Below are 112,048 nucleotides of genomic sequence, written 5' to 3' on the forward strand. Positions count from 1 at the left end.
TCCACAAGCAGGTTGATCTTGCGGTCGACGGTGAAATTGTTCGACGCCGACTGCTGGCCCTGCGCGACGCCACCGACCTGATAGTCGACGGTGGCGGTATTGGTGATCGTGGTGCCCGCGGTCGTGCCGGCGGCAAAAGCCGGCACGGCGGCGACGCTCGAAAGCGCCGTCAGACCGATAGCACCCATATAAGTCAGCTTGCTGGTCATAGCTGAGCTCCTGGGCTTTATGTGGCCGCCGTTTCCCCACCGCTGGCGACCGTTAAGCGGTTTATGTCACTTCGCTATTTGACGACTCCCCGAAACATGAGCTTGCCCGTGCCGCCGACCGGGATCGGCTTCTGGAAAGCCCAGCGGAGATGCGTCACGTCGGCGGGCTGCGCGGCGCGGCGCATGCCGCCCTCCATCGGAACGCTGAGGTCGGCGAGCAGTCCCCACTGCTTGCCGCCATCGACCGAGACGAGAGGGCGCGTGTCGCCGGCGTCCGCGAAGCGGACCGCCGAGGGCATCGGGTTGGTGACGACGAATTTGTCGGCCGGCTGCGCGCCGGCGTTGCGATAGTTGAGAACGAAAACAAGGCGGTCGCCCGGAACGACGACTTTCGGTTCTTCGAGCAATATGCGTTGCTTGCCCTCGGTGTCGGTCGAAACACGCTCGATGAACACATGATTGTCGAGCGCGACCTGGTTCGCGGCGAGCGCGGGACCGGGCAGCAGGGCGGCGAGCGAAAGGAAAAGGCCGGTGCGCATACGCATCTCCATCAGTCGATCATGGTCTGGAAGGTGACGGTGCGGGTCTGGCCGCCGGCGACGGTGCCGAGCGCGACGTTGATCCGCGTGCCATTATAGTCGCCGGCATCGGCATCGGCCGCGTCGGAAAGCGCGCTGCCGCCGAGCTTGATCGACGCCGGAACATAGTTGGTGTCCGCCGGGATATCGTCGGTGATCGCGAGGCCGCTCACCGAGCCGCTGCCCGCGACGGTGGCAACAATCGTATAGGTGATCGTTGCGCCGGGGATCGGGTCGGCGGTGTTCAGCGTGTTGGTGATGACCGCCGATTTGACGAGAGTCACGGTCGCAGCCGACACGAGGAACGTTCCGGCGTCCTGGCCGTCGGCTCCCGTCGATCCGACCACGGCGTCACCGCCGCCTTCACCCTCGCCGGCGAAGCTGGTGCCCGGCGTGCCGGTGCCCGTCTTTGCGGCGGCGACAAGGCTGACGATGCCGCGATTGCCATCGACCACGGTTCCCGGCGTCGTCGCAAGGACGAAGACGGTGATCCCTTGGTCGGGATCGAGCGACGGATCGTTCGCGCCCGCCGCATAAAGCGTGTCGGTGCCGGAATCGAAGAGGCCGTCGCCATTGTCGAGATAGATTTGGGTGACGACGGGATCGTAATTGTCGCCGCCGGCGTTGGCGATCGTCGTCAGGCCGAAGGCTTCGACGCCGTTGCCGTTGTTGGTGACCGAGAAGGTGAGCACCTGGCCCGTCGCGCCCGGCGTCGTCGGCACCTCGGCTGGGTTGCTCGAATCGACGGTCACGTCGAGCAATTCGTCGACGAGCAGGTCGACACGGTTCGAATCGACGGTCGTCGAGCCGGCGCCGGTGTCGAAGCTGGCCGATGCGGTGTTGCTGATGGTCGAGCCGGCGCGTGTGCCGGCTGCCTGGGCCTGGACCGGCAGCGCAAGCGCGGCCAGCAAGGCAATGGTCGAACAAGAGGGAAGAAGCCGATGCTTCGCGCCCCCCACAGGCGCTATCATCATCATTTTGACTCCGAAAAGGTTGGTCCTTGGAGCCCTCAGTCGCCGATAAAGGGTAATTTCTGGTTAAAAAGCAGGTAGAAAAGCGCGTTTTGCTCCAAATAGGGACAGGCCCGGTTCTTGCACGGCACGAAACGGGGCGGCTGGCGCGGCAGGTAAAGCACGCGTAAGGTGAGGCGGTTAACAAGGAGAAGCGGGGTGGCGGAGGACCGGGGCAGCAAGGATGTGCGTCCGCCGCGCGTCAATCCACTGCAGCAGATCGAGATTGACGATTTCCGCCGCGACCGGCTGCTTGCCGCGCTCGCGCTGATCCTTGGCGCCGCCTTCTGCCTCGGATTGCCGTTCGCCTTGCAAGCGGGTGCGGAATTCTTCCTGCCGCTTACCGCCGCGATCGTGATCGCGATCGCGCTCGTTCCGCTGCTCGAATGGCTCGAACGACGCGGCATCCCTTCCGCGCTTGCGGCATTTCTTGCGCTCGCCACCTTCCTCGCGATCATCAATGCGGCGCTCGCAATCATTGTCGTGCCGGCAACGGGCTGGTTTGCACGCGTCCCCGAATCGATTCCGCGCATCCAGAGCAATCTTGCGCCGCTCATCGACTTTTATTCGACCCTGCAACGCTTCGTCGATCGCACATTGACGTCGGTTGCCAGCGGGACCGAAGCGACGGCGCAAGCGGTCGCCGCGACCGCGCCGACCTCGGTCGTCGATTATTTCATCTCGTCGGCGCCCTCGGCGGCGATCCAGCTCTTTTTTGCCGTGCTGGTCATCTTCTTCTTCCTCGCGGGCTGGACGCGGCTGCGCAAGGGCACGATCCGCCGGCGCGGGAGCTTCGACGGCGCGATGCAGACCGCGCGCGTGATCCAGAATGTCGTCGATGCGACCGCCGACTATCTCGCGACCATCACGATGATCAACGCGATTCTCGGCCTTTCCGTCGCGCTGCTGCTCTGGGCGCTGGGGATGCCGTCGCCTTTCATGTGGGGCGGGATCGTCAGCATTTGCAATTTCGTGCCCTATCTGGGGCCGATCGTCGCTGCGGTGTTGCTCGGGCTCGGCGGGTTGATGACCTTCGACGCGGTCGGACTCGCGCTGCTGCCGGCGCTGATCTTCATCGGCGTGCATCTGGTCGAGGCGAACCTGATCACGCCCCTCGTGCTCGGCAAGCGCCTTACGATCAACCCGCTGCTGATTCTCGTGTCCCTGAGCTTCTGGGGATGGGTGTGGGGAACGCCGGGCGCGTTGCTCGCGGTGCCGCTGCTGTTGATTCTGCAAACGGTGCTCGCGTCGACCGGAACGCCCGATCTTGCGGGTTTCCTTTTCGAGCATGGCACGCTGACCACGACTGACGAGGTACGCGATCGATTAAATCGCACGCAAGATGAAAGCGACGGTTGACAGGTCGGGGCGAGGGCCATATTGGCGCGGCTCCCAAGCACACGCGGGTGTAGCTCAGTTGGTTAGAGTGCCGGCCTGTCACGCCGGAGGTCGCGGGTTCGAGCCCCGTCACTCGCGCCATTCCTCGTCTTTCTGGACGGAATGGTCACCGCGTCTTGGGACTTTCCATCACTGGAAATTATGGATTGGCGCCGCTCCTCAGCGGCGCCAAGTCCCCAATTCCATCCAGCGCAGCAGCGGCTTCAACGGCGCGATCCACACGATCCCCGCGACGAGATAGAATAGCGCCTGCACCAGCACCGGCCACGCGCCGACCCATGGCGAAAGGCTGACGACGATCGCGGTCCAGCCGCCAATCAGCGCGAGGATCAGGAACATGCCGGCGGGCTTGCGCCAACTGGGCTGGGGATTGGCTGGATCCTGATTCACAAACGATCTCCGCAAAGGATGAATTCCTGTTCGGTCAATATCGCGTCGAGCGCGATATCGGTCGATTCGCGCGGCGTAGCGTCGATTTCCTGCACGGACCAGCCGATACCGATTCGCAGCGGTCCAGGATGCGCAGCAAAATAACGGTCATAGTGGCCGCCGCCCTGGCCGATCCGGCCGCCGCGGCGATCGAATCCGACCAGCGGGCAGAAGATGATGTCGGGTACTGCAATGGGTGCGTCGTCTGCCGGTTGCTGCGTACCCCACGGCCCTTTGACGAGCGACTCGTCCTGTCGCCAGCGACGGAAATGCATTTCGGCGACGCGTCCGGCATGGTGGGGCAGGGCGAGCGCGCCCGCCTCGGCAAGCCCCGCAAGCATCGGCAGGATATCGGGTTCGTCACGCCATGCGACATAGGCGCCAGTCGTTGCGTGCGTGGCGAGAAGTTCGGAAAGCGACGCCGGGAGCACGCGAAACGCCGCCAGCTGCGCCATCCCGTCAAGATTTGCGGCGAAATGCTGGCGCCGGAAGCGCAGCTTCTCGCGCAGTTTCTGCTTTTGCTGGACCAGATCGGCGGACAAGTTGGTCATCGCCTCCTCTGGCACCGGGGGTTCGGTTGGCGGGACCGCCGAGGTCGTTTGCTGGAAGATCCTCTGACGCCAGTAACGTCAGGTGGGAACCATGTGCGTCGGACCAGGGTCCGGGCAGGGACAGCTCCCTAGGATGATGTATCGCCTCAGGGATTTTCGCAAAAGCTCGTGCCGGGCAGTACCCGCCGTCCCCTATGTAGGGGGGCGGACCCGCTCGCTCAAGGGAGTTGCTCGACTTTCGCGGCAAGGCTTTCGATGCGGTCCGCAATCTGCAACAGCGCGCGGCTGTTCGATGCGTTGGTCGAAGGCGCCGGGGCAGCGATATTTTTCCGCGCCGCCTCCAATTCCTTCAGCGCGGCCTTCTCGCGCTCGGCCGCGGCTTTGAGTTCGTCGCGGGCGGCCGCCTCGCGACTTTCGGCAAGCGCTACCGCCGCGCGCAGCGAATCGGATTGCGGTTCGGCTTTTTCCACCTTGCCGCGCGCTTCCTGCGTCTCGTCGGCGAGCATCAGCGCCGCGAAGAGCAACTGTCGCATCTCGGTCACGCCCGGCATCGTGCGGACCTTTTCATCGACGATCGAGGCAAGCTGGGTCAGCTGCACTTCCTCGCCATCGGCGCAATGCACGTCGTAGGGGCGGCCGCCGATCGTCAGTTTGACGTCAGCCACGGTCGGCCTCCGCAATGAGCCGGTCGAGTTCGCCGATCACTGCCGCGACCTCGGCCTTGAGCGCGGACTGGTCGGCGGCGGGGGCGGCAATCGGGAGTGCGGGGCGGCTCGCCCGATCGGTCAGGGCCTTTTCGATGCGGCTCAGCGCACGTTCGATACGGCCGATGGCCAGGCTGGATTCGTCCAGATCGAGTTCCATGTCCAAGGGTTAGCAGGGCAGGGAAGCGGGCGCAATCGGCTGTCCACCCCGAAATGCGCCACAATTTGTGCCGCGAGCGGTTGACTCCTGACCTCGCCACCGCAAAGGGCTGTCCCACCGAATCCGGTCATCTTCACATCCTTTCCCGGGGGACTCATGACACTGCCCGAACGTCAGCTCGCCAACGCGATCCGTGCGCTTGCGATGGACGCCGTACAGGCCGCGAACAGCGGCCATCCCGGGATGCCGATGGGCATGGCCGACGTCGCCACCGTGCTTTATTCCGATTATCTGAAGTTCGACCCGAGCGATCCGAAATGGCCCGATCGCGACCGATTCGTCCTTTCGGCGGGGCACGGTTCGATGCTCGCCTATGCGACGCTCAACCTCGCGGGTTATGCGCGGCCGACGATCGAGGACATCCGCAACTTCCGCCAGCTCAATAGCCCGTGCGCGGGGCATCCCGAGAATTTCGAGCTCGAAGGCGTCGAGACGACGACGGGGCCGTTGGGGCAGGGGCTTGCGACCGCGGTCGGCATGGCGATTGCCGAGCGGCATCTGAATGCGATCTATGGCGACGATCTGGTCGATCATCGCACATATGTCATCGCCGGCGACGGGTGCCTGATGGAAGGCATCAACCACGAAGCCATTGGTTTGGCCGGACATTTGCAGCTTGGTCGGCTGATGGTGCTGTGGGACGACAACAAGATCACGATCGACGGGTCGACCGACCTGTCGACGAGCGAGGATATCGCGGCGCGCTATGCTGCGACCGGCTGGCATGTCGAAAGCTGCGACGGGCATGATCCCGCCGATATTCGCCGTGCGATCGACGCCGCGCTGGCCGATCCGCGGCCGTCGCTGGTCGCGTGCCGCACGATCATCGGTTTCGGGGCACCGAACAAGCAGGGCACTTCGGCGACGCACGGGGCGCCGCTGGGGGCAGACGAGATCGCGGCGGCGCGCCGGGAACTGGACTGGACCGCCGAGCCGTTCGTCATCCCGGCGGACATCGCTGCGGCGTGGGCCGCGTTCGGCGAGAAGGGCAATAAACTTCATTCCGAATGGAATGATCGACTTGCAAATAGCGAAAAGAAAAAGGAATTTGAAGACCGGCTGAGCGGCAAGATCGTCCCCGGCGACGCGTTCAAGGCCTATCTCGACGGCCTCGTGGCCGAGCCGCCGAAGGTCGCGACGCGCAAGGCGTCCGAAAACACGCTCGGTGCGCTGACCGCCGATATCGCCGCGCTCGTCGGCGGCAGCGCCGACCTGACGGGTTCGAACAATACCAAAACCTCGTCGACCAAGCCGCTGACGAAGAATGATTATTCGGGCCGTTATATTTATTACGGCATCCGCGAGTTCGGCATGTCCGCCGCGATGAACGGCATGGCGCTGCACGGCGGGGTCGTCCCCTATGGCGGCACCTTCCTGGTCTTTGCCGATTATTGCCGCGCCGCGATCCGCCTGTCGGCGCTGCAAAAGCAGCGCGTCGTCTATGTGATGACGCACGACAGCATCGGGCTGGGCGAGGATGGCCCGACGCACCAGCCGATCGAGCATCTCCAGTCGCTGCGCGCGATGCCGAACCTGCTGGTTATGCGCCCCGCCGACGCGGTCGAAACCGCCGAATGCTGGGCGCTCGCGCTCGCGCAGGAAAGCCGGCCGTCGCTACTCGCGCTGACCCGCCAGAATCTTCCACCGCTGCGTCATGACGTCACGGAAAATCTTTGTGCAAAAGGCGGTTATCGCCTGCGCGGGGCCTCGGCTGCCCGCAAGGTCGTGCTCGTCGCGACGGGCTCCGAAGTCTCGCTCGCGATGGAGGTCGCCGACAAGCTCGAGGCCGCGGGCCATGGCGCCGACGTGGTGTCGATGGTCTCGACCGAACTTTTCGACGAGCAGACGGGCGCCTATCAGGCCGATATCCTGCCCGAAAATGCGCTGATCGTATCGATCGAGGCTGGCACGACCTTTGGATGGGAACGCTATACCGGCCGCCATGGCCTGCGCTTCGGCATCGACAGCTTCGGCGCTTCGGCGCCGATTGAAGACCTATTCAAGCATTTCGGCCTTACCGCCGATGCTATCACACCCCAGATCCTGGCAAAGCTCGGCAACTAAGGACCGGCTTATCCCACGCAGAAAGGACGTTTCGACATGGCAGTGAAGGTTGCAATCAACGGTTTCGGACGCATCGGCCGCCTCGTGGCACGCGCCATCCTCGAACGCCCCGACTGCGGGCTCGAACTGGTCGCGATCAACGATCTGGCGGACGCGAAAGCCAATGCCCTGCTGTTCAAGCGCGACAGCGTCCACGGACCTTTCCCGGGCGACGTTTCGGCCGAGGGCGACCAGATGATCGTCAACGGCAAGGCGATCCGCGTCACCAAGGAACGCGACCCCGCCAACCTGCCGCACGCCGAGCTGGGCATCGACATCGCGCTCGAATGCACGGGCTTTTTCACCGATGCCGAAAGTGCGGGCAAGCACCTCGCCGCCGGCGCCAAGCGCGTGCTGATTTCGGCGCCCGCCAAGGGCGTCGACCTGACCGTCGTTTATGGCGTCAACCACGACAAGCTGACCGCCGACCACAAGATCGTCTCGAACGCGAGCTGCACCACGAACTGCCTCGCGCCGGTCGCCAAGGTTCTCAACGACACGCTGGGCATCGAGCGCGGACTGATGACCACGGTTCATGCCTATACCAACGACCAGAAGATCCTCGACCAGATCCACAGCGACATGCGCCGCGCGCGCGCCGCGGGCATGTCGATCATCCCGACGACGACCGGTGCCGCGCGCGCCGTCGGCGAAGTGCTTCCCGAACTCAAGGGCAAGCTCGACGGTTCGGCGATCCGCGTCCCGACGCCCAACGTCAGCCTGGTCGACCTGACCTTCACGCCGAAGCGCGACACGAGCGTCGAGGAAGTGAACCAGATCCTGAAGGACGCGTCGGAAGGCGCGCTGAAGGGCGTTCTCGCCTTTTCGGACGAGCCGCTCGTCTCGATCGATTACAACCACTGCCCGGCGAGCTCGACGATCGACAGCCTCGAAACATCGGTTCTCGAAGGCAAGCTGGTCCGCGTCGTCAGCTGGTACGACAATGAATGGGGTTTCTCGAACCGCATGGTCGACACCGCAGGTGTGATCGCCAAGCTGCTCTGATTTAAAAGGAAACGTCGATGACCGCGTTCAAGACCCTCGACGATATCGGTGACGTCACCGGCAAGAAAGTGCTGGTCCGCGTCGACCTCAATGTCCCGATGTTCGAAGGTGCGGTCAGCGATGCGACGCGGATCCAGGCGGCGATGCCGACGATCCGCGAACTGTCGGACAAGGGCGCGATCGTCCTGCTCCTCGCGCATTTCGGGCGGCCGAAGGGCGCGAAGAACCCGACCCAGTCGCTGAGCCTCGTCATGGGCGGCGTCGAGGATGTGCTGGGCCATTCGGTCATGTTCATCCCCGAAGCCGTCGGCGAGGGGGCGAAGGCGGGCATCGCGGTGCTGGCGCCCGGCGACGTCGCGGTGCTCGAAAACACCCGCTTCTATCCCGGCGAGGAAAAGAACGATCCTGCCTTTGCCGACGGTCTCGCCGAAATCGGCGATCTTTATGTCAACGACGCCTTTTCGGCGGCGCACCGCGCGCACGGCTCGACCGAAGGCGTCGCGCACCGCCTCCCGGCTTATGCGGGGCGCGCTATGGAAGCCGAGCTCAAGGCGCTCGACGCCGCGCTCGGCAATCCGGCGCATCCGGTCGCCGCGGTCGTCGGCGGCGCGAAGGTGTCGAGCAAGATCGACGTGCTCAAGAACCTTGTCGGCCAGGTCGATCACCTGATCATCGGCGGCGGCATGGCGAACACCTTCCTCGCCGCGCGCGGGGTCGATGTCGGGAAATCGCTGTGCGAGCATGACCTGGTCGATACCGCGAATGCGATCTTCGACGCCGCCGACGCGGCGGGTTGCACGATCCATCTGCCCTATGACGTCGTGGTGGCAAAGGAGTTCGCGCCGAACCCGCCGACGCGGACCGTCAACGTCCATGAGGTCGCCGCCGACGAGATGATCCTCGATATCGGTCCCGCCGCGGTCGAAGCGCTGGCGGACGTGCTCAAGAATTGCCGCACGCTGGTGTGGAACGGCCCGCTGGGCGCGTTCGAGACGCCGCCGTTCGATACGGCAACCGTCGCGCTGGCCAAGACCGCCGCTGCGCTGACGCGCGAAGGCTCGCTGATCTCGGTTGCGGGCGGCGGCGATACCGTCGCGGCGCTCAACCATGCGGGCGTCGGCACGGATTTCACCTTCGTCTCGACCGCTGGCGGCGCCTTTCTCGAATGGATGGAAGGCAAGCCGTTGCCCGGGGTCGACGCGCTGAAGGCCTAGCCCTTTCCGCCGCATTGCATCGCGACCAAGGGGAAGCTATGCGCACCGCCACATACGTATGCAAATGACCGGAGATCCTATGACGACCGCCAATGCCGCCATGCTCGACCAGATCAAATCGGGGCAGGGGTTCATCGCCGCGCTCGACCAGAGCGGCGGTTCGACCCCCAAGGCATTGAAGGGCTATGGTATCGAAGCGGACGCCTTCTCGAACGATGAGGAAATGTTCGGCCTGATCCATGACATGCGTAGCCGGATCGTCACCGCGCCCTGCTTCAATGGCGAGAAGGTGATCGGCGCGATCCTGTTCGAACGCACGATGGACGGCGAAGCGGGCGGCAAGCCGGTTCCGGCGCTTTTGTGGGAACGCGGCGTGGTGCCGTTCCTGAAGGTCGACAAGGGGCTCGAGGACGAAGCCGACGGCGTCCAGCTGATGAAGGCGAATCCTGGCCTTGATGACCTGTGCGCGCGCGCCGTCGCCAAGGGCGTGTTCGGCACCAAGATGCGCAGCTTCGTCAACCTTGCCAATCCGGTCGGGATCAAGGCGATCGCCCGTCAGCAGTTCGCCGAAGCCGCGCGGATCGCCGCGCACGGCCTGGTCCCGATCATCGAGCCCGAAGTGAATATCAAGAGCGCCGAGCGCGATGCGGCCGACCGGCTGCTTCTCAAGGAATTGCTCGCGGCGCTTGACGCATGGACGGGCGCGCCAGTGATGCTGAAACTGTCGCTGCCGACCGAGGCGGGCCTGTTCCAGCCGCTCGTCGATCATCCCAAGGTGCTGCGCGTCGTCGCGCTGTCGGGCGGCTTCGCGCGCCCCGAAGCGTGCGTGGAGCTGGCAAAAAACCCGGGTATCATCGCGAGCTTCAGCCGCGCTTTGCTGGAGGACCTGCGTCACCAGATGAGCGACGAGGAATTCAACGCCTCGCTTGGCGGCGCGATCAACGAAATTCACACGGCCTCCGTGGCCTGAAGTGATGGGAGAGAGGTGGCAAGCCGTCGACGACTATATCGCCGGCAAATTGCTGGGCGAAGACGACGCGCTTGCCACCACCCTCGCCAATAATTCGGCGCAAGGCCTGCCGCCGATCGACGTCTCGGCGGCGCAGGGCAAGGTGCTGTTCCTCCTGGCACAGATGGCCGGTGCGAAGCGCATCCTCGAAGTCGGGACGCTCGGCGGCTATTCGACGATCTGGCTGGCGCGAGCCTTGCCAGCGGACGGTGCCTTGGTGACGCTGGAGCTGGAAGCGCATCACGCCCGCGTGGCGCGCGACAATCTTGAGCGCGCTGGTGTCGGGGGCAGAGTAGATGTTCGCGTCGGCCCGGCCGCGGAAAGCCTCGCGGCGATGACCGGCGAGGCGCCGTTCGACTTCGTCTTTATCGACGCCGACAAGCCGAGCAACGCGCATTATGTCGCTGAGGCGATCCGGCTTGGCCGCCCCGGCACGACGATCGTCGTCGACAATGTCGTGCGCGAAGGCGGCGTGCTCGATGCCGACAGCGACGATGAACGGGTCGTCGGCACGCGCGCGCTGTTCGACATGCTCGCCGCCGATCCGAGGCTTGATGCGACGGCGGTGCAGACCGTCGGCGCAAAGAAATGGGACGGTTTTGTGCTGGCGTTGGTGCGCTAGCCTAAAGGCCGCCCGCGAAACGGAACGAGAAACGATAGTCCGACGGCTTGATCGTCGCGTTGGTCATCTTTTCAGGCCGTACCGATTCGAGCGCGAATTTGCCGTCGGCAAGCTGCGTCTCTTCGCCCAGCGTGACTTCGAACGGCTGCTTCTCGCCATTGCCGCGAAGCCACAGCATCTTCACGCGCACGCGCCCTGCCCACACGCAGCGGGCGTTCATCGGGCAGCGGCTATCCTCGATCACCTCGACTGGCTGGACGAGCGGACCATCGACATAGGCTTTTTGCCCGAGCGCGACGTCGCTGCCATCGGGGAGCGGCGCGCCGGCGGTCGTCGCGCAGGCGGAAAGCAGGAGAGCGGGGAGGGTGAGAGCCGCGAGGCGGGTGACGTTCTGCATTTGCCCGCGTCTGGCCCGGTCGCTATGAACGCGCCATGAAAACACCGACCTGCCAACTCTACCTCATTTCCCCGCTCGACGTCGGCGGCGATTTTCCCGTCCGGCTGGAGGAGGCGCTGTCCGCAGGCCCCGTCGCGGCCTTCCAGTTTCGCATCAAGAATGTCGACCAGCATGACGCGGCTCGGCTGGCGGAACCGTTGCAAGCGATCTGCGCCGCGCAGGAGGTCGCCTTCATCGTCAACGACGATGTCGCGCTCGCGAAGCGGCTGAAGGCCGACGGCGTGCATCTGGGGCAGGGCGATGGCGATCCCAGGGAAGCGCGCCGCCTGCTCGGTCCCGACGCGCAGATCGGCGTGACCTGCCACGACAGCCGCCATCTCGCGATGGACGCGGGCGAGGCGGGCGCCGATTATGTTGCGTTCGGCGCTTTTTTTCCGACGACCACCAAGGCGGTGGAGCATCACCCCGAACCCGAGATACTGACCTGGTGGCAGGGGTTGTTCGAGCTGCCGTGCGTCGCGATCGGCGGGATCACGACGGCCAATGCGAAGATTCTGGTCGACGCCGGGGCCGATTTCCTTGCCGTGTCGGGCGGTGTGTGGGGGCATCCCGAAGGCCCCGCGGCGGCCGTGCGCGCCTTTACCGATATCCTCGAAAATCAGCCGGCGGGATAATCGCGTCCCGGCGTTTTCGGTTCCTTTTTCGGCGCAGACGGCGCCCCCGCATCCTTGCGCCAGCCAAACAGGCCGGCGCAAGGCGCCCCGCGCGGCTTTGCTGCGGTGCCGCGAGGGAGCGGCGGGGTAAGTTCGGGATGCTCGATACTCATCATGGCGGTCGATATGGCACCGTTGCCACACGTCATATTGGATCGATGCGTCAAATCGGCGTCGGTTCGTCGCCTTTTCGCTTGCGCCGCGCGCTCTGGCCCGCAAGACAGCGGCCGGAGATAAATATATGAACGAAACCACCGCAGCGCCGACCTCGCGCGGCCGCGAACTGACGATACGTGCGATCCTGCTCGGCGGCCTGCTGACGTTGATGTTCACGGCCGCGAACGTCTATCTCGGGCTGAAGGTCGGGCTGACCTTCGCGACGTCGATCCCCGCGGCGGTGATCTCGATGGCGCTGCTGCGCTATATGGCGGGCTCGACGATCCTCGAGAATAATATCGTCCAGACGATCGCGAGCGCCGCGGGCACGCTGGCGGCGATCATCTTCGTGCTGCCGGGGCTTGTCATGGTCGGTTACTGGCAGGGCTTCCCGATGCTGGAAACCACCGCGATCACGATGCTCGGCGGGATTTTGGGCGTGCTCTTTTCCGTCCCGCTGCGCCGCGCGCTCGTTGTCGATTCGGATCTGCCCTATCCCGAAGGCCGCGCCGCCGCCGAAGTGCTGCAGGTCGGCGCGGCGAGCGTCGAGGGGGCGGAAGAGAATAAGGCGGGACTGTCGGCGCTGATGTGGAATTCGCTCGTCGCGGCGGGCTTCACGCTGCTCACGCAAATGAAGCTCGCGGGGGCCGAGGTCGCGCGCTGGTTCAGCGTCGGCGCCGGCGCGACGGGGGTCGCGGGCGGGCTCGCCTTTGCGCTGTTCGGCGTCGGCCACCTCGTCGGCCTGTCGGTCGGCATGGCGCAACTCGTCGGGTTGGTCACGGGCTGGTGGGTGCTGCTCCCGATCCTGACGCAGGGCGGGGCGGGGGACCCCGAGACGCTGGCGAACACGGTTTTCCGAGCCGATGTGCGCTTCTTCGGCGCCGGTGTCATCGCGGTCGCGGCGATCTGGACGCTTATAAGGATCGCCGGGCCGGTGCTCGGCGGCATTCGTTCGGCGATGGCGGCATCGCGGGCGCGGCAGGGCGGGCAGGCGCTGGCGATCGAGGAACAGGATATGTCGATCAGCTGGGTGTTCGGCGGCTCGCTGTTCCTGATGCTGCCGATCGGTATCCTGCTCTGGTCCGAGCTTTCGGGCGGGCCGCTGGCGGGCGCGTCGTTCGCGCTGATCGCGGGGGCGATCCTGTTCATCATCATCGTCGGGCTGATGATCGCCTCGGTCACCGGCTATATGGCGGGGCTTATCGGCGCGTCGAACTCGCCGGTGTCGGGGATCGGCATCCTTGCGATCATCGCGTCGTCGCTGCTCCTTCTCGGCCTGCTCGGGCGCGGCGGGGGAGAGGCTGAAATCGGCGCGATGGTCGCCTATGCGCTGATCGTCACGGGACTGGTGTTCGGTATCGCGACGATTTCGAACGACAATCTCCAGGATTTGAAGACCGGCCAGCTTGTCGGCGCGACGCCTTGGAAACAGCAGGTCGCGCTGATCATCGGCGTGATCTTCGGCTCGCTCATCGTCCCGCCAGTGCTCAATGTGCTCAACGAGACATTGGGCTTCGTCGGCGCGCCGGGGGCTGGTCCGAACGCGCTCGCGGCGCCGCAGGCGGGGCTGATCTCGTCGCTCGCGCAGGGCGTGCTTGGCGGCGACCTCAACTGGACGATGCTGGGCTATGGCGCGCTTGCCGGCGTCGGCTTCGTCATCGTCGATGCGTTGCTCGGCCGCGCCGGCAAGCTCAGGCTCCCCCCGCTCGCGATCGGCATCGGCATCTATCTGCCGATGGCGGTGATCCTGCCGGTGGTGATCGGCGCGGTCGGCGGATGGTTCTACGATCGCTGGGCGACAAAGCGCCCGAACGCGAGCTTTGCGCACCGCATGGGCGTGCTGACCGCGACGGGGATGATCGTCGGCGAAAGCCTGTTCGGCGTGCTCTATGCGGGGATCGTCGCGGGCAGCGGCAGCGACGCGCCGCTGGCCGTCGTCGGCGACGGCTATGCGCCCTATGCGCCGTGGGTCGGCCTGATCCTGTTCGCGGGCCTCGTCTGGTTGAGCTACAAGCGCACGCGCGCGATGGTGGTCGCGACGCCCTGACACGCGGCTTGCCCTTCGGCGCGCGCGCGGCTAAAGGCGCGCACTTGACAGCTGTGCCCGGCGGGCACCGCTTTGCTCTTTCCATCCTTGAACTGTGAGTGTGTGCGATGAAGATCACCGGCGTTGAAATCCGTCCCGGCAATATTATCGAATATGAAGGCGGCATCTGGAAGGTCACCAAGATCCAGCACACCCAGCCGGGCAAGGGCGGCGCCTATATGCAGGTCGAAGCCAAGAATCTGATCGACGGGCGCAAGCTCAACAACCGTTTCCGCAGTGCCGACACGGTCGAAAAGGTCCGCCTCGACACCAAGGATTTCCAGTTCCTCTATGCCGAGGGCGACGACCTGGTGTTCATGGACAAGGACAGCTTCGAACAGATCAACATCTCGAAGGATGTCGTCGGCGAGGCGCATGAATTCCTGCAGGACGGCATGGACGTCGTGCTCGAGCTTTGGGAAGAGCGCCCGATCTCGGTCGAGCTGCCCGAAACGATCGAAGCGACGATCGTCGAGGCCGACGCGGTGGTGAAGGGGCAGACGGCGTCGTCGTCGTACAAGCCCGCGATCCTCGACAATGGGGTGCGCGTGATGGTGCCGCCGCATATCACCAGCGGTACCCGCATCGTCGTGCATGTCTACGACCGCGAATATGTCCGCCGCGCGGACTGATTAGTTCCCCTCCCGCTTGCGGGAGGGCGGAGAAAAATTATGGCCGTATCTGGCATCATCACCGTCATGGAACGCGCCGCGCGCAAGGCCGGCACGAAGCTGCGCCGCGACTTCGGCGAGATCGAGCATTTGCAGGTTTCGCAAAAGGGGCCCGCGGATTTCGTTTCGAAGGCCGACCAGGCCGCCGAGCGCACGCTGTATGACGAGCTGACCCATGCGCGTCCGGGCTGGGGCTTCAAGATGGAAGAGGCGGGCGAGATCGAGGGCGATCCCGGCAAGCCGCGCTTCATCATCGACCCGCTCGACGGCACCTCGAACTTCCTGCACGCGATCCCGCATTTCGCGATCTCGATCGCGGTACAGGAACCCAAGCCCGGCGGCGGCTGGGGCGACGTCACGGCGGCACTCGTCTACCAGCCCGTTACCGACGAAAGCTATTGGGCCGAGCGCGGCCGCGGCGCGTGGCTGCACGACCGGCGTTTGCGTGTGGCGTCGCGCCGCCACCTCAACGAATGCCTGATCGCGACGGGCATCCCATATATGGGCCATGGCAATATGGCGCAGTGGAGCCGCATTTTCGGTGCGGTTGCGCCCGAAGTCGCCGGTATCCGCCGCTTCGGCGCCGCCAGCCTTGACCTCGCATGGGTCGCGGCGGGCCGTTACGACGGCTTCTGGGAAAGCGACCTGCAGGTCTGGGACGTCGCGGCGGGCATGCTGCTCGTGCGCGAAGCCGGCGGTTTCGTCAGCGATTTCCGCGGCGGCGACCGCGCGATCGATCGCAGCGAGTTCATCGCGGGCAGCGCCGCGGTGCACTCGAAGCTGCAGAAGCTGGTCGCGGGCGCGCTGCGGAACGCGTGAGAGCGCTTATTTCTTTTTGACGTCGTTCCCGTCGTTAAAGACGAAGGTATCGAAATTGGCCATAACGTCGGTCCAAATTTGTAGGTTTTCGATGAACTGCGCGCGCGGCATGCCTCCGGCATCGAGATAGATATCCATCTCGATGACCGGGTCATTCTCTTTATCGACATAGGTGCGGCCGTAGCGGTTCTTGGCGTTCCACTCGTTCGTCCGTTCGACGGGGAAGGGCTTGCCGATCGTGAAGCCCGTATAGAATTCGATGGAACTGCAGGGCCCCAGCTTTACCCCGCCGTCGCAGCCGAGAAAATAGATGGTGAAATTGCGCCCGCCACTGGCGGATTTGATATAGGTGGTGCCGTCCTTGTCGGCCTCAACCTTGGCGCGATAGCCCTCGTCGGACAGCAGCTTGGCGATTTGCCCGGCGTCTGCCTTGATCGGAATATCCGCGGTTGTCGCCTCCTGAAGCGCCGTCGTATTTTCTATGGCACCCTGCGCTGGTGCGGCAGGCGATACTGCAAGCATCGCCGCGACTAAAATTGTCTTCACGAATTCCCCCTTGTTCACCCATCATCCGGGCCGGCTGTCCCTATTTCTCGAAAACATAAGCCCGGAAGCTGTCCATCAGCGAGGCCCAGGTGTTGAAGGTCTCGCCGACATTTTCGCGCGGGATGCCCGCGAAATCGAGGTCGACGTCCATTTCCAGCACCGGGTCGCCGGCGTCGTCCTTATAGGCGCGCGCGAAACGCTTTTCCTTGTTCCACTGGTTGAGCCGTTCGAGCGTGACGTCCTTGGCGTCGCTGAATCCCATATAATATTGCAGCGTCTTGCACCGCTGGCCCGCATCGCAATTCATGAAGAGGACGAGGAATTTCAGGCCGGCCCGGTTGCTTTCGATATAGGGATCGTCGCCCTCCTTGACGACGATCGTCGCGGGCCAGCCCTGCGACTCGACGATCGCCTTGATCGTCTCCGGATTCGCCGCGTTGACCAGTTCGGCATGCGCCGGAGTCGCCAGCAAAAGCGCCAGCGGGGCAAAGGCGGCGGCGGCGCGAGCGGTGATTGGTCCCATATAAGCTCCCTTGGTCGATATTCAGGGTCCGTACCGCCCCGAAAAGCGCGGCACAGCGACCCTTTTTCGCTTGCGTATCACAGCGATAGGGGCGCTCGCCAGCGCGCATTATGCTTTTGGTCACGCGCGAAACGAAAATCCTGCCCGCGGTGCTTGCGACACGCGGCTTGGTGGCCTAAAGCGCCCCCCATAAACGGGTGCGAGACACCCCAAAACAACAGAACTGCGAGCTCCCATGGTCGATCTGACGCAATATTTGCCGATTCTGATCTTTCTTGTCGTCGCCGTCGGCCTGTCCTCCGCCTTCGTGTTCCTTCCGATGGGCGTCGCGCGGTTGACCGGGGCGCACAAGCCCGATCCGGCGAAGCTGACCGAATATGAATGCGGTTTTCCCGCTTTTGAAGATGCGCGCAGCCAGTTCGACGTGCGTTTCTACCTCGTCGCCATCCTTTTCATCATCTTCGACCTCGAAGCGGCCTTCCTCTTTCCCTGGGCGGTCAGCCTCGAGGAAATCGGCTGGGCCGGCTGGGCGACGATGATGGTTTTCCTCGCCGAACTGACCCTCGGCCTTGTTTATGCCTGGAAGAAAGGGGCGCTGGATTGGGAATGAGCAATTCGAGCATCCTGATGCCCGGCCAGATGCCGGTCGCGCCGGGGACCAACCCCGAGCTGTTTCCGGTGGCGCCGGGGACAAGCCCCGACGCGGGCTTTTTCGACGACCTCAACAGCGAGGTCGGCGACAAGGGCTTTCTCGTCACCTCGACCGAGGATCTGTTCAACTGGGCACGCACCGGCTCGCTCTGGTGGATGACTTTTGGCCTCGCGTGCTGTGCAGTCGAGATGATCCACGTCAACATGCCGCGTTACGACATGGAACGCTTCGGCGCCGCGCCGCGCGCGAGCCCGCGCCAGTCGGACGTGATGATCGTCGCGGGGACGTTGTGCAACAAGATGGCGCCCGCGCTGCGCCGGGTATACGACCAGATGTCGAACCCGAAATATGTCATCTCGATGGGCAGCTGTGCCAATGGTGGCGGCTATTATCACTATAGCTATTCGGTGGTGCGCGGCTGCGATCGCATCGTGCCGGTCGATATCTATGTCCCGGGCTGCCCGCCGACCGCCGAGGCTCTGCTTTATGGCGTGATGCAGTTGCAGCGGAAGATCCGCCGCATCGGGACGATCGAACGCTGATGGCCCATCCCGCTCCCCTCGTTGCGCCGCAGCCCTCGCTCGCGGCCGCGCTGAAGACGCTGCTCGGCACCGATCTGCTCGCGCACGTGTTCACCGTCGATGAAGACAGCATCACCGTCGATCGGAGCGCCGTCGCCGGCGTAATGGTCGCGCTGCGCGACAATCTCAAATATCAGCAGCTGATGGAAATCGCCGGGGTCGACTATCCCGAGCGGCCCGAGCGGTTCGAGGTCGTCTATCACCTGCTCAGCGTGACGAAGAACCATCGCCTGCGCGTGCGCGTGTCGACCGACGAGGCGACGCCGGTGCCGACGGTCGTGCCCGTGTGGCCGAACGCCGGCTGGCTCGAACGCGAAGTGTTCGACATGTATGGCGTGCTGTTCGCGGGCAATCCTGACCTTCGCCGCATCCTGACCGACTATGGTTTTCAGGGGCACCCGCAGCGCAAGGACTTCCCGCTGACCGGCTATACCGAACTGCGCTATTCGGAAGAAGACAAGCGTGTCGTGTACGAGCCGGTGAAACTGGCGCAGGATTTCCGCAACTTCGACTTCCTTTCGCCGTGGGAAGGCGCCGATTATGTGTTGCCGGGCGATGAAAAGGCCGGCGGGACGGGCGAAGCGCCGGGCAAGGGCGCGCCGACGCCGATGACCGCCAAGGAAGTAAAGGCATCCGACGACAAAGCGAAAGCCGCGCCGCCGCCGACCCCGAAGACGACCGAAAAGCCGGCGCAGACGGGGGCGGGCAACAAGGCGAACAAGGAAGCCGCGAAGCCGAGCAAGGACGGCGCGAAGGCCAAGGCGGACGGCGAGTCCAAGACGCCCGCCACCGCCAAGGCCGAGAAGGCGCCCGCCAAGGCGAAGGCCCCGGCCAAGCCGCGCACGCCGCGCAAGCCGAAAACAGGAGGTGACGCATGACCGACGCTCCCCAAATGGCTTCTGGAGCGGTCAAGCACCACGGCAGCGACATGTTCGAAGGCTATCCGGTCGACACCGCGAACACCGCGGGCGATCAGGCCGTCACCAATTACACCATCAACTTCGGCCCGCAGCACCCCGCGGCGCACGGCGTTTTGCGCATGGTGATGGAGCTCGACGGCGAGATCATCGAGCGCGTCGATCCGCACGTCGGTCTGCTCCATCGCGGCACTGAAAAGCTGATCGAATATAAGACCTATCTCCAGGCGTTGCCCTATTTCGACCGGCTGGATTATTGCTCGCCGCTCGGCATGGAGCACAGCTATGTGCTCGCGATCGAAAAGCTGCTCGACCTCGAAGTCCCGGCGCGCGCGCAATATCTGCGCGTGCTGTTCGCGGAGCTGACGCGCATCTGCAACCATATGCTCAACATCGGGTCGCACGTCATGGACGTCGGCGCGATGACCCCGAACCTGTGGGTGTTCGAACTGCGCGAGGATTGCCTCAATTTCTTCGAGCGCGCTTCGGGTGCGCGCATGCACAGCGCCTATTTCCGCCCCGGCGGTGTCCATCAGGATGTGCCCGAAAAGCTGCTCGTCGACATCGGCGAATGGGTCGAAACGCGCCTGCCCAAGCTGTTCGGCGACGCGATGAGCCTGGTCATCGACAACCGCATCTTCAAACAGCGCAACGTCGACATCGCGACGGTGAGCAAGGAAGACGCGCTGGCGTGGGGCTTCTCCGGCCCGATGATCCGCGGCAGCGGCATCGCATGGGATTTGCGCAAGTCGCAGCCCTATGACGCCTATGCTGCGATGGAATTCGACATTCCCGTCGGCACCCGCGGTGACTGCTACGACCGCTTCATGGTGCGCGTCGAGGAAGTCTATCAGTCGGCAAAGATCATCAAGCAGTGCCTGCGCGACATGCCGACCGGCCCGATCGCCAGCCTCGACCGCAAGGTCGTGCCGCCGAAGCGCGGCGAGATGAAGCAGTCGATGGAATCGCTGATCCATCATTTCAAGCTTTATACCGAGGGCTTCCACGTCCCCGCGGGCGAAGTTTACGTCGCGACCGAAAGCCCCAAGGGTGAGTTCGGCGTCTATCTGGTCAGCGACGGCACCAACAAGCCGTACCGCTGCAAGATCCGCCCGACGGCGTTCTCGCACCTGCAGGCGATGGACATGATGTCGAAGGGGCATATGCTCGCGGATACGACCGCGATCATCGGCGCCATCGATGTGGTGTTCGGGGAGTGTGATCGGTGATGCCTGGCGTGATTTCGTGGATCGACAGCGGTTATCGCGAAGGCGCTAAGCGATCCAACTCTGCGATGGGTCTGCTGCTTGCCCTGACTGGCCTTGTTGCACTCAGCGTGGACAGCGCAGTTTTGCGTATTTCTGCAATCGCTCTGGCGGTCTTTGTTTTTGCCTTGTTCGGATGGCGCATGGTTGTTGTCTTCCGGGAAATGGCAATGGCCGAAGATCGTAGGAAGAATATCAATGGCTGACGCACCCCAAATCCCCGACGAAGCCGAAACCCGCGCGCGCTGGGGCGCTTTTGCGTGGACGGCGGAAAATGCCGAGAAGGCGAAGGCGGTCCTCGCGCGCTACCCCGCGGGGCGCCAGCGTTCGGCGGTGATGCCTTTGCTCGATCTTGCGCAGCGCCAGGTTGGCGCCGAGACGCAGACGCAGGGCTGGCTGCCCGTGCCGGTGATCGAATATGTCGCGGCCCAGCTCGATATGCCGTTCATGCGCGCCTATGAGGTCGCGACCTTCTACACCATGTATAATCTCGTGCCCGTCGGCCGCTATCATGTGCAGGTGTGCGGCACGACGCCGTGCCTGCTGCGCGGGTCGGACGATGTGATGGCGGCGTGCAAGAACCGCGGCATGACCAAGGGCAAGACCACGCCCGACGGGCTGTTCACGCTGACCGAGGTCGAGTGCATGGGCACCTGCGCAAACGCGCCGATGGTCCAGATCAACGACGATAATTATGAAGACCTCGACTACGATAGCATGACGCGCATCCTCGACGCGCTCGCTGCCGGCGAGACGCCGAAGGCGGGGACGCAGAACCCCAAGCGCCACACGAGCGAGCCCGAAGGCGGCCCGACGACGCTGAAGGAAATGGTCAAGGCCAACCATGACTATCGGAAGGATTGGTAATGGCGGTCTGGATTGCATTGGGTTCCGCCTTCATCGGGATCGGCATCATATTCTTCGCTGCGACCATCGCCCGCCGCGACAACAAAAAGAAGGGTGAGTGAGGCCCGCCATGCTCGCTGACAAAGATCGCATCTTCACCAATCTCTACGGCTTCCAGCCGTGGAACCTCAAATCCGCGCAGGCGCGGGGCGATTGGGACAATACCAAGGATCTGATGAAGCGCGGCCAGGACGCGATCATCGAGGAGATCAAGGCGTCGGGCCTGCGCGGCCGCGGCGGCGCGGGTTTCCCCACGGGGCTCAAGTGGAGCTTCATGCCGAAGGAGCCGCGCGCCGACCGCCCGAGCTTCCTCGTCATCAACGCCGACGAATCCGAGCCCGGTTCGTGCAAGGACCGCGAAATCATCCGCCACGATCCGCACAAGCTGATCGAAGGCGCGCTGATCGCGGGCTTCGCGATGCGCGCGCGCGCGGCGTACATCTACATTCGCGGCGAGTTCATCCGCGAGGCCGAGACATTGTTCGCAGCCGTGCAGGAGGCGTATGACGCCGGTCTGCTCGGCAAGAATGCGGCGAAGTCGGGCTATGACTTCGACGTCTTCGTCCACCGCGGCGCCGGCGCCTATATCTGCGGCGAAGAAACCGCGATGATCGAAAGCCTCGAGGGCAAGAAGGGCCAGCCGCGCCTGAAACCGCCGTTCCCGGCGGGCGCGGGCCTCTATGGCTGCCCGACGACGGTCAACAATGTCGAGAGCATCGCGGTCGTCCCGACGATCCTGCGCCGCGGCGCGCCGTGGTTCGCGAGCTTTGGGCGCGAGAATAACAAGGGCACCAAGCTCTTCCAGATCTCGGGTCATGTCGAGCGCCCGTGCGTCGTCGAGGAAGAGATGGGCATCACCTTCCGCGAGCTGATCGACAAGCATTGCGGCGGCATCCGTGGCGGCTGGGACAATCTGCTCGCGGTGATCCCAGGCGGTTCGTCGGTTCCGCTCGTTCCCGCGGCCGAAATCATGGACGCGCCGATGGACTTCGACGGGCTGAAGGCCGTCGGTTCGGGTCTCGGCACTGCCGCCGCGATCGTGATGGACAAGTCGACCGACGTCGTTCAGGCGATCAGCCGCATCAGCTATTTCTACAAGCATGAAAGCTGCGGCCAGTGCACCCCGTGCCGCGAAGGCACCGGTTGGATGTGGCGCGTGATGGAACGGCTGCGCACCGGCGACGCCGACATCAGCGAGATCGACACGCTGTATGACGTGACCAAGCAGGTCGAAGGCCACACGATCTGTGCACTCGGCGATGCCGCGGCGTGGCCGATCCAGGGCCTGATCAAGCATTTCCGCCCCGAAATCGAACGCCGCATCCGCGAGAATGGCGGCGCGCTGGAGGCAGCCGAATAATGCCTAAAGTTACCGTAGATGGCGTAGAACTCGACGTGCCGCAGGGCGCGACCGTTCTGCAGGCGTGCGAGATGGCGGGGAAGGAAATTCCGCGCTTCTGCTACCATGAGCGTCTGAGCATCGCCGGCAATTGCCGCATGTGCCTCGTCGAAGTCGCACCGGGTCCGCCGAAGCCGCAGGCGTCGTGCGCGCTGCCGACCGCCGAGGGGCAGGTGATCAAGACCGACAGCCCGATGGTCAAGAAAGCGCGCGAAGGGGTGATGGAGTTTCTGCTCATCAACCACCCGCTCGACTGCCCGATTTGCGATCAGGGCGGCGAATGCGACCTGCAGGACCAGTCGGTCGCCTATGGCCGCGGCGCGACGCGCTATGACGAGAATAAGCGCGCGGTCACCGAGAAATATATGGGTCCGATCGTCAAGACGGTGATGACCCGCTGCATCCAGTGCACGCGCTGCGTCCGCTTTGCGGAGGAAGTCGCGGGCGTGGAAGATATCGGCGCGATTGGTCGCGGCGAAAATATGCAGATCACCTCCTATCTGGAACATGCGGTCGCGAGCGAGCTGTCGGGCAATATCGTCGACCTGTGCCCGGTCGGCGCGCTGACCAGCAAACCCTATGCGTTCGAAGCGCGGCCGTGGGAGCTTACCAAGACGCTGGGCATCGACATGATGGACGCGGTCGGCACCAATGTGCGTATCGACGCGCGCGGCCGTCAGGTATTGCGCGTGCTGCCGCGGATCAACGACGATGTGAACGAGGAATGGGCGAGCGACAAGACGCGCCACCATGTCGACGGCCTCGTCCGCCGCCGCCTCGACCAGCCCTATGTCCGCGTGAACGGCACGCTTCAGCCCGCCAGCTGGGCCGAAGCCTTTGCTGCGATCAAGGCGGTAAACGCCGGTTCGTCGGTCGCCGCGATTGCGGGCGACCTGGCCGATTGCGAGACGATGTTCGCGGCGAAATCACTGGTGACTGCGCTCGGCGGCAATCTGCTCGAAGGGCGTCAGACCGGGCTCGACTATGATGTCACCAGCCTGTCGGCGGTCAATTTCAACACGACCATTGCCGAGGCCGAAAACGCCGACGTGATCCTGCTCGTCGGCACCAACCTGCGCTGGGAAGCGCCGCTGATCAACACGCGCGTCCGCAAGGCGGTGTGGAAGAAGGGCGCGAAGGTCTTTGCCATCGGTCCCGAAACCGACCTGACGTACAAGACCGAATGGCTCGGGGACGATGCCCCGCTCGTCGCGAAGCTGCCCACGCATGTCCTCGACGCGCTGAAGGGTGCAGAGCGGCCGATGCTGATCTTTGGCGGCGGCGCTTTGTCGGTGCCCGGCGTCCACGGCGCGGGGCTTGCGCTCGCCAAGTCGGTGAACGCGGTCAAGGACGGCTGGAACGGCTATAATGTCGTGCATTTCTCGGCCGCGCGCATGGGCTCGCTCATGCTCGGCTACGGGCTGCCCGGCGGGATCAAGGACGTCATCGCGGCCAAACCGAAGCTCGCTTTCTTCCTTGGCGCCGACGAGGTCGATTTCGCGGCGCTGCCCGATACGTTCAAAGTCTATGTCGGCCATCATGGCGACAAGGGCGCGCATGCCGCCGATGTCATCCTGCCCGCCGCAGCCTGGACCGAAAAGGACTTCACCACGGTCAACACCGAGGGCCGCGTGCAGCGTAGCGAGAAAGCCGTGTTCGCACCCGGCGACGCGCGCGAGGACTGGAGCATTTTCCGCGCTTTGGCCGATACGCTCGGCGTGAATGTCGGCTTTGACAGCTTCGACCAGTGCCGCGCCGCGATGATCGCCGCAGTGCCCGCGCTCGGCGTCGAGGGTCTTGCCGATTATGGCTGGACGGTGCCGAAGCTCGCCCCCAAGCCAGAGGCGCGCGCGATCCCGTCGCCGATCAAGGATTTCTACCTCACCAACGCCATCTGCCGCGCGTCGCCGACGATGCAGCGCTGCTCGGAAGAGCTGATCCATGGCGTCGACTTTGCGGAGGCCGCGGAATGAATGGGAATCTACCCGAATGGGTACAGCGCTCACCGCGATTCTTTTATGCCGCTGCGGTGCTGATGTTCTTCGCCTATTTCGCGCTGGGCGTTGTTGAGATAAACGGTTTGAATACATCCTATTCCGATCAGTCAATGGTCCGTGTTGCCACGCTGCGGGTTCTCGCTGACGCGACGCGGGAAGCGATTTACGCTGTCGGAACCGGCGTACTGGTGCATGTTGCATTGGCTATCTGGGCGCGGATGCATTCCACTTTGGAGGCCGCGGAATGACCCCGGTGCATGCGATTGCCAGCGTGTTGCTGGTCGGGATGGGCTATTCGGTGTGGCGCGGGTTCAATCCGCGCAAGTCGGAAAAGCCGGGCCCGCATAATGGCTGGCGCAACCAGGACGGGGCGCGGAAATGACCGAGACCTTCATCTCCTGGGGCATGGACGCCGACTGGGCGTGGGGCGTCGCAACGATTTGCGGCATCCTGCTCATCGCGCTGCCGCTGATGCTCGCGGTCGCGATGATCATCTATGCCGACCGCAAGATCTGGGCGGCCATCGCGCTGCGCCGCGGGCCGAACGTCGTCGGCCCCTTTGGCCTGTTGCAGTCGTTCGCCGACGGGTTGAAAGTGTTCCTGCAGGAAACGATCATCCCCAGCGGGGCGAACCGCGGGCTGTTCCTGATCGCGCCGATCATCACCTTCACCGTCGCGCTGCTCGCCTGGGCGGTGATTCCGTTCAATTCGGGCGCTGTGCTCGCCGACATCAACGTCGGGCTGCTCTACATCCTCGCGATCTCGTCGCTCGGCGTCTATGGCGTGATCCTGTCGGGCTGGGCGTCGAACTCGAAATATCCCTTCTTCTCGGCGATGCGCGCGTCGGCGCAGATGATCAGCTATGAAGTCTCGATCGGCTTCATCCTGATCGGCGTCGTGCTCTTCGCCGACAGCTTCAACATGAACGAGATCGTCAAGGCGCAGCAGGGCCACGGGCTCGGCATCGTCAACGCCTTCGGCTTCAACCTGCTGCTCTTCCCGCTCGCGGTGATGTTCCTGATCTCGTCGCTCGCCGAAACCGCGCGTGCGCCGTTCGACCTGACTGAGGCGGAATCGGAACTCGTCGCGGGGTACCAGACCGAATATTCGTCGATGAGCTTCGCGCTCTTCTGGCTCGGCGAATATGCCAACGTCCTGCTGATGTGCACGCTCAACGCGGTGCTCTTCTGGGGCGGCTGGCTGCCCCCGATCGACTGGGCGCCGCTCTATGCCGTTCCCGGAATCATCTGGCTGTTCGCGAAGATCCTGTTCTTCTTCTTCGTCTTCAGCTGGGTCAAGGCGACCGTCCCGCGCTACCGCTATGACCAGCTGATGCGGCTAGGCTGGAAAATCTTCCTGCCGATTTCGCTTCTCTGGATCTTCCTGATCTCCGGCTATCTGATGCTGACGAGGTATGGGGGATGAGTATCCTTGTTCTCGCAATGTTGCAGGCGACCGCCCCTTCGGGGATGGCACAGGTCAGCGACTATGATTTCACCTGTCAGATTAATCGTGGCCAGGGGGCGACAGAGCGATTGGATGCTCGCGTTTCGGGTGGGCAGTTCGTGCTCGACAGCAAGGGCGAAATAATCGTCCGGGCTGCGGCGCCTCGAAAGGGGCAGCCCGAACAGACCCGCCGCGTCGTGTCATTCTCGCAAGATAGCACGAGTGAGCGCGTGGGTCGCTGGAATGGGATCGCAAGCCATTCCTATGCCGCTGGCGGGATGAGCAAAAAGACGATTGCTATGCGTTCGAGCGAAGTCGTCGATAAATTGACGAAACAGAACGATTGGGTGTCGCCTCACGGCACCGCTGAGGTAGTCGCGTCCGATCCGGCAGAGTATCAGTTCCGGTTTGAGATATATTCGAACGCGCCCGGCCTTTTGACGATCACCAAATCCGCGGGGTCGGCAACCGAATTTTACGGTGCCGGTTTCTGCGAAACCGAAGAGACGCCGCATCCTTCTGTCAAATTCCCTGCCGGGCAATCCGTAATAATAACCGAGGCCATCCAATGATCGCGCATCTGATCAAAAGCTTCACGCTGTGGGAGTTCGTCAAAGCCCATTGGCTGACGCTGAAGTATTTCTTCAAGCCGAAGGCGACGATCAACTATCCGTTCGAGAAGAACCCTCTGAGCCCGCGTTTCCGCGGCGAACATGCGCTGCGCCGTTATCCGAACGGCGAGGAACGCTGCATCGCGTGCAAGCTGTGCGAAGCGGTGTGCCCGGCGCAGGCGATCACGATCGAGGCCGAGCCGCGCGACGACGGCTCGCGCCGCACGACGCGCTACGACATCGACATGACCAAGTGCATCTATTGTGGCTTCTGTCAGGAAGCGTGCCCGGTCGATGCGGTGGTCGAGGGGCCGAACTTCGAATTCGCGACCGAAACGCGCGAGGAACTGCTCTATGACAAGGCCAAATTGCTCGCCAATGGCGACAAATGGGAACGCGCGATCGCGGCGAATCTTGCCGCCGACGCGCCCTATCGGTAAGGGCGCGCGCACATGATCCAACTCTTTGCCTTTTACCTGTTCGCGACGATCGTCATCGCCTCCGCGGCGATGGTGATTTTCGCGCGCAACCCGGTCCACAGCGTGATGTGGCTGATCCTCGCCTTCTTCAACGCGGCGGGGCTGATGCTGCTCGCGGGCGCCGAGTTCATCGCGATGCTGCTTGTCATCGTCTATGTCGGCGCGGTCGCGGTGCTGTTCCTGTTCGTCGTGATGATGCTCGACATCGATTTCGCCGAGTTGCGCGCGGGTTTCGTGCGCTACCTGCCGCTCGGCGCGCTGGTCGCGATCATTCTTGCCGCTGAACTCGTGTTCGCGGTCGGTGCGTGGAGCGCGGGCGGGGTCGACCTCGCCGCGCGCGCCGCGCCCGCCGTGACCGACAAGAGCAATATCCAGCAGATCGGCGAACTGCTCTACACGCGCTACATCTTCCTGTTCGAGGCGGCGGGCATCGTCCTGCTCGTCGCGATGATCGGCGCGATCGTGCTGACGCATCGCCAGCGTGGCGGGGTCCGCACCCAGAATATTTCGCTGCAGAACCAGCGCCGCCCGCAGGATGCGACGCGGCTGGTCGATCCGGGCGTCGGGCAGGGGATGGAATTGTGATTTCGGTCGGCCATTATCTCGCCGTTTCGGCGGTGCTGTTCACGCTCGGCGTGCTCGGCATCTTCATCAACCGCAAGAATATCATCGTCATCCTGATGGCGATCGAGCTGATCCTGCTGGCGGTGAATATCAATCTTGTCGCGTTCAGCGCGGCGCTCGGCGACCTCGTCGGACAGGTTTTCGCGATGTTCGTGCTGACCGTGGCTGCAGGCGAAGCCGCCATCGGCCTTGCCATTCTCGTCATTTACTTCCGCGGCCGCGGCACCATTGCCGTCGACGATGCCAACCGGATGAAGGGGTAAACCGGTGATCCAGGCGATCGTATTCCTGCCGCTCTTGGCGGCGCTTGTCGCAGGCCTCGGCCAGCGCGTGATCGGCAATGTGCCGTCGAAAATCATCACGACGGGCGCGCTGTTCACCAGCTGCGCCCTGAGCTGGCCGATCTTCCTGTCGTTCGTGACGGGCAGCGGCGAAGCGACGGTGACCCCGGTGCTGCACTGGGTTCAGTCGGGCGCGCTGCAGTTCAATTGGGAATTGCGCGTCGACACGCTGACCGCGGTGATGCTCGTCGTCATCACGACGGTTTCGGCGCTCGTCCACCTCTATAGCTGGGGCTATATGGAGGAAGACCCGGACCAGCCGCGCTTCTTCGCCTATCTCTCGCTCTTCACCTTCGCGATGCTGATGCTCGTGACCGCGAACAACCTCGTCCAGATGTTCTTCGGCTGGGAAGGCGTCGGTCTCGCATCCTATCTGCTCATCGGTTTCTGGTACAAGAAGCCCAGCGCCAATGCCGCCGCGATCAAGGCGTTCGTCGTCAACCGCGTCGGCGACCTTGGCTTCATGCTCGGCATTTTCGGCACCTTCCTCGTGTTCGGCACCGTCTCGATCCCCGAGATACTCGCCGCCGCGCCGGGCATGGCCGGAAGCACCATTACCTTCATGGGCATGCGTCTCGACACGATGACGATCCTCTGCCTGCTGCTGTTCATCGGCGCGATGGGCAAGTCGGCGCAGCTTGGCCTGCACACCTGGCTTCCCGACGCGATGGAAGGCCCGACCCCGGTGTCGGCGCTGATCCACGCCGCGACGATGGTCACCGCGGGCGTCTTCATGGTCTGCCGCCTGTCGCCGATGTTCGAAACCAGCGAAGTCGCGCAGGGCGTCGTGATGTTCGTCGGCGCCGCGACCTGCTTCTTCGCGGCGACCGTCGCGACGACGCAGTGGGACATCAAGCGCGTTATTGCCTATTCGACCTGTTCGCAGCTCGGCTACATGTTCTTCGCCGCGGGCGCGGGCGCTTATGGCGCCGCGATGTTCCACCTATTCACGCACGCATTCTTCAAGGCGCTGCTGTTCCTCGGTGCTGGTTCGGTCATCCACGCGATGCACCACGAGCAGGACATGCGTTATTATGGCGCGCTCCGGAAACAGATCCCGATCACCTATTGGGCGATGATGCTCGGTACGCTGGCGATCACCGGCGTCGGTATCGCGGGCGTCGCGGGCTTCGCCGGCTTCTATTCGAAGGACGGCATCCTCGAGGCCGCTTTCGCGAGCGGCGGCGGCGGCGTGGTGGCCTTTTGGGTTGGCATTTTCGTCGCCTTCCTCACCAGCTTCTATTCGTGGCGCCTCGTCTTCCTGACCTTCTATGGCAAGGCGCGCTGGGAACAGAGCGAACATATCCAGCATGCGGTGCATGACGATCACGGCCACGGGCATGACGATCATGTCCACGCGGATCATCATTACGATGCGCATAGCGACGGCACAGCGGGCTATCATCCGCATGAAAGCCCGCTTTCGATGCTTATCCCGCTGGTCGTCCTGTCGATCGGTGCGGTCTTTGCGGGCATCGCGTTCCACCACCAGTTCATCTATCCCGAAGAGGGCATGGCGTTCTGGAAGGGCAGCCTCGCGTTCGACGAGCATCTGATGCACGCCGCGCATGAAGTGCCATTGTGGGTCAAATGGACGCCGTTCACGGTGATGGCGATCGGGCTATTCCTCGCGTGGAACAGCTATATCCGCAACACGACGTTGCCGGCGCGCTTCGTGGCGCAGTTCAAGCTGCTCCACCAGTTCCTGTACAATAAATGGTATTTCGACGAGCTCTACAACATCCTCTTCGTGAAGCCTGCTTTCGCGATCGGCCGCTTCTTCTGGAAGCGCGGGGATGAAGGCACCATCGACCGCTTCGGTCCCGATGGCGCCGCCGCGCTCGTCGCCGGGGGGACCCGTCTCGCGGTCCGGCTGCAATCGGGTTATGTTTATGGATATGCGTTTGTGATGCTGCTCGGTCTTGTCGGCCTCGCCAGCTGGGCCATGGTGAATTTCCTGTGAGCGGTCTCCCCATTCTTTCGCTGATGCTGGCGGTCCCCGCGATCGCCGCCATCCTCTGCCTCTATGCGGGCGACCGTAACGCACGCGTCATCGCGCTCGTCGCGACGCTGATCGATTTTGCGCTGGGCATTGTGCTCTGGGCGAATTTCGACATCGGCGGCGCGCAGTGGCAGTTCACCGAACGCGCCGACCTGTTCGGACGTTTCCAGTGGGCGCTCGGCATCGACGGCATGGCGCTGATGCTCATCATGCTCAGCGTCTTCCTGATGCCGCTGTGCATCCTTGCGAGCTGGGATGCGATCAAGAGCCGCGTCGGGCTCTACATGGCAATGTTCCTGATCATGGAAGTCGTGATGATCGGCGTTTTCATGGCGCAGGATCTGCTGCTCTTTTACATCTTCTTCGAAGCCGGCCTGATCCCGATGTATTTCATCATCGGCATCTGGGGCGGCGCGAACCGCAAATATGCGGCGTTCAAATTCTTCCTCTACACGCTGCTCGGATCGGTGCTGATGCTGATCGCGATGATCGCGATGATCGGCGAAGCGGGTACGACCGACATTCCGACGCTGCTGAACTATGACTTCCCGCCGGCGATGCAGACCTGGCTCTGGCTCGCCTTTTTCGCCAGCCTTGCGGTCAAGATGCCGATGTGGCCCGTCCACACCTGGCTTCCCGACGCGCATGTCCAGGCGCCGACCGCGGGCTCGATGATCCTTGCGGGCGTGCTGCTCAAGCTCGGCGCCTATGGCTTCCTGCGCTTCATGATGCCGATGTTTCCTGACGCTTCGGGGCAATTGATGTGGATCGTGTTCGGCCTGTCGATGATCGCGGTCGTCTACACCAGCCTCGTCGCGCTGGTGCAGAGCGACATGAAGAAGCTGATTGCCTATTCATCGGTCGCGCACATGGCGATCGTCACCGCGGGCCTCTTCGCGTTCAACCAGCAGGGTATCGAGGGCGCGCTGATCATCATGCTCAGCCATGGTGTCGTCTCGGCCGCGCTCTTCTTTTGCGTCGGCGTGATCTACGACCGGCTCCACACGCGCGAGATCGACCGTTACGGCGGGCTTGCGGTGAACATGCCGGCCTATGCGCTGTTCTTCATGCTGTTCACCATGGCGTCGATCGGCCTGCCGGGGACCAGCGGCTTTGTCGGCGAATTCCTGAGCCTCGCGGGCATCTATGAAGCGTCGAGCTGGGTTGCCTTTGTGTGCACGACCGGGATCATCCTCGGCGCCGCGTACATGCTCTATCTCTACCGCCGCGTCGTGTTCGGCGAACTGACCAAGGACGATGTGAAGGCGATGCCCGACCTCAACGCGCGCGAATGGACGATCATGGTGCCGCTGGCCGCCGTGGCGCTGTGGATGGGCGTCTATCCTGAAAGCTTCCTCGCACCGATGCGCGGCGATGTGACGACGGTTGTCGCGCGTCTCGCTCCGGCGAAGCCCGCGGGCGACGCGCATCTGGCCGCCGGCAAGGCGAAGCCCGCTGCGGCGCATGGTGAACCGGCCCACGGATCGAGCCATGCTGGAGGCGTCCAATGACCGGCGACCTGATGCTCATCTGGCCCGAACTGATCCTGACGATCGGCGGGCTCATTACACTGATGCTCGGCACCTTCTTCGGTGACCGCAATGTTGGCCTGTACCAGCTCAGCTCGCTGCTCACGCTCGCCGCAGCCGCGGCCGCCGTCGTCGCGCTGTTCGGTATCGAAACGACGGTCTTTTCCGGCACGCTGTCGGTCGACAGCTTCGGCGGTTTCGCCAAGCTCTTGATCTATGCCGCGAGCTTCGTCTGCATCATCGTCGCGCCGCGCTTCTTCAGCGGCGGGATGCGCGCCGAATATCCGACTTTGATTCTCTTCGCTGCGCTCGGCATGGGCATCATGGCCTCGTCGCGCGACCTGATGACGCTCTATGTCGGGCTTGAGCTCAACAGCCTTGCCGCTTATGTGCTCGCGAGCTTCATGCGGACCGATGAGCGGTCGAGCGAAGCAGGCCTTAAATATTTCGTTCTCGGCGCGCTCGCCTCGGGCATGCTGCTTTACGGCATTTCGCTGCTCTACGGCTTCACCGGCACCACCGATTTCGCGGGTATCGCGAAGGTGATGGGCGGCGAGCTCAACATCGGGTTGATCTTCGGCATTGTCTTCGTGCTCGCGGGCCTCGGCTTCAAGATCAGCGCAGTGCCGTTCCACATGTGGACCCCCGACGTCTATGAGGGCGCGCCGACTCCGGTGACGACCTTTTTCGCCACCGCGCCGAAAGTCGCGGCGATGGCGCTGATGACGCGCGTCGTGATCGACGCCATGGGCCCCGCGGTCGGCGCATGGCAGCAGATCATCATCTTCCTGTCGCTCGCCTCGATCATCCTCGGCGCGGTCGGCGCGATCGGGCAGAAGAATATCAAGCGCCTGCTCGCCTACTCGTCGATCAACAATGTCGGCTTCATGCTGATCGGCCTCGCCGCCGGGACGCAGCAGGGGGTGGAGGGCGTGCTGACCTATCTGCTCGTCTATATGCTGACGACGCTCGGCGCCTTCCTCGTCGTGCTCCAGCTGCGCGATGCGGACGGCAACCAGGTCGAGAGCATTCCGGCGCTTGCCGGCCTGTCGCAGCGCCGTCCGGGCCTTGCCGCGGCAATGGCGGTGTTCCTCTTCAGCCTTGCCGGCATTCCGCCGCTGTTTGGCTTCTGGCCGAAATATCTGGTGTTCGAGGCCGCGGTGAACGCGAACCTCGTGCCGCTGGCGGTCGCGGGGATCGTCGCCTCGGTGATCGGCGCATTCTATTATATCGCGATCATCAAGACGATGTATTTCGACGACAAGTCGGACACCGAGTTCCCGAAGGGTGGCGGCGCCATCGTCGAGGATGCGGTGATCACCGCGAGCGCCCTCTGGCTATCGGTCATCGGCTATCTCTTCATCCCGGCGCTGGCGGTGCTTTCGGCGAGCGCGGCAGCGGTGCTGTTCTGATCCCGCCGATCGAGCGGATCGCGCAGACAGGTTCGACCAACGCCGACCTGCTGGCGCGGCTGGCAGGCGGCGAGCATGTCGGCGAAGGCCATTGGCTGGTCGCCGACCGCCAGACCGCCGGACGGGGGCGGCTCGGCCGCGCCTGGGGCGACGGTTCGGGCAACTTCATGGGCTCGACGGTCGTCCGGCTGACCGCGAGCGATCCGTCGCCGGCGACGCTCGCACTCGTCGTCGCGGTGGCGCTGGCGAAGGTGGTGAAGATTTTCGCGCCCTCGGTTCCGCTCGAACTCAAATGGCCGAACGACTTGCTGGTCGATGGCGCGAAATGCTCGGGGATCCTCCTTGAGCGCAGCGGCGATAGCGTCGTGGTCGGCATCGGGGTCAATCTGGCGTCGGCGCCCGAACTGCCCGACCGCAGGACCTTCTGCTTTGCCGATAGCGGCGTTGCGATCGACCGCGACCGCTTCGCCGAGGCGCTGGCCGTCGCGCTGGTCGATGCGCTCTGGACCTGGCGGCAGGAGGGCGTCGAAAGCATCGTTCGCGCCTGGCTGCCGCTCGGCCATCCGGTCGGCACGCCGCTCCGCGTGTCGGAGCAGGACATCGACGGGACGTTCGACGGTCTCGCGCCCGACGGCGCGCTGCGCTTGCGCAGGGCGGACGGCGAAGTCATGCTGATCCATGCGGGCGACATCGAACTCCGCCGTCCGGTCGAAAAAGGGGAATAGTCGTGCTGCTTGCGATCGATGTCGGCAACACCAACGCCAAATTCGCGCTCTTCCGTGGCACCGAGCTCCTCGCGCGCTGGCGAATCGCGACCGACGACCGGCGGACGGCCGACGAATATATGGTGTGGCTCGACCAGCTCATGCGCATCGAGGGCCATGACCGTGCCGAGGTGGACGCCGTTATCATTTCGACCGTCGTGCCGCGCGCGCTCCACAATCTCCAGCTGCTCGCCGTCAAATATTTCGGGGTCGATGCGCTTGTTGCGGGGCGCGAGCCGGTGAGCTGGGGCATCGCGCTCAGGGTCGACGAGCCGCAGTCGGTGGGCGCCGACCGCGCAGTCAACGCGATCTCGGCGCAGGCGGTCGAACCCGGCAAGGACAAGCTCGTCATCAGCTTCGGCACCGCGACGACGCTCGATCATATCGGCCCCGACGGCGCCTATCTGGGCGGCATCATCGCGCCGGGGGTCAATCTGTCATTGGAAGCGCTGGTCGCCGCCGCCGCCAAGCTGCCGCGCATCGCGATCGAGGCGCCCGCGAGTGCCAGCGTGATCGGCCGCACCACCGAAAGCCAGATGCTGATCGGCGTCTATTGGGGCTATGTTTCGATGATGGAGGGGCTGATCGCGCGCATGAAGGCGGAGATCGGCAAACCGCTTATCGTGGTCGCGACCGGCGGCCTCGCGACACTTTTTCAGGAACAGGCCCATCTGTTCGATCGTATCGAACCCGATCTGACGCTCAACGGGCTCATGCACCTCTATAACCAAGGACAACAAAAGATATGACGACTCCGGGCAAGGAGCTGCTTTTTCTCGCATTGGGGGGATCGGGCGAGATCGGCATGAACGCCAATCTTTATGGCTGCGACGGCAAATGGATCATGCTCGACCTGGGCGTGACCTTTGGCAGTCACGATTATCCAGGCATCGACATCGTCATGCCCGACCTGGAATTTATCGAGGATCGCAAGAAGGATCTGCTCGGCATCGTCCTGACGCACGGGCATGAGGACCATATCGGCGCGATCCCCTATCTTGCCGCCGACCTTGGCGTGCCGCTCTATGCCAACCGCTTCACCGCGGGGCTGATCGCGCACAAGCTCGCCGAAGAGGGGCTGGAGAAGGAGGTCAAGATCAAGGTCGTCGACATCGATGACAGCTTCCGCATCGGCCCCTTCGGTATCCGCCTGGTCCCGCTCGCGCACTCGATCCTCGAAATGAGCGCAGTGGTGATCGACACGCCCCATGGCCGCGTCTTTCACACCGGCGACTGGAAACTCGACGAAGAACCGATCCTGGGCGTGCCCGCGACCGCCGCGGCGCTGAGCGCGATCGGCGACGAAGGCGTCGATTTCCTCGTCTGCGATTCGACCAACGCCTTCAACGCCGATGCATCGGGCAGCGAAGGGGCTTTGCGCGCAGGATTGGAACAGGCGGTCGGTCAGGCCAAGGGCAGGGTGGTCGTCACTACCTTTGCGTCGAACGCGGCGCGGCTGGCGACATTGGGCGCTGTTGCGCAGGCGACCGGGCGCAGCCTCTGCGTCGCGGGGCGCTCGCTCGACCGCATCCTCGGCGTCGCGCGCTCGGTTGGCTATCTGAGGGACTTCCCGCCGACGGTCGATTTCGACGAGGCGATGCGCCTGCCGCGCGACAAGGTGATGGTGATCGCGACCGGCGGGCAGGGCGAACCGCGCGCCGCGCTGGCGCGCATGGCGGCCGACGGCCACCAGATCAAGCTGGAGCCGGGCGACACCGTCGTCTTTTCGTCGAAACAGATCCCCGGCAACGAGGTCGCGATCGGACGGATCATGAACCAGCTCGCGGCGAAGGACGTGCTGACGGTCACCGAGAAACAGGCGCATATCCACGTCAGCGGCCATCCGGGGCAACCCGAGCTGGCCGCGCTTTACGGCTGGCTGCGGCCGAAACTGATCGTGCCGGTGCATGGCGAGATCCGCCACATGCACGAACAGGCCCGCTTCGCGCTCGAAAAGGGCGTGCCGGATGCGCTCGTGCAGGAAAATGGCGACCTGTGCCGCCTGGCGCCGGGGCCGGCGAAAATCGTCGAGCGCGTGCGCGCGGGGCGGCTGATCCTCGACGGCGACGTCATCCTCCCCGCCGATGGCGAGACGATGAGCGAGCGGCGCAAGCTTTCGCTCAACGGTCATATCACCGTTGCGGTGATCTTTTCGGGCAAGCGCTTCGTCGAAAGCGCGATCAGCTATCGCGGCGTGCCGGTCGAGGATGAGCGCGAGGCCTTTATCGACGAGATGCGTGAAGCCGCCCAGCAAGCGGCCACCGGGCCCTCGCGCGACGAGGACAAGCTGCGCGAGGCTATCCGGCTGGGCGTGCGCCGCATTGCAACCGACTGGACCGGGAAAAAGCCGGTGGTCGATGTGATGCTGGTCGATGTCTGATCCGGAGAAATCGCGATGAAATGGACTTCGGCGCTCGCCATCTACCTGCTGATCTGGGCATTCAGCGCCTTTTTCGTTCTGCCCTTTCATGGCCGGCGGGCAAGCGACGACGCCACGCCGCTGGTTCGCGGGCAAGAGCCGGGCGCGCCCGCGACATTTCGTCCGGGGCGGATATTGCTCCAGATGACGATCGTCGCGACGGTGGCCTTCGGGCTTTATTACGTCGCTTATGTCAACGGTTGGGCCGACCCCGACGTGTTGACCGGGCGGGCTTGATCGCAGAGCAGCGCCTAGGCGGCTTTCGGGTGGGCGAGCGACCCTATTGAATATTCGTCATTCTCCGGGTCCCCGCTTTCGCGGGGATGACGACGTAAGAAGGCTTACGACAGCTACCGCTCCAATTCGGGTCCGTTCGCGGCGGGTTCAGTTCCGCAAGCGGTCGATCGCCTGCGCCAGCGCGACATAGAGCTTGCCGATATCCGACGACAGCAAGGTCACGCTGATCGCCGATCCGTCGCGCGCGCCGATCAGCAGGCGCAGCATCGCTTCGAAATCATGGATGAACTGGTTCACCGATGCGTGAAACCCGTCGTCATTCTGGTAGATGCGCAGGATTTCCCTGGCTTCGCTATTCTCCACCAGTTTGACCGCGCGGCGCGCGAATACGCCCCGGTCGCCCTTGAGATAGGCGTCCCACGCGGTATCGCTGACTTCGCTCGACAATATCTTGGTGACGTCGATCGCGGTCGATTTCAGCGCCTCGGTCAGGAGGCCGACCTGCTTGGCGAGCGAATCGCGATCGGACGCGGCGATCGCCTGTTCGGCCTCGCTCACGCGCTGCTCGACGCTCGCGCTGGTGTCCATGATCGTGATCAGCTGGCGCATCAGCCGGTCGGCGGCGCCGTTCGCCGCGGCGACGGCGCGCGCCGAAGCCTCTTCGATCGCGTTCAATTGCGCCATCACGTCATTCTTGAACGCTGCATCGATCGCGCCGGTCGCGGTCGCCTGCATCGCGTCGCGTGCGCCCGACACCAGCTTTTCGAGCGTCAGCCGCGCCTCGTCGGCGGCCGAATCGGCGGTGGCGCGCACTTCGTCGAGCGTCGCGATCATCCGCGCGCCGCCCTGTTCGGCGAAATCGTCGGCGCCTGCGCGCAGTTTCGCCAGCGCGACATCGGCTTCCGCCAGCGCGGCGTTGATCCGGTCGGCCAGTTCCTGCTGGCTGGTCGCATGACCCGCCATCTGTTCCTCATTGGCCTTGAGCGTCGCTTGCACGGCATTGACGTGTGACATCGTCGATTGCGCAACCAGTTCCGACGCGTCGAGCAGCGGGCGCAATTGCGTCAAGGCCGTCTGGGTCGTCTGCCCGTGCGATGCGATGCGATCGAGTGCATGCGGCAGCGTCTCGTCGAGTTCGCGGGTTACCGCGTCGAGCGCGAGCAGCAGCGATTCGGCATGGCCGATAAGCTGATGCGCCGAGGCGTTTCCGCTCTGCACTTCCTGCATGAAAGCGCCGAGCTGCGCCTTGGTATCGTCGATCGCGCGGCCGATGACGCCGGTGCTGGCACCGACGCTGACGTCGAGGATTTCAAGCTGTTCGCCAACGTCGGCGACATGCGCGGTGATGCGCGCGGCGAGGGCGTCGCTGGCATCGGCGTGAGCGACAAGCTGTGCGCCCATCGCATCGCCCGCGTCGCGCGCCGCCGCGAGCCGGGCGTCCATCTGCGCCGCGGCGGCGTCGACGCCGTCGCGAAACTGCTGCCAGCTCCTGTCGATCTCGCCCGTCATCGCGGCGACGGTCGAGGTCATCTCGTCGCGTGCAGAAACGGCGACGTTCGACATGCGGGCGAGGGCGGCATCGTGCGCGTCGGTGACTTGCGCCGACGCGGAGAGCAGGTCGGACTCGGTCTCCTTCGCCTGTCCCTGGAGCGCGACGATCGCCTCGAGAATGCTCGCGGTCGAGGTCTCGCTGGTCTGTGCGGCTTTGGCGGCCTCTTCGCCGAGCGCGGCGAGTCGAGCCTCGAGATTGGCGCCCTGCTGATGCGCGACGAGCCCTGCCTCGCGGAAATTGACTGCCAGCCGCTGGGCGACATCGTCGATCCGCGGCAGGCCGGCGAGCAGCCCGTCCATCCGCTGCATCGCGACATCGCCCGACCGCGCGAGCTGGTCGTGGGCGTTGGCGATCACCGAGGCGTTGCTTGCGAGCTTGTCGCTGCTTTCGGTGAGGCGCGAGACGGTGTCGAGGCCGAGCTGCTGAACGAGCCTCGCCTGTTCGCCGAGTTGCTTTTGCGCGTCGGCGAGATGCAGGCCGAGCGCGTGCATCGACTGGTTCAGAGCCATATTCTCTTCGCGCAGGGCGGCGGCGACGCGGGCGAAGCGCGCCTGCTCCGACCGGCTCGAGCGTAGCAGAATCATCCACAATATCGCGAGCAAGGTCAGCGGCATTGCGATGGTCGCGATCAACAGCGGCCAGTCGGTGAGGGCCGGACCGCGGGCGAAACCCTCGGTTGCCACCGCGAGTGCGAAACCCGTCCAGCCGATCGCGAGGAGGCCGAGCAGGGTGGGGAAGGCGCGGTCGCGCCATGCCGGCGCCACCGCATCCTCGGCGGTTTCGGCATCGTTCAGCGACGACATATCGAGCCAATCGCGTTCGGCCGGCGCCGCCGCTTCGGGCGCAGCCGGGTTTTCGGGCGCTGTCACTTCCGCCGGCGCCTTGCTGTCTGCTTCCTGGTTCGCCGCGGAATCCCGCCACAATCCCACGATTTTCTTTTCCCCGCTCATCCCGCCATCTTAGCATCAAATGCCGGCCATGAAACGGAAACTTAACCACAAGCTGGCAAAGCTGTGGAATGTCTTTCGACAGTGGTCCCCTCGATCGTTACCTGAGCGCAGCGTTCGGCGGCGACCCGGCGATGGCGATGGATCTGCGTGGCGCCTTTACCGGCAGTGCACGCGACCTCGCCGACCTGATGCGCCGCGCGCGCTGCGACGCGAACTGGGAAATGGCGGCGCTCCGCCTGAAAGGGCTCGCCGCAACCTTCGGGATCATCCCGCTGATCGAGCTTGCCGAAGCCGCGATGGCGGGCGCACCGGGTGATCCTGCCATATTGCGCCAGATCAACCGGACGATCGACGAGATCGCCTGACCGCGCCTGACGTGCGACCCGGCGAAGCGGGTTCAATTCCCGTTCAGCCGCTTTCCGCCAGTGAAATATCGATGTCCGCTGTCTTGCCATGGCAACGCGACGGAGTTAGCCGCGTTATCGACGCGCGGCCGACCCTTTGCGCGCCCGATTTGTACGCCGAGGCGACGGCCGCCGAGTTCAAAGGAGAGATTTTCGATGTTCACCCGTTTCCGCTCGATGCCCGCAACGGCGATGGCTGCCGTTCTGGGCTGTGCGCTGATGACCACCGCCCTTCCGGCCGCTGCCAAGGAAAAGCCGAAGAAGGAAGAAGAAGCCAAGGGCAAGGGCCTGTCGGCGAGCAAGGCGTTCGGTCCGGCGCTCAAGAAGATGACCGACGCGACCACCGCGAAGGACACGGCCGCCCTCCAGGCCGCGCTGACCGAAGGACAGGCCACCGCGACCACCCCGGACGATAAATATCTGGCCGCCTTCTATCAACTCCAGCTCGGTATCCTGAGCAAGGATCAGGCGATTCAGGCGCAGGCGCTCGACACGATGCTCGATTCGGGCGTGACCCCGGCGGAAAATCTTGCCGTCTATAATTTCTTCTCGGGCAATTTCGCCTATGGCGCGAAAGATTATCCGAAGGCGATCAAGCGCCTCGAAGCCGCGCGCGCGGCGGGGTCGACTGAGCCCAATGTGCCCGTCCTCCTGATGGACAGCTATCTCAATGCCGGGCAGGTCGATCAGGGGCTCGCCACCGCCAAGGCCGCGATCGAAGCGAGCCGTGCCGCCGGGCAACGCCCCTCGGACGAGCTGTATGTCCGCCCGGTCAAGGCCTTGCAGGCCGCAAAGCGCACCAATGAGGTGCTCGACCTGATGACGATGCGCCTGCGCGACTACAACCAGCCGACGGTCTGGCGTCAGACGCTCTTCATCGCGCTGCAGGCGAACCAGGACAAAGAAGTCGGGCTCGACATCTTTCGCCTGATGCGCGCGACCGGCGCGATGCAGGAACGTCCCGAATATGCCGAATATGCGGCGCTTGCGACCGAAGCCGCGCTGCCGGGTGAGGTCGTCTCGCTGATCAAGGCGGGCAAGCAGAGCAATGTGATCCCCGCCAGCGACGCGAAGTTCAACGAGCTTCTGACGAGCCAGACCGAGCGGATGGGCGACGAGGAATCGACGCTCACCGCCTATGCGCAAAAACCGTCGACGCTGTCGAATCCCAAGGTTGCCGGCGCGACGGGTGACGCGATGGTCGGCTATGGCCGCTACGCCGATGCCATTCCGCTCTACAAGGCGGCGCTGGCCGCCGGCGGCGACAAGGATCTCTGGACCTATCGCCTCGGCGTGGCTCAGGCGCAGTCGGGCGACACGGCGGGCGCGAAGGCGAGCTTCGCGCAGGTGACCGGCCCCCGCAAGCGGCTTGCCGACCTGTGGACGGTGAAGATCGACACGCCTGCGGCGGCGCCCGCCGCTCCCGCACAACCGGCGGCTGCCCCCGCTACGGGCGGCTGAACCGGCGGACGACAAAAAAGGGCGCCGCTCCAGGCCGGAGCGGCGCCCTTTACTTTATCCGGTTGATCAGACTTCGACCGGGATGCCGGCGAGCTGCTTGGCCGTGCGAATCGTCAGCGACGTTTTTACGCTGGTGACGTTCGGCGCCGAGGTCAGATGCGCGGTCAGGAAGGACTGGAAGCTCTGCAGGTCGCGCGCGACGACCTTTAGCAGGAAATCGATCTCGCCGTTCAGCATATAGCATTCGCGCACCTCGGCGAGTCCGCCGACATAGTCTTCGAAGGCTTTGAGGTCCGACTCGGCCTGACTGCGCAGGCTGACCATCGCAAAGACGGTGATGCCGTAGCCGAGCTTCGCCGCGTCGAGGTCGGCGTGGTAGGACCGGATGACGCCCGATTCTTCGAGCGCGCGTACACGACGAAGACATGGCGGAGCGGTCAATCCCACCATCTGTGCCAGTTCGACATTCGTCATCCGCCCGTTTTTCTGCAGCTCGCCCAATATCTGCAAATCAATCTGATCGAATTTCTGACTAGCCATCGTTGAAACATCCGCTTTCCAAAACTGCGGAGACCATAATATTATTTCAGGCGATTGCAATTGTCCCACAATGCGACGTGGAAGGTTAAGGCACTTTCATGACCGGATGATTCACGCTAGCCGGTAAACATATGCTAACCAACGACCGACGCTGTGGGGCTCTTTCCGCGTGACCGCTGACTCGATGATCGCGACCATCTTGCGCCAGGCGCCTGCGGATCGCCGCGCGAGTATCACCGCGTGGCGACAACTCTCCGATATTCTGGCCCAGCGCGGCAATCAACTGGGCGATGACGATATTCGCCGCAGCCTGCATGCGCTCGCCGTATTGCGGCCACGGGTCCCCGAAGCGGTGCGCCGCGACTGCGCGCGCGCGATCACGCGTCACGGCCGTTTCGCCCCGCTCGTCGCGCTCTACGCCAACGACGTTCCGGCGGTATCGGCGGCCATACTGCGCGAGGTGCGTCTTTCCGAAACCGACTGGCTGGCGCTGCTGCCCGCGACGAGCGCGATGGCGCGGTCGGTGCTCGCCGGGCGTCGCGACCTGCCGGAAGCGGTCGCCCGCGCGCTGGCCAGCCTTGGCAGTGCATCGGTGGCATTGCCCCAGCCCGCAAGCGCGGCGGTCGAAGAGCCGGCACCGGCAGCACCGATCGCGCAAGCGATGCCCGATCCCGTGGCCGATAGCGGCCCGAGCCAGATCAGCGAACTCGTCCGCCGGATCGACAAATATCAATCGACCCGCGGCCAGCCGGCTGCGCCGCGCCCGCCGCGGGCCGCCTTCCTTTTCGAAACCGGACCCGATGGCGTGATTCACTGGGTCGACGGCGTGACGCGCGGCGCGGTGATCGGGCTGTCGATCGCCGAGGCCGCCTTTGGCGGCGAACCCGGCACCGATGGCATCGCCGCCGGTGCGTTCCGCCAGCGAGCGGAGATCATCAACGCGCGCATGTTGCTGGAAGGAACGCCCGCCGAATCCGGCGAATGGCGTTTTTCGGCGCTGCCCTGGTTCGACCCGGCGACCGGTCAATTCCGCGGCTATCGCGCGAGCGCCCGGCGTCCGCATCGCAATGAAACCCCCTATGGCCGCACGGCCTCCGAAGATTCGGGTGATTCGATCCGTCAGTTGATCCACGAGCTGCGCAGCCCGCTCAATGCGATTTCGGGTTTCGCGCAGATCATCTCGGGACAGATGTTCGGGCCTGTGAGCCAGGGCTATCGCGCGATGGCCGATGCGATCGTCGCCGATGCCGCCTCGGTCCAGGCGATTATCGACGATCTTGAAACCGCTGCGCGCAGCGGCGAGGCGCCCCCGATGCAGGCGGCCGAAGAGATCGTCGATATCGGCGCGATCGTGACGCAGATCGAACGCGATCTGGCCGGGTTGCTCGCCGACCAGCGCGTCGAACTCAGCATCTCGCGCGTCGGCGGCCCCTTTCTCGGGCTCGCCGGTGACGCCAATGTGCAACGTATGGTCGGGCGATTGCTCACAGCTCTCGTCGATGTGTCCGAACCGGGGGCGATTTTGGTCGGGCAACTGGTCACCGAAACGCGGCACGACGACATGCTCCAGCTTCGGATGGTCCGCCCGGCGGCGATCCGCTTCGCGACGGCGTCGGACCTGCTCGATCCGGGTTTCAGTCCCGAGGGCGAGGCGCCTGGCGCTGCCGTGCTCAGCCTTGGCTTCTCGCTCCGCCTGGTCGACAGCCTGGCCCGCGCGATCGGCGGACGGCTCGATATCGGGCATAACGCCTTGACCTTGCACCTGCCCTCCGCCAACTCGAAAGGCGAGGTCGAGCTGGAGGCGCAGCAAGGCGAATAGGCCGGCGGGCCGGGCTAAGGGGGGCGTGGTGCAGCCTGCGGGCAGTTTCTTTGCATATCCGGCCGCATCGGATTTGATCACACTGGATTCGGGCGAGGCGCCGCGGTTCTGGGTGACGATCGACACCGAGGAGGATTTCGACTGGGACGCGCCCTTCGCGCGCACCGGCTATCGCCTCGCGTCGGTCCCCGCGCTCGCCGAATGCCAGGGCTATTTCGATCGTGCGGGGGTAAAGCCCATCTATCTCGTCGACTGGCCGATCGTCGCCGACGACCGTGCGGCCGAAATACTCGGCGCCGCGCGGCAGGCAGGGCGTTGCGAGATCGGGGCGCAGCTTCACCCGTGGGTGACGCCGCCGCACGACGAAGAGGTCGGCGAGCGGAACAGCTATACCGGCAATCTGCCCGCGGGTCTGCAACGCGCGAAGATGACCGCGCTGCGCGATGCGATCCGCGACCGGTTCGGCGTCCAGCCGATCGCCTATCGGGCGGGGCGCTACGGCCTTGGCCCGGATACGGCGGCGATGCTTGCCGAATTGGGATTCCGCTGCGACACGTCGGTTCGTAGCGGTTTCGATTATCGCGCGGGCCATGGCCCCGACTATCGCGACGCGCCGCTTCATCCCTGGTGGGTCGGGGCGGGGCAGAGCGCCGTGCTCGAGATTCCGGTGACGACCGTGTTCGGCGGGGCGCTCGGCCGCGCGGGGCGCAGCGTCTATCACCGGGTCGCGCGCGATGGCACGCACGCCGGCGCCGCGCTCGCGCGTCTCGGGCTCGTCGAGCGGATCGCGCTGACCCCCGAGGGCATTCCTGTCGAGCGCGCGTGCAGGGCGATCGACATCGCCGTCGACCTTCGTCTGCCGGTGCTGAACTTCTCCTTTCATTCGCCGTCGCTGCAGCCGGGCAACACGCCCTATGTCCGCAGTCAGGCCGACCTCGATCTTTTCTATCGTTGGTGGGATGTGGTGCTTGAACATCTCGCGCGGCGCGGGGTCGAGCCGACCACCGTCGCCGAAATATTGGCGATGGCCGAACGCAAGGCGGCGCGCTGAGGTTGCCGCTTGCCAACGCGGCGCGGCGTCCGCTATCGCCCGCAAATCCCTTTCCGGGTTTCGCGAGGGGGGCCTGTAGCTCAATGGTTAGAGCTGGCCGCTCATAACGGCTAGGTTGCGGGTTCGAGTCCTGCCGGGCCCACCACTCCTTCCACCATTTTCCTTGCAAATCTAAACCGATGGCGGTCCATTGCGCCGGTCGAAGGAGAGGGACATGGCGAAGCGGCGGACGATCCTGGCCGGGGGGCTTGCGATCATTGCAATTGGAGCGGGAACGGTTGCGGTGCGCACTGCGACCTTTGTACCGAAGGATATTGCCGACGGCAGCGATGTGCGGCTTGCGGCGGCGCCTGCCTATGATCTCGACGCAGCGGTCGCGCATCTGAGCGCCGCGGCGCAGATCCGGACGATCTCGCATCAGGACGCGGCCGATAACGACATCGGCGAATGGGACAAGCTGCACGCGTGGCTTGGGTCGACCTATCCCGCGACGCACGAGGCGATGACGCGCACGATCCTGCCGAACCGCACCCTCATATATCACTGGCCGGGCGGCGACGCGTCGCTGGCGCCGATCATCGTCATGGCGCATCAGGACGTGGTGCCGGTGACCGGGGGAACCGAAAGGGACTGGAAATACCCCCCCTTTGCCGGGACGATCGCCGAAAATGCGATCTGGGGGCGGGGCACCGTCGACGACAAGGGATCGCTCGTCGGCCTGTTCGAAGCGATCGAGGCGCTCGCAGTGCAGGGTTTCCAGCCGAAGCGCGGCATCTATCTCGTTTCGGGCCATGACGAAGAAGCGGGCGGATCGGGCGCCGCTGCGGCTGCTGCCAGGCTGAAGGCCGAAGGCGTTCGCGCGCTCTATACGCTCGACGAAGGCAGCGTCGTACTGCGCGATACGCCGCTTATCAACGGCCCCGCCATCCTGATCGGCGTGGCCGAAAAGGGCTATGCGACACTGAAAGTCACCGCCAACGCGCCGGGCGGTCACAGTTCGATGCCGCCCGCCGAAACCGGCGTCACGACGCTCGCGCGCGCGGTGCTCGATATTACCGAAAAGCCGTTCCCGATCGAAATGCGCGGCCCCGGAGCGGCGATGGTCGAGGCGCTCGCCGCGCACAAGGGCGGGACGACAAAGATGGCCGTCGCCAACAAATGGCTGCTCGGCTACCTCGTCAAGAACCAGCTTGCCTCGTCGCCGTCATCGGCTGCCGCCTTTCACACCACGATCGCGCCGACGATGCTGGAGGGCAGTCCCAAGGAGAATGTGCTGCCGCAGTCGGCGACGGCGCTGATCAACTATCGAATCGCGCCGTGGAACAGCTCGGCCGACGTCATGGCGCGCGCGAAAGCCGCCGTGGGCGACGCGCCGGTCGAGCTGAGCTGGGTCAAGCCGCCGAACGAGCCGTCGCGCGTGTCGTCGAGCAGTTCGCAGGGCTGGAAGTATATCGTCGCGGCAGCGCGCGCCGATGCGCCCGATGCCGTCGTCGCGCCTTATCTGGTCGTCGCCGCGACCGACAGCCGCAGCATGGAGCCGATCTCGGAGGATGTGTACCGCTTCATGCCGATGCACTTCACGCTGAAGGAAACGGCGATGATCCACGGCACCAACGAACATATGACGATCGACAGCTTCAAGCGCATGATCGATTTCTATGCGCGGTTGATTGCGACGTCTGCGGGATAGACTTGGGCGCGCCATCTGTCTAAGGCGCCCCAGCGTCGGGGAGTGGCGCAGCCCGGTAGCGCGCTTGCTTTGGGAGCAAGATGTCGCAGGTTCGAATCCTGTCTCCCCGACCATTATCCTTCGGGTAGCAGCGCCGCTGCTGGCGTGATCCACGCCTGCCAGCCGTTTAGCCGACTTCGACGTGCAGGCTCGAGCGCAGGTCCACCTGTGTCGGTCCGTAAGACCAGAAGTCGCGCAGTACGTCTGCCTTTGGATGATATGTGTTCCCACGTTCCGGGTCGGACGAAAAGACGCTGATCAACGGGGCCAGCCGTCCGGCGACGCCCTTGTGCCAGTTACGGCCGGCCCCGTGATGCATGACCTGGAAGATGCCGACCCGGTCGATCCGTACTTCCGAAAAATGCCGCACAAGCGCATCGAGTCGCTCGCGACTGTCGAGGTAGCCGTCGCCCGAGAATAGCTGCGCGACGCGTCGAGGGTGGTCCCAGTGACGATGATTTCCCGGCTGATAAGCGACAAGGCTGTTCCCGTCGTGAAGACGCAATCCGGGAAGCGGGCCCGCATAGAGGAACAGCGAGATCAAATTTCGCGCTACGGCGTCGGAGCCAAATCGGGCATCGTAACAGAGTTTCAACGTCGCGACCGCGGTGTGGACACTGCCGGGCGTGCCCTGGCCCGCCCGCCAGGCCGCCGCCGCCGCCAAAAGTTCCTCTCGGAGGATGCCCACGGCCCGGGCGAAATCCTCAAGATCGGGTGGCAGCAGGTCGGCGTTGTTATAGGGCACGAACTCCCATAGCCCCTCGACCCGCAATCGCCCGCCGCGCCGCAGCAACTCCGCCCGCGGACTTTGGTCAGCATCGCCATCGATCATCAATTCTGGCGCTTCTGTATCGCCGAGCGCCTCGGTATCGAGCCGCAATTCGAAATCGCCTTCCTCGCCGTCGATCCCCGGCATCTCCTCCGGTGCGTCGGGCGGCGGCGGCACTGCCTCGCCGTCGGAGGGCGGGACGAAGAGGATACGGCCGATCCGCCGCCCTCCATCCAGTGCCCGGATATAGCCGACCGGATCGGCGAACAGCCGGAAGACGGGATCGGACGAGGTGACGCCCTGCGCGAAAGCGAGCGCCAGCCGGGCGGCCAGCGTCGCATAGGGAAGCATAAGCGTATCTACCGGGAAATGCCCCAGCAGCTCGGCAAGGCCGCTGATATGATCCTTGTCGAAATGCGAGATGGTGACGAGATCGAGACGCTGCCTGCTATCATTGAGCGAGGCCATATCGTTGATACCGTCGATGACGAGCTGGTTCCCCGACACGGTGCCGCAATCATAAACCCAGCGGAAGCGCGCGCGCATCGGCCCCCGTTCTACCAGCGCGCCGGATGCGAAGAGACCCTGACCCACCGCGTGATACCGATAATCGATGCTGTCGATGCTCATCGCGTGCCCTTGTTTTTCGCGAGCTGAGAGCTTCGCGGCGCGCGGCGTTTGGGCGGCGTCGGCGGCTCGATCACTGCGCCCGTTCGCGCATCGACCGTTCCAAGCAACTTGCCCGGTTCAACGCCGAGCTCGGCCGCCCAGCGCTGGAGGTCCTTGGGACGATAATCCGCAACCTTGCGGCGAGGCTTGGGGCCGGGAAGAGCGTAGCCCGTCAATTTGCGCCAGCGGTCGAAGACGCTGGCGTCGATTGTTTCGTTGACGCTCAGCCACGACCCTTTGTCGTCCTCGACGGCGGGGGCGGCAATTCGGCGGTGAAAGCGGCGCCAGAATTTGAGGGCGGGATAGAAACCCCACAGGAAGCTTTTGAAACTGTCGTTGATCGGCGCGGCGATCTCATAGCCCGTGGGAACGACCTCGCCGCGCCAGGCGAGGCCCAGGGCGCCGGCCTTTTTCATCAGCCACGCGAGCGGAAGCTGCGGCAGGTCGTCGCCGGCGATGCCGCCGCCGACATTGGCGTGGGCGCCCGCGAACCAGCGTTGCTCGACGATCGTCGGCCGGACGCGGCGCTTGCCCGGTGGGTCGGGTGTGGCGGGCGTGAAGCGGGTCCAGAGCGTCGGCGCGAAGGCCGCGCGATGCTCGTCGAGCGCGAGGGCATGATAGGCATGCTCGAAAATTGCCGATAGCCGGGTATTGTGAAAGCCGAAGCGCCGACGGCTGATCCCCGGAATATTGCCGAACGGAATGCCGAGTGCGCCGACGGTGTCCCAGACGCCGATCATCTTGATAGGCACCCGCCGCGAGTGGCGCAGCAGCCGCTTTTCCGCGGGCGGCAGGTTTTTCGTCTGGTGCAGTTCGACGAAGGAGGGCGCCTTGTCGTCGAGCCGGTAGCGTTCGTAAAGTTCCTCGACCGAAAGTGGCGAACCGGGGCGGAGCAGCCCGCAACGTGCGATCATTCCCGCAACGCTGCGTGCGGTGAAGGCGCCGCGGCTGAAGCCAAAGAGGAAGATCTGATCGCCCTGATCATAGTGGCCCATCAGCCAGCGATAGGCGCCGATGACGTCGCGATCGAGGCCATAGCCAAGCGCACCGCCCCGGATGCGCTCGCCGCGCGGGGTGCCGACTCCGGCGGTGTAATAGCAAAGCTGTGCAACGCCCGCTGCGTTCCGCGGTGCGACGAGCTGGCTCAGCCGCCAGACGCTCGTATTGTCCTCGGAGCTGTTCCAGGTGCCGTCGAGCAGGAGGACGAGCCGTTTGCCCGGCATGGTCACGGCCCCTTTTGCCATCGCGCGCTATCCTCCCGTTCGGGCGGGTTTCTCATATCTTCGCGACGCCGACAAGGCGGCCGGCGGGACGGCAAGGTACGCGCGGGCACAAAAAAAGACGGCCTTCCCGAAGGAAGACCGTCCCTTTTTCGTTTCGGTCAACGCCCCGAAGGGCTGCGACTTACTTCGTTTCTTCGGCCGGAGCGGCAGCGGCGTCAGCCGGAGCAGCAGCAGCGTCGGCCGGAGCGGCAGCGGCGTCGGCCGGAGCAGCGGCTTCGGCACCAGCGGCAGCAGCGTCGGCACCAGCGGCAGCGGCTTCGGCGCCGGCAGCAGCGGCGTCAGCGCCTTCTTCAGCAACAGCTTCAGCAGCCGGAGCTTCGGTGGTGGCTTCTTCAGCAGCCTTTTCACCGCAAGCGGCGAGGGCGAACATGCTGGCAGCAACGGCGATAGCAGCAAATTTCTTCATGATGTGTGGGCTCCCTAAAATGCCTTTCCGCGTCCGGGAAAACTTCCCGTACCGCGAGCGGCGGGATTTAGCTGTTCCGCGTGAATCGTCAACAAAAATAATTGAGATGGCCGGTGCGCGCGGGAATCTGTCATTTATCCGTAACCGTCACGGAAGTTCGCTATCCGCGCTGTTCGCGAGAATCGCCAGAACCGCGCTCCAGACCACCACATTTTGCCGCAACTGAACAGGGTCGATCTTGTCGAGCGTATCGTCGGGCGTGTGGTGCAGGTCGAAATAACGCGTGCCATCCTGGGCCAGGTCGATCGCCGGGACGCCGGCCTGGACGAGCGCGCCGATGTCGGCGCCGCCATTCGCTGGCTGCTTGCCGCGAACGACGCCGAACGGCATCACCGCGGCCGCCAGCCGGTCGGCGAGCGCCGTCGCGCTGTCGGGCAGCTTGAAGTCGATGCGCCACACGCGATCGGCACCGAAATCGGATTCGAGCGCGACCGCGTGCTTTTCGGTCCCGTGCTTCTCGAAATAAGCTTTGCCGCCGAACACGCCGACTTCCTCGGCGCCCGCCCACAGGATGCGGATCGTGCGGCGCGGCTGGCCGGCGGTCATTACATACTTGGCGGCGGCCGCGACGATCGCGCAACCCGCCGCGTCATCGATCGCGCCGGTGCCGAGATCCCAGCTGTCAAGGTGGCAGGCGACGACCACCGGGCTCGCGGCGGGGTCGCGGCCCGGAACTTCGGCGATGACATTGCCTGACTGCTTTGTCCCGAGGTTCTGCGGGGTGAGGACGAGCTTCATGCGCAGCGGTTCGGGAACATAGCCCATCTCGGTCTCGCTCTTGCGCATCTGCTGCGCGCGCTTCCATTGGCGAACGAGCTGGTCAGCATCGGGGTTCGAGATCGCGCCGGCGGGAATAGGCTTCACGCCGGGCTCGAAATTGGTGCCGCCGGTGTGCGGAACCCGATGATCGTCGGTGCCGATCGCGCGGATGACGGTCGCGATCGCGCCCTTCTTCGCCGCGACATTGGCGCCGGTGAAGCGGCCGCGGCCATAATAGCCGTAGCCGCTGCCGTCCTGCGCAGGCGCCATCTGGTGATCGATGAAGACGATCTTGCCCTTCACCCGACGCTCGGGCGCCGCGACAAGCGCGTCGAAACTCTCGAAATAGGCGATGTCGCCCTCAATGCCCTTGGCCCCGGTCGAGGCGCTGGTACCGAGCGCGGTGATCGCGACCTTTTGCGGCAGGAAGGGGCTCGTAAGCCACGCATCCTCCTCGCCGCGCACCCATACCGGCATATCGAAAGGTTCGTCGCGGACATTGGCGAAACCCATCGATTGCAGCCGCGCGACCGCCCAGCGGCGTGCGGCGGCCTCGGCTTCGGTGCCGGCCATGCGCGGACCGATCTCGGTCGTGAGGTCCTCGGTGATCGACCAGGCGATATCGTCGCCGCGCTGCGCCAGCTCGGCGGCGCCCGGTGGCGGCGGAATCGACGCCGACAGCGGCGTTGAGAGGAGGGCAAGGCTCGTACCGGCGAGCGCGAGGAGGCGGGCGTGGATCGGGTTCGTCATGCCTTTGTCCTAGCGGGGCAATTCAGCGCGCCGCAAGCGCCGATTGCCAACCGCGCCCCCATTCGCTAACCGGCCCCCAACTCTCCCGGCCGCACGACCGCGGCCCAGCCTCTACCGGAGCTTGATCCCATGGCCGCCCAATATAGTTTCGTGATGAAGGGTCTGACCAAGACTTATCCCGGCGCGCAGAAGCCGACGCTGAACAACCTCAGCCTGCAATTCTATCCCGACGCCAAGATCGGCATCGTCGGCCCGAACGGCACCGGCAAGTCGACGCTGATGAAGATCATGGGCGGCATAGACAAGGATTTCACCGGCGAAGCCTGGCCCGGCGAAGGGGTCACCGTCGGCTATCTGGCGCAGGAGCCGCAGCTCGACCCGACCAAGACGGTCAAGGAAAATGTCATGGACGGCGTGCGCCCGGTTGCCGACATGATGGATCGTTTCAACGAGATCAGCGCGCTGATGGCCGACCCGCCCGCCGACGCCGATTTCGACGCGCTCATGGAAGAAATGGGCACGCTCCAGGAAAAGATCGACGCGGTCGACGGCTGGACGCTCGACAACCAGCTCGAAATCGCAATGGAGGCGCTGCGCTGCCCGCCGGGCGACTGGAGCGTCGAAAATCTGTCGGGCGGTGAAAAGCGCCGCATCGCGCTCACCCGCCTGCTGCTCGAAAAACCTTCGATCCTGCTGCTCGACGAACCGACCAACCATCTGGACGCCGAAAGCGTCGCCTGGCTCGAAAAGCATCTGGTCGATTATCCGGGCAACGTGATCCTCGTCACCCACGACCGCTATTTTCTCGACAATGTCGTGAACTGGATCCTCGAACTCGATCGCGGCCGCTATTTCGTCTACGAAGGCAATTATTCGACCTACCTCGAAAAGAAGGGCAAGCGCCTCGAACAGGAAGCGCGCGAGGATCAGGGCCGTCAGAAGGCGATCAAGGACGAACTCGAGTGGATCCGGCAGTCTCCCAAGGCACGCCAGGCCAAGTCGAAGGCGCGTATCAAATCGTTCGACCAGCTCGTCGAGGCGCAGGAAAACCGTGCGCCCGGCAAGGCGCAGATCGTCATTCAGGTTCCCGAACGCCTCGGCGGCAAGGTGATCGAGGTCAGCAATATCTCGAAGGCCTATGGCGACAAGCTATTGTTCGAAGACCTGTCCTTCACGCTGCCGCCGGGCGGCATTGTTGGCGTCATCGGCCCCAACGGTGCGGGTAAATCGACGTTGTTCAAGCTGATCACCGGGCAGGAACAGCCCGACAATGGCAGCGTTTCGATCGGCGACACGGTGCGCCTCGGCTATGTCGATCAGAGCCGCGACGCGCTCGACCCGAACAAGAATGTCTGGGAAGAAATTTCGGGCGGGCACGACATGATGAATATCGGCAAGCACGAGATGCAGACGCGCGCCTATGTCGGCGCCTTCAACTTCAAGGGCACCGACCAGCAGAAGAAGGTCGGGCAGCTATCGGGCGGTGAACGCAACCGCGTCCATATGGCCAAGATGCTGAAGCAGGGCGGCAACGTGCTGCTGCTCGACGAACCGACCAACGACCTTGATACCGAAACGCTCGCGGCGCTCGAAGAAGCACTCGAAAATTTCGCGGGTTGCGCGGTTGTCATCAGCCACGACCGCTTCTTCCTTGATCGCCTCGCGACGCACATCCTCGCGTTCGAAGGCGACAGCCATGTCGAATGGTTCGAAGGCAATTTCGAATCCTATGAGGAGGACAAGATCCGCCGTCTGGGCGAAGGCGCGACGCGCCCGCACGCGACAACCTACAAGAAGCTGTCTCGCTAAACGGCATGGCGGGGAAGGCCGCACCGGTTTCGGCGCCGATATCATCGGGCGCGATCCGCATGGACGCGGACGCGCTCAACGCTTTTCTCGGTGATGCCTTCCCCCACGCCGAGCCGGGCTCGCGCGGCCATGTCGTTTCCGCCGCGCCCGGCCATGTGCAGGCGCGGATGGACCCGACCGACAAGGCGCTGCGCCCCGGAGGACTCATCTCTGGGCCGACGCAGATGGGTTTCTCCGACATGGCGGCCTATGCGCTCGTCCTCGCGCATATCGGTCCGGTCGCGATGGCGGTGACGAGCGCGCTAAATTACCAGTTCCTGCGGCCATGCCGCCCAGGACCCCTGTTTGCCGACGCGTTCATGTTGCGCCTTGGCAAGCGGCTCGCGGTGATGGATGTGCGGATATGGACCGACGATGCCGACCGGCCCGTCGGGCAGGCGAATGTGACTTACGCGATTCCCTGAAATGGGACCGGTTTTCGACCTGTAGCGGCTGTTCTTCTCCCCTCCCGCAAGCGGGACGGGAGATCCGGTTCGAGACTGGAATGTCCGCCTCTCCACCTCAAAGCGGTCACGATCGGAACGCTGCTCTTACCGCTTCATGCACTGGCGCACGTCGTCGCGCCTATATTCGCTACAGTTCCACAGCGCCTTTTCGAATCCCGCCTTGTCGTCGCGAAGGTAGGAGAAGCTCATCGCCGCGCGCTGTGTATCGCTCATCGCGTCGCTGTCGGGTTTGAGGGTCGGGTTGGTCCAGCCCATGAACTTGCAATAGGGCTTGTCGCCGCACAGCCGGAGCGCGGTCGTCACGAAACTTTCGGGCGCCGCCTTGCGGTCGAGCTGGGTGTAGATGGTGTCGCGGCCGGCCGTTTCGCCCGCGCCCACGACGACGCGGGCTTCGCCCACCGCCGCATTGGCGTCGACGGGCGCGATTTCGGTGGGCAGGCCGAGCGCGATGGCATGGAGCGGGGAGAGCGCCGCGAGCTTTGCAATCGGCCCGTCGTCGCCCGACACCGCGCCGCGGAAGGCGCCCGGCGTGCCCCAATACCCAGGCCAGCGGAAGAAGAGATGCGTATCGACGATCGCGATCTTCTCGAGGCTGTCGCTCCAATAGGGGCGCACCCAGTCGGTGTGATAGTGGGTGGCAAGGCCGATGGCGGGATAGGTGCCGCCCGACAGCATCAGGTCGGCGTTGTTCCGTGCGCGCTGCCACGCCGCGTCCGAATAGCGGCGGTTCAGGGCGCCGTCGCAGGTGAAGGTGAACTGGCAGCCGGTCACACGCTCCGAACCCTGGAACACGACGCCGCAGATCGATTTGGGGAAGGCGGGGTGACGCGCGCGGTTGATCACGACCTGGCCGACGGCCTGCTGTCCCTTGGCATCGTCGCCCGCTTCATAGAGCATCGCGGCGGCAAGACAGTCGCGCGCGCGGGCTTTGGCATCGCCGCCGCCACCATAGACGAAGGGACGCGGCGCGACGAAGCCCTTGGTCACGAGCGCGATCTTCGCATTCTGCGCGCGCGCGTCGGATTCGGTAACCGGCGCGAGCACCATCGGCGGTGCCTCGGGCACGACGTCGGCAGGCGGGGCGACGGGGTGCGGACGCGCCATATAACGCGCGCCGTTTTTTTCGCCATTGGCGTAAAGGACCGCGCCGATCGCCACGACGGCGATCAGGACGAACAACCAGCCCGTCCAGTCGCGCCGCAGCGGCAACGTCGATTCACCGCCCTCGGGACGCATAGCGAAAGGTCAGATTTCCGGGAGGAAATCGGGTACCGACAGGTAGCGCTCGCCGGTGTCGTAGTTAAAGCCGAGCACACGGGTGCCGGGCGGCAGCTCGGCCAGCTTCTGTGCGATGGCGGCGAGTGTCGCGCCCGACGAAATGCCCACGAGCATGCCTTCCTCGGTCGCGGCGCGGCGCGCATAGTCCTTTGCCGCACCAGCGTCGACCTTGATCACCCCGTCGAGCAGGTCGGTATGCAGGTTGCGCGGGATGAATCCGGCGCCGATACCCTGGATCGGGTGCGGCGCGGGCTGGCCGCCGGAGATCACCGGCGACGCTTCGGGTTCGACGGCATAGACCTTGAGGTTTGGCCAATGCTCTTTGAGAAACTGCGCGGTGCCGGTGATATGGCCGCCGGTGCCGACGCCCGTGATCAGCACGTCGATCGGGCTGTCCTTGAAGTCGGCGAGGATTTCGGGGCCCGTCGTGCGGACGTGGACGTCGATATTGGCTTCATTTTCGAACTGCTGTGGCATCCATGCGCCGGGCGTCGTTTCGACCAGCTCGATCGCGCGCTCGATCGCGCCCTTCATGCCCTTTTCGCGCGGCGTGAGGTCAAAGGTCGCGCCATAGGCGAGCATCAGCCGGCGGCGCTCGACCGACATGCTTTCGGGCATGACGAGGATCAGTTTGTAGCCTTTGACTGCGGCCGCCATCGCGAGGCCGATGCCGGTGTTACCCGACGTCGGCTCGACGATGGTGCCGCCGGCTTTCAGGCTGCCGTCGCGCTCCGCCGCTTCGATCATCGCGAGGCCGATCCGGTCCTTGATCGATCCGCCCGGATTGCTGCGTTCCGACTTTATCCAGACTTCGGCGCCCGGAAACAGCTTGGTCATACGGATGTGCGGCGTGTTCCCGATGGTATCGAGGATCGAATTGGCTTTCATGATCGGTGCGCTCTTTCCTTGAATTCGAACCGCGGGTCGCGGCGGACGCGATTTGGCCAGTCCCCGGCGCGTAGCCAGAGTGCCTCATCCGCCAAGGCCGGCGTCGGCGCGGGTTGTAACGAGGCGAGGAGATACTGTCCATAAGGCCAGTCTCCGATCTCCGAGTCCGCATTGATATGACCGAACGGCCCGGCATTGACGAAACGCGCGTCCCACTGCCGGGCGAGCCGCCACACATGCGCGGCCTTGGCATAGGGATCGTTGTCGCTGGCGACGACGGTCATCGGCACGCGCGACGTGAAGCCGGACGCGCCGGCAAAGCTTTGCACGCCATGTTTGTGTCGCAGTCGGCCAAGGTCGGGCGGCGCGACGAGCAGCGCGCCGGTGATGCGCGTCCGCGTCACCGCGCTGGCGCCGGCGAACCAGTGGGCAAAGGCGTGGCAGCCGAGGCTGTGCGCGGCGACGAGCACAGGTCCGCTCTCGACCTCGATCGCGGCCGCGATGCGGCGCACCCATTCGTCCTTGTCGGGATTGTCCCAGCTGCCGAGTTCGATTCGCTCGCTATCCGGGAATTTATGCTCCCACAGGCTCTGCCAGTGGGTGGGGCCGCTGTTGTGAAGGCCCGGAATCGTCAGGATTTTATATCGGATCGTCGCACTGTGCATGACGGTTTCTCCATTGAGGGGGCAAGGGGAACCGCGGTGACGGGTGCATATGAGATAATTCAACCGAATAAATAGACAATTGCTTTGTGATGAATCGGCGCTGTTTTCCGACGAGGCGAAGCGAGCCCTCCGGCGGCTACGGAAATGCGTCAGTTGGTCTGTTTGAACTGCGGCTCGAATGTTTTGGCGCGGCGCAGTTCGGGAAAGATCCAGGCCCAAAGCGCCGTTACGCCAACCGCGGCAGCGCCGCCGACGACCACGGCGCTGATCGGGCCGAGCGCGGCGGCCATCGCGCCCGCGCGCATCTCGCCGAGCTCGTTCGAGGCCGAAATGGCGAGCCCGGATGCGGCGCTGACGCGCCCGCGCATGTGGTCGGGCGTGTTGAGCTGGATCAGCGTGCCGCGAACGAACACCGAGAACATGTCGGCAGCACCCATCAGCACGAGCAGCGCGAGCGACAGGATCAGGCTGGTCGAGAGCCCGAAGGCGACCGTCCCGGCGCCGAACACGGCGACCGCCCAGAGCATTTTCACCCCGACATCGCGCTCGATCGGTCGGATGGCGAGGCCCACGGCAACGCCGACCGACCCGAAGGCGACGGCGGCGCGCATCAAGCCCGCGCCCTCCGGTCCGGCGTGCAATATATCGCGCGCGAAGACGGGAAACATCGCGGTAGCCCCCGCGAGCAGCACGGCGAACAGGTCGAGCGTGATCGTGCCCAGAAGGAAGCGCTCGACCCACACGAATTGCAGCCCGTCGACCATTTCGCGCAGCGGATGCCGGCGCACCTCGGCCGGCGGCGGCAGCACGGGGCGCACGCGGCTCAAGGTGAAGGCCGAAATCGCGAGCAGCGCCGCGGCGAAGACATAGACCGACGCCGGGTGCGCGGCATAGATGAGTCCGCCTGCCGCCGGGCCGATCACCGAAGCCGATTGCCAGGCGATGCTGCTCATCGCGATCGCGCGCGGCAGCACGGCGGGTGGCACGATATTGGGCGCGATCGCGCTCATCGCCGGGCCCGAAAAGACGCGGGCTACCCCGTGGAGCGCGGCAAGGCCGAAGAGCAGATTGAGCGTCAGGCCGTCGGTCCAGGTGAACCAGCCGAGCGTGGCCGCGATAAGCAGATCGATCAGGTTCGAGAAGATCGCGACGCTGCGCCGTTCGAAGCGATCGGCCGCCCATCCGGCGACGGGGGTCAGGATCGCGAGCGGGACGAACTGGAACAGCCCGAGCAGTCCGAGCTGGAACGACGCCTCCTTGATCGACATGCCATAGTCGGAGCGCGCGGTGTCATAGAGTTGGTACCCGATCACGACGACCATCGCGATTGTCGCCATTACCGCAGCGAAGCGCGCGAGCCAGAAATAGCGGAAGTCGGGAAAGCTGAGCGGGGAAGGGGCTTTGGGCGTCGCCTCCGGCATCACCGGTTCTTCGCCTTCGGGTGGGGGGATCGTCGCCATCGGTGTTCGCCGTAACCGGCTTTTCGTGCCTGTCCAGACAGCATAGCTTTGCCGTTCGTCGATTTTCGGGTGCCATCGACCTGAGCGGCTGGCAGAAGCGCGGGCACCGGAGTCAGGGAGATCAAGGAATGAATCGCAAATTTGTCCGCTTTGGCGGCGTCGCCATGGCTGCGACGCTGCTCGCGCTCACCGCTTGCAACGCATCCGACAATAAATCCGCAACGGCTCAAAGCGCCAAGTCATGGACCGAATTTCGCGATAGTTTCCTCACCGGCTATTTTCCGCTCAATCCCAATTTCGCGGTCTATCAGGGCAAGCACGAGTTTGACGGGCAATTGCCCGACTGGTCGCCCGAGGGCCTTGAGAAACAGGCGGCCTATCTCGAAAAAACGATCGCCGATGCCAAGGCGTTCGACGGCGAAATGACCGACGCCGAAAAATTCGAGCGCGACTATCTGATCCACGTCGCGCAGGGGCAGCTCTTCTTCCTCCGCGACACCGATTTCGCCCGGAAGAACCCCGCCTTTTATACCGGCGCGCTCGATCCCAACGTCTATATCGCGCGCCCCTATGCCGACGCGACGACCCGGATGAAGGCATTCATCGCCTATGCCGAAAAAGTCCCCGCGGCGGCAGCGCAGATCAAGGCGAATCTCAAGCTCCCGCTCCCCGCGACCTTCGTCAAATATGGCACGGCGGGTTTCGGCGGCTTTGCCGATTATTACAAGGGCGACGCCAAGGCGGCTTTCGCATCGGTCAAGGACGAGGCGCTGCAGAAGCAGTTCGATGATGCGGCCGAAAAGGCCGGCGCGGCGATGTCCGATCTTGCCGAATATGTCGGATCGCAGCCGGGCACGACCGACGGCTATGCGCTGGGCGCCGAGACATTCGCGAAGATGATCCTCACCAACGAGGGCGTCGATACCCCGCTCGCCGAACTCGAGCGCATCGGGCGCGCCGACCTCAAGCGCAACCAGGATGCGCTGAAGGCCGCCTGCGCGACCTATGCCGCGGGGATGACGATCGCCGACTGCATGAAGAAGATGAATGCGGACAAGCCCGAGGGTGGCCCCGTCGCCGAGGCGCGGCGCCAGCTTCCGGTCCTGCGCGCCTTCCTGGTCGAGAAGGATATCGTGACGATCCCCGGCACCGAACAGGCGCAGGTGGAAGAATCGCCGCCGTACAATCGTCAGAATAGTGCCTATATCGACATTCCGGGGCCGTATGAGAAAGGCCTGCCGTCGGTCTATTATATCTCGCCGCCCGATCCGGCGTGGGACAAGGCGACGCAGGATGCCTTCATTCCGGGCAAGAAGGACCTGCTTTTCACTTCGGTCCACGAGGTGTGGCCGGGGCACTTCCTCAACTTCCTCCACTCGAACCGCGCCGAGAGCATCTTCGGCAAGCTGTTCGTGGGCTATGCCTTCGCCGAAGGCTGGGCGCATTATACCGAGGAGATGATGTGGGATGCCGGGCTGGGCGAGGGCGACCTCGAAACCCATATCGGCCAGTTGTCGAACGCGCTGCTGCGCGATTGCCGCTATCTTTCGGCCATCGGGCTGCACACGCAGGGCATGACCGTCGCGGACAGCGAAAAGCTGTTCAAGGAGCAATGCTATCAGGACGAAGGCAACGCCCGGCAACAGGCGGCACGCGGCACTTATGATCCCGCCTATCTCAACTACACGATGGGCAAGCTGATGATCCGCAAGCTGCGCGAGGACTGGACGAAGGGCGACCGGACGAAGTGGAAGGCCTTCCACGACGAATTCCTGTCCTATGGCGGCCCGCCGATCCCGATGGTGCGCGCCGCGATGATGAAGGAAGATACGCCGAAGGCGGTCTTCTAAAAGCTCCGAAAAGGCCGGCTCGCCAACGATTTTGGTGGGCCGCCCTCTTCGCTTGCGTGTCGTTCAGCTCGACGGCGCGCGCAGTCGGGCGACGAAGAATCCGTCAAGACCGCCCGCGTCCGCGAGCACGCCCGGAAGGGTGCGGATGAAGCCGTTGCTGTCAGGCGCAATCGCTTCGGGCAATTCGTCGGCGCGTGCCGGCTCGATGGTCCATCCGGCGTGATGATCGAGGAAGGCCGACACCTGATCCTCGCCTTCGTCTGCCTCGAGCGAGCAGGTCGCGTAGATCAGCGTCCCGCCCGGTTTGACCCAGAAGGCCGCGCGCGCCAGTAGTTCGGCCTGCAGCGCCGACATTTCCGCGATCTGGCGGGGCTCGATGCGGTGCAGGACGTCGGGATGGCGGCGGAAGATGCCGGTCGCCGAGCAAGGCGCGTCGAGCAATACCGCGTCGGCCTGACCCTCGGGCGCCCACGACCGGATATCCCCTTGGACGACGTCCGCCGACAGGCCGGTCCGTTCCATGTTTGTGCGGAGCCGTTCGAGTCTTTTCGCGCTCGAGTCTACCGCGACGACTTCCCAGCCTGCAGCCGCGAGTTGCATCGTCTTCCCGCCGGGCGCGGCACAAAGGTCGAGAACGGTTCGGCCCTCGCCTGCGCCAAGCAGGCGTGCGGGCAGGCTCGCTGCCAGATCCTGTACCCACCAGCCGCCTTCGGCATAGCCCGGCATCGCCTCGACCGCCTGTCCACGCGGCAGGCGGCGATGGCGCGGCGCAAGGGAAACCGCATCGGGCCATTCGTCGGCGCCCGGTTCGGCGGCGAAGCTGAGGTCGATCGGCGGCGGGACGCTCCAGCTCGCTTCGGCGGCCTCGACCGTCGTCAGGCTCCATTGCTCGGCCCATCGTTCGGCGGTGGGCAGGGGAAGGGTGGCGCGTTCGGGTAGCCGCCATTCCTCCTGCTGCGCGCGCGACAGGATCGCGTGGACCAGCCGTCGCGGCCCGCCATCGACGAGCGGCAGGGCGGTCGATACGACCGCATGGCCGGGACTTTTCAGCACCAGCAACTGCGCAAGCGCGATCCGCAGCACGGCGCGCGACTTGACGTCATCGGGAAGAATCTGCGCCGTGGCGCCGTCGATCAGCGCGTCGATGTCGACCATCCAGCGCATCGTTTCGGAAGCGATCGCGACGGCGAACGCGCGGTCGGCGCCGGCCAGGCCCTGCGCCGCTGCGTGCATCGCAACGTCGAGCGGATCGCCGCGGCGCAGGATCGCGTCGATGAGGCGAAGCGCGGCGCGGCGCGGCGCCATGCCGGGGGGATCGGCTTCGCCCGCTTGCCGGCGACGCCGTGGGGGACGGCGATCGGTCATGAAGGGGCTACGACTTGCTTGGCGTGGCGCATCGGAAATCCTATAGGCAGGGCCATGAACGACAGCAGCCCGAACCCGACCATCGGCGGAACGCCGCGCGCTGTAAAGCGCCCCGCCCATGTCAAAGCGCCTGCGGGCTGGACGAACAGCGCGGTTCCGGCTCCCAAGCCCATCGTCGAGGACATGGCCGAGGACCAGCCGGGCGGGCGCAATCCGGTGCGCTATGGCGATTGGGAGTTGAAAGGCGTCGCCGTCGATTTTTGACCGCCGCGACCCTGTGACCGCCCCCGCGAGAATGCAGGGGCGGCCCTATATGCCCGTGCTCAGGCTGCGGGTAGTTCGGTGTTGAGCGGCATCTTGCCGCTCTTGACCTGCTCAGCGAACACTTCGCGCATCAGCTGCAGCGAGAAGAGGTGCGCGAAGATCAGGCCGAGGATGCCGTTCTGCATCAGCTTGCGCAGCACGTCGCCGCGCAGCTCGCGCAGCTTGTTCTCGTCGACCATCTGGAAGCCGCGATAGACATAGGGCTTGTCATTGCCTTCCTGCTGGATCGAGACTTCGCCGTCCATCAGGAGGTCGGCCTTTTTCAGCTCCTCCATGAACATGCCCGTGCGCTGGCCGGCTTCTTCGAAATTCTTGCAGAATTCCAGTACGGCCTTGACCTGGTCCGACGGCTGCCCGTCGACGAACAGCACGTCGCCTTCGTCGAACTTGCCGAGCGCGCCCGAGGTCGGGTCGAAGCACAGCGACAGCTCTTCCGTATTGGGCTGAAGCTTGGCGAGCAGGAAGGGGTAGCGGCGGATATAGGCTGGGACATACACCGGGTTGACCAGCTTGCCCTCGTCGTCGACGAAGGTGTTGATCCCTTCGTTGAGGCCCATCAGCGCGAGCGGAACGGGATTGTCGCCCGCCGAAAAGACGATCGGGAAAAAGCGGCAGGCCGAGACGAATTCGTCCGAGGTCAGCGGGATCGCATGCTGGCCAACCAGGAATTCGGCGCTATCGAGCGGGCGGGCGCGGAAATCGGCGTGATCGACGCTCGAAAGCGGGACAAGGTCCTTGTAGAACAGCGGCAGGTTGGCAGGTGCGGGCGCAGTGGCCATGTTTCAACTCCGGTAGGTGCCCGTCGGCGGGACAAAAAAGATACAGCGCCTTATTGGCCCGCGCGGTGCGACGCAAGGGGGCGATCGCCAAGTCCGGCGATGAGCTTGCCCGGATTGAGGATGCCCGCCGGATCGAGGCCGGCCTTGATACCGCGCAGCGCCGACAGCCGCGCCGGACTGTCGAGTTCGGCCAATATGTCGCGCTTCATCTGGCCGATGCCATGTTCGGCCGAAATCGAACCGCCAAGCTCGACAACGTGCGAATAGACGAGCCGGCTGACCGCCGCGCCATGCTCGGCGAGCCATGCAGCGCCATCGACGCCGGCGGGCGGCTGGACGTGGTGATGCACGTTGCCGTCGCCGAGGTGCCCGAAGGACAAGGCGCGCAAGCCCGGAAAGACGCTTTCCAGCCGTCGCGGGTTTTCGGCGATAAAATCGGGCATCAAGTCGACCGGAACGCTGATATCGTGCTGAAGCGCGGGGCCTTCGGCGCGTTCGGCCTCGGAAATGGAATCGCGAAGCCGCCAGAAATCGTCGCTTTCGCGTTCGCTCTTGGCGATCACGACGTCGCGGATCAGGCCGGTGTCGATCGCCGCCGCCAGTTGCGGATCGAGCGCGTCGCCCAGCGGCCGATCTTGATCGCCCGCCAGTTCCAGCAGGATATGCCAGGGGTGGGGATCGGAAAGCGGCGCGCGCGTCTGGGGAATATGGCGCAGCACGGCGTCAAGGCAGCTTTGCGGGATCAGTTCAAAGCCCTCGAGCGCATCGCCGATCGCGGCATCGAGCCTGCGCAGCAGCAGGAGCGCGTGCTCGGGCGAATCGACGCCGATCCAAGCCGTACGCCGCGCCGCGACCGCGGGGACGAGGTGCAGGCAGGCAGCGGTCACGATACCCAATGTCCCCTCAGCACCGCACAACAGGTGCCGCAGGTCGTAGCCGCGATTATCCTTCTTGAGCGGGGCGAGCCCGTCGAAAATGCTGCCGTCGGGCAGCACGGCCTCGAGTCCCGCGACCAGCGCGCGCATCGTCCCGTGGCGGAGCACCTGCGTTCCGCCCGCGTTCGTCGATACCAGCCCGCCGATCGTCGCCGACCCTTTGCCGCCGAGCGTGAGCGGAAAGCGCAGGCCGTGCGCCAGAACGCCATCGTGGAAGACTTCCAATATCACCCCTGCCTCCGCGACGGCAAGCCGCGCCGCTTCGTCGACATGGCGTATGCGGTTCATACGCCGCAGGCTGAGCAGCAGCTGGTCGCCGCTGTCGTCGGGGGTGGCACCGCCAACCATACCGCTGTTGCCGCCCTGGGGAACCAGCGCAACTTGCTCGTCGGCGCACAGGCGGACGATAGCGGACACCTCCTGGGTCGATGCCGGCGACAGCATCGCGGCGGCGCGGCCGTGATATTTGCCGCGCCAGTCGGTCAGCCAGGGCGCGATCGTGCCGGGGTCGGCGCTATAGCCCTTCGGCCCGAGCAACGCCGCGAGCTTATCCAGTAGCGATGCCGATGGCGCGTGCGTCATGCCCTGCAACTCCTGAATTTTCGCGCGCTCCAAGGAATATGGAGCGGCGACAGTTCATTTGATGTTCAATCATCCTCGTTAAAGGGGGCGATGGACGAATCATATCTGTTCGTCCAGCGGGGCATGGACGCGGGAGCCAAGGGTGAGCAGTATCTTCTGTCAGGACGCCAAGGGAGCGGCAGCGCGGCTGTGCTGACCGCGGCGTTCCTATGGTTCGTGGCGGCCGCGCCGACGGCCGACGCGGCGCCACCCCTGGCGGCGCCCGAGCCGCTGGTGGCGATTTCCGCGCCGACGGTCGATCAGGCTTCGTCGTTCTGGCAGGTGGTGATCGAGCAGCAGCTGATTATCCGCGTTCCGGCCCAGCGTTCGCAGCTCAACAATTTCGCCGCGGAACGGTCGATGCCCCGGCGGGTGAACGAGTTGCCGATCGTCTGGAAAGAAAAAAAGGCGCCCAAATGCGTCGCGATGCGCAACATTATGGGAATGCAGGCGGTCCAGCGCGATAGTATCGACCTGATCACGCGGCAAAAGCAAAGATTGCGCGCGCAGCTCAATCGCGGCTGCCGCGCGCTCGACTTCTATGCCGGCTTTTACATGCAGGGCAGCAAGGATGGCAAACTCTGCGAAGATCGCGACGAGATTCACGCGCGCACCGGCGCGCGGTGTGAGATCGACAAGTTCCGGCTGATGGTCCCGGTTCACGACGACGACGATTGATCGGGTTTTTCTCGGCCTTTCCTTGACTTTTCTCCGCTATTTGCCCAATGGCGCGGCAACGTCCGCCTGCGTGGGAGGCGGCACGCTCCTTTTATTTCCGGACATATCGCCTCATGAATTTTGCCGACCTCGGCCTTTCCGAAGAACTTTTGCGCGCGATCAACGAGTCGGGCTATACCGAACCGACCGCCATTCAGGCGGGTGCGATCCCCTCGGTTCTGATGATGCGCGACATGATCGGCATCGCCCAGACGGGGACAGGCAAGACGGCCTCCTTCGTGTTGCCGATGATCGACATCCTCGCGCACGGCCGCGCCCGCGCGCTGATGCCGCGTTCGCTGATCCTCGAACCGACGCGCGAGCTCGCGGCGCAGGTTGCCGAGAATTTCGAGAAATACGGCAAATATCACAAGCTTTCGATGGCGCTGCTGATTGGCGGCGTGCAGATGGGCGACCAGGTCAAGGCGCTGGAAAAGGGCGTCGATGTCCTGATCGCGACGCCGGGCCGCCTGATGGACCTGTTCGAGCGCGGCAAGATCCTGCTCACCGGCTGCAACCTGCTGGTGATCGACGAGGCGGACCGGATGCTCGACATGGGCTTCATCCCCGACATTGAGAATATCTGCACCAAGCTGCCGGCGAATCGGCAGACGCTGCTCTTCTCGGCGACGATGCCGCCACCGATCAAGAAGCTGGCCGACAAGTTCCTCTCGAACCCGAAGACGATCGAGGTCGCGCGTCCGGCGAGTCGGAACGAGAATATCGAGCAGTTCCTCGTAAAGACGTCGGAACGCGGCAAGCGCGATACGTTGCGCGACCTGATCGAAGCGGAGGAAGTCGGTACCGCGATCATCTTCTGCAACCGCAAGACCACGGTGCGCGAACTGGCGAAATCGCTCCAGCGCTATGGCTACAAGGCGGGCGAGATTCAGGGTGACATGGATCAGTCGAGCCGCACAGCCGAACTCGACCGGTTCAAGGCGGGAACGATCAATATTCTAGTCGCGTCGGACGTTGCGGCACGCGGGCTCGACGTCAAGGGTGTCAGCCACGTCTTCAATTTCGATGCACCGTGGCATCCCGACGATTATGTCCATCGCATCGGCCGCACTGGCCGCGCGGGCGCCCAGGGGCGCGCGTTCACGCTGGTGACGCCATCGGACGACGAGGCGGTCGACAATATCCAGAAGCTGACCGGCTATCAGATTCCGGTGCATGATGGCGGCGCCGGGGGCGCTCCCGTCCCGGCGAGCGAAGGCGACACCGAAGGGCGCGAACCGCGCCGCAGCGGACGGCGCGCGAGCCCGAAAGCGGGGAAGGAGCCGAAGCGCGCTGCCGAAAAGCCGCGCGAGGCACCGAAGAAAGACCCCGAGCGGAAACCGGCGCCGCGGACACGACGTGACGATGACGATGGCCCCGACGATGGCTGGAACGGCCCGATGCCCGATTTCTTGTCGGTGGGTTTCGGCAGCTGAGCTGAAGGGCTCTTCGGTTCGACCTGATGGCGGTTTGGGGTGGCGGAGCGGACGATCCCTATCCCGTCATGGCAGCTATCCGCCGCCAGCTACCACCGCTGGTTATTTTACAACCGAACCAGCATCTTCCCGATATTGCCGCCTGAAAACAGGCCGAGGAAGGCATCTGGCGCCGCCTCGATCCCTTGGTGGACGGTTTCGCGGATCGTCACCGCGCCGCTGGCGATCAGGCCACCCATGTCGGCGTAGAATTCTTCCATGCAGTCGATGAACTGGTCGGTGTAGATGAAGCCTTCCAAGCGGATGCGCGCGGGGATGGTGCGGATGAGATATTTCATCTCCTGGGGCTTCGCGTCATTATAGGCGTCGATCATCCCGCAGATCGCGAAGCGCGCAAAATCATTCGCGGTCGCAAATGCCGCGTCGAGATGTTCGCCACCGACATTGTCGAAATAAACGTCGATGCCCGATTTGCCGAGCCGTTCGAGCGCGGCGGCCAGCTGAGCCAACACCGGACCCGCCTTGTAATCGACCACCGCATCGGCGCCGAGTTCGGTCACCCAGCCGCATTTTTCCGCGCCGCCGGCCGAGCCGACGACCGTCATCTCGCGCGCCTTGGCGATCTGGACTACTGCCGAACCGACCGCGCCCGCGGCCGCCGAGACGAAGACGGTATCGCCGGGTTTCGCTGCCGCGACGCGCAGCAGGCCAATCCAGGCCGTGCCGCCCGTCAATCCCATATTGTGCAGGAAGGTCTGCGGCGGCAGGCCTGCGGCAAGCAGGTCGGCGGGCAGCTTGTTGGGCATCATGTCGAGACCGATGATGCCGCCTTCGCGCCAGCCGCCCATGTGGAGGATGAGGTCGCCGGGGGCAAAGCCCTCGATCCGGCTTTCGACGACTTCGCCGATCGCGCCGCCGGTCATCGGCTGGTCCAGCTGGAAACTCGCCGCATAGCTTTTGGCGTCATTCATCCGCCCGCGCATATAGGGGTCGACCGAGAGCCAGAGGTTGCGCACGCGAAGCTGGTCTTTTTCGAGAGCAGCCTCAGGAAGGTCACGGAGCGCGAAATTGTCGATCGTCGGCAGTCCCTGCGGACGACCGGTCAGGTGCCAGGCTTTCATCGGAATCCCCCCATTCCTCAAAAAAACTTCGCGGCGACGACAAAGCTCAGAAAAGCCGTTGCCACTGCCGGACAGTGCCGTTAAGACCCCGCCGGTCGCGGGGCCGTAGCTCAGATGGGAGAGCGCTGCAATCGCACTGCAGAGGTCAGGGGTTCGATTCCCCTCGGCTCCACCAGCGACTTCCTCCCGTTTCGTCGGCACCGGCCCGCTTCCCCACCCGGCCTCCCCGATGATGGCAGCCTATGGGAGGCCGGGTGGGGGAGCGGGCCGGTGCCGTTAGCCCTTAACCGACATAATCCCGAATCATATTCTTTGCGATCACTAGCTGCTGGATCTGTGTCGTCCCTTCATAAATGCGGTAAATGCGGCAGTCGCGATAGAAGCGTTCGGCCAGATATTCCTTGAGATAGCCGGCGCCGCCGTGAATCTGGACGACGCGATCGGCGACGCGTCCGCACATTTCGCTGGCGAACATCTTGGTCGCCGCCGCCTCGACCAATATCTTCTCGCCCCGATCGGCGCGCGCGCAGGCGTCGTTCAGCATGCAGTCGGCGGCATAGATTTCGGCCTTGCTGTCGGCGAGCATCGCCTGGATCAGCTGGAAATTGGCGATGGGTTCGCCGAATGCCTTGCGCTCCATCGCATATTGAAGGCCGACGTCGAGCATACGTTTGGCATAGCCGACGCTCGCTGCGGCGACCGACAGGCGGCCGTTGTCGAGGCTCTGCATCGCCGCGCGGAAGCCGATGCCTTCCTCGCCGCCGAGCAGCGCATCGCCATCGACATGCACATCCTCGAGGATCACGTCGGCGATCTGTGATCCCGCCTGGCCCATCTTGCCGTCGGGCTTGCCGATCGACACACCCGGGGCGTCGCGGGGGACGAGGAAGGCGCTGACATGCGCATTCTTGGGCAGCGCCTCCGCATTGGTGCGCGCCATGACGAGGATGACGTCGGCGAAGGGCGCGTTGGTGATGTAGCGCTTGGTGCCGTTCAGGACGTAGCCATTGCCGTCGCGCACCGCGCGCGTCTTCATCGCCGCGCTGTCCGACCCGCTGTCGGGCTCCGTAAGCCCAAAGGCCGCGATCGCGCCGCCCGCGAGGCGGGGCAGCCAATGCGCCTTTTGCTGGTCGGTGCCGAAACCGACGATCGATTTGCACACCATCCCGATGTTGATCGAAACGATCGAGCGGTAGGCGGGCGAGGCATAGGCGAGTTCGCGGATGAAGCCGACATATTGGCCGACGTTCATGCCCGCGCCGCCAAACTCCTCGGGCATCGTCACGCCGAACAGTCCCATCTCGCGCATTTCGGCAAGGATATCGTCGGGGACACGGCCGAGCTCTTCGAGCTGGTTTTCGGCCGGGATCAGCCGCTCGCGGACATAGCGTCGCAGCTGCTCGATGAAGGCTTCGTAGATATCGGCGTCCATGCCCGGATTGATCATCGTCTTCCTGTCCCCTTGGTCTATTGTTCGCCATATGTGTCGATCGCCGCGAAGATACGCGTCAATTGTTCGCGCTCGTCGGCATCGATATCGGGACGCCAGATTTCGAACAGCAGGATGGTGCGGTCACTGGTTCCGCGGTTCCACGCCTCATGCTCGAAACTGTCGTCGAAAATCAGAAGCTCCCCTTCGCGCCAGCTGCGCGTTTCGGCGCCGACGCGCAGGCCACAGTCGTCGGGCACGATCAGCGGCAGATGGCAGATAAGCCGCGTGTTGAGCATGCCGTGGTGCGGCTGGATATGCGTGCCGGGGGTGAGGCGCGAAAAGAGCGCGATCGGCGCGCGCCCGGGGATCACGGGTTGCGGCGCGAGTTCCAGCGCGGCGAGGGCGGCGGGGCAAAGCGCCGCCATGCCGTCGGCGACCGCGCCATCCTTCCAGAGCCATGCCGCGCCCCAGCCGGGCTTGTCGAGCAGCGGGTTGTTCGGCGGCGGCCGGTCGGGGCTGGCGGTAACATAGGGACCGAACGGATCGGCCGCGCCGTCAACCATCGCCAGCAGCTCGGCGCGGATCGCGTCGGTCGCGGCCTCGACCGCATCGACCCAGCCGAAATCGGACCGTTCGAAAAAGGGTCGTTGGGCGAGACCGGGAAAATAGAACATGCTCGGCTGTTGCACATAGAGCGGTTGCTCGCCGGCGAGCATCCTGAGCGCTTCGGCTACACGCGGCGTGGCGTTTCCGGTGTCGATACCCGCACCGCGCAACTGGCCGAGCAGATGATCGGCAAAGGCGCGGTCGGTCTCCGCGAGGAATTGCTCGGCGCGCTGGAGGCCCGGGTGAAGTGACGGCGGAACGCCGCGCGCCTGCGCCGCGGTGCCCAGCGCGAGGCGGTAATAGCTGCCCGCCGCGCGATCGTCGGCAAGGCGGCGCTTGAGCTCCGCCATCGCGAGCAATGCGGGGATATTGCCGCGGTCGGCGCGGATCGTGGCGTCGAGTATGGCCGTTTCGGCGGCAACGTCGCCGCGGCGGTGCGCGTCGCGCGCCTGATCCAGCCATGTCGTCTGCCCCGTCATGGCCTTTGCCATAACGGGGCGCCGGACCTTTGCAAGCGCGCGCCCGGGTCTCAGTCGACCGGCGGCGCCGGCGCGGTGGCAGTTTTGGAGGCTCCGCGCAGCCATTTCCGGATCGCGAGCGCGGCCGCCGTGCGCCATCCCGCGAGCAGTAACAGGAATAGCGCGGCCCATGGCAGAACCGCCGCCCCGACGACGAGGAGGAACGACAGCATCACGCTGCCGCTACGGATCAGCATGTTCAGCGCGTCGCTGAACGGATTGCCGTAACCGATGCCCGGCAGCCCGCCGGTGCTGACATAGTCGAACTGCATCGGCGTGGTCGCAAGCATCGCTTCGCCGGCGCGGCGCGTATCGCGCTCGCCGTCGAGCTGCCGCCGCATCGCGGAAATTTGTTGCTGCAATTCGGTGCGCTCGCGGTCGCCGAGGCCGCCTTGCTTCAGCCGCGCCTCCAGCCGGGCGATTTCGGCACCGATATCGGCGCTGCGGCGCTGTGATTCGCCGATCTGCGTTCCTACATCCTCGCCACTGATTCGCGCCTCCGCCAGCACCCCTTCCGCCTTTTCGACGCTGCCGATCGCGTCGCGCCCGAACTTGCGCGCGATGGCGGGGTCGAGCTTGAACAGCAGCTGCGCCTCGACTTCATCTTCGCGGACGAGGCGATAGGTCATGCCGGTGATGCGGCAGCGCGTGGTGCCGAGGGCTTCGCATGCGGCGGCATGTTCCTCTTGCATCTTTGCAATGCGATTGTCGTCGAGGCGGAAGGCATAGGCGTAGTTGAAGGCGACCCCGGGCGCCGATGTGACCGCGACGTTGGGCGGGCGCATCGCGGCTGGCGCCGGGATTGCCTGCGTCGACGCCGTTTCGGCGGCGTCGCCGGGTGTCATGTCATAGGCGGGAGCATCGAGGGGTTCGGCGGGTTTTTCCGAACAGCCGACCAGGGCGAGCGCCATCGCGCCCGCTAAGAGCTTGGTTTTCATGAAATCTCTCCCAACATGCGACTCGGGTCGCATGTGATTTCATATCATAATTGATTGAGTAGACAATATGGATCAGGCGAGCTTTACGAAACTGTCGAGAACCCGCTTGCTGCCAGCCTGATCGAATTCGACTTCGAGCTTGTTGCCGTCGATATCGATGATTTCGCCGTAACCGAACTTCTCATGGAAAACGCGCATTCCGATCGCGAGATCCGATCGCGCCTTGGCGCCGACCGAGGCGGCGGGTCCCCGCTCGGAGGGGGCAGGGGCGCGGGTGGCGGTCGTGGAGGTTGCTAGCGCGCGCTGCCATGCCGGGCCGCGCGTCATCGTGCGGGCCGGCTGACGCTCGGCGACATGCGCGAAGGGATCGCCCTGTGCCGACCAGTTGGCTCGCCACAGGCTCTGCCCGCCGCCGAAACTGTTTTCGCTATCGACATGCTCGGGCGGGATTTCGCCGATGAAGCGGCTGGGGATGCTGCTCATCCACTGGCCATAGATGCGGCGGTTCGCGGCGTGATAGATGCTCGCGCGCTGGCGGGCGCGGGTGATCGCGACATAGGCGAGGCGGCGTTCTTCCTCGAGGCTCGCAGTGCCGCCTTCGTCCATCGACCGCTGCGACGGGAACACGCCATCCTCCCACCCTGCGAGGAAGACATGATCGAATTCGAGGCCCTTCGCCGCGTGGATCGTCATGATCGTCACCGTCTCGGTCTGGTCGTCATTGTCGCGGTCCATGACGAGGCTGACATGCTCGAGAAAGGCTTCGAGCGATTCATATTCTTCCATCGCGCGAACGAGTTCGGAGAGATTTTCGAGCCGCCCCGCGGCATCGGCGCTGCGATCGGCCTGCAGCATCGCCGTATAGCCCGATTCGTCGAGGATGAGCTGGGTGAGCTCGGGATGCGGCAGCGCGTTCGCCTTGCCCTGCCAGTTCCGCATCACCGCGATGAAATTGGCGAGCTGGCGGCGCGCCTGCGGGGTCAGCTCGTCGGTTTCGGTGATCCGCGACGCGGCTTGAAACAGCGGCACGCGCTCGGCCCGCGCGAACTGGTGGATCCGCGCGAGCGCCTTGTCGCCAAGGCCGCGCTTCGGAACGTTGACGATGCGTTCGAACGCCAGGTCGTCGGCGCTCGACTGGACGAGCCGGAGATAGGCGAGCGCATCGCGGATTTCGGCGCGCTCATAAAAGCGGAAACCGCCGACGATGCGGTACGGCATTCCGATCGCGATGAAACGGTCCTCGAACTCGCGCGTCTGGAACTGCGCGCGGACGAGGATCGCGGCGCGGTCGAGACTGACCTTGCGATGCTGGAGCGTCTCCAGCTCCTCGCCGATCCGCCGCGCTTCCTCGGGCCCGTCCCACACGCCGACCACCCGAACCTTGTCGCCCGCGTCGAGCTCGGTCCACAGCGTCTTGCCGAGGCGGCCGCTGTTCTGCGCGATCAGCGCCGACGCGGCAGCAAGTATCTGCGGCGTCGAGCGATAATTCTGTTCGAGGCGGATCACCGTCGCGCCGGGGAAGTCCTTTTCGAAGCGCAGGATGTTCGCGACCTCGGCGCCGCGCCACGAATAGATCGACTGGTCGTCGTCGCCGACGCAGCAGATATTCTTGCGCGCCTGCGCGAGCAGGCGGAGCCAGAGATACTGGCTGGCGTTGGTGTCCTGATATTCGTCGACGAGGACATATTTGAAACGCTGCTGATATTGCTCCAGCACGTCGCGGTGCGTCTTCAGGATCACGAGCATGTGGAGCAAGAGGTCGCCGAAATCGCAGGCGTTGAGCGTCTTCAGCCGCGCCTGATAGAGCGCGTAGAAATGCTGCCCCTTGCCGTCGGCATAGGCTTCCTTGTCGGACGCATCGAGATCGGCGGGCGTGAGCCCGCGATTCTTCCATTTGTCGATCAGCCCGGCGAGTTGGCGTGCGGGCCAGCGCTTCTCGTCGAGCCCTTCGGCCTGGATAAGCTGTTTCAGCACGCGCAGCTGGTCGTCGGTGTCGAGGATCGTGAAATTGCTCTGCAGCCCGACGAGCTCGGCGTGGCGGCGCAGCATCTTCGCCGCGATGCTGTGAAAGGTGCCGAGCCAGGGCATACCCTCGACCGCGTCGCCGATCATCCGCCCGATGCGCTCGCGCATCTCGCGCGCGGCCTTGTTGGTAAAGGTCACCGCGAGGATTTCGGACGGCCATGCACGCCGCGTCGCGATAATATGCGCGAGGCGCGCGGTGAGCGCGGCGGTTTTGCCCGTGCCCGCCCCCGCGAGCATCAGCACGGGGCCTTCGGTGGTCAGCACCGCCTGCCGCTGCGGACCGTTCAAGCCTTGCAGATAGGGTGGGTCCGACGGGTCGGGTGGGGGCAGGTCGGGCAGCGAGGCGGGGGTATCGTTCACGCGCGAACGATTAGGGAACAGCGAGCAGGCTGTCCAGTGCGGTGAGGCGGGCCGGTGGCGTGCTTCCGTGTCGTTTCAATTCGCCGAGGGTTGCCCGTGCCATCGCGCGATAGGCGGGCAAAAGGTCGGGGCTCTGCACCCGGAGCGTTTCGAGATGCCCGCCGATCGTGTGCGCGTCGCCGCGCAGTAACGGCCCCGACAATCCCGCGAAACCCAGGGCGAGGCTGTTTTCGAGCGCGGCGCGTACAAGCGGAGCAAGCAGAGCGGGGGGATCATCGACCCCCGCATCCTCCAATGCGCTCGCTGCGCCCGTGATCAGCGTCACGAGATGGTTCGACGCATGGCAGAGCGCCGCATGATAGAGTGCCCGCCGGTCCTCGGCGATTTCGACCGCGATGCCGCCGAACAGCGCGACGATGCGTTGGGCTTGTCCGGTGGCCTCGCTCGTCGAGCCGGTGATCGCGAAGCGCGCGCCGGTCATGCGCCGCACCTCGGCCTGCGGGTCGCCGGTGAAGGTCATTGCCGGGTGGATCGCGGCGGTCCGGGCGCCGATGAGGCGAAGCGGTTCCAGGATCGCCGCGCCGCTTCGCCCGCTGACGTGAAAGATCATGACGCTGCGATCCGCCGGCAGCGCCGCCGCGATACCCGGCACGATTTTTTCCAGCGCATCGTCGGCGACGGCGACCGCGATGACGTCGCATTCGGCGATCAGGCGGTCGAGGTCGGGTTCCGCAAGGGCGCCGACGCCCTCCGCCGCGCCGCCCGCCTTTTCGGGTGAGCGACCCCACATCATCGGCGATGCGCTCGCATGTGGTCCCAGCGCAAGAGCAAGCGCCTGCGCGACCCGGCCTGCGCCGACAATACCGGGCTGCTGAAAACGAAAGTCGGTCATACGCGCCGTTGTAACGTGCGGGTAAGTGTTTCGCCAACGGAACGTCAGTTTTCGACCGGAAGTTGACATTCGTCTCCCCTCCCGCTTGCGGGAGGGGAGAAGGTCAACGTCCGCTCACCACCCCACAAGGCCGCCATTCACGCTTTATCTCGTCGTGTGCCGCATCTACGGTCCCGCGATGCAGCGAAATCCCACAATGAAACTGGCCGGAACGACACTGGCCGTTCTCGCTCTCTCCGCCTGTGCTGGCGGCAATTACCGTCCCGTTGCCGATGCGCCGGTGCGGATCGGGCCCGCCTATACGATCCGCGGCACGGCCTATGTACCTGCCGCCGCGCCCGCCTATGACGCGCTCGGCTATGCGAGCTGGTACGGCAGCGAGTCGGGGAATCGCACCGCCAATGGCGAGAAGTTCCGGCCCGGCTGGATCACGGCAGCGCATACGACATTGCCGCTGCCGACCTATGTCGAGGTGACCGCGCTCGACAGCGGGCGGCGGATCATTGTCCGCGTCAATGATCGCGGGCCCTTCGCGCTCGGCCGGATCATCGACTTGTCGAGCGGTGCGGCCGAGCAACTCGGCATGAAGGCGCAGGGGCATGCGCCGGTGCGCGTGCGACGCGTCGAACCATCGGAGAAGGATCGCGAACGCCTGCGCAAGGGCAAGCCCGCAGCGTCGCTGTCGAGGGTTCCCGAGCGTGAATTGCTGCGTCTGCGCGCGCAACTTGCGCCGCGAGGCCGCTGACGCTTCGCATTCCCGCTTGCGCCGGAGAGGGCGCGCGCCCAAAGCGTCGCCGACAGCAATGGGGAGGGGCATCGGCCGTGGATCTGGCACCCTATCGGCAACATCGCCGTATCCTGACCGCGAGCCTCGTCGGCACCGCGGTCGAATTCTATGATTTCTATATCTATGGAACCGCGGCGGCGCTCGTGTTCGGGCCGCTCTTCTTTCCTGAAAGCTCGGCTTCGGCGCAGCTGATGTACAGCTTCATGACCTTCGGGCTCGCCTTTTTCGCGCGGCCCGTGGGGGCGATCGTCTTCGGCCATTATGGCGACCGGATCGGGCGCAAGTCGACGCTGGTGGCCTCGCTGATGCTGATGGGCGCCTCGACCTTGCTCATCGCCTTCCTGCCGACCTATGCGATGGTGGGCTGGGCGGCGCCGCTGCTGCTGTGCATCCTGCGCTTTGGACAGGGCTTCGGTCTCGGCGGCGAGTGGGGCGGCGCGGCATTGCTCGCGGTCGAGAATGCGCCGCCGGGATGGAAATCGCGTTTCGGCATGTTTCCGCAATTGGGCGCCCCTGTCGGCTTCATCGCCGCGAATGGCCTGTTCCTGCTACTGGGCCTGGGGCTGAGCGATCCCGACTTCGCCGCGTGGGGCTGGCGCATCCCGTTCCTGCTGTCGGCGGTGCTCGTCGGGCTTGGCTTGTGGGTGCGATTGAAGATCGGCGAGACACCGGCCTTCGCCAAGGCTGTCGCCGAGGAGGCACCGGTCGCGGTGCCGCTTGGGGAGCTGTTTCGGCACCATCTGGTTGCGACGCTTGCGGGAACCTTCGCCGTCGTCGCCTGCTTCGCGATCTTCTATCTCGCGACGAGCTTTGCGCTCGCGCACGGGACAACGGCGCTCGGCTATCCGAAGGAGCAATTCCTGTTGATCCAGCTCGGCGCGATCCTGTTCATGGCGATCGGTATAATCGCGGCCGGATACTGGAGCGACGCGTCGAGCGCGCAACGCGTGCTGACCTGGGGATGCGGCGCGACGATCCTGATCGGTTTCCTGTTCGGGCCGTCGCTCGCGTCGGGAAGCTGGTCGCTGATCTTCCTCGGATTGGCCGCGGCGCTGTTCGTGATGGGGCTGGTCTATGGCCCGCTCGGAAGCTGGCTGACCGGGCTCTTCCCGGTGCGCGTTCGTTATACGGGAGCGTCGGTGGCATTCAACGCGGGCGGTATCCTTGGCGGTGCGATGGCGCCGATCGTCGCGCAGGCGCTGGCGGAGCGCGGCGGGACCGAAACGGTGGGCTATTATCTGGCGCTCGCCGGGATCGTGAGCTGGCTGGGCCTCTTGATGGTGCGGCGGATCGCTACGCCAGCCTGAGCAGCGTCAGCTTCGCCTTGCCGACCTTGCGCTCTGCGTCGATTTCAAGGCCGGCGGCCTCGACCGCTTCCTTCTCGCCGGTCTCGATCGAGATCCAGCTGTCGGGTCCGATCCAGCCCAGGCGGCCCAGCTTGTCGAGCGCAACGCTGCCGGCGCCGGTGCCATAGGGCGCGTCGAGCAGGAGCAGGTCGTAGCTACGCCGCGCGGGCCCCAGCGCGAGCACGGACCCGGCACGAATGTCGGCGCGCGGCATGGCGCCGAGCGCGCCGAGATTCTTGCGCAGTGCGTCGAGCGCGTCGCGATCCTGTTCGGCGAACAGGCATTGTTCGGCGCCCCGCGACAAAGCCTCGATCCCGAGCGCGCCCGAGCCCGCGAACAGATCGGCGACGTACAGCCCTTCAAAGCTGCCGAGGCGGCTCGCGAGCATCGAGAAAAGCGTTTCGCGCGTGCGGTCGGCGGTGGGCCTCGTGGCGTCGTTCCTGGGCGCGAGCAGCTTGCGGCCGCGCCATTCGCCGGAAATAACGCGCATCCTATTTCATCCGCCGCCGGAACTGGAACAGCTCGTCGCGCGGTACGACCTCGGCCGCGCCCATATCGAGCCCTTCGAGCGTGAACTGGCCGTAGCGCGTGCGTATCAGGCGGCTGACCTGCAGCCCGAAATGTTCGAGCACGCGGCGGACCTCGCGGTTCTTGCCCTCGGTCAGCGTCATTTCGATCCACTGATTGCGACCCGTGCGGCGTTCGAGATTGGCGTCGATCTTGCCATAGCGAACGCCATCGATCTCGATCCCCATCGCCAGCTCCTCAAGCTGCGCCTGGCTGATGTCGCCGAAAGCGCGCGCGCGATAGGTACGCTCGACCCCGCTCGCGGGCAGTTCGAGCTGGCGCTTGAACTCGCCATCGTTGGTGAGCAGCAGCAGCCCCTCGGTATTATAGTCGAGGCGGCCGACGGGCATCAGTCGCGGCAGGCCCTTGGGCAAGAGATCGTAGATCGTCTTGCGGCCCTTGGGATCGCGCGCGGCGGTAAGGCAGCCCGCAGGCTTGTGGAAACGATAGAGGCGCGTCGAAACGGGTTTCGCGACCGGATTGCCATCGACCGTCAAGCCTTCAAGCGTGGAGAGGAGCGGAGCGGGCTGGGCGATGACCTCGCCATTCAGCGCGATGCGGCCTTCCTCGATCATCCGTTCGACGTCGCGCCGCGATCCGACGCCGGCGCGCGCGAGCAGCTTGGCGATGCGCTGCGGCCCTTCCTCCTGCTCTTCGGCCGGCTTGGTCTTGAGCGCCGAAACGGCGCCCCGCGCGGCGCGGCGGCCTTTCGGGGCGTCGCGATCTGCGGCGGAGCGAGGCGTCGAGCGGGGCGGTCGGGGGGGTGGCATCGGAACGGATTTGGCTTTCTTGTCGTTCTCGAAGGAGAATAGTGTTGCGTCGTGAACACGCCCATAGCCGCAAAAGACCCGCTTCGTCGATGGCAAGCAGAAGCGATCTTGCGGGATGACGCGCAGCGAGTCATGGCAATGTCAAAGGGAGTAAACATGCTCTTCGCGTCCCGCCCGACCTGCATCAAGCGGTTGCTGATCATCGAGGATGATCCGCTGACCGCTTTCGACAATGAGCATACGCTGAAGCACGGCGGGTATCAGGTCGTCGCAACGGTCGATTCGGGCGAGGCGGCGGTAGCGGTGATGGCGGCCGAACCGGTCGACGCGCTGGTGCTCGATCTTGGCCTGGCGGGCCACATGACCGGACGTGAAGTCGCGCGGTTGGCGCGCGACCGCGGCATCGCGGTGCTGCTGGTGACCGGACAATGCCCCGCCGACGCAAGCGAGATCGCGATGGCATGCCTCGGCAAGCCGCACAGCGCTTCGGCGCTGATTTCGGCGCTGAAGGCGCTCGAAACGATGATTTGCAAGAATGAGGCGCCGCGCAAGGTGAGCGGCCTGACGACCTACTGGCGCCCCGCCACCGCATGAGATGCGGCGAGCCGACAGGGCGGGGCGGATCGGCGGCGATTTAGCCGCTTCCAATTTGCCCCCGAGGCTTTAGGCCGTTGCTACAATCGGCGATGACCGATCGGCACGCGGCAAAGGGGAATATCATGTCGACAAATGCGGCGATGCCGGCACCGAAGGGCTGGCGCGACAGTTTGCGCCCCTATCTCGAGCCCGCGCCGCTTGCCGCCCTGTTCCTCGGCATATCGTCGGGTTTCCCGTTCGCAATGATCGGCGCGACGCTGACGACGCGCCTCGCGCAGGACGGCATCGAGAAATCGTCGGTCACGGCTTTCGCGCTGACCTTCCTGGCGTATAACCTCAAATGGGCGTGGGCGCCGGCGATCGACCGCTTCCGTATCCCGATCCTCGGCCGAATCGGCCAGCGGCGGTCGTGGCTGATCCTCGTCGGCGCGCTGGTCTTCCTCGCGGTCACGGTGCTGGGCAACCTCGACCCCAAGGCGTCGCTCGCGGTCGTGGCGCTGGCCGCGATCTCGGTGGGACTGGCTGGCGCGACCTTCGATATCGTTATCGACGCCTATCGCATCGAACTGCTCGCGCCCGAGCAGTTGGGGACCGGATCTGGGATGTCGCAATATGGCTGGCGCATTGGCGCCGCGGTGGCGGGCGCAATGGCCCTGGTCGTTGCCGAACGCGCGGGCTGGGGTGTCGCCTACATGGTGTGCGCGGCGCTGGTCCTGCCCGCGATCATCACCGGGCTGGTGATGGGCGAACCCGAACGCAAGATCGAGCGTCATTGGCCGGCCTATCTGTCGCGCGCCTATTATGCGATCTTCATCCTCAGTTTCCCGATCGCCTTCCTCGTCGCGCGGCAGGTCGATCAATGGCTCGATGTCGACATCCTCACGCTGATGGTGCTCGTCGGCTATCTGTTCCCGCTGTTCGACCTCTCCGCCCGCCGCGCGCGCGATATCGGATGGAGCGGACAGGTGAACTGGATCATCGCGCTGCCCGCGCTGGCGCTCGTCGCGGTGCTGGCGACCGATTGGGGCACGATCGCCGCCTATGTCGGCGCGACGCTGCTCGGCGTCGTGCTGGCCGTCGGCGCGCTCGTTATCGCAGCGCTGGTCGCCCTGCCGACCAGGTCACGCGAAGGCCAGGCGCCCGACAAGGGCGCGGTCGGGCCGCTCGCGGAGTTTTTCTCGCGCGAGGGGGCGATCCTGATCCTCTTCTTCCTGCTGCTCCACAAGATCGGCGACACGCTCGCCAATCTGACCTTCCGCCTGTTGTTCGAGGATCTGGGCTATACCAACGACGAGATTGCCTTCTACGACGTCGGTCTCGGCTTCTGGGCGCTGCTCGCCGGGGTGTTCGTCGGCGGCATCATCTATGCCCGGCTCGGCATGAAGCGGTCGGTGCTGCTCAGCCTTGTCCTGATGGCGATTTCGAATTTCAGCTTTGCCGGCCTGGCCGCCGCCGGACACAGCAATTGGGGCATGGCCGGTGCGATCGGGTTCGAGAATTTCGCGAGCGGGATCGGCGGCGTCTGTGTCGTCGCCTATCTGTCGGCGCTCGCCGACCTGCGCTTCACCGCGACCCATTTCGCGCTTTTCTCTGCCGCGGCGAGCATCCTCGGGCGCTTCCTGACCGGGACCAGCGCGGGCAAGCTGATCGAACAGTTCGGCTATGTCGATTTTTACCTGCTGACGACCGCGCTCGCGGTGCCGGGCATTCTGATCTTCTGGTGGATGATGCGCTCGGGGCTGGTCGATCGCTCGATCGGAACGGCGGGCGAGGTCGAGATACCCGAGGCGTCGCCTCAGGCCGTCAGTCCGGAAACTGCCGGTTCGCGCTGAGCACTTCGCCGGCGAGATAAAGCGAACCGGCAATCAGGACGATATCGCTTGCCGGATCGACGTCGAGGCCGCGCAGCGCTTCGGCGACCGACATGGCGGCTTTTGCCCCGGCGCCGAAGGCTTCGGCGCCATGATGCTCGTGCCCCGGAACGGGAACGGCGGTCAGGCTCGCGAGGCGATCGGCCAGCGGCGCGACGATCGCGGCGGGGTCCTTGTTCGCGAGCATGCCGGTGATCAGGTGGATGCGCCGCGCCTCGCCCGCGAACTGGCGCGCCAGCGCAAGGCCCGCGTCGACATTGTGCGCGCCGTCGAGCCAGATTTCCGTGTTGTCAGGAAGCAGGTCGGTGAGCGGGCCCGAGTCCAGACGCTGCATCCGGCCCGGCCAGAAGGCTTCCGCGACACCCCGCGCGATCGCTTCGTCGCTCGGCTGTGGACCGGGCGCGAGGCGCAGCATCGCGATGGCAAGCCCCGCGTTGCGCATCTGGTGCGCGCCCGCCATGCGTGACCGCAGTATCCGGTCGACCGAGCCCAGTTTCGATGTCCAGCGAAAGCCATTGCCATCGGCCTCGACCGTCCAGCCGTCGCCTTCGGGAAAAAGCGTGGCTCCGACCGAGGCGACCTTGGCGGCGATGGTGCCTTGCACGAGGGACGGATAGGCGAAGGTTGCCACCGGCGTATCGGGTTTGATGATCCCGGCTTTTTCCCACGCGATGCGCGTCGCCGGATCGTCGGGCGTCCCGGCTTCGGACGCGAGCAGGAAGGCTTCGTGGTCGATGCCCAGCGAGGCGATGCCGGCGACTGCGGGCGGCGGGATGATGTTGGTCGCGTCGAGACGACCGCCGAGGCCGACCTCGATGATGCAGTCGTCGGCGGGGATGCGCGCAAAGGCGAGGAAGGCGGCGGCGGTGGTGACTTCGAAAAAGCTCGCGTGCAGATCGGTGGCCTCGTCGAGCACCTCCTCGAGCAGCGCCGCGAGCAATGCGTCGTCGATCAGCGTTCCGGCGAGGCGGATACGTTCGTTGAAGCGGACCAAGTGGGGGCTGGTGTAGCTGTGCACCTTGCGCCCCTGTGCTTCGAGGATGGCGCGAAGGTAAGCGCAGGTGGATCCTTTGCCATTCGTGCCTGCGACATGGAAGGTGCGCGGGAGCTGGAGCTGCGGGTTTCCGAGCCGTGTGCAGAGCTCCGCGATGCGTTCGAGCCCGAGGATGTCGCGGCCCGGCGAGAGCCCCGCGAGACGGTCGAGCTGGGTCTGGACGGCAGGGTCGGAGCTGTGGGCGTGGTCGGCCATGGCGAATGGTTCAGCCTATCCAAACACCGTTCGCCCTGAGCTTGTCGAAGGGCCGCATTCTTCTTTTGACGCTGCAAGAAGAGGAACGGTGCTTCGACAAACTCGGTACGAGCGGGGATCGAGAGTATTTTCCTTGGAGCTATGCCGCCTTCTCAGGCGCCAGATAGCCGATCAACCGGGCCAGCGTCGCGGGCAGCTCCTTGCGATGCACGACCATGTCGATCATCCCGTGGTCGAGCAGATATTCGGCGCGCTGGAAGCCTTCGGGCAGTTTTTCTCGGATCGTATTCTCGATCACGCGCTGGCCGGCAAAGCCGATCAGCGCCTTGGGTTCGCTAATCTGCACATCGCCGAGCATCGCATAGCTGGCGGTGACGCCGCCGGTGGTCGGGTCGGTCAGCAGCACGATATAGGGAAGGCCCGCACGGCGCAGGCGCGCGAGTGCGACCGTCGCGCGCGGCATCTGCATCAGCGACAGCGTGCCTTCCTGCATCCGCGCGCCTCCTGCGGCGGTAATCGCGATATAGGGGACGCCGCGCTTGATCGCGTTCTCGACGCCGGCGACGAACGCTTCGCCGACCGCGACGCCCATCGACCCGCCCATGAAGGCAAAATCCTGCACGCCGATCACGACGCCCTGGCCAGAAATGCGGCCGAACGCGTTCTGATAGGCGTCGCGGTCGCCGGTCTGCGCGCGCGCCGCCTTGATGCGGTCGACATATTTTTTGGTGTCGCGGAATTTCAGCGGATCTTCGGGTGCCGCAGGGGCCGCAATCATCTCGTGCAGCCCGCCGTCGAACAACTGAGCGAAACGCTCGGCCGCGCCGATGCGGTCGTGATGGTCGCAGCGCGGGCAGACGTTGAGATTGTCTTCCCATTCCTTGACGAACACCATCTGCTGACACTGACGGCATTTGTGCCAGAGATTGTCGGCGGTATCGCGCTTGGCGGTGAAGGGCAGGGCGTTGCGAACGCGGTCGAGCCAGCTCATGCGGCGATCTCCTTTGCGCCGTGGATAGCATCGGCGAGCGAACGGGTGAAGGCTTCGACGTGCGGTGCTGCAGCGTCGCCATGTTCGGCGATGATGTCGATAAAGGCCGATCCGACGACGACGCCATCGGCAACGCGCGCGATCTGCGCGGCCTGTTCGGGGGTGCGGACACCGAAGCCGACCGCGACGGGGAGGTCGGTCGCGGCCTTGAGCCGCGCAACGGCTTCGTCGATGCTCGTTTGGGCCGCCTGCTGGAGCCCGGTGATCCCGGCGACGCTGACATAGTAGAGGAAGCCGCCCGCCCCTTCGAGGACGGCGGGCAGACGCGCGGTGTCGGTGGTCGGGGTGGCGAGGCGGATCAGGTCGACGCCGGCGGCGCGGAGCGCTGGGCCGAGTTCGGGGTCCTCCTCGGCGGGAATGTCGACGCAGATGACGCCATCGACGCCCGCCTTGGCACATTCGGCCGCGAACCAGTCACCGCCGCGGATCGTCATCGGATTCGCGTAGCCCATCAGGACGAGCGGGGTGTCGGGGTGGCGCTGGCGGAAGGCGGCGGCGACCGCGAAGATGTCGGCGGTGGTCGTGCCCTTGGCGAGGCTGCGCAGGTTTGCTTGCTGGATCGCGGGGCCGTCGGCCATCGGATCGGTGAAGGGCATGCCAAGCTCGATCACATCGGCGCCTCCCGCGACGAGCGCGTCGAGGTTCGCGGCGGTGTCGCCGTCGCCCGCGGTGATGAATGCGACAAGGGCGGGGCGTGCTTGGGCGAAGGTGGCGGCGAAGCGGGTCACAGCGTCACCTCCAGCGCGTCCGCGACCGTCGCAATATCCTTGTCCCCCCGGCCCGAGCAATTGACGATGATGATCTTGTCCTTGCCCAGCGTCGGCGCGATGCGTTCGGCGGCGGCGATGGCGTGCGCGCTTTCGAGCGCGGGGATGATGCCTTCGAGCTTGGTCAGCTTCTGGAAGCTCGCCAGCGCCTCTTCATCGGTGACGGGTTCGTAGCGGACGCGGCCGATGTCGTGCAGCCAGCTGTGCTCCGGGCCGATGCCCGGATAGTCGAGGCCCGCCGAGATGCTGTGCGCCTCGGTGATCTGGCCGTCCGCGTCCTGGAGCAGATAGGTCTTGTTGCCGTGGAGGATACCGGGTTTGCCGCCCGCGAGGCTGGCGGCATGCTTGCCTTCGAGCCCTTCGCCCGCGGCTTCGACGCCCACGATCTCGACATCGGCGTCGTCGAGGAAGGGATGGAACAGGCCGATCGCGTTCGATCCGCCGCCGACGGGGGCGATCAGCATGTCGGGGAGGCGGCCTTCGGCTTCCAGTATCTGCGCGCGTGCTTCGTTGCCGATCACCGACTGGAAATCGCGGACGAGCTCGGGATAGGGGTGCGGGCCGGCGACGGTGCCGATGATGTAGAAGGTGTCGTGGACGTTCGCGACCCAGTGGCGCAGCGCCTCGTTCATCGCATCCTTGAGCGTCTTCGCACCGCTCTCGACCGCGACGACTTCGGCGCCGAGCAGCTTCATGCGAAACACGTTCGGCTGTTGCCGCGCAACATCGACCGCGCCCATGAAGATGGTGCAGGGCAGGCCGAACAGCGCCGCGACGGTCGCGGTCGCGACGCCATGCTGGCCCGCGCCGGTCTCGGCGATGATCTTGGTCTTGCCCATGCGCTTGGCGAGCAGAATCTGGCCGATGCAATTGTTGATCTTGTGGGCGCCGGTGTGGTTGAGATCCTCGCGCTTCAGATAAATCTTCGCGCCGCCCAGATGGTCGGTCAGCCGCTTTGCGAACCACAGCGGGCTGGGGCGGCCGACATAGTTTTTGAGCAGATCGTCGAACTCGGCCTTGAACGCCGGGTCGGCCTGCGCGGCGCGATAGTGGCGTTCGAGGTCGAGGATCAGCGGCATCAGCGTTTCGGCGACATAGCGGCCGCCGAACTGGCCGAAATGGCCGCGTTCGTCCGGCCCGGTGCGAAGACTGTTGGGAAGCTGGGTCATCGACCGGTCGCTTTAAGGAAAGCGGCGATCTTGTCCACATCCTTCACGCCCGGCGCGCTTTCGACACCCGACGAGACGTCGACGAGCGGCGCGCCCGTTTCGGCAATCGCCTGCGCGACATTGTCGGGGGTCAGGCCGCCCGCGATGCCCCAATCCATGCTGTGGCGATGATTCTTGAGCAGCGACCAGTCGAAGCGCGTGCCGGTGCCGCCGGGCAGCGCAGCCGCGGGCGCGTCGAACAGGATGCGATCGGCGATCCCGCGATATTTCTGCATCCGCGTGAGTGTCTCGGCATCCTTCAGCCCCACGGCTTTCCAGATTTCGGCCGGCGCGAGGCGCTTCACCACCGCCAGCCATTCGGGCGTCTCGCTGCCGTGGAACTGGATGATATCGGGGCGGACCTTGCCAAGCGCATCGCCCGTCAGCTGCTGCGAGGCGTTGACGAGCAACAAAGCCACTTTGACCTGCGGCCCGGCGCGCTTGCGAAGTTCCGCTGCGGTCTTGAGGTCGACGTGGCGGGGGCTCGGCTCATAATGGACAAGGCCGATATGCGTGGCGCCATGGCGAATGGCGGCATCGACCGTTTCGGGCGTCTTGAGCCCGCAGATTTTGACGAGAGGGGGCATGGTCATCCTATCCTGTCGTCATCCCGGCGCAGGCCGGGGTCTCGCCGTTGCGGCTGAGCGCATCGTGGAGATCCCGGCCTGCGCCGGGATGACGGCTGTTTCTAAAGCGTCGCTTCGATTTCGCGCGCGGCGAGATCGGGGTCTTCGGACTGGCTGATCGGGCGGCCGACGACGAGGATCGAGGCGCCGTCCGACATCGCCTGTGCCGGCGTAACGATCCGTTTCTGATCGCCCATCTTGCCGTTCGCCGGGCGGACGCCGGGGACGACGAAATAGCCGCCGGGCCACGCCTTGCGCGCCGCTTTCACCTCCTGGCCCGAGCAGACGATGCCGTCGAGCCCGGCTTCGCGCGCGAGCGCGGCAAGGCGGACGACCTGGTCGTGCGGGGTGCCGCCGATACCGATATCGTCGAGATCGGGCGCATCGAGGCTGGTGAGCACGGTGACGGCGACGACCTTTGTATTAGCGCCGGCCACTGCCTTCGCTTCTTCGAGCATCGCACGGCCGCCGGCGGCGTGAACGGTGAGCACCGCCGGTTCGAGCGGACGCAGCGCCTGAATCGCTTTCGCAACCGTATTCGGGATATCGTGGAGCTTGAGGTCGAGGAAGATCGGCAGGCCGAGCTTCGCCATCTCGTGCACCCCGTGATGACCGTTGGCGCAGAAGAATTCGAGGCCCAGCTTCAACCCGCCGACATGGCGCCGCACCTTTTGCGCGAGCGTAAGCGCGGCGTCGAGGTGTGTCGTGTCGATGGCGAGGTAAAGCGGCGAGGTCATGGCTTGTCCGTCGAGAAGAGGTCGGTAGGGGCGGGCGGGATGTCGTTCACCGGCGTGGTTGCGGGCGCGGGCGCCACAGGCCGGTTGGCGAGCGCGCGGAGGTCCGCCGCCTGCCGCTCGCTTGCATCGAGGCGGCGCTTCAGCGACCAACGCGTCGTGCGCAGCGCGATCCACATGGGAACGCTGCCGATCAGAAAGGAAGCAAAGATGACGACGGGAAGTTTCGTCTCCGCTTCCCAGCCCGGCCAGATGGTAACGGTGACAACTTGCCAGTTCGCCATCGCAAAGATGACGAGCACGGCGGTCAGCAAAACCCAGATGATCGTACGCAGGATTCCCACTTCGTCTTGCTCCTCTGTCGATCCGGCGACGACACTATGACAGAACGCCCCGCGATTCCAGCCTGCGGCTAGATCGCCCCGAACACCCTGTCGAAGATCGTGTCGACATGCTTCATATGATAGCCGAGGTCGAAAAGTTCCGTAAGCTGGTCCGCCGAAAGCCGCGCGGTGACGTCGGCATCGCCCTTCAGCAGTTCGAGCAGCGAGAGCTGGCCGTCCGATTCCCATACCTTCATCGCATTGCGCTGGACGAGGGCATAGCTATCCTCGCGGCTCGCGCCCGCCTGCGTCAGCGCCAGCAGCACGCGTTGCGAGTGGACGAGGCCGCCCATGCGGTCGAGATTCTTCTGCATCCGCTCGGGATAGACGAGCAGCTTGTCGATGACGCCGGTCAGCCGCTCCAGCGCGAAGTCGAGCGTGATCGTCGCGTCGGGTCCGATGAAGCGCTCGACCGACGAGTGACTGATGTCGCGCTCGTGCCACAGCGCGACATTCTCCATCGCGGGGATCGCGGCGCTGCGCACCATGCGCGCGAGGCCGGTCAGATTCTCGGTCAGCACCGGGTTGCGCTTGTGCGGCATCGCCGACGAACCCTTCTGCCCCGGCGAGAAATATTCCTCTGCCTCGAGCACTTCGGTGCGCTGGAGATGGCGAACCTCGACCGCGAGGCGCTCGATCGACGACGCGATGACGCCGAGCACGGCGAAGAACATCGCATGGCGGTCGCGCGGGATGACCTGCGTCGAGACGGGCTCGATCGTCAGGCCGAGCTTGGCCGCGACATGCGCTTCGACGCGGGGATCGATATTGGCGAATGTGCCGACGGCGCCCGAGATGGCGCAGGTCGCAATTTCGGCGCGCGCGGCCTGCAGGCGGAGTTTGCAGCGCGAGAATTCGGCATAGGCCTCGGCGAGCTTGAGCCCGAAGGTTACCGGTTCGGCGTGGATGCCGTGGCTGCGGCCGATCGTCGGGGTGAGCTTGTGCTCATAGGCGCGGCGCTTGATCGCTTCGAGCAACGCGTCGATGTCGGCGAGCAATATGTCGGCGGCTTGGCTGAGCTGGACCGCAAGGCAGGTGTCGAGCACGTCGGAGCTTGTCATGCCCTGGTGCATGAAGCGTGCTTCATCGCCGACATTCTCGGCGACCCAGGTCAGGAAGGCGATGACGTCATGTTTGGTCACCGCTTCGATCGCGTCGATCGCGGCGACGTCTATCACGGGGTTCGTCGCCCACCAGTCCCACAGCGCCTTGGCCGCGGATTTGGGCACGGTGCCGAGTTCGGCGAGCGCGTCGGTCGCGTGCGCTTCGATCTCGAACCAGATGCGAAAGCGATTCTCGGCCGACCAGATCGCGGTCATTTCCGGCCGTGCGTAACGCGGAACCATTGAATTTCCTTCCTTTTCGGGCGGCTTGTCGCGGAATCCCCGCGAAACCGGGTCGGGGCGCCCCGTAGCAGGGACGGGGCGTTTCGCCAAATGTCCAGCGACCGCAACTTTGGCGAAATCCGGCGGGTTGATCCTTCGCCCCATCAGAAAGGCGACCGGCAAATCAAGGTCGCCGATACAGGAGAATGAATGTGTTGAAACAAGTGCTTTTGATCGGCGCAGCCGCTGTCAGCTTCCCCGCCCTGGCCCAGACGACGGCGCCGATGGACGAACAGCCCGCCCCGACGACGCAAACGCCGCCGGCGCCCACCGACACGACTGCGCCGACGCCCGACAGCACCACCCCGACGGACCAGACGGCGCCGACCGATCAGGCGCCGACCGAGGACGCGCTTCCCAGCGACACGCCCCCCGCGGCCGAGCCGACCCCTCCGGCTGACCAGCCCGCTCCGGATGACGAGGAAAAGCCCGAGTCGGAACCGGAATAAACCTTACGCAGGAGTAATATCATGTTGAAACAGATGCTTTTGATCGGTGCCGCCGCGGTGAGTTTTCCCGCGCTGGCCCAGACCACCCCGCCGGCTTCGGACCCGATGAGCCAGCCGACGACGACCGAGCCCGTGAGTCCGGCGCCGGCACCCGCGCCGGACACGACCAGCCCGACGCCTGACACCACGAATCCGGCCCCGATGCCCGATTCGTCGACTCCGCCGGCGGCGACCGAAGCCGCTCCGTCGAGCGCAGCGGCGACGCCGACCCAGATCGCGCAGATCGTCGAACAGGAATTCCCGACCTATGACGGGGACAAGAACGGCGACCTCAATGAAGCCGAATTCGGCGTGTGGATGAAGAAGCTGCGTGCCGCGACCGACCCCAGCGCCGACGTCGAATCGGCCGAGGTGACGAGCTGGATCGGACAGGCCTTCGCGTCCGCCGACGGCGACAAGTCGGGCGGCGTGAACAAGACCGAACTCACCGGTTTCCTGTCGCGCGGCGCCTGAACGGCGCCCCGCGGGGTGGTGCGGCCGTCGGAGCGATCCGGCGGCCGCATCGCCGTGCATAGGGTTGGGTCTATGCGGGTTGTTCAACCGCGATGATCGTCAGCCGGTGCTCGACGCCGCCACGGTCGGGCCAGTTGATCGACTGGCCGACGCTCAGCCCGATCAATCCGGCGCCGACCGGAGTCAGGATCGAAATCCGCCCTTCGGCTATGTTGGCTTCGGCGGGATAGACAAGGCGCAATGTCCGCTCGGTGCCGCTCCTCGCATCGGTGAAGGTCACCGTTGACCCCATTGTGACGACGTCCGGCGGGATCGCGGCGCGGACGCAGATTGCAGCGCGATCGATCTCGTCGAGCAGCAGTTCATAGAATGCGATCGAATCGCGCTGCTGTTGCAGCGTGAGCTCGGTCAGCGCATCGGCTTCGCTGTCGATCATGCGGATAAGGGGCATCGCGGCCCCGCTATTCTTGTTGGTCATGGCGCGGACTTTCCGGCTGGCGCGCGGCGGCCTGCCACGCACGGCAATGTGGGACGGAAGGTGCCCCGGGCTCGGGGCGATCGCGCCGGAACCCGGGGCTAAATGCCCGCGAGAAGCTGTCCCCCGTGATGGCGGAAGCGGAGAAGGCCGCGCCGAATCTGCATGACGGGAATCATGTGGCCGCGAACCGGGGAAGTCAAACGGGTCCTGACCCTAGATCAGTCCCATCGCGCGGAAGCTCCGGTAATCAGACCCACCGATAATGATATGATCGTGGAGAGCTATCCCGAGTTTCGCGGCTGCGGCGGCGATATCCTTGGTGATCGCGATGTCCTGACGGCTCGGTTCGGGGCTGCCGCTCGGATGGTTGTGAACCAGGATGATCGCGGAGGCGCCGAGTTCCAGCGCGCGTTTGATCACCTCGCGCACATAGATCGCCGACTGGTCGATCGATCCCTCGCTCGCCAGTTCGTCGCGAATGAGCATGTTGCGCGAGTTGAGATAAAGAATGCGGACGCGCTCGACGTCGATCGGCCCCATATCGGCGCGGAGCCAGTCGAGCAGCGCATCCCAGCTGGACAGGAGCGGCTTGTCGCGAAATTCGCCTTTCAGCAAGCGCAGGCCGGTCGCCTGAACGATCTTGAGCGCCGCGATGCCGGTGTCGCCGAGCCCGTCGACGCGGCGTAGCGATTCGGGGTCGGCGCTCACGAGTTGCGCCAGCGATCCGAATTCGCGCAGCAGCGCCTTGGCGAGCGGCTTGGTATCGCGGCGCGGAATCGCGAGCGCGAGCAGATATTCGACCAGCTCATAATCCGCGAGCCCGTCCGCGTCGTCGAGCAGGCGCGAGCGCAGTCGCGCGCGGTGACCGACATGATCCGGCGTGTCCCCCATCATCGCCGCAATAACCGCCTTGTGAGGCGCACTCAACGGTCATAGGAAAAGGAAGATGGCGAACCGGATCAATTTCCTGCATCGAAACGGGATTTCCGGCGTTTCTGGTGTGAACGGGGCCTGGGTCGAGGGACGAGATTTTGCCGCCATGACGTCATCGGCCAATTCCCATGACTGACGTGGCAGGCGGCGAGCAGCCGCGGTTCAAATACCGGACTTTATTGTTCAAGAAGCGCTGGCTGACCGCCGGCGCGGTGATCATCCTCGTCGCGGGGGTCTGGATCGCCCGCGAACCGATCGCCGATGAATTCATCCGCGACCAGCTCGGCAGTCGCGACGTTCCTGCGCGTTACACGATCGAGCGGATCGGTTTTCGCAGCGAGGTCTTGTCCGATATCGTAATCGGCGACCCGAAGCGGCCCGACCTCACGGCAAAGCGCGTCGAGGTCCTGCTCGGCTATGGCTGGTCGGGGCCCTATGTGTCGGGAATCAACGCCGACGGTGTCCGGCTTTACGGGCGTTTCGTCGACGGGCGCCTGTCGTTCGGTTCGCTCGACAAGTTCCGCGACCCCGAAAGCAAGGATCCCTTTGCCTTGCCCGACCTGTCGGTCGCGCTTCGCGATGCACGGGCGCGCGTTGAAACCCCGTGGGGGGATATCGGCGCGGCGCTGAATGGTGGCGGCAATCTGCGCCGCGACTTCACCGGCAAGCTCGCACTCGTCGCGCCGCGGGTCGGGGCGGCGGGATGCCACGGTGATAATGTCAGCTTCTATGGCACGGTCCTGGTCCGCGACGTCCGGCCGCAGCTGGTGGGCCCGCTGCGCGGCGGCGGGCTGCGCTGCGCGGGCGGCAGCGTCAGCGCGGCGTCGCCGCAAGTCGCGCTCGACCTGTCGCTGTCAGAGAATCTGCAAAGCTGGAAGGGCAAGGCCGACGCCAGCATCGTGCGCCTCGTCGCAGGCCCGATCGCGGCCGACCGAATGGGGTTGCGCGCAAGTTTCGACGGCACCGCGGTGCTGACCAGGCTCGACGTCGATGCCGATATGGCGCGCCTGCGCGGACCCGATTTCGCTGCCGCGAGCGTGAACCTCGAAGCGAAGGGCAGCGTCGGCAGCGCGGCGCCCAAATTCGACGGACGCATCGGTTTCGCGCGTGCGAGCAGCAGCGCGGACTTGCGCCGTTCGCTCACCGAAAGCGCACGCGGGCTGTCGGGGACGCCGATCGGGCCGCTGGCGGCAAGGGCCGTCGGGGCCTTGAGCCGCGTGCTCGCCGATGCGAGCGGCAGTGCGGGTTTCGCAATCGCGGGCGAGGGGCCGACCGCGCGGGTCGATTTGATCGCGCCCGAACTGACGAGCGCGAGCGGCGCGCATTTTACCGGCAGCGCCGAAAGCCGTATCGGCTATCTTTATGGCGCCGACGATCCTGCGGTGATCGCGACGGGGCGCTGGAGCATCGGCGGAGGCGACCTGCCCGCGGGAACGCTGAGCCTCGATCGCAGTGCCGAGGGGAAGGTCACCGGTCTTGCGAGCTTCGAGCCCTATGGCGCCGAAGGGGCAAGGCTGGCGTTGACGCCGGTGCGTTTTTCGGGTGGCGCGGGCGGGCTTCTCCGCTTCGCGACGACGGTGGCGCTGTCGGGACCGCTCGCGGGCGGCCGCGTCGAGCGGTTGACGGTGCCGCTGAACGGCTTTCTTGCCCCCACGGGAGCGCTCGCATTCGACGGCGGGTGCAGCCGGGTCGCTGCCGACCGGATCGAGGTCAGCGGGTTCCGGATCGGCCGCAGCGCCATCGATCTGTGCAGCCGTCCGGGGGCTCCGCTGCTCAGCGCTGGGCCTGCTGGCCTGCGCGGCGACATTCGCATTCCGCGCATTGCCCTGAGGGGAACAAGCGGCAGTTCGCCGTTCAGCCTGACCAGCGGCCCGGCGAACCTGGACCTGTCGGCGATGCGCTGGTCGCTGGCGCGCGCGGACATCGCGCTGGGCGAGGGGGAGGACGTGACCCGCTTCGCCGCTGACACCCTCACCGGGCGGGCGACACCGCAGGGCATGGCCGGTGAGCTTCGCGGCGCGGAGGGCAAGATCGGCGCGGTGCCGCTCAACATGAGCGAGATTGCGGGGCAATGGCGCTTCGCGAAAGGCGCGCTGACACTCGACGGCGGCCTTCTGCTCACCGACGCGGCGCCCGACCCGCGCTTCTTCCCGCTCGTCAGCGATGATGCGAGCCTGCGGTTCGCAGACGGGGTCATCGAAGCGAAAGCCGGCTTCAACGAACGGAAGACGGGGACGAAAATTCTCGACACGCTGATCCGCCATCGCCTCGCCGACACTAGCGGTTCGGCGGACCTCGCCGTGAAGGAGTTGCGGTTCGACGATGCGTTCCAGCCCGACCAGCTTACCAGCCTCGCGCTCGGCGTCGTCGCCAACGTTCAGGGTTCGGTCGTCGGCGACGGGCGGATCGAGTGGACCGCCGACGGCGTCACGAGCCGCGGCACCTTCGCAACCGCCGACGCAAGTCTGGCGGCTGCATTCGGCCCGGTCACCGGGCTGACGACGACGCTCAGCTTCGACGATCTCATCGGGCTCAGGTCGGCGCCGGGGCAGATCGCGAAGATCAACGAGATCAACCCCGGCATTCCCGTGATCGACGGCGAAATCGAATATCGGCTGCTCGGCGACAACCGCGTCCGCATCGAGGGCGGAAGCTGGCCTTTCGGCGGCGGCCAGTTGCTGCTCCACCCCACGACGCTCGATTTCAACGCTGACAATGCCCGGCGGCTGTCGTTCGACATCGTCGGGGTTGACGCCGCGGTGTTCCTGCAGAATTTCGGGTTCGACAATATCAATGCAACGGGCGTGTTCGACGGCACCCTGCCGGTCGAATTCGACGGGCTCGGCGGGCGGATCGTGGACGGGCGCATCGATTCGCGCGCCGGCGGGGGGACGCTCGCCTATGTCGGCGAATTGTCGAACCGCAATCTCGGCACGATCGCCAATTTTGCCTTTGGCGCGCTGCGCAGCCTCAAATATGACGATCTGACGATCATATTGAACGGGGATCTCGACGGCGAAATGGTGACCGACATCCGCTTTGGCGGCGTGGGGCAGGGCGAGGGCGCGACGCGCAATTTCCTGACCAATCAGGTCGCGAAACTGCCCCTGGTCTTCAATGTGAAGATCACCGCGCCGTTCCGACAGCTCCTGACGTCGGCGAAGGGATTCTATGATCCGTCGCTGCTGATCGAACAGAATCTCCCGGCCCTTATGCGGGCCCAGGAAGAAGCCGAATCCGCCGCGAGGGGAGAGGACGCCCCCGTTCAGCCACCAGAAAGCGAGCCTGTGCGATGAAGATAAACAAGACTGGAGCAAGGAGGCTGGCGATTGACGTCAGGCATATTGCGGTGATGATAGGTGCGCCGACCCTGATGGGAGCCTTGGCGGGCTGCGTTCAGATCGAAACGCCCGATAAGCCGATCGAAATCAACCTGAATATCAACATCCGGCAGGAAGTGGTGTACAGGCTGGATGGCGATGCCAAAAAGCTCATCGAGCAGAATAGCGAGATATTCTGATGGGGAAGAATGTGATGCGTATGACCAAATGGAAACCGACCGGACTGGCGCTTGCCGCGATCGCGGCAACGGCTGCCGTGGCCCTTGCCGTGCCGTCGGCGATGGCGCAGCGCGACCCGGCCTATGCCGCGGCGCGCGCCGCCGGGCAGATCGGCGAGCAGCCCGACGGCTATCTGGGTTTCGCGACGACGCCGACCCCCGCGATCCGCGCGCTGGTGCAGGACCTCAATATCAAGCGGAAGGCGGCTTATACCGCGAGCGCGCAGTCGACGGGCAGCACCGTCGAGCAATTCGCCTTTACCAGCGGCTGCAATCTGATCGCGAAGACCAAGCCGGGCGAAAAATATCAGACCCCGGGCGGCGCGTGGAAAACCCGCGATGCCAGCCCGCCCGAACGCGACGCGCGCTGCCCGTAAGATCCGAATCCGAATAATGGAGCCCGAGGGCTCTCATATGCCGCCGCGCCCCTAAACGCGGCGGCATTTTTGTGCGCACAAGCAGAAGCATTGACTTAAGCGGGCGGCGTTCCTAAACGGACCGCGCCTTAGGGGTCCCCCGAATTTTCGGGCCTTTTTTTGTAGGCGGAATCGGGAGTTTCCGGTTCTGTTTCAGGAGGATGGCGAGAGAATGACGGGGAATGGCAGCGATCCGGAACTTGGCTCTGAGGATTCGCGCCTGGTCTCGCTCGAAGAGCGATTGGACCGGGCCGAAGCCGCAGAAGCAAGAAGGACCGCAGTGACCGCCGGACCGGAGACCGATGCGAATTACAAGCTCGGTAATCGTGTTCTGGCCGAGCTGCTGGGCGGGATCGGTGGCGGCGCACTGGTCGGTTGGACGATCGACCATTTTGCCGGCACGGCGCCCTGGGGCCTGTTGGTGGTGCTGTTCCTCGGAATAGGCGTCGCCTTCAGAAACATATTTCGGATTGCGAATGTTCGGCCCAAAAAGCCGGATTGACAGGATTTTAGGCGAGGTATCGCGTGGCGGATCAAGGCAAAGTGGACCCGATGCACCAGTTCGAGGTGCAGAAGATGTTCGACATGTTCCATGTCGGGGGTCAGGAGGTTGCCTTTACCACCAGCGCGCTGTGGATGGTCATCGCGGGCCTCTTGCTGTGGGTCTTCATGATCGGCGGGATGAAGCGCCAGCTCGTTCCTGGCCGCTGGCAGGTCGCCGTCGAGGGCTTCACCGGCTTCATCTCCAGCATGATGAATGCCAATATCGGCCCTGAAGGCCGCAAATATACGCCCTATGTCTTCTCGCTCTTCATGTTCATCCTGATGCTGAACGTGCTGGGTCTGATGCCCTTCGGCCTGTTCGGCCTGCACCCCTTCACCGTGACGAGCCACTTCGCGATCACCGGCGTGCTCGCGATCCTCAGCTTCGCGATCGTGCTGATCGTCGGCTTCTGGCGCCACGGTTTCCATTTCTTCTCGCTCTTCGTGCCGCATGGCACCCCGATCTGGCTGATGTGGCTGATCCCGGCGATCGAACTGGTGTCGTTCCTCGTCCGCCCGTTCAGTCTCGCGCTGCGACTGTTCGTCGCAATGACCGCGGGCCACGTGCTGATGAAGGTGTTTGCGTCGTTCATCATCGACGGGATCGCGGCGGGCCCGGCGATCGGTATTGGTGTCGGCCTCCCCAGCATGGCATTGATGATCGGTATCAGTGGTCTCGAACTGCTGGTCGCGGGTATCCAGGCTTATGTTTTCGCGCTGCTCACGTCGCTCTATCTGAACGACGCGATCAATCTGCACTGATTTTTCAACTGCATAATTATCGTTTTTCCCAAGGAGTATAAAATGGACGTTCAAGCTGCTTCGCTCATCGGCGCCGGTCTGGCCGCTATCGGTGCCGGTATGGCCGCCATCGGTGTGGGCAACGTGTTCGGTAGCTTCCTCGAAAGCGCGCTGCGCAACCCCGCGGCGGCCGACGGCCAGCAGGGCCGCCTGTTCATCGGCTTCGCGGCCGCCGAACTTCTCGGCCTGCTGTCGTTCCTGATCGCGATCCTGCTGTACCTCAAGGCAGCCTGATTTCGTCTGCGGGGCCGGCGCGCTGAGCGCGGGCCCCGCGACTGCTTTTCTTTTGTCGGTCGAGTAAATCCATGCCTCAAATCAGCCAATTTGCTGAAAGCTGGTACGCCGCATCTCAGATTTTCTGGGTGCTGCTGACCTTCGGCTTCGTCTTTTTCGTCATCGGCCGCGGCATGCTGCCGAAGATCGAGGCGACGGTGGACGCGCGCGACCGCAAGGTGGCCGACGATCTGGCAGCGGCGAAAGCTGCGCACGCCGCGGCCGACGGTCTGGAAGAAAGCTATCGCCAGCAGAGCGACGCGAGCCGCGCCGCCGCGCAAAAGGCGGTGACCGACGCCAAGGGCAAGGCCGCGAAGGACGCCGAAAAGCGTTTGGCGAAGGTCGATGCCGAACTCGCGGACAAGCTGGCGGCAGCGGAAGCCGAAATCGGCGCCGCGCGCTCGTCGGCAATGGCGGAAATCGAGGCGGTCGCGGCCGAAGCGGCGGGCGACCTCGTCGCCAAGCTCTCGGGTGTGAAGGTTGCCGCGGCGGACGCCAAGGCAGCGGTGAAGGCGGTGCTCCATGGCTGATTTCCTAATGATCCTGGCCGAAGGTGCCGCTGAACCGAAGTCTTTCGGTATCCTCACCGCGACAAGCTGGGTTTCGATCGCCATGGCGATCTTTATCGCGATCCTGTTGTGGAAGAAGGTGCCGGCGATGATCGCGGGCATGCTCGACAACAAGATTGCCGAGATTTCGAAGCAGCTCAAGGAAGCCGAGGCGCTGCGCCTCGACGCCGAATCGCTGAAGGCCGAATATGAGGCGAAGCTTGCCGACGCCGCCAAGGAAGCCGATGAAATGCGCGCCCGTGCCGATGCCGAGGCCGAGGCGCTCGTCGCCAAGGCAAAGGCCGACGCGACCGCGCTGATCGCGCGCCGCAAGCAGATGGCCGAAGACCGCATCGCGGCGGCCGAAGCCGGCGCGCTCGCCGAGGTCCGCACGGCGGCCGCCAAAGCGGCGACCGAAGCGGCCGCACGGCTGATCGCCGACAAGCATGACGCCGCGGCCGACAAGGCGCTGGTCGATCAAGCCATCGCGGGTGTCGCCCGGAGCTGAGCTCTTCGCCACTGCCGGATAAACGAAGCGCCCGCGGTCTTCCGCGGGCGTTTTGCTTTGTGCAATGTGGGAAGTGTTGGCTGAACGACCGGTTTCGACCGATTGCGGACATCAATGGAATGTGCTGATTATCTACGTATGAGCATATCTGCGATCAATGCCGACGCATTTGTCACCGAAGCGTTGGAGGCGCTTAAGGTCTGGGGAATTCGGGACAGCGCTGGCTTTCCAACATCAACAAATGCATCCGGCGAAATTGCGATGCCGTTCTGGTCATCGGAAGCGCGGGCAAAGCGGGTCGTTGAAACTGTGAACGCCTACAAAAATTTCGAACCGGTTCCAATAGAGCTGACTACCTTCGCCGAAAAATGGCTGCCCGGTATGCAGAAGGACGGCCTGCTTTGCGGACTAAACTGGTCGGGAGAACGGGTAACAGGCTACGACCTCGCACCTAGTGACGTGCTAGCCAAGTTTATGGCCTACAGGCCTTAGGTCCGCTTTCCACCCCAAAGCGGACATCGGAAATATGCAGGCTTGGCTCCCGCCGTTCCCGCCACCAGCCGCTAATCATCGCCCGGTCGCGCGCCGATCTTTGGCGGCATGATGCGTTTCGCAAGCCCGTGATACAGCCGCGTCGGGCAGATTTGTGCGCTGGTCCAGTCGGCGATCAGCGCGGTGGCGAACAGCGGCAGGATGATGCCGCGCGCCGCGGTGGTTTCGATCAGGATGATCACTGCGGTCAGCGGCGCCCGTACGACCCCGACGAAATAGGCGGCCATGCCCAGCATCACGACCGCGCCCGCCGGACTTTCGGGAAAGGCGGGGGTCAGCAGATTGCCGAAACCGGCGCCGACGGCGAGCGATGGCGCGAAGATGCCGCCCGGTGCGCCGCTGAGTGTCGAGGCGAGCGCCGCGGCGAACTTGGCCGGGAAAAACCAGAGCTTGCCCTGATGGCCTTCGACCAGGAATTTCGTGACGTCATAGCCCGTGCCCCACGTGCCGCCGTTGGTCGCGATCCCGACGAGCGCGACGACGAGGCCGCATCCCGCAGCGAACAGCACCGGCTGCGTGGCTGCGCGCCGGGCCCAACCGGTCGAGCGGTCGCTTGCCGCCAGGACGATCCTTGCGAACAATCCGCCGGCCAGCCCGCCGCCGATCCCGGCTATCGGCGCGATCAGCAGCACGTCCGAAACGGGCAGCGTATCGCGCATCACGCCGAAATAAACATAATCGCCCGCAACCGACAGGCTGACGAGACCGGCGATCAGGACAGCGCCCATCGTCAGCACGGCGACGCGCTGTTCATAGGCTGCTGCGAGTTCCTCGATGGCAAAGGCGATGCCCGCGAGCGGCGTATTGAACGCCGCCGCGACGCCTGCCGCACCGCCGGCGATAAAGACGCCCGCGGTGACGCGGACTTTGAGCAGGCGGTGCATCGCGACCATGATCGCCGCGCTGACCTGAACCGTCGGCCCCTCGCGCCCGACCGAGCCGCCGACCGACAATGTGGCGATCGTCAGACCGAGCTTGGCAAAGGCGGTGCGCAGCGACACCAACGGCCCGGTCGCTTCCTGCTCGGGGCGGCGCCCGGCGGCAATGATTTGCGGGATGCCCGAACCGCGCGATGCCGGGAAATAGCGGTTCGCGGTCCAGACGATCAGCGCAAAGGCGGTCGGTGTGATCAGGAGTGGCAGCCACCAGGCGCGATCCGAAATGCGAAAGATCAGGTGCTGCGCCCGGTCGCCGGCGGCGGCGAAGGCCAAGGCCACCAGGCCCAGCAGGATCGCACCGCCGACCATCGCGACGCGGCGGCGAATATCACCGACTTCGCTGCGGGCGCGACGATTGAAGCGATGCTGCGCGAGGCGGGCCCAGCGCGGGATTGTCGGCTTGGAAGGCATGGGGGAGGGCTGTGAACCCGCCGCCAGCCGGGCGCAACCCCTGTCCCGCGATCGCGTCGGCCCGGCAGGTTCAGGCGGGTGCGAATTCCCCCGTCGCTTCGTCCATCACATGCAATATCCCGTCGCCGATCGCGAAAAAGGCGCCGCGCAGTTTCAGGCTCCCACGCTTTTCCTTCTCCTGGATGCAGGGGAAGGTGCGCAAATTCGCGATACTCACGCGCACGGCCGCCATTTCCATCGCGCGGCCCGCTTCGCGGTTGTCGATCTGTGGATGGGCGGCACGCACCGCCTCGCTCGCCTCGTCGAGCAGGCCGATCCAGTCGGCGATAAAGCCGCCGCGCCCGGGCTCCGCGCCTTCCATCGACTTGTGGAGCGCTGCATGGCACCCGCCGCAAAGGCCGTGCCCCATCACGACGATTTCCTCGACCTTCAGGAACTGCACCGCGAATTCGAGCGCCGCCGAGACGCCGTGGCGTCCCGGGGTCGTCTCGAACGGCGGCACCAGCGCCGCGACGTTGCGGACGACGAAGATTTCGCCCGGGCTGGTGTCGAAAATCTGCGAGGGTTCGGACCGGCTGTCCGAACAGGCGATCACCATCACCTTGGGCGACTGTCCTTCGGCAAGCTGTTCCCAGCGTTCGCGTTGCTCCGCCCAGCCGCCGTTACGGAAACGCCGGTAGCCCTCGATCATATCTGTAAAGTGAGTCATGGAGGCGCCTTAGCATAGGTAGAGAGGTTGAGAAGAGGCGCGTGCGCGACTATGTGGGCGGCATGAACGCTCCCGCCCAGCCTCAACCGGCCTCCGCCGTCACCCCCAGCCAGCGCCAGCGCAAGCCCGACTGGATCCGCGTCAAGGCGCCGACCAGCCCCGGCTATGCCGAAACGCGCAAGCTGATGCGCGAGCTGAACCTGCACACGGTTTGCGAAGAGGCGGCGTGTCCGAACATCGGCGAATGCTGGACCAAGAAGCATGCGACGGTGATGATCCTCGGCGATACCTGCACCCGCGCCTGCGCCTTTTGCAACGTCAAGACCGGGATGCCGCGCCCCGTCGACCTGCTCGAGCCCGAACATACGGCGATCGCCGCGGCGAAGATGGGGCTCAGCCACATCGTCATCACCTCGGTCGACCGTGACGATTTGCCCGATGGCGGCGCGAGCCAGTTCGTCAAGGTGATCAACGCGCTGCGCCGCGAAACGCCGCAGACGACGATCGAAATCCTGACCCCCGACTTTCGCAACAAGCCCGAAAGCGCCGTCGCGGCGATCGTCGATGCGCGCCCCGACGTCTATAACCATAATCTCGAAACCGTGCCGCGGCTCTATCCGACGATCCGCCCCGGCGCGCGCTATTATGCCTCGCTGCGCCTGCTCGAAAGCGTCAAGCGTCGCGATCCGTCGATCTTCACCAAGTCGGGCATCATGCTCGGCCTTGGCGAGGAGCGGATGGAGGTCCATCAGGTGATGGACGACATGCGCAGCGCCGACATCGATTTCATGACGATGGGCCAATATCTCCAGCCGACGCCCAAACATGCCAAGGTCGCGGAATTCGTGACGCCGCAGGCGTTCGACGCCTATGCGCAGATCGCGCGCGCGAAGGGCTTCCTGCAGGTCGCGTCATCGCCGCTCACGCGTTCCAGCTATCACGCCGGCGACGATTTCGAACGGATGCGCGCCGCGCGCGAGGCGCAACTGGCGCGCGTGAAGGCGGACTGATTGCCCCGGCACCACGAAACGCGCGAGCTGCCGTACAGCGACGAGCAGATGTTCGCGCTCGTCACCGACATCGCGCGCTATCCCGAGTTCCTGCCTTGGGTCGTCGCGCTCCGCGTCCGCGACGACAGCGAGCATGAAACCGTCGCCGACATGATCGTCGGTTTCAAGGGCCTGCGCGAGAGCTTTTCGTGCCGCGTGCACAAGCAGCGCCCGCACGAGGTCATCGTCAGCTACATCGACGGGCCGATGAAGCATCTCAGCAACGAATGGCACTTCCGACCCGCCGAGGGCGGCGGTTGCCGCGTCGATTTCATGGTCGACTTCTCGTTCCGCAGCCGCATGTTCGAGGCACTTGCCGGCCAGATGTTCGACAAAGCGCTTCGCAAGATGATCGCCGCGTTCGAGGCGCGCGCGGACGCGCTTTACGGCGCGGGGAGGGCGACATCCTCCGACGGGCGCAGCCCGTCCTTTTCGGGCTGAAGCAGGCTGAGCGCAAACAGTGTCGCGTGATGACGGATCGTCGCGCGATCGGTCGATTCGAACTGGATGCGCTGGGTGAAATAATCGTCGGGATCCTGCCCGCGCAGCGCGCGCGCGAAAACGACAAGGCCGACGGGCTTCTTTTCGGATCCGCCGCCCGGGCCCGCGATCCCGGTGATCGCGACCGCGACATCGGCATCGCTGTTCGCCAGCACGCCCGCCGCCATCGCCCAGGCCGTGGCGAGCGACACTTCGCCGAAGGTTTCGAGGATTTCGCTGCTGACGTCGAGCTGCGACTGCTTCGCATGCCCCGAATAGGTGATGAAGCCGGCGGAGAAGACGTCCGAACTGCCCGCGATGTCGGTCAGCGCGGCGCTGACCATCCCGCCGGTGCAGCTTTCGGCAACGGCAACTTTGCGTCCTGCAGCGCGATTGCTGGCAAGGACGTCCGCGGCAAGTTCGTCGCGCGCCGAAAGGCGCGCTTCTTCGACAGACTGCAAGGTTCAATTCTCCGGAAGTTGTACGGTCGCGACGGCCTGGGCCGATATCCCCTCGCGGCGGCCAGTAAAGCCCAGCCGCTCTGTCGTTGTCGCCTTCACACTAACCCGTCCGACCGGAATCGCAAGGATTTCGGCAATCCGCTCGCGAATTGCGACGCGGTGCGGGCCGATTCGGGGCTCTTCGGCGATGATAGTCAGGTCGAGGTGCCCGATCCGTCCGCCGTTCGCTGCGACGCGATCGCCAGCAAAGGCGAGAAAGCGGTGCGATGCGGCGCCGCGCCATTGCGGATCGCCGGGCGGGAAATGGTCGCCGATGTCGCCGTCGCCCAGCGCGCCGAGGATCGCGTCGGTCAGCGCATGGAGCGCGACGTCGGCATCGCTATGGCCTTCAAGGCCATGACTATGCTCGATTTCTATGCCGCCGATCCACAGCGGTTTTCCCTCCACCAGACGGTGGACATCATATCCCATGCCGACGGCCGTTCGCATCATCGTGCCTGTCCCCAATAGCCCCGCGAGCATGGCCATATCTTCGGCATATGTCAGTTTGTGGAGGCGCGCGTCGCCGGCGACGGTTGCAACGGCGACGCCGGTCTGCCGCACGAGCTGGGCATCGTCGGTCGCGCTCGCCCCCGACGCCCCGGCATGCGCGCGGCGCAGGGCGCCGAGCCGGAACGCTTGCGGGGTCTGCACGCGCGCCAGCCTGTCGCGCGCGGCGACGTCGCCCGCGACGCCGCCGGCCTGCTCGACCAGCGTATCGGGAACGGGCAGCGTCGGAATGGCCGCGTCGGCATTGCCAAGCGCGTCGAGCAGCCGGTCGATCACCTCGGGGCCGACCCCCGGGCGCGCGGCGTCATGGACGAGCACGATCGCGCCATCCTCCCAATCAGCGAGCATCGCGAGCGCATTCGCGACCGACTGTTGCCGTTCGGGTCCGGGCTCGGCGGAAATCCAGCCATCGGGAAGGGGTGCGGCTGCGGCCATGACGTCGCCGTCGCCGACCAGAACGCCGCGTGAAATGCGGGGATACGCCGCGAAGGCGTCGAGGCTCCAGGCGAGCACGGTCCTGCCGCCGAGCAACTCCAGCTGCTTCGGCCGTGCGAATCCCGCACGCGCGCCTCGCCCGCCGGCCAGCAATATGACCGCCACGCGCGGCGAAAGGGGGAGGGCGGACTCGTTCATCGTGCGCGCCGGTTAGCGCAGCCGCAGCTTGCGGGGAAGCGGCTTAGCGTGTAGGGGCGCTGCTTAAATTTTAGGCAATTCGAAAGCTCCCCGCTTATGGCGCCGCTCCGGCCCATTCAGATCGGCAACATCACCATCGCGGATCCCGTGATCCTCGCGCCGATGACCGGCGTCACCGACCTGCCGTTCCGCAAGCTCGTGCGATATTATGGCTCGGGGCTCAACGTCACCGAGATGATCGCGAGCCAGGCCGCGATCCGCGAAACGCGCCAATCGATCCAGAAAGCGGCGTGGGACCCTGTCGAAGAGCCGGTGTCGATGCAGCTCGTCGGCTGCACCCCCTATGAAATGGGCGAGGCGGCCAAGCTCAACGAGGACCGCGGCGCGTCGATCATCGACATCAACATGGGCTGCCCGGTGCGCAAGGTGACCAATGGCGACGCCGGATCGGCGCTGATGCGCGACCTGAAGCTCGCCGCGGCGCTGATCAAGTCCTGTGTCGAGGCGGTCTCGGTGCCGGTAACGGTCAAGATGCGCATGGGCTGGTGCCACGACAGCCTGAACGCCCCCGAACTGGCGCATATCGCCGAGGATCTGGGGGCGAAGCTCGTCACCGTCCATGGCCGCACGCGCAACCAGATGTATCGCGGCGAGGCCGACTGGGGCTTTGTGCGCAAGGTGAAGGATGCGGTGTCGGTCCCGGTCATCGTCAACGGCGACATCTGCTCGGCCGCCGACGCCCGGAACGCGCTGGCGCAGAGCGGGGCCGATGGCGTGATGATCGGCCGCGGCGCCTATGGCCGCCCGTGGCTGCTCGGCCAGGTCATGGCGGCGCTGCGCGGCGAAGCCGAACGGCCAGAACCCGGTATCGACGAACAATATGACGTCATTACATCGCATTACCGCGCGATGATCGACCATTATGGCGAAATGACCGGGGTCAATATGGCGCGCAAGCATCTTGGCTGGTACGTCAAGGGCCTGCACGGCTCGGCCGAGTTCCGCAACAAGGTCAACCAGATCCCCGACAGCAAAGGCGTGCTCGATGCGCTCGAGCAGTTCTATACGCCTTTCCTGAGCAGGGCCGCCGCGTGACCACGCTCACGTCGAGCATCCCGAACTTCGACCATGACGAACTGATCCAGTCGCATCCGGTTCCGACATTGCTGATCGACCGGGGCGGGGTCGTCCTGTTCGTCAACGCCGCCGCCGAACAACTGTGCAACATCAGTCGTTCGGCGATGGTCGGGCGGGTGGTGTATGACGTGATCCGGATGGACCGCAGTTATCGCCAGCGGATGAGCGACGCCGCGACCTCGGCGCTTTTCGCGCATCGCGCCGAAATATCGGTGGGGGGACGCAAGTCGGTCTTCGTCGACATGCAGATGGTTCCCTATGGCCACAGCGGCCATCGCATCCTCGCGCTCGTTCCGGCGCAAAGCGAGGCCGAACTGATGGGCGGCGCGATCGGCCGCTCGGGGCGCGCGGCGGGCGCCGCCGCGTCGATGCTGGCGCACGAAATCAAGAATCCGCTCGCCGGCATCAAGGGTGCGGCGCAATTGCTGGCGCGCAAGACCGATACGGCGGGCGAGCGCTTCACGACACTGATCTGTTCCGAGGTCGATCGGATCGCGACGCTGATCGACCAGATGGAGCATTTTTCGCGCGGCCAGCCGATCGCGTGCAGCCCGATCAACCTGTACCAGCCGATCCACCAAGCGATGGAAACCGCGCGCGCGCGCCAGTTCCCGGGGGTGCGCTTCGCGGAGGATTTCGACCCTTCGCTGCCGCTCGTCCACGGCAATCATGACGCCATGGTGCAGATATTGCTCAACCTGCTGACCAACGGCTGCGAGGCGTTGGGCGGGCGCGACGACGGCGTCGTCCGCCTGACGACCGCCTACCGGCACGGTCTGTCGATCGACAATGGCGACGGGCGCGGGCGCATCGCGCTGCCGATCGAGGTCAGCGTCAGCGACAACGGTCCCGGCGTCCCCGCCGACATCCGCGGCGACCTGTTCGATCCCTTCGTCACGACGAAGCGCGAGGGGCGGGGGCTCGGCCTTGCACTCGTCGCCAAGCTCGCGCGCGACATGGGCGGCACGGTCCAGCATATCCGTGACGGCGACTGGACGCGTTTTCGCGTACATCTCCCCGTCGCGCCAAAGGGACGCAAGGCATGAATCCGGGCAAGACGATCCTGCTTGTCGAGGATGATCCGGCGATCGCGATGATCATCCGCGAAACGCTCGTCGGCGAATGCGGCCATTTCGCGTCGGTCGGCAGCCTGGCCGAACGCAACGCCTGGCTGGCCGATCATCGCCCCGACCTGGTCATCACCGACGTCGTATTGCCCGACGGCGACGGCATCGATTCGCTGTCGCACACGGGCATCGACCCCACGACGCCCGTGATCGTGCTGTCGGCGCAGAATACGCTCGACACCGCCGTCCGCGCGACGGGGATCGGCAGCTACGATTATCTGCCCAAGCCTTTCGATCTCGACGAACTCACCGCCAGCGTCCGGGCCGCGCTTGAAAAGCGCAGCGAACCGGCGACGCGCGACGCCGCGGCGCCGGCCGACAGCCACGGACTGGTCGGCCGCGCGCCGGCGATGCAGGCGGTCTACCGTACCATCGCCCGCCTCGCGTCGAACGATCTGGCGGTGTTGATTCTCGGCGAATCGGGCACCGGCAAGGAAGTCGTTGCGCGCGCGATTCACGCGACCGGACTGCGCCGGAACGGACCGTTCGTCGCGATCAACATGGCCGCGATCCCGCGCGAATTGATCGAGGCGGAGCTGTTCGGGCACGAAAAGGGCGCGTTCACCGGCGCCCACAGCCGCAATGCAGGACGTTTCGAGCAGGCGGCGGGTGGCTCGCTTTTCCTCGACGAGATCGGCGACATGCCGCTCGAAGCGCAGACGCGGCTGCTCCGGGTGCTCCAGAGCAATGAATATTCGACCGTGGGCGGTAATCAGGCGCTGCGCGCCGACGTCCGCGTCATCGCCGCGACGCACCGCGACATGCGAACGCTTGTCGCCGATGGCCGGTTTCGGGAGGATCTTTTCTACCGGCTCAACGTCATTCCCGTCACGCTGCCGCCACTACGCGACCGCCGCAGCGATATTGCCGCCCTTGTCGGTCATTTTGTCGAGGCGGGGCGCAGCTCGGGGCTTCCCGACCGTCAGTTCGCCCCGGAGGCGATGCAATGGCTCGAACGCTACGACTGGCCGGGCAACGTCCGCGAACTCGGCAATGTCGTCCAGCGGCTCGCCGTATTGTCGCGCGACACCGTGGTGACGGTGCGCGACGTCGAGACGGTGCTCCAGGAAAATGGCGAGGGGGGCGGGGCCGTCGAACCCGCCGTGCTGATCGCGCGCGCCGTCGATGACTGGGCACGCGAGCAGATGGCGGCCGCAATGGGCGACGGCGACCTTCACGAGCAGCTCGAAGCGATCGTCGAGGCGGCGCTTTTCCGGCGGGTCTTGCGCGATGTACGCGGCAATCAGCTCGAGGCGGCGCGGCGACTCGGGATTAACCGCAACACGCTGCGCAAGCGGCTGGGGCAGCTCGACATCGATCCGGCGCATCCCTGAAACCGGGCAATAATCCCGAAATCGGCGCTATTGGGCGATATTCGCGCCGATTGTGTGTTTTCTATGCAACAGGATTGTCGTAACGCGGCAACAATGGCGCATTCGGCATCCTTGGCATTCGACATGGATTCGGACGACGAGGAAGTGCGTTCGGGCTTCTGGCGCTTTGGGGCGCCCGAATATTATACGCTGGGCGTCATCGTCAGCGTGGCGATCGCGACATATATCTTCGTCACGGGCGACGCGCAGAGCGAACGATTGCTGACCCCGGCGCTGGTGGCGGCTATCATGGTCGTCAACCTCGTCCCGGCGATGGCGCTGATCGTGCTGATCGGCAGCCGCGTCGCGCGCGCGCGCGCTGTGCGTTCGATGGCGGGCGGGAATGGCCGCCTCCATGTCCGGCTGGTGGCCTTATTCTCGTTGATTGCGGCCGCGCCGACGCTGCTCGTCGTGATCTTTGCATCGCTATTGTTCCAGTTCGGCGTCGACTTCTGGTTCTCCGACCGGTCGCGGGGCATGTTCGAAAATGCGGCCAGCCTTGCCGAGGGCTATTATCAGGAAAATCAGCGCCAGGTTGGCGCGAACACCTTTGCGATGGCGACCGACCTCGGCACGCGTTTGAAGCAATATCCGATCGATGCGCCGGGATTTAACGATTATTATTTCCAGCAGGTGGTCGTTCGCAGCCTGAACGAATCCGCGATCATCGAGATAGGGCGCGACGGCGTCGCGCGGACCGCGACGGCGATCGACCCCGATGAGCGGCCTGCGGCAAGCCGGCTCAGTGCTGCGATGATCGCACGTCTCGACGCGGGCGAGGATGTCGTCGTCGTGCGCAGGTCCGATCGTATCGAAGCCGCTGCGCGGTTGCCGGGAACCGATCGCGCCTTCGTCTATGCGTCGCGCGACACCAATGTGCCGGGATTTCAGCAATCGGCGCGCGCCAGTGCGGTTTTGGCCGACTACAACAGCCTGTTCGATCGGTCGCAAATGCTCCAGTTGCAATTTAACGGCGCGCTCTATCTGGGCTCGTTGCTGTTGCTGGCGCTCGCGGTGATCGCCGCGATCGTCGTCGCCGACCGCATCGTGCGCCCGCTCGGGACGCTGATCGGTGCAACGCGAACGGCGGCGGGTGGCGACCTGTCGGTGCGCGTGACGCCGCCGGCGCGCGACGATGAAATCGCGGTGCTCACCCGCGCGTTCAACCGCATGACCGAGCAGCTGGAAGGGCAAACGGGAGCACTCGTCAGCGTCAACGAGCAATTGGAGACGCGGCGAAGCTTCATCGAGGCGGTGTTGAGCGGGGTGTCTTCCGCGGTGGTATCGGTCGATGCGGATCGCCGCATTCTGCTCGCCAACGCCGCCGCGGAGCGGTTGATCGGCCCGTCCGCCGACGACCTTACCGGTCTTTTGCTCGACGACGTCGCGCCCGAACTGGCGCGTCTGTTGACGAGCCACGAGCGCGAGGGGATCGTGCAACTGTCGCGCAAGGATGCCGAGCCGGCGACGCTTGCCGCCAAGGCGGTGGTGCAGGGCGACGGATTCGTCCTCAGTTTCGAGGACATCACCCAGCAGTTGCTCGACCAGCGCCGCGCGGCCTGGTCCGACGTCGCCCGGCGCATCGCGCACGAGATCAAGAATCCGCTTACCCCTATCCAACTGGCAGCCGAGCGGCTCCAGCGTCGTTTCGGCGAGAAGATCGACGGCGATGCGGCAACCTTCCGAAAGCTCACCGACACCGTGATTCGGCAGGTTCATGACATGCGGCGGATGGTCGACGAATTTTCGAGCTTCGCCCGGATGCCCAAGCCGACCTTCGGGGTCGAGGACGTGCGCGACATCCTGCGCCAGGCGGTATTCCTTTTCGAGGTAGCGAAACCCGACATTGCCTTTTCGGTCAAGACGCCGGCCGAGATCGAGCCCCTCGTCTGCGATCGCCGTTCCCTGTCGCAAGCCTTGACGAACATTGTCAAAAACGCCGTTGAAGCAATTGAAGAAAAATTCAAAAATTCCGACGAAGTCGCAACGGGGCATGTCGGCGCAACGCTGGATGTCGGCGCGGCGGGCGAAATCGTCATTCGCGTCACCGACGACGGCATCGGGCTGCCCGAAGCACGCGACGCGATCGCCGAACCCTATATGACGACACGTCAGGGCGGAACGGGGCTGGGCCTCGCGATCGTCAAGAAGATCGTCGAGCAACATTATGGCGAATTGGAGTTTTCGGACAATCCGGCGGGGCAAGGAACATGCGTGACCCTGACGCTCCATCCCGATCGGCTCCGGCCCCTGGCCGGGAAGGGTGGGGAGCAGAATATGGGGCAGAGTGAAACGGTTCCGGGGCGCATCCGCAACCGGCAGGACAGAGAAGATCATGGCGCTTGATATTCTGATCGTCGATGACGAACGCGACATTTGCGACCTCGTCGCCGGCGTCATGGAAGACGAAGGTTATGAGGCGCGCACCGCGTCGGACAGTGATTCTGCGCTCGAGGCGATCCGTCAGCGGCGGCCGTCGCTCGCGCTGATCGACGTCTGGCTCCAGGGCTCGCGTCTCGACGGGCTTGGGCTGGTCGAAGCGATCAAGGCGTTCGACCCGACGCTGCCGATCATTGTCATTTCGGGTCATGGCGGGCTCGACACCGCGGTTGCAGCGATACGCCGCGGCGCGTTCGACTTCATCGAAAAACCGTTCGAGGCCTCGCGCCTGCTTCACCTCGTCGAGCGCGCGACCGAAAGCGAACGACTGAAGTTCGAATATGAACAGCTGCGCGAAAAGGCCGGGCCGTCGGACGAGCTCACCGGCACCAGCGCCGCGATCAACAATGTCCGCGCCACGCTGAAGCGCGTTGCGGGAACGGGAAGCCGCGTGCTGATCACCGGCGCGCCCGGCGTCGGCAAGGAAGTCGCCGCACGCGTGCTGCACGGATGGAGCGGCAGGCACAATGCGCCGTTCCGGGTCATTTCGTCGGCGCGCATGGACCCTGAAACGGTCGAAACCGAATTGTTCGGCTCGGAGGCCGAAGATGGATCGATCCGCGTCGGCCTGCTCGAACAGGCGCATGGTGGCACGCTGTTCCTCGACGAGGTCGCCGACATGCCGCTGACCACGCAGGGCAAGATCCTGCGCGTCCTGACCGATCAGAGCTTCGCCCGTGTCGGGGGCCGCACGATGATCCGCGTCGATGTCCGCATCATTTCGGGGTCGGCGCGCGACCTGATGACCGAAATCGCCGAAAACCGGTTTCGCGAGGATCTATATTATCGGCTCAACGTCGTGCCCGTGCATATCCCGCCGCTGCGCGAGCGGCGCGACGATATTGCCAGCCTCTGCGATCATTATATCCGCCGCTACGCCGCCGACCGCCGCGTTCCGCCGCCGGAGATCAGTTCGGAGGCGATGGCGGCGCTCCAGGCGCATGAATGGCCGGGTAATGTCCGCGAACTGCGCAACGTCATCGAACGCGTAATGATCCTTGCGCCGAGCGATCGGCTGGCGCGGATCGATGCCGACATGCTGCCCGCCGAACTGGTCCGCGGCGGAACCGATATCTTGCCCAATTCGGAATCGATCACCGCGATCCCGCTGAAGGAGGCGCGCGAAAATTTCGAGCGCGAGTATCTGCGCATCCAGATCAACCGCTTTTCGGGCAATATTTCGCGCACCGCGACCTTCATCGGGATGGAGCGGTCGGCGCTGCACCGCAAACTGAAACTTTTGGGCCTTACCGAGAGTTCGGACGGCGAGGGATAGCGGCTTTGCGCTAGACCTTCCGCCTGCTTTGCCGCATATTGCTTTCAAGAAGAAGGTCTTGAAAGCCGGAAAACCGGCACCGTACCCGCGGTTGTACCGCCAAAAACAGGAGGCAAATGTGTCCGATAAAAACCAGAATCTCCAAGATATTTTCCTCAACGCCCTTCGCAAGAGCAAAACCCCGGTGACCATGTTCCTGGTCAAGGGTGTCAAGCTGCAGGGCATCATCACCTGGTTCGACAATTTCTCATTGCTCCTCCGCCGCGACGGGCAGTCGCAGCTGGTGTATAAGCATGCGATCTCGACCGTGATGCCGTCGCATGATTTCGACTTGTCGCTGCTCGGCGACAATCTGCGCGACGCGCCGGCGAGCAAGGGCAAGGCGTTGCAGGACGTTTTCCTGAACGCGGTTCGCCGGTCGGACGAATCGGTCACGATGTTCCTCGTCAACGGCGTGATGCTGCAGGGCGATATCGTCGCGTTCGACCTGTTCTGCATGTTGCTCGAGCGCGAGCGGCAGGTGCAGCTTGTCTACAAGCACGCGATTTCGACCGTTCAGCCGAACGGGCCGATCAACCTGACCGACAATGGCGAGGGTGACGGCGAAGCGGACGACACCTGATCGACCCGATAATCGACAATGAAGACGAGGTAACGCGCGGCGCACCCGCGCTTGTCATCGTGCCCGAATGGCATAGCCAGCGGCTTGCGCGCGACCTTGACGCTCGCGCTGAGGAGGCGAAGGGACTCGCGCTTGCGATCGGGCTCGATGTCGTCGCCGTCCACACGTTGCGCCTGCGGCAGACGCGGGCGGCGACCCTTCTCGGCGTCGGCCAGATCGACGCGATCGCGCCCGACATCGCCGCGAAGGGCGTCCAGCTGGTCGTTGTCGATGCGGCGCTCACGCCGATCCAGCAGCGCAATCTCGAAACGGCGTTCGGTACGAAGGTGATCGACCGCACCGGGTTGATCCTCGAAATCTTCGGTGAGCGCGCTGCGACGGCTGAGGGGCGTTTGCAAGTCGAGCTCGCGCATCTCGATTATCAGGCAGGGCGCCTCGTTCGTAGCTGGACGCATCTCGAGCGTCAGCGCGGCGGCTTCGGATTCCTCGGCGGCCCCGGGGAAACGCAGATCGAAGCCGACCGGCGGATGATCCGCAATCGGATGGCGCGGATTCGGCGCAGCCTCGAGGATGCGCGCCGCACGCGCCAACTGCAACGGTCGAAGCGCCAGCGCGCGCCATGGCCCGTCATTGCGCTCGTCGGCTATACAAACGCCGGAAAATCGACTTTCTTCAACAGGTTGACGGGGAGTGACGTCATGGCGGAAGATATGCTTTTCGCCACGCTCGATCCGACGATGCGCGAAATCCGGTTGCCCGGCATCGACAAGGCGATCCTGTCCGACACCGTGGGTTTCGTGTCCGATCTGCCGACCGAACTCGTCGCCGCCTTCCGTGCGACGCTGGAAGAGGTCACGACCGCCGATCTGATCGTCCATGTGCGCGATATCGTGCATCCCGACAGCGAGGCGCAATATGAGGATGTGCGCGCGATTCTGAATTCGCTCGGCGCCAACGGTCCGCAGGATGGCGCGGAGGGGGATGCTCCGGCGGCGATCCCCCAGATCGAAATATGGAACAAGATGGACACCGCGGACGTCGATCGCCGCGCGACGATCGAAGAAATGGCGGCGCGGCGTCCCGACGTCGCAATCATTTCGGCCGTGACGGGCGAAGGCGTCGAGACCGCGCGCATCCTCATGGCGTCGCAATTAACCGCGCGGCATCAGGTGCAGCGCATCTATCTTGACTATGAGCAGGGCGAGGCAATGGCTTGGCTGCACGCCCGCGGCGAGGTGCTCTCCGATGAGCCGGAGGGCGAGGGGCACGTCCTGACCGTACGGCTCGATCCCGCGGATCGCGCGCGGTTCGAACGGCTATGGCCGGCCCGGAAAGATCCTAACGACGCTCCGACGCCTTGACCGCCAGCCAGTGATCTTCTTGCGCATCAAGCGACAGGTCTGCGATGCTCCCGCCGGCCCGATCTTCCATCGCCGCAAAGCGTCGGGCGAATTTCAGATTGGCGTCGCGTAGCGCGCTTTCCGCATCGACGCCCAGCTTGCGTGCATAGTTTACGACCGCGAACAAAAGGTCGCCGACTTCCTCGTGGCGCTCGGCTTCGTTCGCTGCATTCGCCACCTCGGCCAATTCTTCGGCGATCTTGTCGCGTGGACCGTCGACGTCGGGCCAGTCGAAACCGACGCGCGCGGCGCGGCCTTGCAGCTTTTGGGCGCGGAGCAAGGCGGGTAGCGACAGCGCGACACCTGCCAACGCACCACTTGGCCCTTCGGCGGCGCGTTCATCGGCCTTGATTGCTTCCCATTGCTTGCGGACATCGTCGGTCTCGCCGTTGCCGAAGATGTGCGGATGGCGGCGTTCCATCTTGTCGCTGATCGCATCGGCGACGTCGTCGAAGCCGAAAAGGCCGTCGTCGGTCGCGATCTGGCTATGGAACACGACCTGGAGCAGAAGGTCGCCGAGTTCGTCGCGGATCGCGGCAGGATCGCCGCCGGCGATCGCGTCGGAAACCTCATAGGCTTCCTCGATCGTATAAGGTGCAATCGTCGAGAAGTTTTGCGCGAGATCCCATTCGCAACCGCCGTCCGGATTGCGGAGCTGGCGCATGATTCCGAGCAGACGGTCGATGGGGGATTGGTTTGCCGTGTCAGGCATATGTTTATCCGATAATATATATTATGTTAAATCATAGAATGGTCCCCGCGTTTGGCAGACCGACTTCCACTCACCAAATTGCAGAAACGTCATATTGCGCGTCTAAGATCGCTCTATGCGGCAGTAAAGCCCAGTGGACCTGTTTTGGCGAGTTCCAGTTCCCAAGACTCTCCGACAAATCCTATCGGGGATTTGTCCATCCCGCGTCCCGCGCCGCTCGTTCGCTCTGAGCATCAAGTGGATCGCGTTTCATCATGGCCGCTGCCGCGCCAGCAAGTTCGCCCGATGAGGCTTGCCGGTAATCGCCGCGGGCTTGGCCCGGAAGCGTCCTTTCGATCTGCCATCGACCATCCTCGCGGCAACCGATTCCATTGACCGGACGGCTTTCGAAGCTGCGGCAATAGCGACCGGTATTGTCCTCGAAACTGAGCACGATACGGATCGGGGCATCGTCACGCTGGCTCGACGCGAGCTGTGTATCGAGCGCTGCGGCGAGCGATCCCGCCGCGACCAGAGCGCCGTTGTCGATTGTCACATCGGCGGCCGG

At 64.8% G+C, this 112,048-nt stretch carries 115 protein-coding genes and 4 tRNA genes (2 of these 119 cut by a window edge); 72 read left to right on the top strand and 47 right to left on the bottom strand.

The window, feature by feature from the left end:
* From HDC29_RS08155 to HDC29_RS08165, 3 genes are all read right to left on the bottom strand, one after another.
* Positions 1–209, bottom strand: partial view of a DUF11 domain-containing protein gene (locus tag HDC29_RS08155; protein WP_179496078.1) — the 5' end (the start) only. Its footprint begins 856 nt before the window's first position; 209 of the gene's 1,065 nt are visible here — the first part of the coding sequence; its start codon is at positions 207–209; the stop codon falls past the left edge of the window.
* A 74-nt stretch (positions 210–283) separates the two neighbouring features.
* The gene (locus tag HDC29_RS08160; RefSeq protein ID WP_257018107.1) at positions 284–748 is read right to left on the bottom strand and encodes a hypothetical protein; all 465 of its coding nucleotides are present in this window, start codon (positions 746–748) and stop codon (positions 284–286) included.
* A gap of 11 nt (positions 749–759) precedes the next feature.
* Positions 760–1,698, bottom strand: coding sequence for a hypothetical protein (locus HDC29_RS08165; protein ID WP_257018108.1), 939 nt, complete (start codon positions 1,696–1,698; stop codon positions 760–762).
* A gap of 258 nt (positions 1,699–1,956) precedes the next feature.
* Here HDC29_RS08165 and HDC29_RS08170 point away from each other — a divergent pair, with 258 nt between their 5' ends.
* Positions 1,957–3,156 (top strand): AI-2E family transporter, encoded by a 1,200-nt coding sequence (locus tag HDC29_RS08170; RefSeq protein WP_326913194.1) that lies wholly within the window; start codon positions 1,957–1,959, stop codon positions 3,154–3,156.
* Between the two features lie 43 nt (positions 3,157–3,199).
* A tRNA-Asp gene (locus HDC29_RS08175) sits at positions 3,200–3,276 on the top strand.
* Positions 3,277–3,354: 78 nt separating this feature from the next.
* Here HDC29_RS08175 and HDC29_RS08180 read toward each other — a convergent pair.
* The 4 genes from HDC29_RS08180 to HDC29_RS08195 form a co-directional block, all read right to left on the bottom strand.
* A complete protein-coding gene (locus HDC29_RS08180) occupies positions 3,355–3,585 on the bottom strand; it encodes a DUF2842 domain-containing protein (RefSeq protein ID WP_373562774.1) in 231 nt (76 codons plus the stop codon).
* The gene (locus HDC29_RS08185; protein WP_179496082.1) at positions 3,582–4,175 is read right to left on the bottom strand and encodes a 5-formyltetrahydrofolate cyclo-ligase; all 594 of its coding nucleotides are present in this window, start codon (positions 4,173–4,175) and stop codon (positions 3,582–3,584) included. Before HDC29_RS08185 ends, HDC29_RS08180 begins: the two co-directional genes overlap by 4 nt.
* Positions 4,176–4,393: 218 nt before the next feature.
* The gene (locus tag HDC29_RS08190; protein ID WP_179496084.1) at positions 4,394–4,840 is read right to left on the bottom strand and encodes a cell division protein ZapA; all 447 of its coding nucleotides are present in this window, start codon (positions 4,838–4,840) and stop codon (positions 4,394–4,396) included.
* Positions 4,833–5,039 carry a hypothetical protein gene (locus HDC29_RS08195; RefSeq protein ID WP_179496086.1) on the bottom strand — a complete coding sequence of 69 codons (207 nt, stop codon included), beginning with the start codon at positions 5,037–5,039 and terminating at the stop codon, positions 4,833–4,835. The genes HDC29_RS08190 and HDC29_RS08195 overlap by 8 nt, the downstream gene beginning before the upstream one ends.
* Positions 5,040–5,195: 156 nt before the next feature.
* Between HDC29_RS08195 and tkt the strand changes: the two genes are divergently transcribed.
* The 5 genes from tkt to HDC29_RS08220 all read left to right on the top strand — a co-directional run bounded on the left by tkt (position 5,196) and on the right by HDC29_RS08220 (position 11,052).
* Complete coding sequence (gene tkt / locus HDC29_RS08200) at positions 5,196–7,163, top strand: transketolase (protein ID WP_179496088.1); 1,968 nt, start codon at positions 5,196–5,198, stop codon at positions 7,161–7,163.
* Positions 7,164–7,199: 36 nt separating this feature from the next.
* Entirely contained in the window at positions 7,200–8,207 is a 1,008-nt protein-coding gene (gene gap, locus HDC29_RS08205) for a type I glyceraldehyde-3-phosphate dehydrogenase (RefSeq protein WP_179496090.1), read from the top strand.
* 17 nt (positions 8,208–8,224) lie between these two features.
* On the top strand, positions 8,225–9,421 hold the full coding sequence (pgk, locus tag HDC29_RS08210) for a phosphoglycerate kinase (RefSeq protein WP_179496092.1): 1,197 nt from the start codon (positions 8,225–8,227) through the stop codon (positions 9,419–9,421).
* Between the two features lie 100 nt (positions 9,422–9,521).
* Positions 9,522–10,391 carry a fructose bisphosphate aldolase gene (locus tag HDC29_RS08215; RefSeq protein ID WP_179497362.1) on the top strand — a complete coding sequence of 290 codons (870 nt, stop codon included), beginning with the start codon at positions 9,522–9,524 and terminating at the stop codon, positions 10,389–10,391.
* A gap of 4 nt (positions 10,392–10,395) precedes the next feature.
* Entirely contained in the window at positions 10,396–11,052 is a 657-nt protein-coding gene (locus HDC29_RS08220; protein ID WP_179496094.1) for an O-methyltransferase, read from the top strand.
* 1 nt (position 11,053) lies between these two features.
* Here HDC29_RS08220 and HDC29_RS08225 read toward each other — a convergent pair whose 3' ends face one another.
* Positions 11,054–11,449: a hypothetical protein gene (locus HDC29_RS08225; protein ID WP_257018112.1), complete on the bottom strand. Its 396-nt coding sequence runs from the start codon at positions 11,447–11,449 to the stop codon at positions 11,054–11,056.
* Between the two features lie 35 nt (positions 11,450–11,484).
* On the opposite strand from HDC29_RS08225, the gene thiE reads away from it, so the two are divergent.
* The 4 genes from thiE (at position 11,485) to HDC29_RS08245 (ending at position 15,894) form a co-directional block, all read left to right on the top strand.
* Positions 11,485–12,123, top strand: coding sequence for a thiamine phosphate synthase (gene thiE / locus HDC29_RS08230; RefSeq protein WP_179496096.1), 639 nt, complete (start codon positions 11,485–11,487; stop codon positions 12,121–12,123).
* A gap of 280 nt (positions 12,124–12,403) precedes the next feature.
* Entirely contained in the window at positions 12,404–14,365 is a 1,962-nt protein-coding gene (locus HDC29_RS08235) for an OPT family oligopeptide transporter (RefSeq protein WP_179496098.1), read from the top strand.
* Positions 14,366–14,472: 107 nt separating this feature from the next.
* Positions 14,473–15,036: an elongation factor P gene (efp, locus tag HDC29_RS08240; RefSeq protein WP_037553878.1), complete on the top strand. Its 564-nt coding sequence runs from the start codon at positions 14,473–14,475 to the stop codon at positions 15,034–15,036.
* A gap of 39 nt (positions 15,037–15,075) precedes the next feature.
* A complete protein-coding gene (locus HDC29_RS08245; protein ID WP_167921041.1) occupies positions 15,076–15,894 on the top strand; it encodes an inositol monophosphatase family protein in 819 nt (272 codons plus the stop codon).
* 6 nt (positions 15,895–15,900) lie between these two features.
* On the opposite strand, the gene HDC29_RS08250 is transcribed toward HDC29_RS08245, so the two are convergent.
* Together HDC29_RS08250 and HDC29_RS08255 are read right to left on the bottom strand one after the other, a co-directional pair.
* The gene (locus HDC29_RS08250; protein WP_179496100.1) at positions 15,901–16,458 is read right to left on the bottom strand and encodes a YbjN domain-containing protein; all 558 of its coding nucleotides are present in this window, start codon (positions 16,456–16,458) and stop codon (positions 15,901–15,903) included.
* A gap of 22 nt (positions 16,459–16,480) precedes the next feature.
* Complete coding sequence (locus tag HDC29_RS08255; RefSeq protein WP_179496102.1) at positions 16,481–16,963, bottom strand: YbjN domain-containing protein; 483 nt, start codon at positions 16,961–16,963, stop codon at positions 16,481–16,483.
* Positions 16,964–17,198: 235 nt separating this feature from the next.
* Between HDC29_RS08255 and HDC29_RS08260 the strand changes: the two genes are divergently transcribed.
* From HDC29_RS08260 to HDC29_RS08365, 22 genes are all read left to right on the top strand, one after another.
* Positions 17,199–17,573: an NADH-quinone oxidoreductase subunit A gene (locus HDC29_RS08260; protein WP_179496104.1), complete on the top strand. Its 375-nt coding sequence runs from the start codon at positions 17,199–17,201 to the stop codon at positions 17,571–17,573.
* A gap of 29 nt (positions 17,574–17,602) precedes the next feature.
* Positions 17,603–18,157 (top strand): NADH-quinone oxidoreductase subunit B family protein, encoded by a 555-nt coding sequence (locus HDC29_RS08265; RefSeq protein WP_179497368.1) that lies wholly within the window; start codon positions 17,603–17,605, stop codon positions 18,155–18,157.
* Positions 18,157–19,074: an NADH-quinone oxidoreductase subunit C gene (locus tag HDC29_RS08270; RefSeq protein ID WP_179496106.1), complete on the top strand. Its 918-nt coding sequence runs from the start codon at positions 18,157–18,159 to the stop codon at positions 19,072–19,074. The genes HDC29_RS08265 and HDC29_RS08270 overlap by 1 nt, the downstream gene beginning before the upstream one ends.
* Before the next feature lie 50 nt (positions 19,075–19,124).
* Positions 19,125–20,342 (top strand): NADH-quinone oxidoreductase subunit D, encoded by a 1,218-nt coding sequence (locus HDC29_RS08275; protein ID WP_179497370.1) that lies wholly within the window; start codon positions 19,125–19,127, stop codon positions 20,340–20,342.
* The gene (locus HDC29_RS08280) at positions 20,342–20,584 is read left to right on the top strand and encodes a hypothetical protein (RefSeq protein ID WP_179496108.1); all 243 of its coding nucleotides are present in this window, start codon (positions 20,342–20,344) and stop codon (positions 20,582–20,584) included. The genes HDC29_RS08275 and HDC29_RS08280 overlap by 1 nt, the downstream gene beginning before the upstream one ends.
* The gene (locus HDC29_RS08285) at positions 20,577–21,245 is read left to right on the top strand and encodes an NAD(P)H-dependent oxidoreductase subunit E (protein ID WP_179496109.1); all 669 of its coding nucleotides are present in this window, start codon (positions 20,577–20,579) and stop codon (positions 21,243–21,245) included. The genes HDC29_RS08280 and HDC29_RS08285 overlap by 8 nt, the downstream gene beginning before the upstream one ends.
* A 109-nt stretch (positions 21,246–21,354) precedes the next feature.
* A complete protein-coding gene (gene nuoF / locus HDC29_RS08290) occupies positions 21,355–22,644 on the top strand; it encodes an NADH-quinone oxidoreductase subunit NuoF (RefSeq protein ID WP_062180207.1) in 1,290 nt (429 codons plus the stop codon).
* A complete protein-coding gene (gene nuoG / locus HDC29_RS08295; RefSeq protein ID WP_179496110.1) occupies positions 22,644–24,656 on the top strand; it encodes an NADH-quinone oxidoreductase subunit NuoG in 2,013 nt (670 codons plus the stop codon). The genes nuoF and nuoG overlap by 1 nt, the downstream gene beginning before the upstream one ends.
* Positions 24,653–24,928: a hypothetical protein gene (locus HDC29_RS08300; RefSeq protein WP_179496111.1), complete on the top strand. Its 276-nt coding sequence runs from the start codon at positions 24,653–24,655 to the stop codon at positions 24,926–24,928. The genes nuoG and HDC29_RS08300 overlap by 4 nt, the downstream gene beginning before the upstream one ends.
* Positions 24,925–25,062 carry a hypothetical protein gene (locus HDC29_RS08305; protein WP_179496112.1) on the top strand — a complete coding sequence of 46 codons (138 nt, stop codon included), beginning with the start codon at positions 24,925–24,927 and terminating at the stop codon, positions 25,060–25,062. Before HDC29_RS08300 ends, HDC29_RS08305 begins: the two co-directional genes overlap by 4 nt.
* Entirely contained in the window at positions 25,059–26,105 is a 1,047-nt protein-coding gene (gene nuoH / locus HDC29_RS08310; RefSeq protein ID WP_179496113.1) for an NADH-quinone oxidoreductase subunit NuoH, read from the top strand. Before HDC29_RS08305 ends, nuoH begins: the two co-directional genes overlap by 4 nt.
* Entirely contained in the window at positions 26,102–26,698 is a 597-nt protein-coding gene (locus tag HDC29_RS08315) for a hypothetical protein (RefSeq protein ID WP_179496114.1), read from the top strand. Before nuoH ends, HDC29_RS08315 begins: the two co-directional genes overlap by 4 nt.
* Entirely contained in the window at positions 26,695–27,177 is a 483-nt protein-coding gene (nuoI, locus tag HDC29_RS08320) for an NADH-quinone oxidoreductase subunit NuoI (RefSeq protein ID WP_179496115.1), read from the top strand. Before HDC29_RS08315 ends, nuoI begins: the two co-directional genes overlap by 4 nt.
* Positions 27,178–27,189: 12 nt before the next feature.
* Entirely contained in the window at positions 27,190–27,801 is a 612-nt protein-coding gene (locus HDC29_RS08325) for an NADH-quinone oxidoreductase subunit J (protein WP_179496117.1), read from the top strand.
* Positions 27,798–28,103, top strand: a complete 306-nt coding sequence (nuoK, locus tag HDC29_RS08330; RefSeq protein WP_053554267.1) for an NADH-quinone oxidoreductase subunit NuoK — start codon at positions 27,798–27,800, stop codon at positions 28,101–28,103. Before HDC29_RS08325 ends, nuoK begins: the two co-directional genes overlap by 4 nt.
* A gap of 4 nt (positions 28,104–28,107) precedes the next feature.
* On the top strand, positions 28,108–30,144 hold the full coding sequence (gene nuoL, locus HDC29_RS08335; protein ID WP_179496119.1) for an NADH-quinone oxidoreductase subunit L: 2,037 nt from the start codon (positions 28,108–28,110) through the stop codon (positions 30,142–30,144).
* Positions 30,141–31,694, top strand: coding sequence for an NADH-quinone oxidoreductase subunit M (locus HDC29_RS08340; RefSeq protein WP_179496121.1), 1,554 nt, complete (start codon positions 30,141–30,143; stop codon positions 31,692–31,694). The genes nuoL and HDC29_RS08340 overlap by 4 nt, the downstream gene beginning before the upstream one ends.
* Positions 31,691–33,124: an NADH-quinone oxidoreductase subunit NuoN gene (gene nuoN / locus HDC29_RS08345; protein ID WP_179496123.1), complete on the top strand. Its 1,434-nt coding sequence runs from the start codon at positions 31,691–31,693 to the stop codon at positions 33,122–33,124. Before HDC29_RS08340 ends, nuoN begins: the two co-directional genes overlap by 4 nt.
* A 17-nt stretch (positions 33,125–33,141) precedes the next feature.
* Positions 33,142–33,849, top strand: a complete 708-nt coding sequence (locus HDC29_RS08350; RefSeq protein ID WP_373562795.1) for a biotin--[acetyl-CoA-carboxylase] ligase — start codon at positions 33,142–33,144, stop codon at positions 33,847–33,849.
* A gap of 2 nt (positions 33,850–33,851) precedes the next feature.
* Positions 33,852–34,637: a type III pantothenate kinase gene (locus HDC29_RS08355; protein WP_179496125.1), complete on the top strand. Its 786-nt coding sequence runs from the start codon at positions 33,852–33,854 to the stop codon at positions 34,635–34,637.
* The gene (locus HDC29_RS08360; RefSeq protein ID WP_179496127.1) at positions 34,634–36,268 is read left to right on the top strand and encodes a ribonuclease J; all 1,635 of its coding nucleotides are present in this window, start codon (positions 34,634–34,636) and stop codon (positions 36,266–36,268) included. Before HDC29_RS08355 ends, HDC29_RS08360 begins: the two co-directional genes overlap by 4 nt.
* Positions 36,269–36,283: 15 nt before the next feature.
* Entirely contained in the window at positions 36,284–36,544 is a 261-nt protein-coding gene (locus tag HDC29_RS08365) for a DUF1467 family protein (protein ID WP_179496129.1), read from the top strand.
* 147 nt (positions 36,545–36,691) lie between these two features.
* On the opposite strand, the gene HDC29_RS08370 is transcribed toward HDC29_RS08365, so the two are convergent.
* Positions 36,692–38,965 carry a hypothetical protein gene (locus tag HDC29_RS08370; RefSeq protein ID WP_326913176.1) on the bottom strand — a complete coding sequence of 758 codons (2,274 nt, stop codon included), beginning with the start codon at positions 38,963–38,965 and terminating at the stop codon, positions 36,692–36,694.
* 149 nt (positions 38,966–39,114) lie between these two features.
* Between HDC29_RS08370 and HDC29_RS08375 the strand changes: the two genes are divergently transcribed.
* Positions 39,115–39,411, top strand: coding sequence for an Hpt domain-containing protein (locus HDC29_RS08375; protein WP_179496133.1), 297 nt, complete (start codon positions 39,115–39,117; stop codon positions 39,409–39,411).
* 195 nt (positions 39,412–39,606) lie between these two features.
* On the top strand, positions 39,607–40,911 hold the full coding sequence (locus HDC29_RS08380) for a tetratricopeptide repeat protein (RefSeq protein WP_179496135.1): 1,305 nt from the start codon (positions 39,607–39,609) through the stop codon (positions 40,909–40,911).
* 66 nt (positions 40,912–40,977) lie between these two features.
* Here HDC29_RS08380 and HDC29_RS08385 read toward each other — a convergent pair whose 3' ends face one another.
* Complete coding sequence (locus HDC29_RS08385) at positions 40,978–41,451, bottom strand: Lrp/AsnC family transcriptional regulator (RefSeq protein WP_179496137.1); 474 nt, start codon at positions 41,449–41,451, stop codon at positions 40,978–40,980.
* A 169-nt stretch (positions 41,452–41,620) separates the two neighbouring features.
* Between HDC29_RS08385 and HDC29_RS08390 the strand changes: the two genes are divergently transcribed.
* From HDC29_RS08390 to HDC29_RS08410, 5 genes are all read left to right on the top strand, one after another.
* The gene (locus HDC29_RS08390; RefSeq protein ID WP_326913174.1) at positions 41,621–43,270 is read left to right on the top strand and encodes a histidine kinase dimerization/phospho-acceptor domain-containing protein; all 1,650 of its coding nucleotides are present in this window, start codon (positions 41,621–41,623) and stop codon (positions 43,268–43,270) included.
* Positions 43,271–43,343: 73 nt separating this feature from the next.
* The gene (locus HDC29_RS08395; RefSeq protein ID WP_218844309.1) at positions 43,344–44,321 is read left to right on the top strand and encodes a polysaccharide deacetylase family protein; all 978 of its coding nucleotides are present in this window, start codon (positions 43,344–43,346) and stop codon (positions 44,319–44,321) included.
* Positions 44,322–44,390: 69 nt separating this feature from the next.
* Positions 44,391–44,466, top strand: a tRNA-Ile gene (locus HDC29_RS08400).
* A gap of 69 nt (positions 44,467–44,535) precedes the next feature.
* On the top strand, positions 44,536–46,011 hold the full coding sequence (locus HDC29_RS08405) for a M20 family peptidase (RefSeq protein ID WP_179496141.1): 1,476 nt from the start codon (positions 44,536–44,538) through the stop codon (positions 46,009–46,011).
* A gap of 36 nt (positions 46,012–46,047) precedes the next feature.
* A tRNA-Pro gene (locus HDC29_RS08410) sits at positions 46,048–46,124 on the top strand.
* A 53-nt stretch (positions 46,125–46,177) separates the two neighbouring features.
* On the opposite strand, the gene HDC29_RS08415 is transcribed toward HDC29_RS08410, so the two are convergent.
* From HDC29_RS08415 to HDC29_RS08430, 4 genes are all read right to left on the bottom strand, one after another.
* Entirely contained in the window at positions 46,178–47,449 is a 1,272-nt protein-coding gene (locus tag HDC29_RS08415) for an MBL fold metallo-hydrolase (RefSeq protein WP_179496143.1), read from the bottom strand.
* Entirely contained in the window at positions 47,446–48,732 is a 1,287-nt protein-coding gene (locus HDC29_RS08420; protein ID WP_179496145.1) for a DUF2235 domain-containing protein, read from the bottom strand. Before HDC29_RS08420 ends, HDC29_RS08415 begins: the two co-directional genes overlap by 4 nt.
* A gap of 160 nt (positions 48,733–48,892) precedes the next feature.
* Positions 48,893–49,177 (bottom strand): hypothetical protein, encoded by a 285-nt coding sequence (locus HDC29_RS08425; RefSeq protein WP_037558172.1) that lies wholly within the window; start codon positions 49,175–49,177, stop codon positions 48,893–48,895.
* Positions 49,178–49,324: 147 nt separating this feature from the next.
* Complete coding sequence (locus HDC29_RS08430; RefSeq protein ID WP_179496147.1) at positions 49,325–50,746, bottom strand: M20/M25/M40 family metallo-hydrolase; 1,422 nt, start codon at positions 50,744–50,746, stop codon at positions 49,325–49,327.
* A 129-nt stretch (positions 50,747–50,875) separates the two neighbouring features.
* Here HDC29_RS08430 and ettA point away from each other — a divergent pair, with 129 nt between their 5' ends.
* Both ettA and HDC29_RS08440 read left to right on the top strand, forming a co-directional pair.
* The gene (gene ettA, locus HDC29_RS08435; RefSeq protein ID WP_179496149.1) at positions 50,876–52,555 is read left to right on the top strand and encodes an energy-dependent translational throttle protein EttA; all 1,680 of its coding nucleotides are present in this window, start codon (positions 50,876–50,878) and stop codon (positions 52,553–52,555) included.
* A gap of 59 nt (positions 52,556–52,614) precedes the next feature.
* A complete protein-coding gene (locus tag HDC29_RS08440; protein WP_257018114.1) occupies positions 52,615–53,019 on the top strand; it encodes a PaaI family thioesterase in 405 nt (134 codons plus the stop codon).
* Positions 53,020–53,145: 126 nt separating this feature from the next.
* Here HDC29_RS08440 and HDC29_RS08445 read toward each other — a convergent pair whose 3' ends face one another.
* The 4 genes from HDC29_RS08445 to HDC29_RS08460 all read right to left on the bottom strand — a co-directional run bounded on the left by HDC29_RS08445 (position 53,146) and on the right by HDC29_RS08460 (position 57,352).
* Complete coding sequence (locus HDC29_RS08445; RefSeq protein ID WP_179496153.1) at positions 53,146–54,297, bottom strand: cell wall hydrolase; 1,152 nt, start codon at positions 54,295–54,297, stop codon at positions 53,146–53,148.
* A 9-nt stretch (positions 54,298–54,306) separates the two neighbouring features.
* A complete protein-coding gene (cysK, locus tag HDC29_RS08450; protein WP_179496155.1) occupies positions 54,307–55,227 on the bottom strand; it encodes a cysteine synthase A in 921 nt (306 codons plus the stop codon).
* Entirely contained in the window at positions 55,224–55,892 is a 669-nt protein-coding gene (locus HDC29_RS08455; RefSeq protein ID WP_179496157.1) for an alpha/beta hydrolase, read from the bottom strand. The genes cysK and HDC29_RS08455 overlap by 4 nt, the downstream gene beginning before the upstream one ends.
* A gap of 149 nt (positions 55,893–56,041) precedes the next feature.
* Positions 56,042–57,352, bottom strand: coding sequence for an MFS transporter (locus HDC29_RS08460; RefSeq protein WP_257018115.1), 1,311 nt, complete (start codon positions 57,350–57,352; stop codon positions 56,042–56,044).
* A 128-nt stretch (positions 57,353–57,480) separates the two neighbouring features.
* Here HDC29_RS08460 and HDC29_RS08465 point away from each other — a divergent pair, with 128 nt between their 5' ends.
* Positions 57,481–59,202: a DUF885 domain-containing protein gene (locus HDC29_RS08465; RefSeq protein WP_179496159.1), complete on the top strand. Its 1,722-nt coding sequence runs from the start codon at positions 57,481–57,483 to the stop codon at positions 59,200–59,202.
* A 63-nt stretch (positions 59,203–59,265) separates the two neighbouring features.
* Here the strand turns inward: HDC29_RS08465 and HDC29_RS08470 are convergent, their stop codons facing one another.
* Positions 59,266–60,567, bottom strand: coding sequence for an RsmB/NOP family class I SAM-dependent RNA methyltransferase (locus HDC29_RS08470; RefSeq protein WP_179496161.1), 1,302 nt, complete (start codon positions 60,565–60,567; stop codon positions 59,266–59,268).
* Between the two features lie 54 nt (positions 60,568–60,621).
* On the opposite strand from HDC29_RS08470, the gene HDC29_RS08475 reads away from it, so the two are divergent.
* A complete protein-coding gene (locus HDC29_RS08475; RefSeq protein WP_179496163.1) occupies positions 60,622–60,831 on the top strand; it encodes a DUF1674 domain-containing protein in 210 nt (69 codons plus the stop codon).
* 59 nt (positions 60,832–60,890) lie between these two features.
* Here HDC29_RS08475 and HDC29_RS08480 read toward each other — a convergent pair whose 3' ends face one another.
* Entirely contained in the window at positions 60,891–61,670 is a 780-nt protein-coding gene (locus HDC29_RS08480; protein ID WP_179496165.1) for a SapC family protein, read from the bottom strand.
* 50 nt (positions 61,671–61,720) lie between these two features.
* Positions 61,721–63,187, bottom strand: coding sequence for an FAD-binding oxidoreductase (locus tag HDC29_RS08485; protein WP_179496167.1), 1,467 nt, complete (start codon positions 63,185–63,187; stop codon positions 61,721–61,723).
* Here HDC29_RS08485 and HDC29_RS08490 point away from each other — a divergent pair.
* On the top strand, positions 63,179–63,904 hold the full coding sequence (locus HDC29_RS08490; protein WP_257018116.1) for a hypothetical protein: 726 nt from the start codon (positions 63,179–63,181) through the stop codon (positions 63,902–63,904). The genes HDC29_RS08485 and HDC29_RS08490 overlap by 9 nt on opposite strands.
* A 113-nt stretch (positions 63,905–64,017) precedes the next feature.
* On the top strand, positions 64,018–65,379 hold the full coding sequence (locus HDC29_RS08495; RefSeq protein ID WP_179496169.1) for a DEAD/DEAH box helicase: 1,362 nt from the start codon (positions 64,018–64,020) through the stop codon (positions 65,377–65,379).
* A 107-nt stretch (positions 65,380–65,486) separates the two neighbouring features.
* Here the strand turns inward: HDC29_RS08495 and HDC29_RS08500 are convergent, their stop codons facing one another.
* Positions 65,487–66,500 (bottom strand): NADP-dependent oxidoreductase, encoded by a 1,014-nt coding sequence (locus HDC29_RS08500; protein ID WP_179496171.1) that lies wholly within the window; start codon positions 66,498–66,500, stop codon positions 65,487–65,489.
* 99 nt (positions 66,501–66,599) lie between these two features.
* On the opposite strand from HDC29_RS08500, the gene HDC29_RS08505 reads away from it, so the two are divergent.
* Positions 66,600–66,675: transfer RNA gene (locus HDC29_RS08505), tRNA-Ala, on the top strand.
* Between the two features lie 108 nt (positions 66,676–66,783).
* On the opposite strand, the gene HDC29_RS08510 is transcribed toward HDC29_RS08505, so the two are convergent.
* The 5 genes from HDC29_RS08510 to HDC29_RS08530 all read right to left on the bottom strand — a co-directional run bounded on the left by HDC29_RS08510 (position 66,784) and on the right by HDC29_RS08530 (position 73,271).
* Positions 66,784–67,947 (bottom strand): acyl-CoA dehydrogenase family protein, encoded by a 1,164-nt coding sequence (locus tag HDC29_RS08510; protein WP_179496173.1) that lies wholly within the window; start codon positions 67,945–67,947, stop codon positions 66,784–66,786.
* A 20-nt stretch (positions 67,948–67,967) separates the two neighbouring features.
* Positions 67,968–69,017: an aspartyl/asparaginyl beta-hydroxylase domain-containing protein gene (locus HDC29_RS08515; protein ID WP_257018117.1), complete on the bottom strand. Its 1,050-nt coding sequence runs from the start codon at positions 69,015–69,017 to the stop codon at positions 67,968–67,970.
* Between the two features lie 50 nt (positions 69,018–69,067).
* Positions 69,068–69,994, bottom strand: a complete 927-nt coding sequence (locus HDC29_RS08520) for a DUF4349 domain-containing protein (protein WP_179496177.1) — start codon at positions 69,992–69,994, stop codon at positions 69,068–69,070.
* Between the two features lie 72 nt (positions 69,995–70,066).
* Positions 70,067–72,379, bottom strand: coding sequence for an ATP-dependent helicase (locus tag HDC29_RS08525; RefSeq protein ID WP_373562775.1), 2,313 nt, complete (start codon positions 72,377–72,379; stop codon positions 70,067–70,069).
* A 10-nt stretch (positions 72,380–72,389) separates the two neighbouring features.
* Complete coding sequence (locus HDC29_RS08530) at positions 72,390–73,271, bottom strand: Rossmann-like and DUF2520 domain-containing protein (RefSeq protein WP_179496179.1); 882 nt, start codon at positions 73,269–73,271, stop codon at positions 72,390–72,392.
* Between the two features lie 196 nt (positions 73,272–73,467).
* Here HDC29_RS08530 and HDC29_RS08535 point away from each other — a divergent pair, with 196 nt between their 5' ends.
* Positions 73,468–74,016 carry a septal ring lytic transglycosylase RlpA family protein gene (locus HDC29_RS08535; RefSeq protein WP_257018118.1) on the top strand — a complete coding sequence of 183 codons (549 nt, stop codon included), beginning with the start codon at positions 73,468–73,470 and terminating at the stop codon, positions 74,014–74,016.
* An 83-nt stretch (positions 74,017–74,099) separates the two neighbouring features.
* Entirely contained in the window at positions 74,100–75,365 is a 1,266-nt protein-coding gene (locus HDC29_RS08540) for an MFS transporter (protein WP_179497382.1), read from the top strand.
* Here HDC29_RS08540 and rsmD read toward each other — a convergent pair.
* Together rsmD and HDC29_RS08550 are read right to left on the bottom strand one after the other, a co-directional pair.
* Positions 75,352–75,894, bottom strand: a complete 543-nt coding sequence (gene rsmD, locus HDC29_RS08545) for a 16S rRNA (guanine(966)-N(2))-methyltransferase RsmD (protein ID WP_179496183.1) — start codon at positions 75,892–75,894, stop codon at positions 75,352–75,354. The genes HDC29_RS08540 and rsmD overlap by 14 nt on opposite strands.
* A gap of 1 nt (position 75,895) precedes the next feature.
* Entirely contained in the window at positions 75,896–76,741 is an 846-nt protein-coding gene (locus tag HDC29_RS08550) for a pseudouridine synthase (RefSeq protein WP_179496186.1), read from the bottom strand.
* A 156-nt stretch (positions 76,742–76,897) separates the two neighbouring features.
* On the opposite strand from HDC29_RS08550, the gene HDC29_RS08555 reads away from it, so the two are divergent.
* Both HDC29_RS08555 and HDC29_RS19220 read left to right on the top strand, forming a co-directional pair.
* A complete protein-coding gene (locus tag HDC29_RS08555) occupies positions 76,898–77,335 on the top strand; it encodes a response regulator (RefSeq protein ID WP_179496188.1) in 438 nt (145 codons plus the stop codon).
* Positions 77,336–77,460: 125 nt separating this feature from the next.
* Positions 77,461–79,170: an MFS transporter gene (locus HDC29_RS19220; RefSeq protein ID WP_257018119.1), complete on the top strand. Its 1,710-nt coding sequence runs from the start codon at positions 77,461–77,463 to the stop codon at positions 79,168–79,170.
* Here the strand turns inward: HDC29_RS19220 and HDC29_RS08570 are convergent.
* The 8 genes from HDC29_RS08570 to purB all read right to left on the bottom strand — a co-directional run bounded on the left by HDC29_RS08570 (position 79,142) and on the right by purB (position 86,573).
* Positions 79,142–80,458: a folylpolyglutamate synthase/dihydrofolate synthase family protein gene (locus HDC29_RS08570; RefSeq protein WP_179496190.1), complete on the bottom strand. Its 1,317-nt coding sequence runs from the start codon at positions 80,456–80,458 to the stop codon at positions 79,142–79,144. The two genes, HDC29_RS19220 and HDC29_RS08570, sit on opposite strands and share 29 nt — an antisense overlap.
* A gap of 139 nt (positions 80,459–80,597) precedes the next feature.
* The gene (accD, locus tag HDC29_RS08575) at positions 80,598–81,449 is read right to left on the bottom strand and encodes an acetyl-CoA carboxylase, carboxyltransferase subunit beta (protein ID WP_179496192.1); all 852 of its coding nucleotides are present in this window, start codon (positions 81,447–81,449) and stop codon (positions 80,598–80,600) included.
* Positions 81,446–82,237: a tryptophan synthase subunit alpha gene (trpA, locus tag HDC29_RS08580; protein WP_179496194.1), complete on the bottom strand. Its 792-nt coding sequence runs from the start codon at positions 82,235–82,237 to the stop codon at positions 81,446–81,448. Before trpA ends, accD begins: the two co-directional genes overlap by 4 nt.
* The gene (gene trpB, locus HDC29_RS08585; RefSeq protein WP_179496196.1) at positions 82,234–83,445 is read right to left on the bottom strand and encodes a tryptophan synthase subunit beta; all 1,212 of its coding nucleotides are present in this window, start codon (positions 83,443–83,445) and stop codon (positions 82,234–82,236) included. Before trpB ends, trpA begins: the two co-directional genes overlap by 4 nt.
* On the bottom strand, positions 83,442–84,071 hold the full coding sequence (locus HDC29_RS08590) for a phosphoribosylanthranilate isomerase (protein WP_179497384.1): 630 nt from the start codon (positions 84,069–84,071) through the stop codon (positions 83,442–83,444). The genes trpB and HDC29_RS08590 overlap by 4 nt, the downstream gene beginning before the upstream one ends.
* A gap of 101 nt (positions 84,072–84,172) precedes the next feature.
* Positions 84,173–84,847: an orotidine-5'-phosphate decarboxylase gene (gene pyrF, locus HDC29_RS08595; RefSeq protein WP_179496198.1), complete on the bottom strand. Its 675-nt coding sequence runs from the start codon at positions 84,845–84,847 to the stop codon at positions 84,173–84,175.
* Positions 84,844–85,188 (bottom strand): lipopolysaccharide assembly protein LapA domain-containing protein, encoded by a 345-nt coding sequence (locus HDC29_RS08600; protein ID WP_179496200.1) that lies wholly within the window; start codon positions 85,186–85,188, stop codon positions 84,844–84,846. Before HDC29_RS08600 ends, pyrF begins: the two co-directional genes overlap by 4 nt.
* A 68-nt stretch (positions 85,189–85,256) precedes the next feature.
* Positions 85,257–86,573 carry an adenylosuccinate lyase gene (purB, locus tag HDC29_RS08605; protein WP_179496202.1) on the bottom strand — a complete coding sequence of 439 codons (1,317 nt, stop codon included), beginning with the start codon at positions 86,571–86,573 and terminating at the stop codon, positions 85,257–85,259.
* A gap of 191 nt (positions 86,574–86,764) precedes the next feature.
* Here purB and HDC29_RS19225 point away from each other — a divergent pair, with 191 nt between their 5' ends.
* Together HDC29_RS19225 and HDC29_RS08615 are read left to right on the top strand one after the other, a co-directional pair.
* Positions 86,765–87,061: a hypothetical protein gene (locus HDC29_RS19225; protein WP_257018120.1), complete on the top strand. Its 297-nt coding sequence runs from the start codon at positions 86,765–86,767 to the stop codon at positions 87,059–87,061.
* Between the two features lie 21 nt (positions 87,062–87,082).
* Positions 87,083–87,574 carry a calcium-binding protein gene (locus tag HDC29_RS08615; protein WP_179496204.1) on the top strand — a complete coding sequence of 164 codons (492 nt, stop codon included), beginning with the start codon at positions 87,083–87,085 and terminating at the stop codon, positions 87,572–87,574.
* 70 nt (positions 87,575–87,644) lie between these two features.
* Here the strand turns inward: HDC29_RS08615 and rnk are convergent, their stop codons facing one another.
* Both rnk and radC read right to left on the bottom strand, forming a co-directional pair.
* Positions 87,645–88,052: a nucleoside diphosphate kinase regulator gene (gene rnk / locus HDC29_RS08620; RefSeq protein ID WP_257018121.1), complete on the bottom strand. Its 408-nt coding sequence runs from the start codon at positions 88,050–88,052 to the stop codon at positions 87,645–87,647.
* 213 nt (positions 88,053–88,265) lie between these two features.
* A complete protein-coding gene (gene radC, locus HDC29_RS08625) occupies positions 88,266–88,946 on the bottom strand; it encodes a DNA repair protein RadC (RefSeq protein WP_179496206.1) in 681 nt (226 codons plus the stop codon).
* A 52-nt stretch (positions 88,947–88,998) separates the two neighbouring features.
* Between radC and HDC29_RS19230 the strand changes: the two genes are divergently transcribed.
* From HDC29_RS19230 to HDC29_RS08670, 10 genes are all read left to right on the top strand, one after another.
* Positions 88,999–89,121 carry a hypothetical protein gene (locus HDC29_RS19230; protein WP_257018122.1) on the top strand — a complete coding sequence of 41 codons (123 nt, stop codon included), beginning with the start codon at positions 88,999–89,001 and terminating at the stop codon, positions 89,119–89,121.
* Complete coding sequence (locus tag HDC29_RS08630; RefSeq protein ID WP_179496208.1) at positions 89,114–92,281, top strand: YdbH domain-containing protein; 3,168 nt, start codon at positions 89,114–89,116, stop codon at positions 92,279–92,281. Before HDC29_RS19230 ends, HDC29_RS08630 begins: the two co-directional genes overlap by 8 nt.
* On the top strand, positions 92,278–92,505 hold the full coding sequence (locus HDC29_RS08635; RefSeq protein ID WP_257018123.1) for a YnbE family lipoprotein: 228 nt from the start codon (positions 92,278–92,280) through the stop codon (positions 92,503–92,505). The genes HDC29_RS08630 and HDC29_RS08635 overlap by 4 nt, the downstream gene beginning before the upstream one ends.
* A gap of 20 nt (positions 92,506–92,525) precedes the next feature.
* On the top strand, positions 92,526–92,921 hold the full coding sequence (locus HDC29_RS08640) for a YdbL family protein (RefSeq protein ID WP_179497387.1): 396 nt from the start codon (positions 92,526–92,528) through the stop codon (positions 92,919–92,921).
* A 211-nt stretch (positions 92,922–93,132) separates the two neighbouring features.
* Entirely contained in the window at positions 93,133–93,462 is a 330-nt protein-coding gene (locus HDC29_RS08645; protein WP_179496210.1) for an AtpZ/AtpI family protein, read from the top strand.
* 50 nt (positions 93,463–93,512) lie between these two features.
* Entirely contained in the window at positions 93,513–94,265 is a 753-nt protein-coding gene (locus HDC29_RS08650; protein ID WP_179496212.1) for a F0F1 ATP synthase subunit A, read from the top strand.
* Positions 94,266–94,307: 42 nt separating this feature from the next.
* A complete protein-coding gene (locus HDC29_RS08655) occupies positions 94,308–94,538 on the top strand; it encodes a F0F1 ATP synthase subunit C (RefSeq protein ID WP_037515205.1) in 231 nt (76 codons plus the stop codon).
* 71 nt (positions 94,539–94,609) lie between these two features.
* Positions 94,610–95,107, top strand: a complete 498-nt coding sequence (locus tag HDC29_RS08660) for an ATPase (RefSeq protein ID WP_179496214.1) — start codon at positions 94,610–94,612, stop codon at positions 95,105–95,107.
* Positions 95,100–95,633 carry a F0F1 ATP synthase subunit B gene (locus HDC29_RS08665; protein WP_179496216.1) on the top strand — a complete coding sequence of 178 codons (534 nt, stop codon included), beginning with the start codon at positions 95,100–95,102 and terminating at the stop codon, positions 95,631–95,633. The genes HDC29_RS08660 and HDC29_RS08665 overlap by 8 nt, the downstream gene beginning before the upstream one ends.
* A gap of 114 nt (positions 95,634–95,747) precedes the next feature.
* The gene (locus tag HDC29_RS08670) at positions 95,748–96,125 is read left to right on the top strand and encodes a DUF2750 domain-containing protein (protein WP_218844311.1); all 378 of its coding nucleotides are present in this window, start codon (positions 95,748–95,750) and stop codon (positions 96,123–96,125) included.
* A gap of 71 nt (positions 96,126–96,196) precedes the next feature.
* Here the strand turns inward: HDC29_RS08670 and HDC29_RS08675 are convergent, their stop codons facing one another.
* The gene (locus HDC29_RS08675) at positions 96,197–97,534 is read right to left on the bottom strand and encodes a chloride channel protein (protein WP_179496218.1); all 1,338 of its coding nucleotides are present in this window, start codon (positions 97,532–97,534) and stop codon (positions 96,197–96,199) included.
* 70 nt (positions 97,535–97,604) lie between these two features.
* Positions 97,605–98,243, bottom strand: coding sequence for a carbonic anhydrase (locus tag HDC29_RS08680; protein WP_179496220.1), 639 nt, complete (start codon positions 98,241–98,243; stop codon positions 97,605–97,607).
* Positions 98,244–98,305: 62 nt separating this feature from the next.
* Here HDC29_RS08680 and lipA point away from each other — a divergent pair, with 62 nt between their 5' ends.
* Together lipA and HDC29_RS08690 are read left to right on the top strand one after the other, a co-directional pair.
* A complete protein-coding gene (lipA, locus tag HDC29_RS08685) occupies positions 98,306–99,253 on the top strand; it encodes a lipoyl synthase (RefSeq protein ID WP_179497391.1) in 948 nt (315 codons plus the stop codon).
* A complete protein-coding gene (locus tag HDC29_RS08690; protein ID WP_179496223.1) occupies positions 99,254–99,733 on the top strand; it encodes a type II toxin-antitoxin system RatA family toxin in 480 nt (159 codons plus the stop codon).
* On the opposite strand, the gene HDC29_RS08695 is transcribed toward HDC29_RS08690, so the two are convergent.
* Both HDC29_RS08695 and ispF read right to left on the bottom strand, forming a co-directional pair.
* A complete protein-coding gene (locus tag HDC29_RS08695) occupies positions 99,676–100,233 on the bottom strand; it encodes a CinA family protein (RefSeq protein WP_179496225.1) in 558 nt (185 codons plus the stop codon). The two genes, HDC29_RS08690 and HDC29_RS08695, sit on opposite strands and share 58 nt — an antisense overlap.
* Before the next feature lie 3 nt (positions 100,234–100,236).
* Entirely contained in the window at positions 100,237–101,415 is a 1,179-nt protein-coding gene (gene ispF, locus HDC29_RS08700; RefSeq protein ID WP_179496227.1) for a 2-C-methyl-D-erythritol 2,4-cyclodiphosphate synthase, read from the bottom strand.
* A 96-nt stretch (positions 101,416–101,511) separates the two neighbouring features.
* On the opposite strand from ispF, the gene dusB reads away from it, so the two are divergent.
* The 7 genes from dusB (at position 101,512) to hflX (ending at position 110,750) form a co-directional block, all read left to right on the top strand.
* A complete protein-coding gene (gene dusB / locus HDC29_RS08705) occupies positions 101,512–102,510 on the top strand; it encodes a tRNA dihydrouridine synthase DusB (RefSeq protein WP_179496229.1) in 999 nt (332 codons plus the stop codon).
* On the top strand, positions 102,507–103,598 hold the full coding sequence (locus tag HDC29_RS08710; protein ID WP_179496231.1) for a nitrogen regulation protein NR(II): 1,092 nt from the start codon (positions 102,507–102,509) through the stop codon (positions 103,596–103,598). Before dusB ends, HDC29_RS08710 begins: the two co-directional genes overlap by 4 nt.
* Positions 103,595–105,013: a sigma-54 dependent transcriptional regulator gene (locus HDC29_RS08715; protein WP_179496233.1), complete on the top strand. Its 1,419-nt coding sequence runs from the start codon at positions 103,595–103,597 to the stop codon at positions 105,011–105,013. Before HDC29_RS08710 ends, HDC29_RS08715 begins: the two co-directional genes overlap by 4 nt.
* Positions 105,014–105,136: 123 nt before the next feature.
* Positions 105,137–107,398, top strand: a complete 2,262-nt coding sequence (locus HDC29_RS08720) for an ATP-binding protein (protein ID WP_257018125.1) — start codon at positions 105,137–105,139, stop codon at positions 107,396–107,398.
* Positions 107,388–108,767, top strand: coding sequence for a sigma-54 dependent transcriptional regulator (locus HDC29_RS08725; protein WP_179496237.1), 1,380 nt, complete (start codon positions 107,388–107,390; stop codon positions 108,765–108,767). The genes HDC29_RS08720 and HDC29_RS08725 overlap by 11 nt, the downstream gene beginning before the upstream one ends.
* Before the next feature lie 58 nt (positions 108,768–108,825).
* Entirely contained in the window at positions 108,826–109,389 is a 564-nt protein-coding gene (gene hfq / locus HDC29_RS08730; RefSeq protein WP_257018126.1) for an RNA chaperone Hfq, read from the top strand.
* A gap of 59 nt (positions 109,390–109,448) precedes the next feature.
* Positions 109,449–110,750 (top strand): GTPase HflX, encoded by a 1,302-nt coding sequence (gene hflX, locus HDC29_RS08735; protein WP_373562776.1) that lies wholly within the window; start codon positions 109,449–109,451, stop codon positions 110,748–110,750.
* Here hflX and mazG read toward each other — a convergent pair.
* Together mazG and HDC29_RS08745 are read right to left on the bottom strand one after the other, a co-directional pair.
* Positions 110,728–111,501 carry a nucleoside triphosphate pyrophosphohydrolase gene (mazG, locus tag HDC29_RS08740; RefSeq protein WP_179496239.1) on the bottom strand — a complete coding sequence of 258 codons (774 nt, stop codon included), beginning with the start codon at positions 111,499–111,501 and terminating at the stop codon, positions 110,728–110,730. The genes hflX and mazG overlap by 23 nt on opposite strands.
* A 181-nt stretch (positions 111,502–111,682) precedes the next feature.
* A protein-coding gene (locus HDC29_RS08745; protein ID WP_179496241.1) for an anti-sigma factor crosses the window boundary here: on the bottom strand, positions 111,683–112,048 show its 3' portion. 348 nt of this gene lie beyond the right edge of the window; 366 of the gene's 714 nt are visible here — the last part of the coding sequence; its start codon lies off the right edge, out of view; the stop codon is at positions 111,683–111,685.

The organism is Sphingopyxis sp. JAI108 (assembly GCF_013410105.1).
GTDB classification, from domain to species: domain Bacteria; phylum Pseudomonadota; class Alphaproteobacteria; order Sphingomonadales; family Sphingomonadaceae; genus Sphingopyxis; species Sphingopyxis chilensis.

Bases quoted from the DNA above. Each gene is read 5' to 3' on its own strand.
- HDC29_RS08405 (WP_179496141.1), top strand. From the start codon at position 44,536: ATGGCGAAGCGGCGGACGATCCTGGCCGGGGGGCTTGCGATCATTGCA.
- rsmD (WP_179496183.1), bottom strand. From the start codon at position 75,894: ATGCGCGTTATTTCCGGCGAATGGCGCGGCCGCAAGCTGCTCGCGCCC.
- pyrF (WP_179496198.1), bottom strand. From the start codon at position 84,847: ATGACCTCGCCGCTTTACCTCGCCATCGACACGACACACCTCGACGCC.
- HDC29_RS19230 (WP_257018122.1), top strand. From the start codon at position 88,999: ATGGCGAACCGGATCAATTTCCTGCATCGAAACGGGATTTCCGGCGTT.
- mazG (WP_179496239.1), bottom strand. From the start codon at position 111,501: ATGCCTGACACGGCAAACCAATCCCCCATCGACCGTCTGCTCGGAATC.
- thiE (WP_179496096.1), top strand. From the start codon at position 11,485: ATGAAAACACCGACCTGCCAACTCTACCTCATTTCCCCGCTCGACGTC.
- HDC29_RS08255 (WP_179496102.1), bottom strand. From the start codon at position 16,963: ATGGGACCAATCACCGCTCGCGCCGCCGCCGCCTTTGCCCCGCTGGCG.
- HDC29_RS08640 (WP_179497387.1), top strand. From the start codon at position 92,526: ATGACCAAATGGAAACCGACCGGACTGGCGCTTGCCGCGATCGCGGCA.
- HDC29_RS08445 (WP_179496153.1), bottom strand. From the start codon at position 54,297: ATGCGTCCCGAGGGCGGTGAATCGACGTTGCCGCTGCGGCGCGACTGG.
- HDC29_RS08555 (WP_179496188.1), top strand. From the start codon at position 76,898: ATGCTCTTCGCGTCCCGCCCGACCTGCATCAAGCGGTTGCTGATCATC.
- HDC29_RS08630 (WP_179496208.1), top strand. From the start codon at position 89,114: ATGACTGACGTGGCAGGCGGCGAGCAGCCGCGGTTCAAATACCGGACT.
- HDC29_RS08650 (WP_179496212.1), top strand. From the start codon at position 93,513: ATGCACCAGTTCGAGGTGCAGAAGATGTTCGACATGTTCCATGTCGGG.
- HDC29_RS08655 (WP_037515205.1), top strand. From the start codon at position 94,308: ATGGACGTTCAAGCTGCTTCGCTCATCGGCGCCGGTCTGGCCGCTATC.
- pgk (WP_179496092.1), top strand. From the start codon at position 8,225: ATGACCGCGTTCAAGACCCTCGACGATATCGGTGACGTCACCGGCAAG.
- HDC29_RS08280 (WP_179496108.1), top strand. From the start codon at position 20,342: ATGCCTGGCGTGATTTCGTGGATCGACAGCGGTTATCGCGAAGGCGCT.
- HDC29_RS08550 (WP_179496186.1), bottom strand. From the start codon at position 76,741: ATGCCACCCCCCCGACCGCCCCGCTCGACGCCTCGCTCCGCCGCAGAT.
- HDC29_RS08300 (WP_179496111.1), top strand. From the start codon at position 24,653: ATGAATGGGAATCTACCCGAATGGGTACAGCGCTCACCGCGATTCTTT.
- nuoF (WP_062180207.1), top strand. From the start codon at position 21,355: ATGCTCGCTGACAAAGATCGCATCTTCACCAATCTCTACGGCTTCCAG.
- HDC29_RS08660 (WP_179496214.1), top strand. From the start codon at position 94,610: ATGCCTCAAATCAGCCAATTTGCTGAAAGCTGGTACGCCGCATCTCAG.
- HDC29_RS08385 (WP_179496137.1), bottom strand. From the start codon at position 41,451: ATGGCTAGTCAGAAATTCGATCAGATTGATTTGCAGATATTGGGCGAG.
- HDC29_RS08480 (WP_179496165.1), bottom strand. From the start codon at position 61,670: ATGGCCACTGCGCCCGCACCTGCCAACCTGCCGCTGTTCTACAAGGAC.
- HDC29_RS08680 (WP_179496220.1), bottom strand. From the start codon at position 98,243: ATGACTCACTTTACAGATATGATCGAGGGCTACCGGCGTTTCCGTAAC.
- trpB (WP_179496196.1), bottom strand. From the start codon at position 83,445: ATGACCCAGCTTCCCAACAGTCTTCGCACCGGGCCGGACGAACGCGGC.
- HDC29_RS08455 (WP_179496157.1), bottom strand. From the start codon at position 55,892: ATGCACAGTGCGACGATCCGATATAAAATCCTGACGATTCCGGGCCTT.
- cysK (WP_179496155.1), bottom strand. From the start codon at position 55,227: ATGAAAGCCAATTCGATCCTCGATACCATCGGGAACACGCCGCACATC.
- HDC29_RS08195 (WP_179496086.1), bottom strand. From the start codon at position 5,039: ATGGAACTCGATCTGGACGAATCCAGCCTGGCCATCGGCCGTATCGAA.
- radC (WP_179496206.1), bottom strand. From the start codon at position 88,946: ATGATGGGGGACACGCCGGATCATGTCGGTCACCGCGCGCGACTGCGC.
- HDC29_RS08215 (WP_179497362.1), top strand. From the start codon at position 9,522: ATGCTCGACCAGATCAAATCGGGGCAGGGGTTCATCGCCGCGCTCGAC.
- HDC29_RS08415 (WP_179496143.1), bottom strand. From the start codon at position 47,449: ATGAGCATCGACAGCATCGATTATCGGTATCACGCGGTGGGTCAGGGT.
- HDC29_RS08225 (WP_257018112.1), bottom strand. From the start codon at position 11,449: ATGCAGAACGTCACCCGCCTCGCGGCTCTCACCCTCCCCGCTCTCCTG.
- HDC29_RS08325 (WP_179496117.1), top strand. From the start codon at position 27,190: ATGATCCAACTCTTTGCCTTTTACCTGTTCGCGACGATCGTCATCGCC.
- lipA (WP_179497391.1), top strand. From the start codon at position 98,306: ATGAACGCTCCCGCCCAGCCTCAACCGGCCTCCGCCGTCACCCCCAGC.
- HDC29_RS08485 (WP_179496167.1), bottom strand. From the start codon at position 63,187: ATGACGCACGCGCCATCGGCATCGCTACTGGATAAGCTCGCGGCGTTG.
- HDC29_RS08645 (WP_179496210.1), top strand. From the start codon at position 93,133: ATGACGGGGAATGGCAGCGATCCGGAACTTGGCTCTGAGGATTCGCGC.
- HDC29_RS08590 (WP_179497384.1), bottom strand. From the start codon at position 84,071: ATGCCCCCTCTCGTCAAAATCTGCGGGCTCAAGACGCCCGAAACGGTC.
- HDC29_RS08425 (WP_037558172.1), bottom strand. From the start codon at position 49,177: ATGAAGAAATTTGCTGCTATCGCCGTTGCTGCCAGCATGTTCGCCCTC.
- HDC29_RS08665 (WP_179496216.1), top strand. From the start codon at position 95,100: ATGGCTGATTTCCTAATGATCCTGGCCGAAGGTGCCGCTGAACCGAAG.
- HDC29_RS08675 (WP_179496218.1), bottom strand. From the start codon at position 97,534: ATGCCTTCCAAGCCGACAATCCCGCGCTGGGCCCGCCTCGCGCAGCAT.
- tkt (WP_179496088.1), top strand. From the start codon at position 5,196: ATGACACTGCCCGAACGTCAGCTCGCCAACGCGATCCGTGCGCTTGCG.
- HDC29_RS08275 (WP_179497370.1), top strand. From the start codon at position 19,125: ATGTTCGAAGGCTATCCGGTCGACACCGCGAACACCGCGGGCGATCAG.
- dusB (WP_179496229.1), top strand. From the start codon at position 101,512: ATGGCGCCGCTCCGGCCCATTCAGATCGGCAACATCACCATCGCGGAT.
- ispF (WP_179496227.1), bottom strand. From the start codon at position 101,415: ATGAACGAGTCCGCCCTCCCCCTTTCGCCGCGCGTGGCGGTCATATTG.
- efp (WP_037553878.1), top strand. From the start codon at position 14,473: ATGAAGATCACCGGCGTTGAAATCCGTCCCGGCAATATTATCGAATAT.
- HDC29_RS08635 (WP_257018123.1), top strand. From the start codon at position 92,278: ATGAAGATAAACAAGACTGGAGCAAGGAGGCTGGCGATTGACGTCAGG.
- nuoG (WP_179496110.1), top strand. From the start codon at position 22,644: ATGCCTAAAGTTACCGTAGATGGCGTAGAACTCGACGTGCCGCAGGGC.
- HDC29_RS08510 (WP_179496173.1), bottom strand. From the start codon at position 67,947: ATGATCAATCCGGGCATGGACGCCGATATCTACGAAGCCTTCATCGAG.
- HDC29_RS08715 (WP_179496233.1), top strand. From the start codon at position 103,595: ATGAATCCGGGCAAGACGATCCTGCTTGTCGAGGATGATCCGGCGATC.
- HDC29_RS08270 (WP_179496106.1), top strand. From the start codon at position 18,157: ATGGCCCATCCCGCTCCCCTCGTTGCGCCGCAGCCCTCGCTCGCGGCC.
- HDC29_RS08420 (WP_179496145.1), bottom strand. From the start codon at position 48,732: ATGGCAAAAGGGGCCGTGACCATGCCGGGCAAACGGCTCGTCCTCCTG.
- purB (WP_179496202.1), bottom strand. From the start codon at position 86,573: ATGGTTCCGCGTTACGCACGGCCGGAAATGACCGCGATCTGGTCGGCC.
- nuoH (WP_179496113.1), top strand. From the start codon at position 25,059: ATGACCGAGACCTTCATCTCCTGGGGCATGGACGCCGACTGGGCGTGG.
- HDC29_RS08520 (WP_179496177.1), bottom strand. From the start codon at position 69,994: ATGAAAACCAAGCTCTTAGCGGGCGCGATGGCGCTCGCCCTGGTCGGC.
- HDC29_RS08500 (WP_179496171.1), bottom strand. From the start codon at position 66,500: ATGAAAGCCTGGCACCTGACCGGTCGTCCGCAGGGACTGCCGACGATC.
- rnk (WP_257018121.1), bottom strand. From the start codon at position 88,052: ATGACCAACAAGAATAGCGGGGCCGCGATGCCCCTTATCCGCATGATC.
- HDC29_RS08465 (WP_179496159.1), top strand. From the start codon at position 57,481: ATGAATCGCAAATTTGTCCGCTTTGGCGGCGTCGCCATGGCTGCGACG.
- HDC29_RS08305 (WP_179496112.1), top strand. From the start codon at position 24,925: ATGACCCCGGTGCATGCGATTGCCAGCGTGTTGCTGGTCGGGATGGGC.
- HDC29_RS08315 (WP_179496114.1), top strand. From the start codon at position 26,102: ATGAGTATCCTTGTTCTCGCAATGTTGCAGGCGACCGCCCCTTCGGGG.
- HDC29_RS08245 (WP_167921041.1), top strand. From the start codon at position 15,076: ATGGCCGTATCTGGCATCATCACCGTCATGGAACGCGCCGCGCGCAAG.
- HDC29_RS08430 (WP_179496147.1), bottom strand. From the start codon at position 50,746: ATGACGAACCCGATCCACGCCCGCCTCCTCGCGCTCGCCGGTACGAGC.
- HDC29_RS08185 (WP_179496082.1), bottom strand. From the start codon at position 4,175: ATGACCAACTTGTCCGCCGATCTGGTCCAGCAAAAGCAGAAACTGCGC.
- HDC29_RS08720 (WP_257018125.1), top strand. From the start codon at position 105,137: ATGGATTCGGACGACGAGGAAGTGCGTTCGGGCTTCTGGCGCTTTGGG.
- HDC29_RS08360 (WP_179496127.1), top strand. From the start codon at position 34,634: ATGACGACTCCGGGCAAGGAGCTGCTTTTTCTCGCATTGGGGGGATCG.
- HDC29_RS08670 (WP_218844311.1), top strand. From the start codon at position 95,748: ATGGAATGTGCTGATTATCTACGTATGAGCATATCTGCGATCAATGCC.
- accD (WP_179496192.1), bottom strand. From the start codon at position 81,449: ATGAGCTGGCTCGACCGCGTTCGCAACGCCCTGCCCTTCACCGCCAAG.
- HDC29_RS08535 (WP_257018118.1), top strand. From the start codon at position 73,468: ATGAAACTGGCCGGAACGACACTGGCCGTTCTCGCTCTCTCCGCCTGT.
- HDC29_RS08460 (WP_257018115.1), bottom strand. From the start codon at position 57,352: ATGGCGACGATCCCCCCACCCGAAGGCGAAGAACCGGTGATGCCGGAG.
- nuoI (WP_179496115.1), top strand. From the start codon at position 26,695: ATGATCGCGCATCTGATCAAAAGCTTCACGCTGTGGGAGTTCGTCAAA.
- HDC29_RS08570 (WP_179496190.1), bottom strand. From the start codon at position 80,458: ATGGCCGACCACGCCCACAGCTCCGACCCTGCCGTCCAGACCCAGCTC.
- HDC29_RS08380 (WP_179496135.1), top strand. From the start codon at position 39,607: ATGTTCACCCGTTTCCGCTCGATGCCCGCAACGGCGATGGCTGCCGTT.
- HDC29_RS08725 (WP_179496237.1), top strand. From the start codon at position 107,388: ATGGCGCTTGATATTCTGATCGTCGATGACGAACGCGACATTTGCGAC.
- HDC29_RS08530 (WP_179496179.1), bottom strand. From the start codon at position 73,271: ATGACCGACTTTCGTTTTCAGCAGCCCGGTATTGTCGGCGCAGGCCGG.
- HDC29_RS19220 (WP_257018119.1), top strand. From the start codon at position 77,461: ATGTCGACAAATGCGGCGATGCCGGCACCGAAGGGCTGGCGCGACAGT.
- HDC29_RS08365 (WP_179496129.1), top strand. From the start codon at position 36,284: ATGAAATGGACTTCGGCGCTCGCCATCTACCTGCTGATCTGGGCATTC.
- gap (WP_179496090.1), top strand. From the start codon at position 7,200: ATGGCAGTGAAGGTTGCAATCAACGGTTTCGGACGCATCGGCCGCCTC.
- HDC29_RS08440 (WP_257018114.1), top strand. From the start codon at position 52,615: ATGGACGCGGACGCGCTCAACGCTTTTCTCGGTGATGCCTTCCCCCAC.
- HDC29_RS08475 (WP_179496163.1), top strand. From the start codon at position 60,622: ATGAACGACAGCAGCCCGAACCCGACCATCGGCGGAACGCCGCGCGCT.
- HDC29_RS08260 (WP_179496104.1), top strand. From the start codon at position 17,199: ATGGTCGATCTGACGCAATATTTGCCGATTCTGATCTTTCTTGTCGTC.
- HDC29_RS08265 (WP_179497368.1), top strand. From the start codon at position 17,603: ATGCCGGTCGCGCCGGGGACCAACCCCGAGCTGTTTCCGGTGGCGCCG.
- nuoN (WP_179496123.1), top strand. From the start codon at position 31,691: ATGACCGGCGACCTGATGCTCATCTGGCCCGAACTGATCCTGACGATC.
- HDC29_RS08285 (WP_179496109.1), top strand. From the start codon at position 20,577: ATGGCTGACGCACCCCAAATCCCCGACGAAGCCGAAACCCGCGCGCGC.
- HDC29_RS08515 (WP_257018117.1), bottom strand. From the start codon at position 69,017: ATGACGGGGCAGACGACATGGCTGGATCAGGCGCGCGACGCGCACCGC.
- HDC29_RS08160 (WP_257018107.1), bottom strand. From the start codon at position 748: ATGCGCACCGGCCTTTTCCTTTCGCTCGCCGCCCTGCTGCCCGGTCCC.
- HDC29_RS08615 (WP_179496204.1), top strand. From the start codon at position 87,083: ATGTTGAAACAGATGCTTTTGATCGGTGCCGCCGCGGTGAGTTTTCCC.
- ettA (WP_179496149.1), top strand. From the start codon at position 50,876: ATGGCCGCCCAATATAGTTTCGTGATGAAGGGTCTGACCAAGACTTAT.
- HDC29_RS08235 (WP_179496098.1), top strand. From the start codon at position 12,404: ATGAACGAAACCACCGCAGCGCCGACCTCGCGCGGCCGCGAACTGACG.
- HDC29_RS08495 (WP_179496169.1), top strand. From the start codon at position 64,018: ATGAATTTTGCCGACCTCGGCCTTTCCGAAGAACTTTTGCGCGCGATC.
- HDC29_RS08470 (WP_179496161.1), bottom strand. From the start codon at position 60,567: ATGACCGATCGCCGTCCCCCACGGCGTCGCCGGCAAGCGGGCGAAGCC.
- HDC29_RS08375 (WP_179496133.1), top strand. From the start codon at position 39,115: ATGTCTTTCGACAGTGGTCCCCTCGATCGTTACCTGAGCGCAGCGTTC.
- HDC29_RS08220 (WP_179496094.1), top strand. From the start codon at position 10,396: ATGGGAGAGAGGTGGCAAGCCGTCGACGACTATATCGCCGGCAAATTG.